93 protein-coding genes and 2 riboswitches (1 of these 95 running past the window's edge) are annotated in these 104,771 nt (G+C 37.1%); of the genes, 16 read left to right on the top strand and 77 right to left on the bottom strand.

The window, feature by feature from the left end; translation table 11 throughout:
* Positions 1-354: 354 nt before the first annotated feature.
* The gene (locus BMX10_RS03985) at positions 355-1,230 is read left to right on the top strand and encodes a M15 family metallopeptidase (RefSeq protein WP_090439696.1); all 876 of its coding nucleotides are present in this window, start codon (positions 355-357) and stop codon (positions 1,228-1,230) included.
* 161 nt (positions 1,231-1,391) lie between these two features.
* Here BMX10_RS03985 and groL read toward each other — a convergent pair whose 3' ends face one another.
* The 6 genes from groL to BMX10_RS03955 form a co-directional block, all read right to left on the bottom strand.
* The gene (groL, locus tag BMX10_RS03980) at positions 1,392-3,029 is read right to left on the bottom strand and encodes a chaperonin GroEL (protein WP_090439692.1); all 1,638 of its coding nucleotides are present in this window, start codon (positions 3,027-3,029) and stop codon (positions 1,392-1,394) included.
* Between the two features lie 73 nt (positions 3,030-3,102).
* A complete protein-coding gene (gene groES, locus BMX10_RS03975; protein WP_090439689.1) occupies positions 3,103-3,387 on the bottom strand; it encodes a co-chaperone GroES in 285 nt (94 codons plus the stop codon).
* Positions 3,388-3,698: 311 nt separating this feature from the next.
* Entirely contained in the window at positions 3,699-4,415 is a 717-nt protein-coding gene (locus BMX10_RS03970) for a DUF554 domain-containing protein (protein ID WP_090439686.1), read from the bottom strand.
* 24 nt (positions 4,416-4,439) lie between these two features.
* Complete coding sequence (locus BMX10_RS03965; protein ID WP_244272630.1) at positions 4,440-5,342, bottom strand: DNA-3-methyladenine glycosylase family protein; 903 nt, start codon at positions 5,340-5,342, stop codon at positions 4,440-4,442.
* 62 nt (positions 5,343-5,404) lie between these two features.
* Complete coding sequence (locus tag BMX10_RS03960) at positions 5,405-6,694, bottom strand: YcdB/YcdC domain-containing protein (RefSeq protein ID WP_090439680.1); 1,290 nt, start codon at positions 6,692-6,694, stop codon at positions 5,405-5,407.
* 180 nt (positions 6,695-6,874) lie between these two features.
* Complete coding sequence (locus BMX10_RS03955) at positions 6,875-8,401, bottom strand: methyl-accepting chemotaxis protein (RefSeq protein ID WP_170834672.1); 1,527 nt, start codon at positions 8,399-8,401, stop codon at positions 6,875-6,877.
* A 794-nt stretch (positions 8,402-9,195) separates the two neighbouring features.
* Between BMX10_RS03955 and BMX10_RS03950 the strand changes: the two genes are divergently transcribed.
* The 4 genes from BMX10_RS03950 to hydA all read left to right on the top strand — a co-directional run bounded on the left by BMX10_RS03950 (position 9,196) and on the right by hydA (position 15,536).
* Positions 9,196-10,593, top strand: coding sequence for an aldehyde dehydrogenase family protein (locus BMX10_RS03950; protein ID WP_090439673.1), 1,398 nt, complete (start codon positions 9,196-9,198; stop codon positions 10,591-10,593).
* Between the two features lie 59 nt (positions 10,594-10,652).
* Positions 10,653-11,999: an aminotransferase class III-fold pyridoxal phosphate-dependent enzyme gene (locus BMX10_RS03945; RefSeq protein ID WP_244272629.1), complete on the top strand. Its 1,347-nt coding sequence runs from the start codon at positions 10,653-10,655 to the stop codon at positions 11,997-11,999.
* Positions 12,000-12,526: 527 nt separating this feature from the next.
* Positions 12,527-14,038, top strand: a complete 1,512-nt coding sequence (locus BMX10_RS03940; RefSeq protein ID WP_090439668.1) for an NCS1 family nucleobase:cation symporter-1 — start codon at positions 12,527-12,529, stop codon at positions 14,036-14,038.
* A 127-nt stretch (positions 14,039-14,165) separates the two neighbouring features.
* Positions 14,166-15,536, top strand: a complete 1,371-nt coding sequence (hydA, locus tag BMX10_RS03935; protein WP_090439665.1) for a dihydropyrimidinase — start codon at positions 14,166-14,168, stop codon at positions 15,534-15,536.
* Positions 15,537-15,626: 90 nt separating this feature from the next.
* Here the strand turns inward: hydA and preA are convergent, their stop codons facing one another.
* The 18 genes from preA to BMX10_RS03840 all read right to left on the bottom strand — a co-directional run bounded on the left by preA (position 15,627) and on the right by BMX10_RS03840 (position 36,441).
* Positions 15,627-16,886 (bottom strand): NAD-dependent dihydropyrimidine dehydrogenase subunit PreA, encoded by a 1,260-nt coding sequence (gene preA, locus BMX10_RS03930; protein ID WP_090439662.1) that lies wholly within the window; start codon positions 16,884-16,886, stop codon positions 15,627-15,629.
* Between the two features lies 1 nt (position 16,887).
* Positions 16,888-18,210, bottom strand: coding sequence for an NAD(P)-dependent oxidoreductase (locus BMX10_RS03925; RefSeq protein ID WP_170834671.1), 1,323 nt, complete (start codon positions 18,208-18,210; stop codon positions 16,888-16,890).
* 77 nt (positions 18,211-18,287) lie between these two features.
* Positions 18,288-19,631 (bottom strand): M20/M25/M40 family metallo-hydrolase, encoded by a 1,344-nt coding sequence (locus tag BMX10_RS03920; protein ID WP_244272628.1) that lies wholly within the window; start codon positions 19,629-19,631, stop codon positions 18,288-18,290.
* Positions 19,632-20,352: 721 nt separating this feature from the next.
* Positions 20,353-21,276 (bottom strand): pseudouridine-5'-phosphate glycosidase, encoded by a 924-nt coding sequence (locus BMX10_RS03910; RefSeq protein WP_090439653.1) that lies wholly within the window; start codon positions 21,274-21,276, stop codon positions 20,353-20,355.
* A gap of 2 nt (positions 21,277-21,278) precedes the next feature.
* Positions 21,279-22,247, bottom strand: a complete 969-nt coding sequence (locus tag BMX10_RS03905; protein ID WP_090439650.1) for a carbohydrate kinase family protein — start codon at positions 22,245-22,247, stop codon at positions 21,279-21,281.
* Positions 22,248-22,310: 63 nt separating this feature from the next.
* Complete coding sequence (locus BMX10_RS03900; RefSeq protein WP_090439648.1) at positions 22,311-23,453, bottom strand: MFS transporter; 1,143 nt, start codon at positions 23,451-23,453, stop codon at positions 22,311-22,313.
* Positions 23,454-23,667: 214 nt separating this feature from the next.
* The gene (locus tag BMX10_RS03895; RefSeq protein WP_090439645.1) at positions 23,668-24,951 is read right to left on the bottom strand and encodes an S-layer homology domain-containing protein; all 1,284 of its coding nucleotides are present in this window, start codon (positions 24,949-24,951) and stop codon (positions 23,668-23,670) included.
* Positions 24,952-25,082: 131 nt separating this feature from the next.
* A complete protein-coding gene (locus BMX10_RS03890) occupies positions 25,083-26,252 on the bottom strand; it encodes a DUF5305 family protein (RefSeq protein ID WP_090439642.1) in 1,170 nt (389 codons plus the stop codon).
* Between the two features lie 162 nt (positions 26,253-26,414).
* A complete protein-coding gene (locus BMX10_RS03885; RefSeq protein ID WP_170834670.1) occupies positions 26,415-27,080 on the bottom strand; it encodes a SipW-dependent-type signal peptide-containing protein in 666 nt (221 codons plus the stop codon).
* A 90-nt stretch (positions 27,081-27,170) separates the two neighbouring features.
* Entirely contained in the window at positions 27,171-27,776 is a 606-nt protein-coding gene (locus tag BMX10_RS03880) for a SipW-dependent-type signal peptide-containing protein (protein ID WP_090439637.1), read from the bottom strand.
* A gap of 279 nt (positions 27,777-28,055) precedes the next feature.
* The gene (locus tag BMX10_RS03875; protein ID WP_090439631.1) at positions 28,056-29,270 is read right to left on the bottom strand and encodes a signal peptidase I; all 1,215 of its coding nucleotides are present in this window, start codon (positions 29,268-29,270) and stop codon (positions 28,056-28,058) included.
* A 20-nt stretch (positions 29,271-29,290) separates the two neighbouring features.
* Positions 29,291-30,121 carry a hypothetical protein gene (locus BMX10_RS03870; protein WP_090439628.1) on the bottom strand — a complete coding sequence of 277 codons (831 nt, stop codon included), beginning with the start codon at positions 30,119-30,121 and terminating at the stop codon, positions 29,291-29,293.
* A gap of 75 nt (positions 30,122-30,196) precedes the next feature.
* Positions 30,197-30,625: a hypothetical protein gene (locus tag BMX10_RS03865; RefSeq protein WP_090439625.1), complete on the bottom strand. Its 429-nt coding sequence runs from the start codon at positions 30,623-30,625 to the stop codon at positions 30,197-30,199.
* Positions 30,626-30,678: 53 nt separating this feature from the next.
* Positions 30,679-31,299: a response regulator gene (locus BMX10_RS03860; RefSeq protein WP_090439622.1), complete on the bottom strand. Its 621-nt coding sequence runs from the start codon at positions 31,297-31,299 to the stop codon at positions 30,679-30,681.
* A complete protein-coding gene (locus BMX10_RS03855) occupies positions 31,296-33,011 on the bottom strand; it encodes a sensor histidine kinase (protein WP_090439619.1) in 1,716 nt (571 codons plus the stop codon). The genes BMX10_RS03860 and BMX10_RS03855 overlap by 4 nt, the downstream gene beginning before the upstream one ends.
* 154 nt (positions 33,012-33,165) lie before the next feature.
* Positions 33,166-33,249: riboswitch (cyclic di-GMP riboswitch) on the bottom strand.
* 166 nt (positions 33,250-33,415) lie between these two features.
* Positions 33,416-33,892, bottom strand: a complete 477-nt coding sequence (locus tag BMX10_RS03850; protein WP_090439617.1) for a YbaK/EbsC family protein — start codon at positions 33,890-33,892, stop codon at positions 33,416-33,418.
* A gap of 199 nt (positions 33,893-34,091) precedes the next feature.
* The gene (locus BMX10_RS03845; protein WP_090439614.1) at positions 34,092-35,345 is read right to left on the bottom strand and encodes a Glu/Leu/Phe/Val family dehydrogenase; all 1,254 of its coding nucleotides are present in this window, start codon (positions 35,343-35,345) and stop codon (positions 34,092-34,094) included.
* 280 nt (positions 35,346-35,625) lie between these two features.
* Entirely contained in the window at positions 35,626-36,441 is an 816-nt protein-coding gene (locus tag BMX10_RS03840) for an Asp23/Gls24 family envelope stress response protein (protein WP_090439612.1), read from the bottom strand.
* Between the two features lie 260 nt (positions 36,442-36,701).
* Here BMX10_RS03840 and BMX10_RS03835 point away from each other — a divergent pair, with 260 nt between their 5' ends.
* A complete protein-coding gene (locus BMX10_RS03835; protein WP_090439610.1) occupies positions 36,702-36,872 on the top strand; it encodes a 4Fe-4S binding protein in 171 nt (56 codons plus the stop codon).
* Positions 36,873-36,925: 53 nt separating this feature from the next.
* Here the strand turns inward: BMX10_RS03835 and BMX10_RS03830 are convergent, their stop codons facing one another.
* Entirely contained in the window at positions 36,926-37,369 is a 444-nt protein-coding gene (locus BMX10_RS03830) for a transcriptional regulator, SarA/Rot family (protein WP_090439608.1), read from the bottom strand.
* Between the two features lie 120 nt (positions 37,370-37,489).
* The gene (locus BMX10_RS03825) at positions 37,490-38,140 is read right to left on the bottom strand and encodes a redox-sensing transcriptional repressor Rex (RefSeq protein ID WP_090439606.1); all 651 of its coding nucleotides are present in this window, start codon (positions 38,138-38,140) and stop codon (positions 37,490-37,492) included.
* Positions 38,141-38,663: 523 nt separating this feature from the next.
* Here BMX10_RS03825 and BMX10_RS03820 point away from each other — a divergent pair.
* Positions 38,664-40,568 carry an ABC-F family ATP-binding cassette domain-containing protein gene (locus BMX10_RS03820; RefSeq protein ID WP_090439603.1) on the top strand — a complete coding sequence of 635 codons (1,905 nt, stop codon included), beginning with the start codon at positions 38,664-38,666 and terminating at the stop codon, positions 40,566-40,568.
* Between the two features lie 30 nt (positions 40,569-40,598).
* On the top strand, positions 40,599-42,014 hold the full coding sequence (gene pepV / locus BMX10_RS03815) for a dipeptidase PepV (RefSeq protein ID WP_090439600.1): 1,416 nt from the start codon (positions 40,599-40,601) through the stop codon (positions 42,012-42,014).
* 424 nt (positions 42,015-42,438) lie between these two features.
* On the opposite strand, the gene BMX10_RS17925 is transcribed toward pepV, so the two are convergent.
* Positions 42,439-42,606, bottom strand: a complete 168-nt coding sequence (locus BMX10_RS17925) for a hypothetical protein (protein WP_170834669.1) — start codon at positions 42,604-42,606, stop codon at positions 42,439-42,441.
* 105 nt (positions 42,607-42,711) lie between these two features.
* A complete protein-coding gene (tsaD, locus tag BMX10_RS03810; protein ID WP_090439597.1) occupies positions 42,712-43,755 on the bottom strand; it encodes a tRNA (adenosine(37)-N6)-threonylcarbamoyltransferase complex transferase subunit TsaD in 1,044 nt (347 codons plus the stop codon).
* Positions 43,756-43,932: 177 nt separating this feature from the next.
* Here tsaD and BMX10_RS17920 point away from each other — a divergent pair, with 177 nt between their 5' ends.
* Positions 43,933-44,100 carry a hypothetical protein gene (locus tag BMX10_RS17920; protein WP_170834668.1) on the top strand — a complete coding sequence of 56 codons (168 nt, stop codon included), beginning with the start codon at positions 43,933-43,935 and terminating at the stop codon, positions 44,098-44,100.
* Between the two features lie 4 nt (positions 44,101-44,104).
* Here BMX10_RS17920 and BMX10_RS03805 read toward each other — a convergent pair whose 3' ends face one another.
* The 7 genes from BMX10_RS03805 to tsaE all read right to left on the bottom strand — a co-directional run bounded on the left by BMX10_RS03805 (position 44,105) and on the right by tsaE (position 50,527).
* Complete coding sequence (locus BMX10_RS03805; RefSeq protein ID WP_090439594.1) at positions 44,105-44,821, bottom strand: ABC transporter ATP-binding protein; 717 nt, start codon at positions 44,819-44,821, stop codon at positions 44,105-44,107.
* A 14-nt stretch (positions 44,822-44,835) separates the two neighbouring features.
* Entirely contained in the window at positions 44,836-46,044 is a 1,209-nt protein-coding gene (locus BMX10_RS03800; protein ID WP_090439591.1) for an ABC transporter permease, read from the bottom strand.
* A 128-nt stretch (positions 46,045-46,172) separates the two neighbouring features.
* A complete protein-coding gene (locus BMX10_RS03795) occupies positions 46,173-47,378 on the bottom strand; it encodes an ABC transporter permease (protein ID WP_090439588.1) in 1,206 nt (401 codons plus the stop codon).
* Positions 47,379-47,396: 18 nt separating this feature from the next.
* Positions 47,397-48,671 (bottom strand): efflux RND transporter periplasmic adaptor subunit, encoded by a 1,275-nt coding sequence (locus tag BMX10_RS03790; protein ID WP_090439585.1) that lies wholly within the window; start codon positions 48,669-48,671, stop codon positions 47,397-47,399.
* A 234-nt stretch (positions 48,672-48,905) separates the two neighbouring features.
* Positions 48,906-49,355, bottom strand: coding sequence for a ribosomal protein S18-alanine N-acetyltransferase (gene rimI / locus BMX10_RS03785; RefSeq protein ID WP_090439582.1), 450 nt, complete (start codon positions 49,353-49,355; stop codon positions 48,906-48,908).
* 6 nt (positions 49,356-49,361) lie between these two features.
* On the bottom strand, positions 49,362-50,072 hold the full coding sequence (gene tsaB, locus BMX10_RS03780) for a tRNA (adenosine(37)-N6)-threonylcarbamoyltransferase complex dimerization subunit type 1 TsaB (RefSeq protein WP_090439579.1): 711 nt from the start codon (positions 50,070-50,072) through the stop codon (positions 49,362-49,364).
* Positions 50,069-50,527, bottom strand: coding sequence for a tRNA (adenosine(37)-N6)-threonylcarbamoyltransferase complex ATPase subunit type 1 TsaE (gene tsaE, locus BMX10_RS03775; protein WP_090439576.1), 459 nt, complete (start codon positions 50,525-50,527; stop codon positions 50,069-50,071). Before tsaE ends, tsaB begins: the two co-directional genes overlap by 4 nt.
* A gap of 246 nt (positions 50,528-50,773) precedes the next feature.
* Between tsaE and BMX10_RS03770 the strand changes: the two genes are divergently transcribed.
* Both BMX10_RS03770 and BMX10_RS03765 read left to right on the top strand, forming a co-directional pair.
* Entirely contained in the window at positions 50,774-51,844 is a 1,071-nt protein-coding gene (locus BMX10_RS03770; RefSeq protein WP_090439572.1) for a hypothetical protein, read from the top strand.
* A 141-nt stretch (positions 51,845-51,985) separates the two neighbouring features.
* Positions 51,986-53,221 (top strand): LL-diaminopimelate aminotransferase, encoded by a 1,236-nt coding sequence (locus tag BMX10_RS03765; RefSeq protein ID WP_090439569.1) that lies wholly within the window; start codon positions 51,986-51,988, stop codon positions 53,219-53,221.
* Between the two features lie 69 nt (positions 53,222-53,290).
* Here the strand turns inward: BMX10_RS03765 and BMX10_RS03760 are convergent, their stop codons facing one another.
* The 9 genes from BMX10_RS03760 to BMX10_RS03720 form a co-directional block, all read right to left on the bottom strand.
* Positions 53,291-53,908, bottom strand: a complete 618-nt coding sequence (locus tag BMX10_RS03760; RefSeq protein WP_090439566.1) for an ECF transporter S component — start codon at positions 53,906-53,908, stop codon at positions 53,291-53,293.
* Between the two features lie 118 nt (positions 53,909-54,026).
* A riboswitch (FMN riboswitch) is annotated at positions 54,027-54,148 on the bottom strand.
* A 62-nt stretch (positions 54,149-54,210) separates the two neighbouring features.
* The gene (locus BMX10_RS03755) at positions 54,211-54,702 is read right to left on the bottom strand and encodes a hypothetical protein (protein WP_090439563.1); all 492 of its coding nucleotides are present in this window, start codon (positions 54,700-54,702) and stop codon (positions 54,211-54,213) included.
* Between the two features lie 91 nt (positions 54,703-54,793).
* Positions 54,794-56,095, bottom strand: a complete 1,302-nt coding sequence (locus tag BMX10_RS03750) for an MFS transporter (protein ID WP_090439560.1) — start codon at positions 56,093-56,095, stop codon at positions 54,794-54,796.
* 22 nt (positions 56,096-56,117) lie between these two features.
* Complete coding sequence (locus BMX10_RS03745; protein WP_090439557.1) at positions 56,118-58,271, bottom strand: Tex family protein; 2,154 nt, start codon at positions 58,269-58,271, stop codon at positions 56,118-56,120.
* Positions 58,272-58,380: 109 nt separating this feature from the next.
* Positions 58,381-59,658, bottom strand: a complete 1,278-nt coding sequence (locus BMX10_RS03740; RefSeq protein ID WP_090439554.1) for a chloride channel protein — start codon at positions 59,656-59,658, stop codon at positions 58,381-58,383.
* A gap of 178 nt (positions 59,659-59,836) precedes the next feature.
* On the bottom strand, positions 59,837-60,310 hold the full coding sequence (locus tag BMX10_RS03735; RefSeq protein ID WP_090439552.1) for a flagellar export chaperone FliS: 474 nt from the start codon (positions 60,308-60,310) through the stop codon (positions 59,837-59,839).
* A gap of 150 nt (positions 60,311-60,460) precedes the next feature.
* On the bottom strand, positions 60,461-62,110 hold the full coding sequence (locus BMX10_RS18420; protein WP_090439549.1) for a flagellin N-terminal helical domain-containing protein: 1,650 nt from the start codon (positions 62,108-62,110) through the stop codon (positions 60,461-60,463).
* A gap of 169 nt (positions 62,111-62,279) precedes the next feature.
* On the bottom strand, positions 62,280-62,570 hold the full coding sequence (locus BMX10_RS03725; RefSeq protein ID WP_090439546.1) for an EscU/YscU/HrcU family type III secretion system export apparatus switch protein: 291 nt from the start codon (positions 62,568-62,570) through the stop codon (positions 62,280-62,282).
* A 14-nt stretch (positions 62,571-62,584) separates the two neighbouring features.
* Complete coding sequence (locus BMX10_RS03720) at positions 62,585-65,266, bottom strand: DUF6240 domain-containing protein (protein ID WP_090439542.1); 2,682 nt, start codon at positions 65,264-65,266, stop codon at positions 62,585-62,587.
* A 208-nt stretch (positions 65,267-65,474) separates the two neighbouring features.
* Between BMX10_RS03720 and BMX10_RS03715 the strand changes: the two genes are divergently transcribed.
* Complete coding sequence (locus BMX10_RS03715) at positions 65,475-65,921, top strand: YaaR family protein (RefSeq protein WP_090439539.1); 447 nt, start codon at positions 65,475-65,477, stop codon at positions 65,919-65,921.
* Between the two features lie 70 nt (positions 65,922-65,991).
* On the opposite strand, the gene BMX10_RS03710 is transcribed toward BMX10_RS03715, so the two are convergent.
* The 9 genes from BMX10_RS03710 to BMX10_RS03670 all read right to left on the bottom strand — a co-directional run bounded on the left by BMX10_RS03710 (position 65,992) and on the right by BMX10_RS03670 (position 75,941).
* Positions 65,992-66,669, bottom strand: coding sequence for a SurA N-terminal domain-containing protein (locus BMX10_RS03710; protein ID WP_170834667.1), 678 nt, complete (start codon positions 66,667-66,669; stop codon positions 65,992-65,994).
* A 219-nt stretch (positions 66,670-66,888) separates the two neighbouring features.
* Positions 66,889-67,996, bottom strand: a protein-coding gene (prfB, locus tag BMX10_RS03705; protein WP_408633567.1) for a peptide chain release factor 2 whose coding sequence is annotated in 2 segments (ribosomal slippage) — positions 66,889-67,920 and positions 67,922-67,996 — 1,107 coding nt in all. Because the reading frame shifts where the segments join, the coding sequence is not laid out codon by codon here.
* Between the two features lie 15 nt (positions 67,997-68,011).
* Entirely contained in the window at positions 68,012-70,690 is a 2,679-nt protein-coding gene (gene secA / locus BMX10_RS03700; RefSeq protein ID WP_090439532.1) for a preprotein translocase subunit SecA, read from the bottom strand.
* 169 nt (positions 70,691-70,859) lie between these two features.
* Positions 70,860-71,513: a DUF5317 domain-containing protein gene (locus BMX10_RS03695; RefSeq protein WP_090439529.1), complete on the bottom strand. Its 654-nt coding sequence runs from the start codon at positions 71,511-71,513 to the stop codon at positions 70,860-70,862.
* Positions 71,514-71,677: 164 nt separating this feature from the next.
* Entirely contained in the window at positions 71,678-72,217 is a 540-nt protein-coding gene (gene hpf / locus BMX10_RS03690) for a ribosome hibernation-promoting factor, HPF/YfiA family (RefSeq protein WP_090439526.1), read from the bottom strand.
* 794 nt (positions 72,218-73,011) lie between these two features.
* A complete protein-coding gene (locus BMX10_RS03685) occupies positions 73,012-73,491 on the bottom strand; it encodes a flagellar protein FlgN (protein ID WP_090439523.1) in 480 nt (159 codons plus the stop codon).
* Between the two features lie 8 nt (positions 73,492-73,499).
* Positions 73,500-73,880 (bottom strand): flagellar export chaperone FliS, encoded by a 381-nt coding sequence (fliS, locus tag BMX10_RS03680; protein WP_090439520.1) that lies wholly within the window; start codon positions 73,878-73,880, stop codon positions 73,500-73,502.
* Positions 73,881-73,895: 15 nt separating this feature from the next.
* Complete coding sequence (gene fliD, locus BMX10_RS03675) at positions 73,896-75,542, bottom strand: flagellar filament capping protein FliD (protein ID WP_090439517.1); 1,647 nt, start codon at positions 75,540-75,542, stop codon at positions 73,896-73,898.
* Positions 75,543-75,581: 39 nt separating this feature from the next.
* Positions 75,582-75,941, bottom strand: a complete 360-nt coding sequence (locus BMX10_RS03670) for a flagellar protein FlaG (RefSeq protein WP_090439514.1) — start codon at positions 75,939-75,941, stop codon at positions 75,582-75,584.
* A 132-nt stretch (positions 75,942-76,073) separates the two neighbouring features.
* On the opposite strand from BMX10_RS03670, the gene BMX10_RS03665 reads away from it, so the two are divergent.
* Entirely contained in the window at positions 76,074-76,919 is an 846-nt protein-coding gene (locus tag BMX10_RS03665; protein ID WP_090439511.1) for an aminotransferase class IV, read from the top strand.
* A gap of 122 nt (positions 76,920-77,041) precedes the next feature.
* On the opposite strand, the gene BMX10_RS03660 is transcribed toward BMX10_RS03665, so the two are convergent.
* From BMX10_RS03660 to BMX10_RS03590, 15 genes are all read right to left on the bottom strand, one after another.
* Positions 77,042-77,758 carry an ABC transporter ATP-binding protein gene (locus BMX10_RS03660; RefSeq protein WP_090439507.1) on the bottom strand — a complete coding sequence of 239 codons (717 nt, stop codon included), beginning with the start codon at positions 77,756-77,758 and terminating at the stop codon, positions 77,042-77,044.
* Positions 77,751-78,557: an ABC transporter ATP-binding protein gene (locus BMX10_RS03655; protein ID WP_090439504.1), complete on the bottom strand. Its 807-nt coding sequence runs from the start codon at positions 78,555-78,557 to the stop codon at positions 77,751-77,753. Before BMX10_RS03655 ends, BMX10_RS03660 begins: the two co-directional genes overlap by 8 nt.
* Entirely contained in the window at positions 78,557-79,612 is a 1,056-nt protein-coding gene (locus tag BMX10_RS03650) for a branched-chain amino acid ABC transporter permease (RefSeq protein WP_090439501.1), read from the bottom strand. The genes BMX10_RS03655 and BMX10_RS03650 overlap by 1 nt, the downstream gene beginning before the upstream one ends.
* Positions 79,613-79,615: 3 nt before the next feature.
* Entirely contained in the window at positions 79,616-80,509 is an 894-nt protein-coding gene (locus tag BMX10_RS03645; protein WP_090439498.1) for a branched-chain amino acid ABC transporter permease, read from the bottom strand.
* Positions 80,510-80,626: 117 nt separating this feature from the next.
* Positions 80,627-81,817 carry an ABC transporter substrate-binding protein gene (locus tag BMX10_RS03640; protein ID WP_090439495.1) on the bottom strand — a complete coding sequence of 397 codons (1,191 nt, stop codon included), beginning with the start codon at positions 81,815-81,817 and terminating at the stop codon, positions 80,627-80,629.
* A 755-nt stretch (positions 81,818-82,572) separates the two neighbouring features.
* Positions 82,573-84,243, bottom strand: coding sequence for a dihydroxy-acid dehydratase (ilvD, locus tag BMX10_RS03635; RefSeq protein ID WP_090439493.1), 1,671 nt, complete (start codon positions 84,241-84,243; stop codon positions 82,573-82,575).
* A gap of 129 nt (positions 84,244-84,372) precedes the next feature.
* Positions 84,373-85,101 carry a response regulator transcription factor gene (locus BMX10_RS03630; RefSeq protein ID WP_090439490.1) on the bottom strand — a complete coding sequence of 243 codons (729 nt, stop codon included), beginning with the start codon at positions 85,099-85,101 and terminating at the stop codon, positions 84,373-84,375.
* Position 85,102: 1 nt separating this feature from the next.
* The gene (locus tag BMX10_RS03625) at positions 85,103-86,701 is read right to left on the bottom strand and encodes a PocR ligand-binding domain-containing protein (protein ID WP_090439487.1); all 1,599 of its coding nucleotides are present in this window, start codon (positions 86,699-86,701) and stop codon (positions 85,103-85,105) included.
* 208 nt (positions 86,702-86,909) lie between these two features.
* Positions 86,910-87,299, bottom strand: coding sequence for a hypothetical protein (locus tag BMX10_RS03620; protein WP_090439485.1), 390 nt, complete (start codon positions 87,297-87,299; stop codon positions 86,910-86,912).
* A gap of 98 nt (positions 87,300-87,397) precedes the next feature.
* Entirely contained in the window at positions 87,398-88,033 is a 636-nt protein-coding gene (locus BMX10_RS03615; protein WP_090439482.1) for a hypothetical protein, read from the bottom strand.
* A gap of 98 nt (positions 88,034-88,131) precedes the next feature.
* On the bottom strand, positions 88,132-88,350 hold the full coding sequence (locus BMX10_RS03610; protein WP_090439480.1) for a hypothetical protein: 219 nt from the start codon (positions 88,348-88,350) through the stop codon (positions 88,132-88,134).
* A gap of 347 nt (positions 88,351-88,697) precedes the next feature.
* Positions 88,698-89,645: a M48 family metalloprotease gene (locus tag BMX10_RS03605; RefSeq protein ID WP_090439477.1), complete on the bottom strand. Its 948-nt coding sequence runs from the start codon at positions 89,643-89,645 to the stop codon at positions 88,698-88,700.
* A gap of 22 nt (positions 89,646-89,667) precedes the next feature.
* The gene (locus BMX10_RS03600) at positions 89,668-89,988 is read right to left on the bottom strand and encodes a DUF2085 domain-containing protein (RefSeq protein ID WP_090439474.1); all 321 of its coding nucleotides are present in this window, start codon (positions 89,986-89,988) and stop codon (positions 89,668-89,670) included.
* Positions 89,989-90,018: 30 nt separating this feature from the next.
* Entirely contained in the window at positions 90,019-90,858 is an 840-nt protein-coding gene (locus BMX10_RS03595) for a TerB family tellurite resistance protein (RefSeq protein ID WP_170834666.1), read from the bottom strand.
* Positions 90,859-91,057: 199 nt separating this feature from the next.
* Positions 91,058-92,560: a leucyl aminopeptidase gene (locus BMX10_RS03590; protein WP_244272626.1), complete on the bottom strand. Its 1,503-nt coding sequence runs from the start codon at positions 92,558-92,560 to the stop codon at positions 91,058-91,060.
* A 205-nt stretch (positions 92,561-92,765) separates the two neighbouring features.
* On the opposite strand from BMX10_RS03590, the gene BMX10_RS03585 reads away from it, so the two are divergent.
* Positions 92,766-93,575: an REP-associated tyrosine transposase gene (locus tag BMX10_RS03585; RefSeq protein ID WP_090439468.1), complete on the top strand. Its 810-nt coding sequence runs from the start codon at positions 92,766-92,768 to the stop codon at positions 93,573-93,575.
* A 46-nt stretch (positions 93,576-93,621) separates the two neighbouring features.
* Here BMX10_RS03585 and BMX10_RS03580 read toward each other — a convergent pair whose 3' ends face one another.
* Complete coding sequence (locus BMX10_RS03580) at positions 93,622-94,806, bottom strand: S-layer homology domain-containing protein (protein WP_090439465.1); 1,185 nt, start codon at positions 94,804-94,806, stop codon at positions 93,622-93,624.
* 208 nt (positions 94,807-95,014) lie between these two features.
* Between BMX10_RS03580 and BMX10_RS03575 the strand changes: the two genes are divergently transcribed.
* Complete coding sequence (locus BMX10_RS03575; protein WP_090439462.1) at positions 95,015-95,434, top strand: hypothetical protein; 420 nt, start codon at positions 95,015-95,017, stop codon at positions 95,432-95,434.
* Complete coding sequence (locus BMX10_RS03570) at positions 95,421-96,467, top strand: phosphodiester glycosidase family protein (RefSeq protein ID WP_090439459.1); 1,047 nt, start codon at positions 95,421-95,423, stop codon at positions 96,465-96,467. Before BMX10_RS03575 ends, BMX10_RS03570 begins: the two co-directional genes overlap by 14 nt.
* 6 nt (positions 96,468-96,473) lie before the next feature.
* Here the strand turns inward: BMX10_RS03570 and BMX10_RS03565 are convergent, their stop codons facing one another.
* The 8 genes from BMX10_RS03565 to BMX10_RS03530 form a co-directional block, all read right to left on the bottom strand.
* On the bottom strand, positions 96,474-96,671 hold the full coding sequence (locus BMX10_RS03565; protein WP_090439456.1) for a YjfB family protein: 198 nt from the start codon (positions 96,669-96,671) through the stop codon (positions 96,474-96,476).
* A 148-nt stretch (positions 96,672-96,819) separates the two neighbouring features.
* Positions 96,820-97,857 carry a potassium channel family protein gene (locus BMX10_RS03560; protein ID WP_090439453.1) on the bottom strand — a complete coding sequence of 346 codons (1,038 nt, stop codon included), beginning with the start codon at positions 97,855-97,857 and terminating at the stop codon, positions 96,820-96,822.
* A 143-nt stretch (positions 97,858-98,000) separates the two neighbouring features.
* Positions 98,001-99,458: a phosphodiester glycosidase family protein gene (locus BMX10_RS03555; protein WP_170834665.1), complete on the bottom strand. Its 1,458-nt coding sequence runs from the start codon at positions 99,456-99,458 to the stop codon at positions 98,001-98,003.
* Between the two features lie 423 nt (positions 99,459-99,881).
* Entirely contained in the window at positions 99,882-100,787 is a 906-nt protein-coding gene (locus BMX10_RS03550; RefSeq protein ID WP_090439449.1) for a GNAT family N-acetyltransferase, read from the bottom strand.
* A 154-nt stretch (positions 100,788-100,941) separates the two neighbouring features.
* The gene (locus tag BMX10_RS03545) at positions 100,942-101,574 is read right to left on the bottom strand and encodes a type 1 glutamine amidotransferase (protein ID WP_090439445.1); all 633 of its coding nucleotides are present in this window, start codon (positions 101,572-101,574) and stop codon (positions 100,942-100,944) included.
* The gene (locus BMX10_RS03540) at positions 101,571-103,919 is read right to left on the bottom strand and encodes a PEP/pyruvate-binding domain-containing protein (protein WP_090439441.1); all 2,349 of its coding nucleotides are present in this window, start codon (positions 103,917-103,919) and stop codon (positions 101,571-101,573) included. The genes BMX10_RS03545 and BMX10_RS03540 overlap by 4 nt, the downstream gene beginning before the upstream one ends.
* Complete coding sequence (locus tag BMX10_RS03535; protein WP_090439438.1) at positions 103,906-104,433, bottom strand: adenylyl-sulfate kinase; 528 nt, start codon at positions 104,431-104,433, stop codon at positions 103,906-103,908. The genes BMX10_RS03540 and BMX10_RS03535 overlap by 14 nt, the downstream gene beginning before the upstream one ends.
* Positions 104,434-104,454: 21 nt before the next feature.
* A protein-coding gene (locus BMX10_RS03530) for a phosphocholine cytidylyltransferase family protein (RefSeq protein WP_090439435.1) crosses the window boundary here: on the bottom strand, positions 104,455-104,771 show its 3' portion. Its footprint extends 451 nt past the window's final position; only the last 317 of its 768 coding nucleotides appear in the window; its start codon lies beyond the right edge, outside the window; the stop codon is at positions 104,455-104,457.

Genomic DNA, 104,771 nt, shown 5'->3' with positions numbered 1-104,771 from the left:
CTTTACTTGCTTTACTTGCTTTACTTGCTTTACTTGCTTTTAAAAAGGTCCGCTGAAAGAGAGATTCTTAGAAGAAAACTTCTTTTCTTCTATCTATAGTATACCATCTTTTTGCTATTTTAACAATAAATTTTTAATATTTTAAATTTTCTAATTAATTCCAGTAAATGTGTACAATCCCACATTCTATATTTGATTTCTCATCTATTATAAATACTTTAGCTTCCACGTTTATGTTTTATTATATACTAAATAATTTTAAAAGACATTAAACAGGAAGTTGGAATTCGACATTCTTCGACAAGTGTGTTATTATAATGACCATCGTCTATTCCAATATAGAAAGGTGGTTACATGAAGAATAAAAAACTAATTTTTACTATTTGCTTAAGTATTATAGCAATACTATATTATCTTACTCTTAATATAGGTTTTGCTGCAGAATTACTAGCTTCACCATTAGAGATATTTTTCAACCAGGAGAATAACCAACCAGTGGAGACAGCCCTAGAGCTTGAAGATGAAAAAGTTGTGCAAACACCGGATAATACAGAAGAGACAGAAAAAGAAGGATGGAAAATAAAACTCCAGGAGAAACTAGTTTTCCAAAATACTACAACTATAGATACGGAAGGAAATCAAATGATAACCAACTATGACAGTATTTATGTCCTTGTTAATAAAAAACGTATGTTACCATCATATTACCAACCAAATGATCTAATCATCCCCAGCGTTCCTTTTCCTTTTGAGGAAGATCTCCCAAGAAAATATATGAGAAAAGAAGCAGCTAAAGCATTAGAGTCATTGTTTGAAGCAGCTACTGAAGATAATTATACTTTGTTTGCTACTTCAGGCTACCGTTCCTACGAAAGGCAAAAGTCTATTTTTCAACAAAGAGCTGCAGCACAAGGAGAGGACGTAGCTAATAGAACAAGTGCTCGACCTGGCCAAAGTGAACACCAAACAGGCTTAGCTATGGATGTGACCACTTATCAAGTTAATTATCGTTTGACTGCCAAATTTGGTGAAACTAAAGAAGGTATATGGTTGGCGGAATCCGCCCATAGATATGGCTTTATCATTCGATATCCTAAAGGTAAGGAACAGATTACAGGCTACAGCTATGAGCCTTGGCACTTACGATATGTAGGAGAGAAGCTGGCCACATATCTATATGAAAATCATTTAACCTTAGAAGAATATTTTATACAAGAGCATGATTATTAAAAGCATATTTGAGTTAATCCTAGATATACTTTTTCTTTGCACCTATAAACTACCTTTGCTTTTTTTACTGAATTCAGTGTATCCATCCCTTTATTAAAATTCCACAGAAAACAAAAAAGGAGCGAAAAAGTTTTCGCTCCTTTTAGTAATTACTATTTAAATTACATCATTGGCATGCCGCCGCCCATGCCGCCCATACCGCCGCCTGGCATTGCTGGCTCATCTTCTTTAATGTCTACTACTGCTGCTTCTGTTGTTAACATCATAGCTGAAATAGATGCAGCATTTTGTAGTGCAGATCTTGTTACCTTAGTAGGATCTACAATACCTGTTTCTATCATATTGACATATTTTTCATTTAAGGCGTCATATCCTACCCCTTTATCGGCATTCATTACCTTCTCTACGATAACCGAACCTTCAAGGCCTGCATTCTCAGCAATTTGTCTTACAGGCTCTTCTAATGCTCTTCTTATAATTTGGATACCTGTCTTCTCATCACCATCAACTGTATCTAATAAGGCTTCTACCGCAGATACAACATTGACTAACGCTGTGCCTCCACCGGATACAATGCCTTCTTCAACAGCTGCTCTGGTAGCATTTAAAGCATCTTCGATTCTAAGCTTTCTTTCCTTTAGCTCTGTTTCAGTAGCAGCTCCTACTTGGATCACAGCTACTCCGCCTGAAAGCTTTGCTAATCTTTCTTGAAGCTTTTCTTTATCAAACTCAGAGGTAGTCTCTTCGATTTGTACTTTTATTTGATGAATTCTATCCTTGATTGCTTGCTGATCTCCACTGCCTTCTACGATGGTTGTGTTTTCTTTGTCTACCTTCACAGTTCTAGCTGTTCCCAGCATGTCAAGAGTAACAGACTTCAACTCATAGCCTAGCTCCTCAGAAATCACTGTACCACCAGTTAGGATGGCGATATCTTCAAGCATAGCTTTTCTTCTATCTCCAAAGCCAGGAGCCTTAACAGCTACACACTCAAAAGTACCTCTTAATTTATTTACCACCAATGTAGCTAAGGCTTCGCCTTCAACATCTTCAGCAATAATTACTAGCTTCTTCCCTTGCTGTACAATTTGTTCTAGTACAGGTAATATTTCTTGAATGTTAGCAATCTTTTTGTCAGTGATTAAAACATAAGCATCATTGAAAACAGCTTCCATTTTTTCTGTATCAGTTACCATATATGGAGATAAATATCCTCTATCAAATTGCATACCTTCAACTACATCTAAAGTAGTTCCCATAGATTTGGACTCTTCTACAGTAATAACACCATCTTTACCTACTTTTTCCATAGCATCTGCGATCAATCTACCTATTTCTTCATCGCTGGCTGAGATGGCTCCAACTTGTGCAATAGCTTCCTTGCTTTCTACTGGTTTAGAAATAGTTTTAAGTTCTTCTACTGCTGCAACTACAGCCTTTTCAATACCTTTTTTAAGGATCATTGGATTAGCACCAGCAGCTACGTTTTTAATACCTTCTCTAATAATCGCTTGCGCCAATAAAGTAGCAGTGGTTGTTCCATCCCCAGCTACATCATTTGTCTTTGTTGCAACTTCTTTTACTAACTGAGCTCCCATATTTTCATAGGCATCTTCCAGTTCAATTTCTCTAGCAATAGTAACTCCATCATTTGTGATTAATGGGGAGCCAAACTTTTTATCTATAACAACATTTCTTCCTTTTGGTCCTAAGGTTACTTTAACAGTGTCAGCCAGCTTGTTTACACCTGTTTCTAACGCACGTCTAGCGCTTTCACTGAATTTAATTTCTTTTGCCATTTCAATACCCTCCTTGATTGATTTCTATATTTCATTTTCTCGGTTTCTTATGTATTTTCTTTTGTTTATTTCTTTATTCTACAACAGCTAAAATATCACTTTGTCTTAATATGGTGTATTCAACACCATCAAATTTTACTTCTGTGCCTGCGTATTTGGAAAAGATTACTTTATCTCCAACCTCGACTTCCATAGTAATCTCCTTACCTTCTACTACCCCGCCAGGACCTACTGCAACAACTTCCGCCATTTGAGGTTGTTCCTTTGCGCTGCCAGGTAAAACAATACCACTTTTTGTTGTGTCTTCAGCTTCTACCTTTTTAATAACAACTCTGTCACCTAATGGTTTAATGTTCATAATTTAACCTCCTTAATAAAACTATTTTATTTTTAAAAATTAATTGCCTAACTTTTTGTTAGCACTCACTATAAGAGAGTGCTAACTACATTTATAATATTATATAAAAGATTTTTGCCAGGCAAACCTGAATATTTACTATTATAACCAATTATTGCTTATTATTACAGAATATCTAATCATTTTAAGCTTTTTCATCCTTTTTCTTATTATTTTATAATATGATGGTTGGCAATCTATTATATTTAAGACAGAAAAAATCCAGCACCTATAACCTAGACAAAAGCTAGAGAAATATGCTGGATTGAAAATTAAAAAATATTATGTATGATTGCAGTAATGCTTATAAACACTGGCTGAAGTAGTTGATATAAAATAGGCAAAAATACTGCTGGCAGCATATTAGCTACCGGAATTCGTTTTATTTCCAGTATATTAAAGGATATTCCTACGATTAACAATCCACCGATGGCTGACATTTCCCTTATTACATCCTCCACTAGAAGATAACGAAGAGCTCCTGCTGTTATGGTGATGATTCCCTGATAAATAAAGACGGCTGCCGCCGAAAAAACAACACCAATTCCTAAGGTGGAGGCAAATATAATAGAAGAAATCCCATCCAAAAGAGACTTAGCATAAAGGGTTTGATGATTTCCCGTCAAGCCACTCTCCAAGGCTCCAACAATGGCCATGGCACCAATACAGTAGATAAGACTTGCAGTTACAAAGCCTTTGGCAACAGAGCCCTCTCCTTTACCGGTTTTCCCTTCAATCCATAGTCCAAGATTATCTAATCTATCTGAGATTCTAATCTTTTCTCCAATAATTCCCCCCAAAACAATACTGAATATTAACAGTAATATGTTTTCACTTTTAAAAGCTCCCATTAAACCTATAACCAAGACACTAAGACCTAAGCCTTGCATTACGGTTGATTTGTAATTGTCGGGTATGCCCTTTCTTAGCAGTAGTCCTAGCATTCCCCCTATAATAATAGCTAGTGCATTTACAATGGTCCCTAACATATTCTTTATTCCCCCGTATCTTTTCTATTTTTTCCCTATCCCTTGTTCCCTTGCATAATAAAATAAGTACTGCTGTGCATACCCCGCAAACCCGCCATATTTCTCCCATGCAAATTGCTGAATGACGGATGCTGGTGTTTCCTTATGAAAATAGAAATGCTCCATCACCCTTTTTACCCATACATCTACAGGAAATGCCTCCATTTTCCCCATAGAAAAAAACAAGATACATTGAGCTACCTTAGGCCCTACCCCTTGATACTCCATCAGTCTCCTTTGGCAGTTTTCTATATCCAGACTTTTTATAGTCTCCAATGCAGTTGGTGCTTTAGCAATGGCAGCAGCAGTACTCTTTATATAGGAGGCTCTATATCCCGTGCCACATGCTGCTATCTTTTCAACAGATAATGCTGCTAATACCTCTGGCTTTGGAAATCCAAACCTTTTTTTACCACAATACACACCCAGGTATTCTCCATATTCTTCAGATAGTTTCTCAATGGAAGCTTTGATCCTAGGTATATTATTATTAGAAGAAATAATAAAAGATATAAGGGTTTCCCATGGTTCCTGCTTTAATATTCGAATACCTTCTCCAAAGCTAACAGCGTTTTGCATAATTGGATCTTTTCTGCTTATTTTTTTCTTTATCTCATCATAATCCGTCTTTAAATCAAAGTAATCCATCCAAATATCAAGAAAATCTTCTTTATTGGTATTTTTAAAAATAATATTGCCATCTATTTTCCCGACATTTAATGCTTTATTCTGAACTATGCCAGTATAACTATCATCACTTTCTTTATACCATCGAAAGCACTGTCCACATTGAAAGATATGAGCCGGCTCAAAATCTTTCCCCTTCATTATAATAACCTCATTGTCTTTATACTGGATGTCTAGCTGCATATTTTTCTCCTTTATCATGAAGCCTCTCTATCTATAAATGTCTATATTTACACGTCAGTTATTGTCAAAGAAATCTTTACTTAAAGAATAGGGTGATATACATAATACAGCTGATAGACCAGCATTCCAGTAGTCACATCAACAAACACCATAGTTTCTTGCTGGTCCTGATTGATACGAAAGCTGTAGGTTAGCCTTGGCTGATAATGCGTATAAAAGGATCTTGTTATAGCTAGTCCATTATAATCCATCTCACCAAATTCTTCTTTGTATTCGGCCATTATATCTTCTTCTGTATATCCTATCCTCTGGTTTACCCCCATAGTATCAGTAAAGTCATTGGTGTATTTTATAACATTTCCTGTGGCAGAATTCACATTGACTATATAAGCATCACTAACCATCAACAGTTCTTCCTTTATAGGAGTAAATCTAAAAGAGTAAACCGGCTCACCGTTGTCTCTATTTTCCATGTAAAACATTTCTTCCTTTAACTGGCCCTGATAAAATCTTCCGACAAAATCTCTTGCAATTGTGATAGCCTGATTTTGAGATGTACTATTTCCATTATTACTCATTCTCTTTAATTCATAATTTCTAATCAAACCATCCATAGCATCTATCCAAACAGTATAGATTTCTTCATCTTCGTCATAGTAATTTAATTCGTAATAATGCACACCTTCCCGAATAATCACCTGGTCTTTTTCTTCTTTTAATATATAATCCTGTACATATGGGATTTTTCTCTCAGCATGGGCCACAGCTTCTGTATAGTCGATATACTCAGGATGTCTATTAGGCAGCTTGCTGTGCCTATACAATCTATTTATCTCTTCAAAATTATTTGCTATTTGAACCAATCCGCCATCACTAACAATTGGATCCTTTAATTCCAGCAATCTATTTTCTATATTATGGTACACCAATAACAGCCTTTTCATTTGATCATTAACTTTTTCCAGCATATCGATGTCATATTCTGTAAGCTGCTTATCATTCATTTTGTACTGATTTGCTAAGTGATGGGTTATCAGATTTCTTAGGGTTTCTACACTAGCTAGTCCCCTTTGCATTCGTTCATTTGGCGTCTTTTCCGATTGATTTAAATCTACCCAATGGTTGAAGGATAAAGTCAAATTACCAATAGCCCGCTCGAGATTTTGAAAAGAAGCTGAATCTCCTGTTTCTATCAAATCTTGAGTATACATAATACTTTGTCGTATATTTCTTTCAACATTAGATGCCACTATAGTATTTACTCTAATTATCTTTTCATTTATATTTGCTAAGCTTCTATAATAAAACACATTAGCTCCTACACTAATTATCAGCAGTCCAACTAGAATGGATTTTGAATATTTTTTCATGATACTAACTACCCCCTAGCTTGTATTCTCTTCATATATCATACCATAAAGTAGGAGAATTGAATAATAGAAAATTTAAAATACCTGCTGTTATTGTTTATAAAAAAGCAACAAGCCTTTTTTTGTAAAAAAGACTTGTCATAAATCAACGATATTTGTTACATATTTTTTATGGGTAGCTTATTGCATTTTTATACTAAATTTTGGTATATCTTCTAAAGCTAGAGATGCTTGAATTATTCCTTTTTTGTCTTTTCTGCCTACACCTGCAAATTTGTAATATTTGTCGTCAATAGAACGTTTTTGCATCTTTTGTATGACTTTCAATGATGGATTTTCTAATATTTTTCTAAACTCATAAGCTTGGTTATCTTTATCTTCTGGGAATCTAAAGCCCACAGTTTCATCATCAGTGGTGTATACAATAACGCCGTCATCATCAGTAATATATATATCACTAATCCCCACACCGGCAGCATATTCTTTTAACTTTTGGTTAGTTGTTCCGTTTATATTAATCTCTTTCGCCAACTCTTCACTAACCTTCAATAAACATTGTCCTAATATTTCGTCAAAGGTATCTGCAAATTTTTCCATATTCCCGCTAATTTTCACTAGATCTTCAGTGGAGTTTGTATTTTTTGTTAAGTATTCTTTTTGATGTTGTATCATTTCGTTGATTTCGTCAACAGTAGCCATTGTATCTTGAGAAAAAGCAGCAACCTCTTCAATGTTTTTTGCCATTTGTTCTGTAGCGTCCGCTCCTTGGCTTATGTTGTGACTTATGTTTTCAATTGCACCCAGCACCCCATTCATAGAATCCGTGATATTATTTAAGCCTTCCTTTGCTTCAATTGCAATTTTTTGTCCTCTCTTTCCTTCCTCCATGCTAGATTGAATAATACCAAAGGTGCTTTTCATTTGCCCTGTAATTCCCTGAATAACTTCAGTAATATCTCCTGACGCTCTGGCACTTTCATCTGCAAGCTTTCTGACCTCTTCTGCTACTACAGTAAAGCCTCTTCCAGATTCACCTGCTCTGGCAGCTTCTATGGCAGCATTTAAAGCCAATAAATTAATTTGCTCTGCAATATTACTAATCTTACCCGTCATTTCTCCGATTCGCATCATCATCTCATCCAGCTTTTTAAGCTCTTCTGCAGATCCTTCTAGCTTATAGCTTATTTTTTCTATCACACCAATGGCTTCTTCTATAGAAGAGGCGCTGCTTAGAACTGTTTCCTTGGCTAAAGCCGTATTCTCATCCGCCATTTTTCCTGTGCTGGCTACTTCTGCAATGCTGCTGGTCAGCTCCTGAGATATGGATGCTGCTTCTAATATCTCATTATTGACACGATGGTTGTCCTGGGTAAACCTTTCTATTTTATCAGCTAAAACATTTATTTTTGTCATAGAGGAGTTTGCATCTTTGTTAACCTCTGTTGTTAGAGTGGCAATAGATGTGGAGGATTTTAGCAGCTCATACATCCATTCCTTTAGCATTTTATTTAGATTGGAAAGGGATTTTGTTATTCTATTATTATCAGCCTCCCCTTCAAACAAAAAATTTCCTTTACTATACTCTTCTAGTGCCCTGTTAGCTTTTTCTAAGGTCCTTTTTCCTCTCAGTGCAATAATTATGTAACAGGCAATAAATCCCCCTGCAAAGAATATACTGTTTAACACTATGCTCATGAAATCATTCATTTTCATCATCCCCTTCGCATTTATTGGTTATACTTTTCTTTTTTTTAAAATACTCCCTCCCTTCTTAAAGCCTTTTCTTCCTCTGCAGTCAATTCTAATAGCGCCTTCAATATCTCTTCTGTGGTATGCTTTTTCATAATTTCTCTCACAATAGATCTCAGTTCTTCATAATTTTTACATCCCAAAGAGTTTGTTTAAATCTATCACCTTTTACTAAATTCTACATATTTATTATCTTGCAAAAATCATGCCATAAAATGTCGTTTCCAACAGCTAACACCAGCTCACTATTTAAAGTTTCAAATACTTTGAAGGGCACTATAGATGCATGACGATTTCCTACAGACTTTGAAATTTCAAACTTATTACATATCTAGTAATGATGTTTTCTAAAACTTGCTCCATAGTTTAATTCTCCTTAGCAGCGAGCAATTAAAGTAGATTGTATTTCTTCTCCAAATAAGTAGCACCCGATTTTTTATGTTTCTTTCTACTTCCCTCCTTTAAACTCATTTATGAATCGTTTAGATTCATTTTTGTATCAATATTAGTTTTGTAGTAATTCCATCTTGGCCCACTTTAAATCGCGTTTTTTGAACAGCCTCTTATCATACAGATTCACTTATGCATCAATCGTCTAACTTTTTTAAAAATTTTGTGTTTTCTTTATTGCAAATTCAGCCCTTGTTTTTTTCTTCTCTTTGGCATGAAAATTGCATCACTAGCATGTATGCTATTGTAATCCTAGTTCATCATAAGCAGGATCATATTTTTATAAAAAGGAGGCATACATTATGAGTACAGTTTCAACCTTAAGTGCTACAGAATATGTAGCAGAGCTTATCGAAAGAGCAAGAAAGGCCCAGGAAGTAATCGAAAACTATTCGCAGGAGGACACCGACAAGCTGGTAGCTGCTGTTGTATGGAACATTGTAAAGGATGGTCCCGCCCAAGAAATTTCTAAACTAGCAGTAGAAGAATCAGGAATGGGTAACTTCGAAGGAAAATACAATAAGCTTATGGCTAAAGCTAAAGGCGCAATCCGTGATATGCAAGGCAAAAAATCTGTGGGAGTTATTGAAATTGATGAAGAAAAACAAATTATGAAAATTGCAAAGCCTGTAGGCGTCATCGGTGCCCTTATTCCTTGTACTAATCCAGAAGCAACCCCCACCGTTAAGGTATCACATGCTTTGAAGGGAAGAAACGCCATCATCATGTCTCCTCATCCAAGAACTAAAAAAACCAATAGCTTTATCGCTGGTATCATGAGGGAGACCTTAAAAAAATATGGTGCTCCCGAGGATTTAGTAATTGCTATCGATGAGCCAACAATGGAAATCAGCAATGAGCTAATGAAGCAATGTGATTTGGTGCTAGCTACCGGAGGAGCAGGATTAGTAAAAGCTGCTAACTCATCAGGGACACCAGCCTATGGCGTTGGAGCGGGCAACGCAGTTGTTGTAGTTGATGAAACAGCTGATTTGAAAGATGCCGCCACCAAGATAAGAATGAGCAAAACTTTTGATTTTGCTACCAGTTGTTCAGCTGAAAATTCTTTAATTATTCAAGAAGGTGTATATGAAGGACTAATTGAAGCACTTAGAACTGAGGGTGGCTACCTGGTTAGTCCACAAGAAAAGAAAAAACTGCAGCATGCAGTGTGGGTTGATGGACATTTAAATCCACAAATCATTGCTCAATCAGCTCAAACTATTGCAGGCATAGCAGGCTTCGAAATTCCAGAAAATACAAAGTTCATTATGGTTGAAGAAAGTGGCATAGGAGAGGATTTTCCGTTTTCTGGTGAAAAACTATCCGTTGTGGTGTCTCTATACAAATACGATAACTTTTCAGATGCAGTTGCCAAAGTAAATGAAATCACCCGATATCAAGGTATGGGTCACTCCTGCGGTATCCATTCCTTCAATGAAGATCACATCATGGATTTAGCTTTAAATACAAAGGTAAGTAGAATGAACGTGCGTCAGGGTCAAGCCTTAGCCAATACAGGCAACTGGTTCAATGCCATGCCTTTTACCACTAGCCTCGGATGCGGCTCATGGGGAGGAAATATTGTATCAGAAAACATCACATGGAAGCATTTAATCAATACCACATGGGTTTCTAAACCTTTTGACCCAGTTGTCCCAACAGATGAAGAGTTGTTTGGCGATGTTATGAATGATTAGACCCATTATGCAGGCTAATAATTTCTTTATTGATCATCTAAATATAAGGAGGTTTTATTGTGGAGACAACAATCATTGATTATGGAACCAAAATTAAGAAGGATTCTTTAGCCTATAACCTTCACTCATGGAGTGCTCAAGGAGGATTGAATCCTAAAGTTATCACAAAGGCTGAAGGCATTTATTTTTGGGATGCCGATGGTAAGAAATATTTTGATATGTCCTCACAGCTTGTAAACATGAACATAGGCCATGGTCATAGAAAAGTAGTAGATGCTATTAAGGAGCAGGCAGAAAAAATGGCTTTTATGGGTCCCGCCTATGCCTTTGATGTAAAATCAGAAGCTGCTAGAAAAATTGTCGAAGTTGCTCCAGATAATATGGGGAAGGTTTTTTTCACAAATGCCGGGGCTGAAGCTAATGAAAATGCTATCAAAATCGCAAGAATGTTTACGGGGAAATATAAGATTTTCTCAAGATATCGCTCCTATCATGGGGCCAGCTACGGTGCCGCAAACCTTACAGGAGAAAAAAGAAGATTTCCTAGCGAGCCAGGAATTCCTGGTTTTGTAAAATTCTTTGATCCATATCTTTATAGAGCACCCATACCTTTTAAAGATGAAAAAGAAGCAACAAAATACTATATCACACAGTTGAGGGAGCAAATAATATTTGAGGGACCAGATAAAGTTGCCGCTATCTTTTTAGAAACTGTTACTGGAAGTAATGGTATCATTATTCCTCCAGAAGGCTACCTAAAGGGTATTAGGGACTTATGTGATGAGTTTAATATCGTTATGGTTTGTGATGAAGTTATGGCTGGTTGGGGCAGAACCGGAGAATGGTTTGCAGTCAATCATTGGGATGTAAACCCAGATCTCATTACCTTTGCTAAAGGGGCAACCTGTGGTTATATCCCTCTAGGTGGAGTTATCGTCAGCAGTAAAATAGCTGACTTCTTTGATGAAAATACTATGTGGTGTGGACTCACCTACAGTGGACACCCTATAGGCTGCGCAACTGCCGTCGCTACAATAGAGGTGTATAAAGAAGAAAAGCTTATGGAGAATTCCAAGAAAGTGGGGTCTGTACTAGGTAAAATCCTAGAGACTCTAAAAACAAAGCATAAATGTGTTGGAGATGTAAGATATATCGGTTTATTCTCCGGTATTGAATTAGTAAAGGATAAGACTACCAAGGAACCTCTTGTTCCTCATGGCAATGATCCAGAGAAAATCATGAAAAATATTTTAGGCATGTTATCCAGCGAAGGTTTTGCAACCTACAGCCATGATAACATACTTATCGTTGCTCCTCCTTTGACCATAACAGAAGATGAACTTAAAGAGGCCATGGAAATTATGGACAAAGTTTTAGATTATGTTGATAATATGATCAGTGTGTAATTTATTAAAATTTTCTGCAGATTGAATCATCCAATCTGCAGAAAAACCATTTGCGTATAGACTTTGATTCATATTTGAATCTAGTATTCCTTAGAACTAAGTTGTTTTTTCAACATTTAATTAATCAACATCCTGTCTCCTTCTTAGCATGATGCATTTATGTATCTTTTTAAAAATAAATCACAAATAAGCCTTTGTTGTTATTTAAAGTGTTTTCTGAATATTTTTAATATTTTGCCAAGATTACTGATACAGTTTTGCATCTTAAATCTATGCTGATTTTACAATAAACCCCTATAAGATGTAGCCTTTCCAACAAACCCACCTTTTCTATGGGCTTGGCACGAAAATTGCATGATATACCATAAAAACCTCTAATGTTCCTACTCTAATTTACACTACTATTTTTCTCCTTTATTTTTACATTTTTCCACGGGGAGGTGGATAAAAGCGATCATATCGATCAAAGTCTATGATGAATCTAGGTATCATAAATTTTTACTAAATAAAACGGAGGTGTATTTTTCATGGGTGGTAGCTTTAAAACGCAAAGAGAAGTAAATGGTCTTTTCGAATTAACCGACAGCGCCCGTAATAATCTTAAAAATAATGCTTATTATAATGATGACTTAGCCCCAACGAAACTAGATGAAAGAACATGGGGAACCTATCATATCGCAGCACTTTGGGTAGGAATGTCCGTCTGTATCCCTACTTATATGATGGCTTCTGGTCTAATGGCACAAGGACTTTCTTGGTGGCAGGCTATACTTAATATAGCTTTAGGTAACTTAATCGTTCTTATTCCAATGCAATTAAACTCTCATGCTGGTACAAAGTATGGTATTCCCTATCCAGTATTTGCTCGCCTATCCTTTGGTATTAAGGGAGCTCATATCGCTTCTATTGCTCGAGCTATCGTTGCTGCAGGTTGGTTTGGTATTCAAACCTGGATTGGTGGGGGTGCTATTAATGCTGCTCTATCTATCGTTAGCCCTGCCTGGGGTGCATGGTCCGCTGGTATTTGGGTATCCTTCTTTGCCTTCTGGGCATTAAATGTATGGATTGCTCACAAAGGTCCTGACGCTATTAAGTTTATGGAATCCTGGGGCGCTCCTATTTTAGGTGTTCTCTCTTTATCTCTTATGATTTGGGCAGTTACTGCTGTAACACAGATGGGTGGAAGTGTTGGTGATATTCTTAACTTGCCAGCTACCTATGCACCTGGAGGCTTCTGGAAAATATTCTTACCTGGTTTAACTGCAAACATAGCTTTTTGGGCTACTCTAGCTCTAAATATTCCTGACTTTAGCCGTTATGCTAAAACACAAAAGGATCAATTTATGGGCCAGTTATTAGGTCTACCTACTACAATGGCAGCATTTGCTTTTGTAGGTGTATTTGTTACTGGCGCTACCAGTATTGTTTATGGAGAATTTTTATGGGATCCCGTAGCAGTTGTTGCTAACATTGGAAGTCCTATTGCTGGTTTATTAGGTGCATTAGGTATTGCTGTAGCAACCTTAACAACCAATATCGCAGCCAATGTTGTTGCACCAGCCAATGGTATCTCTAACCTAAATCCTCAAAAGATTACCTATGGTATGGGAGCCATTATAACTGGAGTTTTCGGCGTAGTAATGATGCCTTGGAAACTTATGGAAACAGCTGGCGCCTATCTTTTTGATTGGCTGGGAACCTATGGCTTATTCTTAGGCCCCTTAGCAGGTATGTATGTTGCTGATTATTATATTTTCCGTAAAAAAACCCTCGACTTAGATGATCTTTTCAAAGGCGAAGAGAGTCGTTATTGGTACAAGAATGGTATTAATGACAAAGCTATATGGACTTGGGTTATTGCTGGTATTTTCCCTGTGCTTGGTAAGATGGTACCTGCTCTCAGCTTCTTCTCTGACAATGGATGGCTTATCGGCTTTGTTGTAGCTATGATTGTTTATCCAGTTCTTATGAAAAACGATACTTCTTCCCTTATAACTCCAGAAGAAGAAGAGGCAATGAATGAAAAAGTTACAGGATAATTATTTTATAAGGATTTAGTTAAAACTAAAAAGAGGTCGGATTTTGTGCCGGTCTCTTTTTTACCTGACAATTCTACCCTTTATGGGTACAACAATATATTTTATTAATATAAGGGGGTCAAACAATATGGACTTAATTATTAAAAATGGCACCATCATCACTGCTGCAGATACTTATACAGCAGATATTGCTGTAAAAGATGGAAAGATTCATATGATTGCTGCGAGCCTTGATGCTCCTGAGGGTGTAGAGGTAGTTGACGCCGCTGGAAAATATGTCTTACCTGGTGCGATAGATGCCCACACCCATCTAGAAATGCCTTTTGGCGGCACTACCTCTGCCGACAGCTATGAAGCTGGCACCCGAGCAGCTGCCTGTGGCGGTGTAACAACAGTTTTCGACTTCGTTATTCAAGGAAAGGGCAAAGGCCTTATCGAGTCTGTAGAAGCTAGAAAAGCCCTTTGCGAGCCACAGGCATGTGTAGACTATGCATTCCATACCGCTATTACTGATTTGCGTCCTGAAGTATTAGAGGAGCTAGAAAAATCAGTTGAATATGGAGTGCCAAGCTTTAAGGTTTTTATGGTGTATAAAAAGGAAGGTCTAATGGTTGATGATGGTGTGCTGGCAGCTGCTTTAGAAAAAGCTAGGGATATTGGTGCTTTGGTATCAGTACATGCAGAGAATCCTGATTTAATCGATAGAAGAATAGAAAAATTTCTAGGAGAAGGCAAAACCTCTGCATGGTATCATTATGAAAGCAGGCCTGAGTTTGTGGAAGCTGAAGCTGTTAAGCGAGCAATCCACTGGGCAAAAGCCTTTGATGCTCCTCTTAATATCGTACACCTTGCTTGTAAAGAAGGCTTAGATGAAGTTACAAAGGCAAGGGATGAAGGTTATCAAATTACAGCAGAAACCTGCCCACAGTATTTATACTTTAATAAGGATGTATATAAGCGTGAAGACGGTCGAAACTGGGTTTGCTCACCTCCTATGAAGGGTCAGGATAGCCAGGATGCCCTTTGGGAAGGAATTAAGCGAGGAGATATCACAACAGTTGCCACTGACCATTGTCCATTCCAATCCTATGAAAAGGACTGGGGCAAAGATGATTTTACCAAGATACCAAATGGCTGCATGGGTATCGAAAACCTATATCCCTATATGTTAAGCGAAGCCAATAAAGGTCGTATTTCCTTTAATAAAGCGGTTGAAGTGTGCTCCTACAATGTTGCCAAGCTCTATGGCTGCGCACCTGAAAAAGGTACCATTGCGGCTGGAAGCGACGCCGACATCGTCATCTATGATCCTAACATGAGCTTTGTTGTTTCTAAGGACAACATGCACTCCGATGTAGATTATACCATCTGGGAAGGGGTAGAAATGACTGGTTATCCTGTGATGACCTTCTCTAGAGGAAAATTAGTATTCAAGGATGGCGAATTTGTAGGAGAAGCTGGTTGGGGTCAATTTGTAAAGCGTAAGGGAAATAAATAATAACAACCAATAATAAAATAAGTTAAGTTGGCACCACCAACTTAACTTATTGAAAAGCCCTATCCGAAGGATAGGGCTTAACTAATAATTTTATAAAGCTTTCTTAGCAATTACATTGACGTCTCTTGGTGTTCCAAAGCTATGGAACTTTCTTTCGCCAGGGGTTATGCAATTCTCGATTGGGCATATAAGCCAGCATAGTCCACAGCCAACACACTTCTCTTCATCAAGACTAGGCTTTCTTTTTTCTTCGTCCCACTTGATGGCTTGATGGCCACCATCATAGCAGGAGATGTAACAGCGTCCGCATCCAACGCATTGATCATGGTCATACTCTGGATACACTTTAAAATCTCTATCGATCTTGTCTGCTGGAATAATGTTTGGCAATGCTTTACCAACGATTTCTTCAAGACTGTTAATACCTTTTTCCTCCATCCAGTAAGACATTCCACTAATCATATCTTCCACGATCCTATAGCCATACTGCATAATAGAAGTTGTTACTTGAATATTTCTGGAACCAAGCAGAATAAATTCTAAGGCATCCTGCCATGTTTCAATACCACCTATACCACTAATAGGCACTCCCTTTAGCACAGGATCACTAGCCATTTGAGCGATAAATCTTAATGCGATTGGCTTTACAGCTTTTCCTGAATAGCCGGAAATAGATGATTTACCATTTACAATCGGTAGAGCAGTAAAATGATCTAAATCTACCTCTGTAATGCTCTTAATGGTGTTAATAGCTGCAATACCTGTAGCTCCACCTTTGATAGCCGCACGGGCAGCAATCTCCATAAGGGTAATATTCGGTGTCATTTTGGCTAATACAGGTAAATGTGTTGCACTGCTGACAGCTTTAGAATATTTTTCTACCAGTTCCATATTCGTACCTACATCAGAGCCCATGGAGGCAGTTGTCATTTGAGGACAGGAGAAGTTACATTCAATAATATCTGCCCCGATTTCTGTTACAGCCTTTGACAGCTTTGCCCATTCTTCTTCATTTTCTCCCATGATGGAAGCTACCAGTACTTTATCAGGAAAATCTTTTTTCAATTGATACATCATTTCTAGGTTCTTCTCTGTAGGCTTGTCGGAGATCATTTCCATATTTTTAAAACCAATAAAAGGTGCTCCTTCTTTACGAGTGGCATCAAATCGAGGTGAACATTCATCTGGGATCCAATAGCCTACTGTCTTGTAAACAATACCCCCCCAACCTGATTCTAAAGCCTTTTTACACATTTCATAGTTGCTTCCGACTGGAGATGAAGATAAGAAAAATGGATTTTCAGATTTTACGCCACAGAACTCTATAGATAAATCTCTTCTTCTTGCCATATTATTTGACACCTCCTTCTTTCTCAACAGCTATTTCTGCTCCGGTAGCCTTCATTTCTCTTAAGGCTGTAAGATATTGATCTATTCCCTCAGCAGCAACCTTACCTTCGGCAACTGCTTCAACAACAGTTTTTCCACCATTTACGATATCACCAGCAGCAAAAACACCATCAACATTTGTTTTGCAGGTATTTTCCTCCACCACAACCAGCTTCTTATCATCTATAGCTATATCAGCAAGTACTGTAACATCTTCCGCGTCTTGACCAATAGCAAATATCACCATGTCAGCTTTTAACTCAATAGTAGACTCTCCATCTCTGCCTAATCCCTTAACACCACACACTTTACCATTTTCTCCTAAGATTTCAGTCATATTAAACTCAGGAATAAAATGTACTCCGATATCTTGAGCATGCTTTAGTTCCTTTTTATTTGCAGGAGCCTCCAGCATACTACGACGATAAAGCACTGTCACTCTATCTCCTAGTAGCTTTGCTGTTACAGCACAATCCATAGCAACATCTCCACCACCGATGACAATAACTCTTTCACCGACTTCAACATCTCCTTGATTTGGCTTGGCTGATCCTAAGAATTCAACAGCATTGGTTACACCCTGAAGATCCTTACCGGGTACATCTAGCAGTTTGGGTAATTGCATACCCACCCCTACGAAAAAGGCTTCATATCCTTCCTCCTTCAGGGCTTCCACTGTAACATCCTTGCCAACCTTACAATTAAATGCAAAGCTTACACCAAGATCCTTTACGTATTGTACTTCATCATTAACAACCTCTTGTGGTAATCGACCCGGTGCTATACCATAGGTCAGCACACCGCCAGCTTCTGGTTTTTCTTCAAAAACAGTTACCGAATAGCCTTTAAGAGCTAGACTTGCTGCAGTAGCCAGACCAGCAGGCCCAGCACCTACTACTGCCACTTTTTCCTTGGTAGCTTCCACTGGATCTAGCACTTTAAAGCCAGTGGCTTTCTCGAAATCTGTTACAAATCTTTGTAGTCTCCCAATCTCAATAGGCTTATCGATTCCTGTTCGGCTACAGGCCTCCTCACATGTTTTATCGTAAGGACACACTCTAGCACATACCCCGCCTAAAATGTTATTTCCTCTAATGGTCTCTGCTGCGCCTTTAAAATTTCTGAAGCGGATAGAACGTATGAATTTCCCAGGATCTGTTCCTGCAGGACATCCAGTACTGCAAGGTGCATCGTGACATAATAGACATCTCGAAGCTTCTTCCATCGCAGTAATCGATGTAAAGGGTGCTTCAACTTCTTTCAAGTATTTCTCCTTTTTTTCCAAGAGCACTTCCCCCTTTATTGGTTTTATCACTTCATAAAAATTTTTATAACAATAGCTCATTATCTCCTATTTGCCCGTTACCACTCTAACGTCTTATAGGCATCAGGCCCAGCTTCTGTTGCTTTAATAAATATAGCTGCATTACCGGCAATAGCCTTGACAATAAAATCTGTTCTTACCTTATCATATGGTGTATGAGCGTATTGCTCCTGCATTGGTGAGTATCCTATGGTAGGCTTTCTATCAATGCCAGCAGTTTTACTTCCATCGGTGCCAAAATCCCAATAGCCATATTTCACTTCTTGGCCAACTGCTTCTAATGCCTCTGCAGCAGCTTTTGTGAAACCATGATCCTTTGGTGTTTTCCATGCAGGCATATTCTTTTCAGCCTCATATTCAACACCAGTATAGGATACTTCTACAGCGGTTTTTATTTTTACATCTGCCTTAAATTCAGGATCAGCTGCAGCTAACTCATCAATGATATCCTGGATTTGTTTAATAACATCTTCAACCTTTTCTCCAGGTATAAATCTTCTATCCAAAGAAAGCATTGTTTTGTCTGGAACAATGGATAACGCCCCCGGTAAACATTCAATGATATTTAAAGAAATAGATGATTGTCCTAGATCAGGGTCCGTTGGTAAGCTTGGGTACAGTTCATCCTTTATCTTTGATATCAAAGGAACTGCCTTGTAGATGGAGTTAATGCCTAACCAAGGTGCACTACCATGAGAGGTTCTCCCATAAACAGTTACCAACATCTCCACCCTGCCCCTATGTCCACAATACAGCTTCAGGGAGGTGGCTTCTGAGGATACCATAGCATCATAGGTTAGTCCCTTAGCAGGTAATGTTTTATCGATAACATGCTTCATTCCTACCATCTCCGCCGGTTCTTCTTGTACAACTCCTTGGAACATAAATTTTCCCTTAAAATCATAGCCCATTTCCCTTAGCTTTAACAGAACAGCACCAGCATATATCTGAGCAGCCTCTCCAGCTTTTACGTCGGAAGCAGCTCGACCATGTATACATTCTGTGATATCCTTTGCTGTTTTGTCTTGATTATCTATTTCACATATATCAATTTCGGCACCATAAGGATCATAGCCTTCCCAGTTATTTGCATCTCCAGCACTAACATGATCCATATGCGAGTTATACATAATGGTAGGTCCATCTTCAGTACCTTTTACAAGTCCAAAAACATTTCCTTGATCATCTTTAAACACTTCATCGTAGCCTAGCTTTTCCATTTCTTCTACTAATAAGTCCGCCAAGTCTCCTTCTTCACCACTTATACTAGGAGTTTGAATTAATTTTTGTGTAAACCTCACTACATCCGTCTTCATCTCTACAGCTATTTCATTAAGATTTTGAAAGACTTCCGGTTTCATGATTCCTATATCACCCATCATCGCAACACTCCTTCTATAATATATTTAAAAGAATTCTCTTATACTAAAGAGTTATTCCTTTCATGCTATAGACCCTTTTCTATCACTGTTAAGACTAGAGCATAAAACACTAAATCCTTATAAGTGTTTTTTGCAAATTTCCTCACATGTAATATATGCAAGTTCTATACCAAAGTTCTAAGGAGTATCAGCAATGCTTTTTCCAGGCTTTTCTACTATATTTTTAAAAGGCCTTTTCTGTTTTGATTCTATTATGTATCAGAAAATTCTGTAGACTTCGATAAATTTTAGACTAGTCTGAAAATTCTATAGTGTCTGTCTACTTTGGTGCCTAGGCGCTTTGATTCATTGTTGTATCTTAGTGATTCAGTTCTTTATCATTTTATTGTCCTTGAGAATTTTGTACTGCTTATATGGATATTTATTGACTTTTAAAGGATTTGTAGTTAACATAAAACTAGAAGGTGGGAGGTACTTTACTTAAAAGATATGCTTGTATGATTATCTTTATTCTGTTTAGAGAAGTGTGGTGTATTGATGATGAGAAGAAGAATTAATTGCTATCAATGTAAATATTTTTTTATCACATGGCACAAGGTATTTCCGAGGGGCTGCAGGTATTTTGGCTTTAAAACCCACAAACTCCCCTCTATAATGGTTTTAGAATCTTCCGGGAAACCTTGTACTGTTTTTGAAGAAAAACAGAAAGAAAGTAAGTGATTTATTTTAATCTTCCATAATCCACAGCAAGGTCAGCACCTATTTTGGCATTATTATATACTAATTGTATATTAGCCTCTAAGCTTTTTCCTTCTGTGATTTCTTTTATCGTGTCTAATAAGAAAGGCGTTATTTCTTTACCCGCTATCCCTTTTATCTTTGCCTCTGATACCGCCTTTTCGATGGCTCCGTTGATTGTTTTTTCCTCCATAGCATAGGCTTCAGGAATGGGATTTGCTACTACAACCCCTCCGTCAAGCTTCATTTCCCATTTTACCTTTAATAATCTAGCAAGCTCTTCTGTAGTTTCTACTGAATAATCCACTGTAAATCCACTTTTTCTAGAGTAAAACGCAGGGAAATCTTCTGTCTGATAACCAATCACAGGTACCCCATGGGTCTCTAGAACCTCTAAGGTCAGTCCTAAATCTAAGATAGATTTGGCCCCGGCACATACAACCGCTACCTTTGTTTTAGCCAATTCCATTAAGTCCGCTGATATATCAAAGGTTTCTTCTGCTCCTCTATGTACTCCCCCTATACCTCCTGTTACAAAAACCTCGATTCCTGCCATAGCTGCTATGATCATGGTGGAAGCAACAGTAGTGGCACCATTTTTTCCTGCAGCCACTATATAGGGTAGATCTCTTCTACTCACCTTTGCTACATTTTTGGCCTGCCCTAATACTTCTAATTCCTTCTCTGTTAGACCCACCTTTATTTTTCCTTCTAGTATTGCAATGGTAGCCGGCACAGCTCCAGCTTCACGTATAATATTTTCGACAGTTTTGGCAGTATGGATATTATCTGGATAAGGCATCCCATGGGAAATAATCGTTGATTCCAATGCCACTAGAGGTAATCCTTCTGCTTTAGCCCTTGCCACTTCTGGGGATAAGCTTAAGTAGTTCTCTATATTTTTCATAGTTATTCCTCCTTTGATTTCTCTTGATTTGATATGAATTCCATTAGACTTTCCTCGCTTATTTGATTATTTACAGTTGCATAGCTGCCAACAGTAAGGGCACCACAGGCTAGAGCTAGGATTACTTTTTCTTTTAAGCTTATTCTCTGCAGAGTTCCATAGACTAGTCCTGCTAAAAATGCATCTCCTCCACCAGTAGTATTTTTTACTTTTATATCAAAGCCCTTCATCCTTCCATAGCTTTCTCCATTATGGTAGAAAGCACCAGCCTCCCCTAGAGATACTACAACTTCCTTTACACCCTTTCTTAACAATATCGCTGCGGCAGCCTTCATATCCTCTGTATTACTTATTTTTCTATCCGTCAAAAACTGTAGCTCCATTAAGTTAGGTTTGATAGTGTGGAAGGCTTCTATATATGGTTTTACCTTTGCTGCCTTTGCAATAGAAACAGTGTCTAAAAACAAAGGAATACTCTTTTCTTTTGTTAAAGCAATAAGAAAACAGATGGCTTCCTCAGAAATATTGGTGTCTACTACGATTACCTTTGCCCTGTTTATAATGCTTTTCTTTTTATGTAAAAACTCTGTATCCAACCGCTTAAATATATCCATCTGAGATATGGCAGTTATCATTTCTCCTTGATCATCTAAGATGGCTAGATAGATGCCGGACTTTTCGTCTAATACTAAGCTATGCTCTAGATTAATTCCTATCTCCTTACATTCCTTTAGCAGCTTTTCTCCATAAATATCTTTCCCAATGGCTGTAATAAGATATGGATTTGCTCCTAGGTTATATAGGTTATGGGCGACATTCCTTCCTACCCCTCCCAGAGACAGTTGGATTTCTCCAGGATTAGAATCAGCCCCCACCATAGGGTTTTGACATTTACCAATAATATCTATATTTGCACCACCTACTACACATACATAGTCTACTTCATTTTTTTGTTTTATATAAGGATCCATCTTTCTTTTATCTCCTTTAACTATTCTATGGACTGTTGAAACCCTTGCCGCAGAGTGTTTATATTACAATACAGGCTTTTTTTCATAGTAATACTTAATCACCAAAAGAGGAACAATGCCTAATAAACTGCTAAAGGCAAAAAACCTGTAGGTGGCTAGGACACTAAATCTATCTATAATGATACCACCTAGTAAATTACAAATAATGGTTCCTACCCCCATGCCTAAGGAAGTATATAATGTAAGGGCAGTTATCCTTAGCTCCTCTGATGAATTCTCTCTAACATATTGTGCTGCAGCTACAATAAATAATCCAACGGATAGTCCTTGGAGAAGAAAAAGATAAAGAATATGCTGATGACTGGGTCCTGTACTATACCAAAACCATCGTAGCACAGAAATCATCGTAGCTGCCAATAGTGTATTCACTAAACCAAGCTTTTTAATGATGGTGCCAGAGACCTTCATCATTGGAGCTTCACTTCCTGCGAATAGTAAAAAGGCTAACCCTATGCCACTTAATCCTCCCCCTAAATACTTAAATAACAAGGCAAAATATATGTTATTGCCATTTATGGGACCAGAAACAAGTAAGGCGCATACTACGATCAGTGTATATTGAGGGGTCTTTACTAATTCTACTAAGCCTTTTCTAAAGCCTACTTTTATATTGCTTTTATTCCCTGGTAAAGGTTTTATCAATAGCAGAGCCATCATATAGGCCAATGCATATAAATAAAATATACTTTTTAAGCCAAATCTTTCACTTATGATGCCGGAAATAAATACTGCCACAGCAAATCCAACTGCGCCCCACTGTCTAATGCTCCCAAAGGAGTACTTCGTTTTTACTGTATGGTTCAAAACAATACTATCCACAATAGGGGGATTGGCCCCTTGAAAAAGATGCAATATAGCAAATCCTAAGAGCAAAATCACAAAATGCTGAAAAAAGGATAGCATTATACTCGCTATTGCAGCTGCAAGGATTGTAGCCCCTAAAACGAGTTTTGTTTTCTGGGTTCTATCACAGATAAGACCCCAAATAGGCTGCGCTAGTATCAATACTACAGCCCCAGTAGCGGTTATTATACCTATTTCTGTACCACTAAGGCCTATTTCTTCTAAATATCGTGCCAATAATGGATACATAGCTCCAAGGGCGAAGTATATCAAACTGTATAGGATACTGAGAGAATAATACATAGATTGTCCCTTTCTTGTAATATGGTATTTTCTTCTATATTCTATCTTATATTATATTGGATTCAGGTACAACTTCAAATAAAAATTATCTTGTGATGCAACACTCATCTTATTTATTTATCCAGGATAAAAAATTATACCACTGTAACAATAAAAATCTGAAGGGCTGACTAATCAGTCCTTCAGACTTTATTATCTCTATAGATTTCTACTACTACATATGCTCATCGTGTAAGCCTAATAGCTTACATATTATTGTAAATGCTTCAGCACGAGTGATTTCATTTTTAGGCTTGAAGCTGCCATCAGGATAGCCCCTTAGGATCTCATGACTTACCCCTGCTTTAACATACTCTAATGCCCACTCTCCTATATCCTCTTTATCTGTAAAAATCAATTCTGTCTCAGGATGAAGCTCTTTTTCAAAACCCTTAATCAGCACTGTCACCATTTCTTCCCTTGTAATATTTCTGTTTGGCTTAAACAATCTCATAGGATAGCCTACGAAAATACCCTCTTGAGATACAGCGATAATGTGTCCTCTTGCCCATTTTGGTAGAGGATCAACATAGCCTGAGAAAAATTTGTCGCTTTCTTCAATCTTTAACGCCTTTGCTATCAATACAGCTGATTCAGCACGGGTGATAGGCTGGTCAGGTCTTATGGTTCCATCGGGATATCCACGGATGATACCATGCCTTAATAGCGTAACTATACAATCATGGGCCCAGTGAGGTACGCCCAGTGGTATTAGATCATCTGGTATTTCTATCATTTCTTCATCCGACGAACCGTTTTCATCAATAATTACTGGTTTGTCGTCATCTTTATCGTCTTTATCATCCTTATCGTCTTTGTCATCCTTATCGTCTTTGTCATCCTTATCATCATTGCCACCGCCGCCATTATCCTGTAGTCTTTCATTGAGGTTTATCGTTAAAGATACCTTAGCCGACATATTTTGCAGCTCATTGCCAGCTTTCTCATCCATAAGCAGTTTGTATTTTAAGTCTATAAAATCGTTTTTACTGATGGAAAATTGATTTGCAGTATTCCCTTTATCATTGGAGGTATGTAGCAGCTCCCCTAAATACTTGCTGTTGATGATTACTTTGTCAAATATAGCTAGCTTCCCCTGTGTTATTGTAAGCTGCATATTCTGCAGAAAAGAAGCATAAACCATATCCCAATCATAGGTTTCCCTGGCTTCTATTAATTCCACCCCTACACCTAAACTACTCCCATTTATGGGCTTGTATTGATTGTGAATACGTATAACGCCTTCCTTATCCTTGCCTGGGTACCATAGTTCTCCTCCAAATAGATTCCCCTGTTGTGAAATTGTCCCGTCATTATGAATAGTAACGACCACATCAGGTTCGCTTCCCGTCATAGCGGAATATGTAAGCTCCATGATATCTCCAGCAAAAAAGCCTACAACAAGTATAATAGCAAGAAACTTCCCCAGCATTTTAAAGAAGCCTTTTCTATTTTTCACCTGTATCACCTCATTTCTTAAAAATACATCTCTCCCTTCTATTAATTTTACCTTTATCTGTAGGTATTCTCTCCCTGCATTAGATTAATTTTTGCTACTACCTTTGGGTTATTTTGTATAGTACCAAAGTATTAGGACTTATTGCTTTCTTCTATTTTACTTTCCTCCAGCAGCTCACCTGTATTGGAGATACTATTTTTTGCTTCTGATTCCTCAATTTTTGCTATTTCCTTTTCTTGAAAAACCTCTGAGTTTGATAACATCTTATGAATATCTAGTATGAAGACCTTGGTTTCATCGAGGATATAAAACCTGCCTATATCATTAAGACTTGAGCTATATTTATACATTATTGGTTTTCCTAATTCATCTGCTATCCGAACCAAGTCCTCTATGGATTTTACTTCACTAAAGTTTTTGGAGATAGCTTCTACCTCCGTGTTTAATGCCACCAAACGATCTCCATGCTTTTTAAAAATTTGATTTATGGTTTTCTCTAATACACTCTTTTTCTCTCTTCCCTTTGTAAAGAAAATCAAGAAGCTTAGAAGAATCAACAGAAAGCCTATCAGCCCTCCATAAAGAATCACTTTTTTTCTATCTATCGGCAGCTGTACCTCAATTGTGTCTTGTATGCTGCCAGATCTTTCATTAATGGGACTACCGCTTATTTCAAAATGATTGGTATTTAATGGTATTGTTATGGAGGAAGACATTTGCTCTGCCACAGGTCCTTTATCTGTGGTGGCTTCCATGTTGATATTCATTAACACAGTCAATTTTACACTGGAGGTAATTTTAGAGGCCTCTATGACATTTCCAGCAAATTCATTATAGCCATGGATATCTAAAGTCACATCCTCTTTGATGGCTACAATTCTATCCTTCTCTTGAAAAGTTTTTTTAGGGGAAAGAATATATCCCTTTCGCCAAATGGTCTTATAGGTTTCTTCATGGCCTGTATACCCCTCTATCTCTGCAACTATCTCATAGTCACCCTTCACCTCAGCTTCTGATTCTCCTTGAAACTCATAGGTAAAGGAGGTGTCTATATAGTCAACAAATTCTGTAATATAGGTCTTCCCTGCACCTAAGCTTTCTTCCTCATAGAGTACATTGGGCCTCAAGAAGACTTCATAATTTATGCCTGATCTATTGTGATAATCATAGAGGGATATCCTTTCTTCCGCGTATTTAGGCACCTTGACTTCTTGATGTAAAAAAACAGCAATAGGAATAAGAGCGAGGATATTCATTATCATCAAGGTAATTTTGAGTTTTTTATTTATTTTTATTTTCATTTAGGTATCCCCCTGTCATCAAAAATCATATTATTATATAGCACTATATTACATATTCTCCATTTTTTACTATAATCCTTTCCAAAATAGAAAAGTTAGAAACCAAAGTCCCTAACTTTTTCTATATATAATCTCAATTTAATATTTTAAGCAGAAAAAGAATTAATAATTTTGTTCAAATTTGAGTAACAAATCAAATTCAATAGTCTTACCTTGTAGGTCATTATCTGTTACAGATGAAGGCATTTTGATATTATAACCACTTTCTGCAGCTATAATTTCTAGCCATCCACCTGGTTCTAATACTAATTGTTCACCAAGTATATTTTGATATAAAGGTGGTATATTCATTAATCTATATTCTAACCAATTTTCAAAATTATCGAAATCACCTACATTAGACAAATCAAACTGAACCCAAGGTTCACTTTTAAAAGGTCTATAATATTTGATTCTATGAATTCCATATCTCAAATTGTTTGCTAACGCTCTATCTTCATCTGAAATTATGGCTTCTACCCCAGTGATTTTAGCTGGTACTGTACCTTCATTTTTAATTATGAAAGCCATATTTCCTCCAGTACCTGGATATAAATCATTTATTTTGAAAGTAAGAACATCTTGATCATTATTTACTGATGTTTCTACTGACATATACCCCGCATCATTTGGTATTGTATTATCTGAGTAGTTGGCAAATACTACCTTCAACTCACCAGTATTAACTGTACCTGTAATCTTTAAATCCTGTGTCCAATAGGCATAACCAGCCCCTATTACCATTACAGCTACTATTAATATCACTGCAATAAATCTTGTTTTTTTCATAAAAGCACCTCTCTCCTTTTTTTCTTGTTTTGATACCATTAAACATACTTTTTATTGGTATTTCACTCAACGAATTATTTCAGCATATTACTAGATTGTATCATCATTATATTGATATGCCTTCATATTGATGGTAAATTCAATGGCCCCTTCTTGCCCTTGTTTTAAATCATTATTTTTTGCATCAGGATCAATTTGAAGTGTCATTTTAACTTCTACGTGATCATTATCAGGCTCTAAACGAATGTTTAACTCATTGAGAAGTGCGTCTTTTAGTGTAGTTTTCTCACTAAATACTTTTTCATTGCCGTCTACAGAAAGTTTTTTACAAAGAACTAATCCTTCATTTGTTCCCTCACCTACTACCTCACTAAAATCAAAACCTTTTACAATTGCTGCTAAAGTTCCTTTATTAACCAATTTAAAGCTAATATCTGCCTGGGCACCTGGGTATGCATCTACTAAGTCTAATTTTAAAGCGGGGATATCAGCATCGTCATCAATATCAAAGTCGCTTGACTCATGCATATAGGTATTGTTTGGTAATACCAATTCAGGTCCTTCAAATTCTACCTCTAACCTACCAGTAGTAATGGTATTTTCGATGGTTAAATCCTGGGTCCAATAGGCATAACCAGCGCCCATCATCATAACTGCTACTACTAAAATTAATGCTAAAAATCTTGATTTTTTCATTGAACATCTCTCCTTTTTCTTTTTTCTTACCTTTTTTCAATGAAAGTACAATTAAATCTGCCTTCTATTGTACTCTTACATTACTCATTATAGTGTTTTCATGGGATTTCTACGCCCTGCAAAAGTGTAGTTTCTGCTAAGAAAAAGGTGTTGTTTTTTATTAATTCTTTCTTCCTATTCAACTACTACTTTTGTACCATGTGTTTTCTATGTTTTTTATGAAATTCTCAAAAAGATCACAGAAAAAGACAGGATATTTACTCCTGCCTTAAAATAGGATTAATATATTATTTCCTCTATAGGAACCTGTTCCTTGCTCCTCATTAGTAAACTTGGCCAGCCTATCTTAGGTACCACATAGACAATTTTTCCTTTAATCTGTTGAGGTTCCACCAAATCAGTATCTATAGCAGAATTATTATCTCCTTTGGTGCGATAGCTTTTTTGTTGATTTTCATCTTCCACAATTTCTATAATCCGATGAGAAATCAAAATCGTGTCTCTTTTAAATTGGATGACATCTTCTACCTGCAAGCTGTGGATATCCTCCATGTTTCTCACCTTTTCAACAAGGATTACATCTCCTGCCTTAATCATGGGTTCCATACTGCCTGTAGCTATAACAGAGGGATAGATAGGAAATACTCCTACAGAAAACCATATGATGGCTATGGAAACAATACTGGTAATCATCCACCCTAATAGACCTTCATCATCCTTTTCATGTCTTTTCAATTGCTTAGATGCTTTCAAGTACATACCTTGTATAGCCATCAAGGAGAAAATTGGGCATAGCACACCTATCAAGGCTTTGGTAATCCATTTTAGATTTGGAAGGATTGGCGAAAGCCAGTGAAAGGCTTGGATAGCTGCTAGATAGATCATAGACGCTATTGGTCCTCCTAAAAAGGCTAAGTAGGTAGCCAGTAAATGATGGGCAAACTCTGGTGCAAAGAATTCTGCTATGAATTTTACAATATCAGAGACTTCTTTTAGCCCCAAGAACCTACTAAAGGATATATTGGTGACCGTCATCAATAAGGTCACCAGTATAAATACAATATAGTTTTCTTCCTTAGTTAAGTTGCTTATTAAACTGTTTCTAACCAATTCTCCTGCCACCAATACAGAGCCTACAAAAATAATGTTCATAGCAATCCCTTTAGGGGTCTGACTATAAGGACTTTTGCCAAATCCATCGATGAAACCAGCCATAGCAGAAAGAATAATAAATATGACTGCAAAGTTAAAGGCCCAGAGATTTATAAGGTTTTTATGCTTTAGACCTGCCTTTGACCGAACAACAGGAAAAGACCAAGCCACATAGGCTAGGCCAATCCACAGTAATGGTTTGATTAAATTGTTATATATCCTAATATTTACTAAAGCCTTAGCGGGTGAATTATCTATGATATATAAAAATATCATTACTCCTATAAGGAAAAAGCACCGATGCTTCGACCTCTGGGTTGGTAAATATTCTTTTGTTATCATCCTTTGTCCCCCACGATCCTTTATTCTCCTACACTGGAGCTGGCGCTGGCTGTACTGCCACCGCTATCATTGCCACTGCTGGTGCTGGACGCACTGCCACCGCTATCATTGCCACTACTGGTGCTGGACGTACTTCCTCCACTATCGTTACTGCTGCTGGTGCTAGACGTACTTCCTCCACTATCGTTACTGCTGCTGGTGCTAGACGTACTGCCTCCACTATCGTTATCGCTGCTGGTGCTAGACGTACTTCCTCCACTATCGTTACCACTGCTGGTGCTGGACGTACTGCCTCCACTATCATTATTGCTACTGGTGTTGGCTGTGCTACCACCACCATCGTTACTGGTGTTGGTGCTAGTTGTACTATCCTTTACAGTTGCCTCTCCAGTGGATTTCTCATTGTTGGTTTTTGTTTTATTGTCTACGACGTTTTGTGCTGATACTGTATTATTCCCTTCTTTGCTTACTGTAGTATCTTCTTTATTCATTGTTTGGTTTGTTTTTTCTTCTAAACCCTGCTTTTCTTTGTTATCAGGTACTATCTCATCACTTGCATTATCAGTATCTTCTGATATTTCTTCTTGTTTTTTTATAGCTTCTTCCACTAACTCTTTACCATCTTGATCATTAACCTTCTCTATATCTAGGCTTTCATTTGATTCCGGACCTTGCAAAGATATTCCTCCTCCACCTCCAGAAACCCCTGCAGATTCAGTTGCAGGATTAGGTTCAAGAAAACTCAAATTACCCTTTATGACTATTTCTTTATGCCAGTTACCATATCCCCCGGAAATGAGAAGAGTTGCGGCTATCATACTTATTATAATAATAGTGGTTCTTTTTTTCATACTACACACCTCCATTTCGATATATAATAAAGCAGGACATTTTTTGTGTATTATCTTCTATAAATATTCCCTTTTTTATTGGGTAGCTTGAGTAATAGGTAATTTATATTCAAAATCCTCACTTAGCGAAATATATACTTGGAAATTCTCTGCTGGTCCTCCAGGTTCTATAGTTCTTCCATCTATAGTGCTGTCTTCAACTAGTACAGGAACAGTACCTATATTACGTACTGAATAACTCAATATCACTTCAGTTCCCTTGAAATTATCTGGTATTTCTCCTTCTACCCTTATCCTATCTCCTTCAGGGTATGCTACTAATCCTTCTATTTCATTATTAGCAATAGAAGTCTTATACACATCTATATCCAGTGTCCCAGTAGAAACCGAAGCCTTCATCTGCAACCCTTCAGTCCAATAGCCATAGCCTACCCCTATGAGGTTAAGTAAAACAATAGCGCTTATTATGATGATATATTTTCCTATGGATTTTTTTCTTGCCAATTGATATCCACCTCTTTCCATATTAAATATTTTGATTCTTATCCATCTAACTATTAATGCTGCAAGTTGGCTTTATTATTTATATATAGTGCAGCCTCTGTTCTATGCCGGAGTTCTAGCTTAGAAAGGATATTGCTTACATGTTTTTTCACTGTATGCTCTGAGATATAAAGCTTTTCGGCAATTGCAAGATTACTTAACCCCTTCCCAAGCTCTTCTAAAACGTCCCGCTCTCTTGGTGATAGGTCCTCCAAATCATCTTTTTCATTATTTCTCATTTGATATTGCATGATCTCAGGGTCAAAAAACTTCTTTCCTCTTGCCACCACCTTTAGTCCATAGAGTATATCCTCTGGAAAAGCCTCTTTTAATATGTATCCATCCACACCTATCTCTCTAGCCCTTAGAAAGTCCTCTTTCTTTTGTGATGAGGTTAAAACGATGAATTTTGTTGAAATATTCCTTTTTTGTGCTTGGTTTATGATCTCTAATCCATCCTCCCTTCCAAGATTTAGATCGATTATGGTGATTTCCGGTATAGTATGAGCCATCAACACTAATGCTTCTTCTATATTACCAGCTTCTCTGACTTCCTCTATGCTATCTTCAAAGGATAGGGCAGAGGCTATGCCCCTTCTGACTAATGGATGGTCGTCAACAATCAATATCCTCACACTACTTCCTCCTCATAAAATTTTTCAAGCGCATTGGGAATGGTAATTGCTATTTTTGTTCCCAAAGCTAACTGACTATCAATGCTGATACTACCACTTAGGGACTGTGTTAATAGCTGGATGTTTTTTATTCCCAAGCCCATTTTCCCTTCCTTTTCTACGGCTCTCAAATCAAAGCCCTTGCCATTATCCTCTATTTGAAGGAAGATCCTATAAGCTTCAATAGTAAGAATAACTTCTATATGATTTGCTTCACCATGACGAACAGCATTTCCAATGCCTTCACATATGATTCTGTAGACGGCTTTTTTTTGTTCCATTGACATCATTTCATGATTACCCTCTAAGTGAAAATCAATATAGATATTATTCAATGACTTCATTTCCTCAATATAACTTTCAATATTGTCAATAAAATTGTTGGTACCGTCCTTTCTCCAGCTAAGTGAGTAGATGGTGGCCCTTAAATCCTTCATGACACTATTTAGAGAAGCTCTAGTTTTATTTAACTCTCTTGTTATTTCCTTGACACTTCCTTTTTCTAGATACTTAATACTGGTAAATATATTGCAGGAGATACTGAAAAGTCTTTGTAGTATTCCATCATGGATCTCATTGGCTATACGATTTTGTTCTTCATTGATGAGTAATTTTTCATTGATTTTCTCTAACTCAAGCTTCTCAAAAGAATTTGCACTAAGACTAGCTAAAAATTTCAACTGCTCCAAGGTTTCTTTATAATCACTTTCTTGTCTTTGGTAAGTAATATCAATACCTAATATGCCGTAGGTTCTATAATTGCATCCTATGTCAATAAAAACGAAGGTCTTATCATTGATCTTCATTTCTATAGGTGTATCAGAGGATATAATATGATTCCATTCTTTTAAAATTTCTGTAGTAATTTTGTCCTTCATACTCCTTTGGGCGTCATAGACTTCATCGCTTATCTTTTTTTCTTTTTTAACTTGCTCTACAAAGACTACTTCTGTGGTCTTAATCATCTTTTTACTGTATTCTACCATTAGTTGTATTAAGTCCTTTTTGTCCTGCTGTATGGTAAATAAATGTACCCCTTGATAAAGCTCCATAATATAGCTCATAGCTTCCTTATTTTTTGCATCTGCCATCATAAGCTTCCTATTGCTTTCTTCCAAATAATAGCTTTTTTCTTGAATTTTCTTAGCGTATTTTACTGGTATTTGGATAATCCCAGTAATGAGCACAAAGCTTAGTAGCAGGTTGGACTCTTCCATAAATATTCCTGTAAAATCTCTTCTATCTTCTACAATAAACTGTGTCACAATGGTAGAGTTAAAAAGATAAATAAATAGGTTGCCCCAGCAGTATTTATTATTTAGCTTTACGGAGGTTATTAATATTGTGTTTAAAGAATACCAGACATAAGGACTGTTGATGCCTCCCGATGGAATAAGAATAAAAGAATTTCCTAAGGTCTCAATCAATATCAAAATCTTAGTTTTTGTAATGGAGGCTTCATTTTTTATGTAAAGATAGTGTAGCAGTACCGAAGCTATGGTAATGCAGCCTACAATAAATATTTTTTTTCCATAGGAATGATTTTGATTTCCCATCATATAAAGAATGGATGTAATCAGCAAGGAAGCATATCTATATAAAAATACTATTTCAAATATTTCTTTTTCTTTTTTTAAATTAGCTATCTTTTCATAAATTTTCGGATAAACCATAGATTCTCCTCCTTAGTTGAAAAACGCTGTCCTTTCAATAAGATAACTAAGCCTTCAGTACTTCTCCTTTCTAAACTATTTCCATATTTTATAAAATATATGCAATGAAGTGCTTGTATAGGTCATGTTTTTTCATGCAATAAAAAACCAGCCTTCATCAGCTGGTCGGTTGCACTATTAACTCTTGATATTCCAAGTGCCCAAATACAGAATATCCCTCATCGTCCCCATCTATAGTCTTATTATACATAGGTAGATGATGATTTGAAATATAAAGTCTTCGCGATATTCTTTGATAAATCAATATTTAACGACATTTTTTTATATTGTGTACATGTTTCAACAAAATTTTATGTGAAAACTTGATGAACTGTTAGTACTACTGTTGAAAACTTCTTGCTCTTTTATTCTTCCCCCTTGCAGATATCTACCAACTCTCCCGCTGTAACCACCAGCAGCTCCTCTACAGTTATTGGTACAGCAGTATTTGCTGTGCCTGCTGCTGCATACACCACATCAAATCTCTCCATACTTTTATCAATAAGGATTCTGATTTTATGCCTTAGGGCAAAGGGGCATACGCCACCAGGAGGAAAACCTGTGATTTCTAAGCATTCTTCTGGTTTTGCCAGCTTTGGCTTTGTGCCAATGATCTTCTTTAACTGGCTGGAGTTTACCTTTACATCTCCACTGGTTACCACCAGTACCGGTTCCTCCTTTGCCATAAAAAGGATGGTTTTGGCTATTTGTCCTACTGCCACCCCCAGCTGCTCAGCTGCCATAGCAGCTGTTTTTGTGGTGCCCTCTTGAAATTCTATAACCTCTAGTGGAATAGGCAAGGTTTCAATATATTCTTTTACCTTCTCTAAAACGCTTTCCATAGCAATACTTCAACTCCTTTATCATCTTCATCTTTCTATGTTACCAAATACTTCACCTTTATTCAAGATTTGCCTTTATTCTATAGCATGCCGTTATAGAATAAGACAGCATATAGCAGAGCTGAAACAAGAAAGGTTTTGCAAAATAAAAATCGAGTCCCCTATAGGACTCGATTTTATATTTTGTTTTACATTGATTTTAATACCAGCCTCTTAATTTCATAGCATCAGCAACACGTTTGATAGACATCATGTATGCTGCTACCCTCATGTTTACACCATGCTCTTCTTTTAATGTCCAGATATCATTAAAAGCTTTTACCATTAGGTTTTCTTGCTTTTCTTGAACCTCTTCAAAGGTCCATGAATATCTCATTAGGTTTTGAACCCATTCAAAGTAAGATACTGTAACTCCGCCAGCATTTGCTAAAATATCCGGCACCACAACAATACCTTTTTCATTTAAGATTTCATCCGCTTCCAATGTTGTAGGACCATTTGCGCCTTCACTAACAATCTTAGCTTTAATATTTCCAGCATTTTCAGCTGTAATTTGATTTTCTAAAGCACAGGGTAGTAAAATATCTACATCAAATGTAATAACCTCTTCCTTAGGGAACTCACTTTCTGCTCCTGGGAATCCTTTGATGCATTTATTTTCCTTAGCATACTCAGCTAAAGCATATACATCAAAGCCTTTACTGTTATATAATCCAGCAGTGTGGTCTGCAACTGCTACTATTTTTCCACCTAATTCATGGGCATATTTAGCTGCAAAGCTGCCTACATTACCAAAACCTTGAATAGCAATGGTTGATTTGTCAAAAGGTAAGCCTATCTTTTTGGCAGCATCTCTTGCCATAATAACAACACCAAATCCTGTTGCCTCTGTTCTTGCTAATGAACCGTAGAAATCTACAGGCTTTCCTGTGTATACACCAGGAGCAAATTCGCCAGTAGCCTTTTGATATTCATCTACCATCCAAGCCATAACTTGTCCGTTAGTCCCTACATCTGGAGCCGGAATATCTATTTTTTCACCAATAAGAGGAGCAATCGCTCTAGAATATCCTCTAGATAATCTTTCTAGCTCACCTTGGGATAGTTCAAACGGGTTAACAACTACACCACCCTTGCCACCACCATATGGAACTCCTACTACACCACATTTAAATGTCATCCATGTAGAAAGAGCTTTTACTTCGTCCATATTTACATCTTGATGAAATCTAACTCCGCCTTTGAATGGACCCACTGCATCGTTATGTTGAGATCTGTAGCCAATAAAGCTTTTTACCGTTCCATCATCCATTTTTACAGGAATTGCTACTTCTAACACTCTCATAGGATTCTTTAAGACTTCATAAACTGCTGGCTCTGTTCCTAACTTGTCACACGCCTGCTTTACTTGTTTTTGTGCTGTTTCAAATACATTAACATGCTTTTCTGCCATGTTCCTACACCCTCCTAAAAATATATTTTATTATTGATACAGAAACTAGTGTAGCAATATATCAAAAAAAGCCAAGGCTTTTTTGAAAACCTTTTCCCACTACTGGTGATTATGTATTATCTTTAAAAACTACAAAAGATATAAACGCCTTTTAACTCTTTTTTGCTTATGGGCAAAAAAAATTTGTTTTCACTTTGCTTGCTACTTTTTTACTTGCGTTGCAAAAAATGTTGACCCTCAATTTGAATTATAACATATTGTTCTTTAAATTGTAAACAACCTACTCAGATATAACTAAACTTTTTACCATTACATTAATTGCTAAAATGTTAAAGGAGGTCATTTCTTCAACTTCGTGTTTTACTTGATCCTGTAGACACTCCATCAATGGCTTTATAGGATTTCCATAAATCATTTTTACATCTATTTCAATAATTAGCCCTGCTTGTATATTAGTAATGTCAATACTTTCTATTTTGTAGATGCCTATCACTTTATTTGCTGCATAGAAAATTAAATCTCTAATTACCTTATCAGATATAGTATATTTTCCCCTATAGCTAAAGGTAGGCCTCACTACTGATTTTTCCTCTAATACCTGTTTATCACCTATCCCTAGTTTTTTGAAAACCTTTAGTGGATTTAGGAAGTAGCCTGAGAAGTCTTTTTTGATTTCAAAGGTAGGCACTGGAATGACATGTTTTCCTTCTTTTTTACGACTTTTTTTTGCGGATTTTATTTCCTCCTGTGTAGCAATATCTTCAATAAATATTCTTTCTGTGATCTCTCCTAGTGATAAAGTTTTTACAATAGATTCCACCATTTTTTCTGAGGTGCCAAGAACCAATATCCCATCAGGTTTTTCTTGATCTAAAGCCTCCCTTACTTCTAAGCGATGCTTCTCATCTATAAATAAAGCTCTTTTTATTGCACCCATTTTTGATTTTTCCCGTTTAGCAGAAGAACCTGCTATTACTTTATTATCTTTAATCAAAAGTCCATCATCAATAATAAATTTTATATTTTTTTCCTTTGCCAAATGCATGGCATGATAGCTTTTTCCTGTCCCACTAGAGCCTACAAATACAAGAACCATCCTTTTACGCCTCCCAAACTACAACTGGTTACTTTCCTACAAAGTATTGTCCATCTATCCCTTTTTTATAGAGAATTGGAGCACTACATTTTATTTTAACATATTTTCTCTTTCTTATGCTATTAAAACTAAAATGAAAATCATTATATTTTAGCATTTTTGTCCAAAAAATATTTGATTTCATTGATTATAATCTTTTTTCCTTGTTATAATACATATTGTAAGGAAAAATAAAACAATACATAGAGGAGGAAACAACAATGGCATATATTATTACTGATGCTTGTATTAACTGTGGAGCATGTGAGCCAGAGTGTCCAGTAGATGTTATTTCAGCTGGAGATGATATTTATGTAATCGAGCAAGAAGGTTGTATTGATTGTGGTGCTTGTGCTAACGTATGTCCTGTAGATGCACCTATTCCAGAATAGATTTTAAAATGTAGGAAAGTGGTAGATTTTATAGCTGCCACTTTTTTATTGTCTTAATTCCTATTTTTTTCTTTGTTTAGCATATCTAGTTTCACTAAAAATTTTAAAATAGCCTTCTCCTCATTAAAGGAAAAATCATTTAATATTGAATACAGCATTTCCTTTTCTTTTTTTACTATTTCTGCAGTCAATTCTTTCCCTTTTTCTGTTAGACTTAATACCTGTACTCTCTTATCTTTTCTAGACTTTCTTTTCATAATATATTGCTTTTGCTGCAGCTTATTGATATAGGTAACAAAGGAATTCCTGTCTATGTTTAATGCTTCAATCATCTCATACATTTTCTTTTCTTGGACATTTCCTAGTTTTTTTAATATCAATAGTTCTATAACGGATAAAGAAGTTCCCTTCACTACAAGTCCTTTTTTATCATGTATAATAATATTTTCTACTAGCTTTTCTACATACTCGTTAATTTGCAGATAATAATTTCTCATTTTTATCACCTTTATTTCGCAATCTCTATTTTAGATTGGCCTGTTTAAAAAAACCTACATCCTTGGATATAGGTTTTAGAGGTCATTTTATCAAAAGCTTTTTCAAAAGACTTCTTTTGGTTAATCCCATTGCTCTTTTTCTTGGTTGTTTAATAAATAAGAGATAATAAATAAACTATCACTTAAATGAACATTTTCAACAATAATATTTTCTGGCACCTTAAGGTCTATTGGTGCAAAATTCCATATAGCCGATACATTTGCTTTTACAAGCTTATTGGCTATGTCTTGGGCAAATTCTTTTGGGGTACATATGATACCGATGTTAATGTTATTTGTATCAATAAACTCCTGCATTTCATCAATATCATAGATGGGAACATCTCTTATCCTCATACCAATAAGCTTAGGGTTGGTATCAAATAATGCCAATAGATTGAAGCCATGTTTCTGTAAATTGGTGTAGTTAGCAATAGCTTGACCAAGGTTACCGGAACCAATAATAACAGTTCCATAGCTAATATTTAGTCCCAAGATCTTTTTGATTTCCCCATAAAGCTCTTCTACATTATAGCCATATCCCTGTTGGCCAAATCCCCCAAAATTGTTTAAATCCTGGCGAATCTGCGAAGCAGTAAACCCCATCATGTTACTTAATTCCTTTGATGAAATTCGGTAAACCTCTTTGTCTAATAATTCTTTTAAATATCGATGATACTTTGGCAGTCTCCGAATAACAGCCATTGAAATATCCTTAAATTTTTTTGCCATATGTAATCGTCTCCCATTTTTATTTTTAGTTGCATTCAATTGCTAAGAAGATTTTTTTACAATACCTTTCTTCAACCTGTAGTAAGGGTTGGTATAGATAAACTCTTTGTAACTAGCAGATAGGGTAGCATCTCCTTCTGAGATCCCAATGCTTCTGCTTAATAAGATCAATTTGTTATAGTTATGATGAATTTTTTTAAATATATCCTTGATATAAAATTAACTAACTATGTATATACCCAGATTTTAATGGAAAAAACAGTAAAATATTATTTTGTAAGAAGCTTTGGCATAATTTAACTATTTCCCCAATTATGTATTATAACAAATATTTAGTCCAGTGTAAATCCTCAATTCACTCTTTTTTCTTTGCCAGCTTACCCTTTATTATTGCCACTTTTTTTGTTAAACTATTAGTGTTATACAAATAAATTTTAGAAAAATACTATGTTTAAGGAAATGCTTTTTTATATTTTTCCCTTTTACATTATTTTTTCAGTAATTTTAGGAGGACAACGAGGTTATGATTGTATTATCCTGTAATAATATAAGTAAATCCTTTGGAGTTGATTTAATTATAAAAAATATTTCCTTCAGTATTAACAAGGGTGAAAGGGTTGGACTTGTTGGCATCAATGGAGCAGGAAAAACCACCCTTTTTAAGATTCTTTGTCAACAGCTTCCTTATGATGACGGAGAATTATACATTTCAAAATCTACAACAATAGGTTATTTAGAACAAAACAATAGATTAAATCTAGCCAATACTGTTTATGAAGAAGTTGTGGATGTTTTTGCAGGTTTAATAGCTATGGAGGAAAATCTTAGAGAATTAGAGCAGCAAATTGCTGTATTAGGGAAAGATCCAAGCAACTCGTCACAATTACAAACCTCTATGGATGCATATGCTGGTATGCTGGAGGCATTTAATGAAGGTAACGGTTATGGATTTCGCAGTGAAGTAAGAGGGGTATTAAAGGGTCTGGGTTTCTCAGAGGATGAGTTTTCTCAGCCTATTTCTCAGCTGAGCGGTGGTCAAAAAACAAGGGTTTCTCTTGCAAAGCTATTACTTTCAAAGCCTGATCTTTTAATGCTGGATGAGCCTACTAATCATTTAGACATAGAGGCAGTGGAATGGCTGGAGGGTTTTCTTAAGGATTATCTAGGAACTGTGCTGATGATTTCTCACGATAGATATTTTTTGGATCAATTGGTTACCCGTATTATGGAGATAGAAAATCATCAACTGGAGAGCTATCTAGGAAGCTATACAGATTTTGTTAAAAAAAAGCAAGTTATTCGTCAGCACCAATTAAAGGCATACCATCAGCAACAGAAGGAAATTACTAAACAAAAAGATATGATTCGCAGACTTCGTCAGCATGGTACAGAGAAGCTGATGAACCGTGCTAAGAGCAAGGAAAAACAGCTGGCAAAAGTAGAAGAACTTCAGGCTCCACAGACCCAGCAGACCAAGGCAAAAATGCAGTTTCAAACAACCGTTAAAAGTGGTAATGATGTGTTGTCTATTGAAAATCTTGAGAAAGCTTTTGATGATACACCTCTATTTCGTCAGGTTACCTTTGACATTTACCGTGGAGAAAGGGTTGCCTTGATTGGTGCCAATGGTATTGGTAAATCCACACTTTTCAAGATTATCTTAGGAAAACTTAAGGCCAGTGATGGCCAACTGCGTTTAGGCCATAATGTTGATTTGGGCTACTATGATCAAGAGCAGGAAGGACTTCATCTGGATAAGATGGTTATTGATGAAATATGGGATGAACATGCTTATATGAAGGAAACTGAAGTGCGAACCCTTTTAGGTAGTTTTTTATTTCGAGAAGAAGATGTTTATAAACCTGTATCTAACTTAAGTGGTGGAGAAAAATCTCGATTATCTCTTTTAAAGCTGATTTTGTCTAATGCAAATTTTCTACTGCTGGATGAGCCTACCAACCACTTAGACATTGATTCAAAGGAAGTATTAGAGGAAGCGCTTTTACGCTATGATGGTACTATCTTTGTAATTTCTCATGACCGCTATTTTTTAAATCGCGTTACTACTAAGGTTATTGATTTAAAGGCGACTGGCACTGAAGTATTTTTGGGAAATTATGATTACTATGTAGAAAAGAAAAATCAACAATTATATCAAGAGGAAGAAACTGAAATAAAAACAAAAACTCAGCTAAAGGAAGAACGACGTAAAGAAAAGGAAGAAAGAGACAAGCAGCGTCAATTAGCAAAAAATCGCGAGAAAATAGAAGAAGAAATCATGCTATTAGAGGAAAAACTTATAGAGTCAGAGACCCTCCTGTGTCAGCAGGAGATCTATACAAACCCTGAAAAAAGCCGAGAGATTCATAAAGAAACAATCATGCTAAAGGAACGAATTGACCAGCTTTATGCGGAATGGGATGCCTAGACATCAATAAATATTTGGAGGATAAAAAAAATGGAAAAACTGGTTCAATTGATTAACAGTTATCGTGATGATCTTATTCATCAAACCCAACAGCTTGTAAGAATAAAAAGTTTAGAAGAAGAGGCAAAACCAGGCATGCCCTTTGGAGAAGGTGTAAACGCTGCTTTAGAATATGCTTTAGCTTTGGCGGAAGAAATGGGTTTTACAACAACCAATCTTGAAGGCTATGCGGGCTTTGCGGAGATGGGGGAAGGCGAAGAAACCATCGGTATTCTTGGCCATTTAGATGTGGTACCTGAAGGGGAAGGATGGTGTTATCCTCCCTATGGAGCAGAAATCCATGATGGTAAGATCTTCGGAAGGGGAACAATGGATGATAAAGGTCCTGTTGTAGCTGCACTTTTTGCTATGAAGGCTTTAAAGGAATCTCAGCTTCCCATTAACAAAAGGATTAGGATTATATTTGGTACCAATGAAGAGACGGGCATGAAGGATATGGAGTATTACTTAAAGAAAGAGAAAAATCCAGATATGGGCTTTACTCCTGATGGAGATTTTCCTGTAATCTATGGAGAAAAAGGAATTCAAGTATTCTCGTTGATAAAGAAGTGGCCCAAGGGACATAATCCTTCTGCTGGCATAATGATAAAAAGCATTCAAGGAGGTACTCGGCCCAATGTAGTACCTGATAAATGTAAGGCTGTGTTAAAAGCTCCAAAAGAGGATATTATTAGGCTTGAAGCCTTATTGGAGAGCTTTGTTGCTAAAACTGGGTATAAGCTATCTATGATACAGGATCATTCTGCTGTCACCATCATTTCTGAAGGAATTTCAGCCCATGGAAGTACGCCTGAAAAAGGTCATAATGCTATTTCTCAGCTATTGCTATTTCTAGGAGAGCTTCATGACTGCAGTGGTGGTATCTTTGATTTTATTAAAATGTATAATAGAAATATAGCAATGGAATACAACGGCGAAAGCATAGGCTGCGGGTTTGAAGATGACATTTCAGGGAAGCTTATTTTTAACGTTGGTGTCATTGATGCTGATGAAAAACACGTAGATGTCAAAATCAATGTCAGATATCCCATCACTTCCTCCGGCAAGGATGTTCTGGCAGGAATAAGCGATGCATTAAAGGACACAGGGATTGAATTGGTTTTAGATGAAGACTCAAAACCCTTATATGTACCCCAAGAGCATACTCTGATTCAAAGTTTGATGAAGGTGTATCGAGAAGAGACTGGAGACAGTGATGCAGTCCCTATTACCATAGGCGGAGGAACCTATGCTCGAGCAATGGAGAACATTGTAGCCTTTGGCCCTCTTTTTCCCGGTGAAGAAGAGACTGCCCATCAAAAAAATGAATTTATTTCTATAGAAAACCTACTACATATTACTCATATATATGGAAAGGCTTTATATCACTTGGCAAGTGTCAAATAACAGACTTTCTAGATCTTAGTTTTCTCTCAGGATATAGTCCCACCTTTTTAAAAAATAAAGGTGGGACTTTCTTTTAAAAATGGGTATATAGTCATATATATAGTTGTTATTGTCATCCATCGGCGAATTTATGTTAACATTATTTTTTAGTCATATTTTAGATAGGTATGGCATATATTATTATGGGAAGTTATATCCACACCTATCCACATGTTTCCCACAGAATCCACAGGCTTATCCACAAGCTTTACCCTTGTAGGCATCATTAATCATATTTTATCCACAATGTAAACATTTTCCCTTTTTATCTCTGTGTATAAATCTGTGTATATATAGCAATAAAAAAACCCTACAGCTTTCTAGTGTTGGGTTTTTTTATTAACATAAAATCTCATAATCACTACTTTTTTTTAAATTATGTATATTATTGCTGTTGTTCTAATGCTTCTCTTAGTTCCTTGATGGTGTTTTCCTGTTCCTTGGTTTTCATTAATAGTGCGTCGATTGCTCCGTGCATTTCATCAATTAGCTGTAATAATGAAGTTTTCCCCATGCTCCCGTCGATTTTTCTCATCCATGCTAATAATTCCATAAAAAACCCCTCCCATTATCGTTAATATGTCAATTCCATTATATCATAGGGGGGAGGGGGCATTATACAAGTAATGTTATGTAGTTTTTCCAAAAGTTTCAAGTCTTATAAGGGTCTTTCTCCTATCTTTAAATTAGGAACACCATTCAAATCTAATGCTGAGTGATGGCCCTTGATATAATCATAATAACCTACACATCCAATCATGGCTGCATTATCGGTACATAGCTTTAGAGACGGATATTTTAAATCTAAATCATGCTCCTTTGCCTTTTCCTGCAGCAGTTGTCGTAAACCACTGTTGGCAGCAACTCCGCCAGCTAAGGTAATCTGTTTCATACCCTTTTCCAAAGCACAGCTTATGGTTTTTTCTACTAATATTTCAATCACCGCCTGCTGGAAGCTGGCAGCTACATCTTCTATAACAATAGGATTACCCTTCATTTTTTCAGAGTTAAGATAATTTAATACTGCAGATTTTAATCCACTGAAGCTGAAATCATAGCTGCCTTCCTCTAGATATGCTTTAGGAAAAGCTATGGCCTTCTTATTGCCTATTTTTGCAAGCTTATCAATTTGTGGGCCGCCGGGATAACCTAAGCCTAAAGCTCTTGCTATTTTATCAAAGGCTTCACCGGCTGCATCATCTCTTGTTCTTCCTAATATTTCATACTTCCCATAATCCTTCATGTATACTAAGTGAGTATGTCCTCCTGATACAATCAAGCAGATAAAAGGCGGCTCTAATTCTCTATATTCAATAAAATTCGCATAGATATGTCCTTCTATATGATTTACGCCATTTAAAGGTATTTCTCTAGCAAAGGCAATAGCCTTAGCCGCTGAAAGTCCCACCAATAGCGCACCTACCAGTCCAGGTCCATAGGTTGCTGCCACATGGGTGATGTCTTCAAAGGAAACCTTTGCTTCCTCTAAAGCTTCTTCTATCACAATATTGATGTTTTCGATATGCTTTCTTGAGGCTACCTCAGGAACCACACCGCCAAATTTTTGATGCTGCTCAATCTGAGATGCTATGATATTGGATAAAACAGTTCTTCCATTTTTCAAAACACTGACAGAGGTTTCGTCACAACTGCTTTCAATTGCTAAGGTAATAATATCTTCTTTTGTAAAATCTTTCGTCATTTTCTATGTTTTCCTCCTTCCATAGAGGCATATATATCCATATACTACCCATTATTGTCTATATTGATTATATATTACTTCCAGAAAACTTGCATTTAACATTTTTTTGATTTAGTATTTTTTTTATTTCTGTCCATACTAAGAATAGGGATAAAATTTCTAAAGGAGTGAATCTTTATGGCTAGAAGACATAGAAATACTTCTCGTAAAAGATCCCTTTCTCAAAGATTAGGTAGTGAAAATGTTTTATCCAATGGTATGCTATATCCTATAGCTCCCACAGACTTAGCAATATTTGAAATGAGAAAGAGAAGCCCTAATGAAACTGATAAAATCAATCGATAGAAGCCTAAGCTTCTATCGATTGATCTTTCTTTTCTAGTTTTTCTTTTTCTATTATTTTATCCATAATGATTTCACCATCAAGGAAGCTGATAATTCTATTGGTTTGCTCTGCAATCTCCTGTTCATGGGTTACAATGAGTATAGTAACCCCCTCCTCATTCAGCTTTTTAAAGAGATCCATTACCTCCTGAGTAGATTTTGAATCTAGATTTCCTGTAGGCTCATCCGCCAAAATAATAGCAGGATTATTCACTAAGGCCCTAGCAATGGCTACCCTTTGTTTTTGTCCCCCCGACAGTTCATTAGGCTTATGCTCTACTCTATCTCCTAACCCTACCTTTTCTAATGCTTCTAGAGCTTTTTGCTTTCTGACTCTACCACTGATTCCTGCATACATCATGGGCAGTTCTACATTTTTTAAGGCAGAGGTTCGTGGTATTAAATTAAAGGATTGAAAAACAAATCCGATTTTTCGATTCCGTATTTCAGCTAATTCATTATCAGGTAAATCTTCAATCTTTTCATCATCTAGTATATATATCCCAGAGGTTGCTCCATCTAAGCATCCAATGACATTCATAAAGGTAGACTTTCCAGAACCGGATGGCCCTGTAATTGCCATAAATTCTCCTTCCTTCACTTCTAGATTGACACTTTTTAATGCATGTACAGCAATACTGCCATTCTCATAAACCTTGTTCAAATCCTTAACGCTAATCATCTTAACACCTCTTTTTATTCGTATCTCAAAGCTTCAATAGGATCTAGCTTTGATGCTTTATTTGCTGGATATACTCCAAAAACAATTCCCACAGTGGTGGAAAAAACAAAGGCCATAATGATAGCACCCTTTGATATGACAAAGGGTAATCCTAATGCTCCAACAATACCAAAGCTAATCAAGCCTCCTATAGAAAGTCCTAATATTCCTCCAAATAAAGAAAGAATAACAGCCTCTACTAAAAATTGCAGCAAAATCACCGATGGTTTTGCCCCAATTGCCTTTCTTATACCGATTTCTCGCGTTCTTTCTGTAACGGAAACCAGCATAATGTTCATGATACCAATCCCCCCAACTAAGAGAGATATACCTGCTATACCAGAAACAGTTAAGGTTAAAAATCCAATCCCTTCGTTTACTTGACTTAAGTCATCTTCATGGGAATATACGCGATACATATCTCTTTCTTTATTTCTTCTTTCTAATAGACTTAACACCCTTTCTCCTACTATGTTTGTCTCTAATCCTTCTTGTGCCTGCAGTAAAAGCATAGGATATCTGTCAATTGAATCCATTCTTGTAGCCAAGGTAATAGGCATATAACCATAAGCGTAATTTCCCATTGCCATGTTTAAAATTGCAGAATCCAGCAACTTATCCACACCTATAATCATTAATTCTACTGTATGCCACCCTGTAGTTAAGGTGACAATCTCTCCTATGCAATCAGTGGAGCCAAATAGATATCTAGCAGCCTTTTCATCAATTACCATGACATTTCTTCTACCTAAAACATCCTCCTCCGTAAGAAAACGTCCTCTTATGATGTCTACAGTTTCTACTTCATGATAGTTTTGATTTACTCCATACATATCTATACTCATTTGTTTATTGCCATGTGACATCGTCATCCATCTGCTAAGCTCCGGAGATACAGCAAAAACATCTGTTTCCATTCTCCCCACAGCAGTTATATCCTCATCACTAAAATAGTCTCGATAAACAGCTGGGCGGTCATTATTATGTCGAAGACCAACACTTAGCTTTCCTTTTCCATAGGCATCAAAGACGCTTGTCATGTCAGCCTGGGCAGCATTTCCCAAGGTTGTAATCACCACCACCGATAATATACCTATGACTAAGCCTAGCACAGTTAAGCTAGAGCGCATTTTATTTGCCCATATACTCTGTAATGCCACCCTTAAGGTTTCTATTAACAACATAAAATCTTCTCCTTACTCTAATTTACGCTTCTTGCTCTATCGGCTTTTTCCTATGTCACTTAATCAATTTGCTTTTCATTTTTCATTCTTCATTCTTCATTCTTCATTCTTCATTTTTCATTTTATATCTACTCATATCTAAGGGCCTCAATTGGATCCAACTTAGCTGCTCTATTGGCAGGATAGACCCCAAAGACCGTTCCTATTGTCATGGCCAATAAAGAAGCAAATACCACTTCCTTAGCACTAATCAGTGGAGGCATCTTTAATAGGTAGGAAAGCCCCATCCCTAAAAGAAAGCCCAGAATAATACCAATAATACCTCCCATAAGGGAGATAATAGAGGACTCGGTTAAAAATTGAAATAATATCGTCCTTCTTTTGGCGCCAATGGCTTTTTTTATGCCAATTTCTCGGATTCTCTCACTTACCGACACCAGCATGATGTTCATAATCCCAATACCACCAACTAAAAGAGCAATACCTGCAATAAAACCTAGCACACTGGTTATGGTATTGATAACACCAGCAACTTCTTGTATCATTTGTTCTAAATTGAAAACCATATACATATCTCTATTGTTATGCAATCTTTCCAATAGCCTTGTAACTTGTTCTCCGATCCTCTCCATATCCTCCTGATGAGTAATCTTTAGATTCACACCATAGTATACCTCTTGATTATAAACCCTCATAATGGTGGTGATAGGTACATAGACTTGAGCTCTACCGTTATTCATAGTGCCGCTGAAAAGATTTTCTTCATATTTAGCAATTCCTACAATCCGAAAATCAACAGGGCCTCTATAGGTATTTACAGTAACCGTCTTCCCTAAAACCTCAATAGTGCCAAAAAGCTCTCGAGCATCCTTTTCAGAGATAACCATATGATTATTATAACTGTCTAAATCCTGCTGTGTAATAAACCTTCCCCTTAAAACCTCTACATTGGTGATAATTTCACTATCAGGATTGGCTCCCACCAATACAATCTCAGCATGCCGATTTTCAGCACTAATGGTGGTCCATTCTTCGAATAAGGGGGTAATGGCGTCAATGCCTTCGATTCTACTGATTGCTTCTATATCTCTATCATTGATAAAATCACGAAGCCTAAAATCATTTTGTTTTTCCCAATTCATATAGATCATCAACCGATTGGTACCAAACTGCTCCATGCTCTTTTCTATTTCATGCCTTCCGCCATTCCCTATAGCTGATATCGCCACAACTGCAGCAATGCCTATGATGATTCCCAGCATGGTTAAAAAGGATCGCATTTTATTTGCTCTGATGGTAGAAAAAGCCAGTTGAATGTTTTCTAATAGATTCATAGAAATCCTTCCCTATCCTTATTTTTCTTCCTGCTGTCTTTCATTGACAGTCACCTTCATTCCTTCTGTTAAAAACATAGAAGGATTTAAAACCACCATATCATTTTCTTCTAGTCCTCTGATGATTTCTACGTCAAAATCTGATTCGATTCCTGTTTGTACCTCTATCTTATGTAGGGTATCCTCCCTCACAACAAAAACCATCTTTGCACCATTTTGCTCCACCATAATGGAGTCAAAGGGAACCACCAAAACATCCTCTTTCTTCTGACTAATGATTCTTGTTCTAACAGAAAAACCTGGCTTTAAAAAATCATCCCTCTCGATCACCTTGATGGTAACGGGAATCACGGTTTCATTGGTTTGACCGGTGGACACTCTTTTTGCTACTGGAGCGATTTTTTCAACCTCTCCTTTAAATACCTGACCCATTAACGCATCTGTTTGGATTTCTACCTTCTGCCCGACCTCTACCTTGGCTATATCATATTCATTCACATTGATTTCTATGGTTAAATCCTCTATATTAGCAATAACAAAGCTAGGGTTGGCTGTGTTGACAAAGCTTCCTTCTTCCACATGAATATTTGTTACAACACCGTTGATGGAGCTGACAATTTTGCCCTCCTGCTTTTCTATCCTTTTTTCTATTTCAGCAATCTCCAGTTCAGTGATTGCAATGGTTTTTCTCATTTTCTGAATTTCAAATTCAAGGGTGTCTTGTTTTTGTTGCAGTTCTTCATAGCTATTAACAGCTTCTTCATAGTCTCTCTCACTATTTCTAAAGTCCTGTTGAGAAATGGCTCCATGCTCAAATAACTGCTTATTTCTATCTAGATCCGTCTTAGCATCCTCCATTCTCTTCAAGCTACTATCCATCTGTCGATTTCGATTTCCCTGTTCAATCTTTTGGTTTTTCTCTAGCCTAGCTAAATCAATTTTATTCATTTCCAGCATTTGCTTCTTTATAGCCATCTGTATTTCTAAATCTTCGCCATCTAATAATGCTAACACTTGGCCTGCTGCTACATAATCTCCTTCTTCTACCTCGATAGATAGTACCTTTGCGCTGTTTTCTGCATAGATTGTTTGTCTTTCAATTTCCTCTAAGATGCCGTTGGCAGGGACAGTGATGGTTATTTCTCCCTTTTCTAGTGCCATTACATCTACCGCCAATCCCTCATTATTGCCTCTCATGATGGCATTTGCCCCAATGGCGGCAATGGCTATAACTACGATGATTACTCCAATAATTATTTTTTTCTTTTTCCCTTTTCCTTTACCCTTTGCCATTTTTTTCTCCTCCTAATATTACTAAAAACAAATAATTTAGGGTTTATTGCAATCCCTAAATGTATGTGAAACAATTTTAAACATAGTTTACTATGTTCTTATTTAACAATATTGAATCCAAATAAAATAATACCACTTTTTTCAATAAATTTCCAGCATTTTTCCTGGAAAACATGCTTTTATTTACAAAAAACCCATTCTAGTCACATATTGATGATAAAAAGGGTCTTTATTTTACTCTATTTCCTTCCACATAATAAGGGCATCTTCACCGTTATCGCTATAATACTCTGGCCTTATACCACATGCTATGAATCCCAGCTTATTATATAGTTTTTGTGCTATATGATTGGATTTTCTAACCTCAAGGGTTAATCGATACAGCCTTTTCTTCTTGGCCTCTTCAATTAATGCCTTGGTGACTTCTTCTCCTATTTTTTTTCCCTGATACTGAGGGTCTACTGCTATATTGGTAATATGACCTTCATCAACAATCAGCCACATACCGCCATAGGCTACTACCTTGTCATCCAAGACAGCTACAACATAAACAGCCAGCATATTTTTCTTTATCTCTGTTTCAAAGGCTCCTTTTGTCCATGGGATAGGAAAGCATTTCTTTTCTATCTCTACTACATGGGGGATATCCTTGACTACCATTTTTCTGACTTTTATTCCTTCCATAGAACCTTAGCTCCCATTTCTCATTTTTTCTTCCCATTGTTTTTCTGCCTGAGATTTTCTCATATAGATGGGTAATATCTCAGCTGGTTTAGAAACCTCTGCCTTTTCTGCCTTTCTTCTAGCCAGCTCTCCTATGGAGGAGGCTCTAGGCATGGTGACAATGGCTGGCGGGAATACGGCCAAATCCTTCATCTCCTCCTGAATCAGTCCTTGAAACTTTTCCAAGGCATCTCCAACAAAGACTATTTTTTCCTGTTTCTCCTTAAAAACTGCCATCAGTTGATGTATGTCTATTACTTCTTCTGCCATTATCCTTGTCAGCTGTTGATTCTGCCATTGATACAACCCAGTATAAACCAAATCCCTTTGAGCGTCGATGATAGGACAAATGGGTTTTTCACAATATATCAGATTAAAGGCTAGACCCTCAAGGGTAGAGATTCCTACCATTGGTTTATCCAAGGCCTGTGCCATTGCTTTGATAGTGGCCAGTCCAATCCGCAGACCTGTAAAGGAACCTGGACCTACAGCCACTCCAAATACATCGATGTCCTTAGGGGATAACTCACAGCTTTTTAATATTTCCTCCAGCATAGGCATCAGCTTCTGGGAATGGGTTTTTTTATGGTTTAGAATATATTCTCCCATTAATTTTTCTCCATTCAGCACAGCAGCAGTAGCCACGATAGATGAAGTATCTAGTGCTAATAGCTTCATATCTCTAACAACTCCTCTATTTGCTTTTGATAGTATTCATTGGTGGCTTTAAAACAAAGCTCCCTTTTCTCTATATCTAGATACCTTATTGTTATCTTTAAATAATCTCTAGGAAGAATTTCTTCCACCAGCTGAGCCCATTCAATAATAGTTACACCATCACCATAAAAATATTCATCATAAGGGATGTCCTGCATCTCATTGACATCTCTTATGCGATATACATCAAAATGGTATAGAGGCAATCTTCCTTCGTACTCCTGTAGTATAGTAAAGGTAGGACTGGTAACATAATCCTCTACCTCCAGCCCCTCAGCAAAGGCTTTTGTAAAGGTTGTTTTTCCAGTCCCTAAGTCTCCTATCAAACAAAGTACATCTCCATTTTTCGTCATTTTCCCTAGCTTTCTTGCTAAAGCTTTTGTCTCTTCTTCACTAAAAACTGTAATGCATTTCATTGAAAACACCCGCTTTATCTATATTTATAGCTCCCTTATCATTATGAATTATTTTCCTCTTCTCCATACTCTATTTTACCACAATTTGCTTTTTTATCTACATAGAGTTTAGGCAACTTTCTATATTATACAATTTTTTCCACATAAACTTAGGTCTCTGGACTTATTTCGACATGCTGTCCCCTTTTTTCAAAATCTTTATCGCATAGTATAATGAAAAAATAACGAAAAAGGGGGCACCAAATCATGAAAAAAACATTAGCTTTTATCCTCAGTGGATCTTTACTGCTTGGTTCTGCTGTGTATGCCTTTGCAGGTGAGGGAGTCAATAGTGAAAACTCAACGGAGGAGGAATCCAGTGTCATTTTAACTGACACAGAGACCGCAGAGGAATCTACTGAAATTGACATTGATTTCATCAGAAATTATCTAGAAAATCCAGACTTCAATTTAGAGGATTTAGATGAAGATGAGCTAGAGGCATTGATTGAAGAGATTTTAAAGGCTTTAGAGGAAGATTTAGAGTATGCGGAGGATTTGGATACTGAAGGAGACCAATCAGTGGATGATGAGGAAGGTACCAATGATGGTGAGCTAGATGATGAGGAGAAAAACTCTGACGAAACAGATGAAGTGGTAGAGAATCTATATAAGAATCTACTGGTATTACAATCCGTTTATGACCGTGTCCCTGAGGTTGCACAACCAGCTATCCGAAAAAATATCCGTAAAGTAGAGCTTCGCATTCTAAGCCAACAATTAAAAACCAGTGAAAATGATTGGGAATTAGTGTCTGAAGAAGACTTAGCAGCATTACAAGAAAAGCTGGATGAGCTTCAAGAGGCCCTCTTAAATGAGGATTTGACCGATGAAGAAAAGGAAGCAATTGAGAAGGAAATGGAGGAAGTAGAGGCTGAACTAAGAAGTGCTAAGGAAGCCAATGAATTCCATGAATTCTTAGAAAACAGTAATGATTGGGAAAAGCAATTAAGAAGACAAATCCAAGAGGAATTTTTAGCAGAAAAAAGAGCCATCCAAGAAAATCGTAAGGCTGAGAGAGAAAACCTCAGAAAAGAATTGCAGCAGCAAAGAGAAAGCTTGAAGGGCCGCATTAAAGACAATATCCTTCAGCCAGAAGAGGTAGAGGAAGGAACTCCCCAAGAAGATGAAGAGGCTGCTGCATCCTCCGCTACAATAGAAAAGGCTGCTGGAAACAATAGAGGTAATGGTAATGCTATAGGTAACAGCAATGGCAATGGTAATGGCAATGCCGGAAATCAAGGTAGAGGTAATGCCGGAAACGCTAGAAAAAAATAATTAAGCTGAAAAAAGTAGATCTGCTAACAATGGGATCTACTTTTTTATCTTTTATATGCAATGAACACCTTTCTCTCCATCAGAATAAAATAATCTATAAGTCTCAATTGATTCATATCATTTCGAAAGGAGAGAGGGCTTATGGGTAAGATTCATGATTTAATTGCTGACCGTTTTAGAGATCAAAGCTTTGATATCGCAAAGCAAGATTATAAGTTTATGAGGATTAAAAAAGCAAAGGAAGAGGTAATGAAGAGGTACCCTAATGTTGAATTTATTGATATGGGAATTGGAGAGCCGGATTTAGCAGCAGATGAAAAGGTTGTAGAAGTACTATGTAAGGAAGCAGGCAAGCTTGAAAACAGATTGTATGCCGATAATGGCATCTCGGAGTTTCAACAAGCTGCGGCTGATTATCTTTATAAGGTTTTTGGTGTAAGCAATCTTAATCCTTATGACGAAATTCTCCATGGTATCGGAGCAAAATCTATTCTGGCTATGCTGCCCTTATGCTTTATTAATCCCGGAGATATTACCTTGATTCCCCTGCCCAGTTATCCCATTATCTCCACCCATACCAAGTATCTTGGAGGCGTTGTTTATGGTATTCCATTAACTAAAGCAAATAATTTTTATCCTGATTTTTCTAATATACCTAGTATTATTTTATATCGTTCCAAACTCTTATATATTAATTACCCTAATAATCCTACTGGTCAAGTGGCCACCGAAGATTTTTACAAAAGGATTATAGAGTTTGCCCATAAAAACAATCTCGTTGTCGTTGCAGATTCTACCTATGCTGCCATTGTCTTTGATGATGAAAAGCCTTTGAGTTTCTTATCCGTCGATGGAGCCAAGGATGTAGGGATTGAGATTCACACTCTCTCTAAAGCCTTTAACATGACTGGCTGGCGTATAGCTTTCGCAGCTGGCAATTCTGAAATCATCAGTATCTTAAGTACCGTGAAGGCTAATTCAGATTCTGGACAGTTTCGAGCTATTCAGAAGGCCGGTGCTTATGCTTTAAACCATCCTGAAATTTCTTCATCTAACTGCAAACGTTACTCTAGAAGATTTGATCTTCTTATCACTGCCCTAAGAGAAGTAGGCTTTACTATAGATAAGCCAAAGGCAACTTTCTACTGCTATCTATCCATACCTAAAGGAACTGAAAATGGTGTAGTTTTTAAAAGTGCTGAAGACTTCTCCCTATATTTGTTAAGCCATGCACAGATCTGCACTGTCCCATGGAACACACCAGAGCCTTATGTACGGCTGTCTGTCACATTTGAGGCTAAGGATAAGGAGGATGAAGAAAGAATAATTCATTTGTTCAAGGAAAGATTGTTAAAGCTAAAATTGGTTTTTTCATAATTTTGCAGAAAAAAACAGTAACCACAACGTATAGGCACATACGTGTGGTTACTAGGTTTTAGAAGTCTATTATTTCTTTATGATTGGAGATATTTTTTTGTAGATAAGTAATGTCACAAAAGCAATTAAGAGTCCTTTAAAAATATTGAATGGCGTTATTCCATAGATAACCAAGGTTTTTACATCTACAATCCTACTGTTAATCACTGTTCCCGTTTGCACAATGGCATCTATTGGCATAAAATTTGAGTAAAAAGGAATGATTAAATAATAGTTAGATAGCGCACCTGCTAGAGCCATCACTACAGTTCCCACCATTACACCAATGATTGCGTGGGTTCTATCCTTCTTCATATGATAAATCATGGCTGCTGGTACAACATAGGCGGTACCTACGATAAAGTTGGATAATTCTCCTACCCCACCGGTAGAGGTCTTGGTGACTAAGTGTAAAAAGTTTTTGATTAACTGAATCAGCATTCCTGCTACAGGACCTAAAGCAAATCCCCCTATCAATGCAGGTACATCCGCTACATCAATCTTTAAAAATACAGGGAACATAGGCAGCGGAAAATGAATAAACATCAGTACATAGGAGATTACTCCTAAGATTGACATTTTCACAAGATTACTTGTGGTAAATACCTTTGCTTTTTTTAAACTTAATGATTTGTACGTGTTTTCCATCATGAAAACCTCCCTAAATATTATAATGAAAATAATTATTGGGAAGAATTAGTGCTGTGAAATAATAAAACGCCTGAATAATATATCTTCAGGCGTATAAATGCAACAAAAAATGATTTCACATCTTCTCCCATCCAGACTTTACTGTCGGTGCTGGAATTTCACCAGCTCAGTCGACTTAATGTCGAGTCGCGGACTATAACCGCCGGTCGGGAATTTCACCCTGCCCTGAAGAAAAAACTATGCAGTTTTCTTAAACTTATTATAACCTTTTTTTTATCTTTTTGCAAATAATTATTTCATTATTTTACCTTTTGATTTAGTTTGCTCAATATCTTAATTTCCTGCTCTAATGTAAATTTATGTCTTGTAACTACATAGGCTAAAATTATTAAAATAAGTAGATAAGGCATAGACACTATTATCCTCAAAAAACCTCTCGACATCACCTCTGCCATGGTGATCTCTGTTATATTGGTTATAAAGATAGTGGTTGTACTCTCCAGCAATATAGCCATAGTTATTGCTATGGCTGTGCTGATAAGGACAGCAAAAAATGGTGCCTTTACGATAGCCCAAGTGATTACAGCAAGGGACACATATTGTAGCAGTAAATGGGGCCCAAAATCAAAATGCTTTCTTATATAAAAACAAGCAATCCCCTGAATAATCCCTGCAATAAAAACCCTCTTTTTACTAGGTTTTATGCCAATCAAAACCAACCCTAAGTATATCAACAGCATTGCTTCTGGCATAGCGTTGAGGATCACAACTTTTATAGGCATAGTATCCATTATAAAACTCCCTTTTCCCCTGATTTTCCTCATCAAAAAATTAGACGTAATATCCTCTAAATGGTTTCATAGAATTTCTCTCTATTTTTTATTATTCTTGGGTATTTTCTCTATATATATTTCTACAGTGGGTTTCCTTGACTAGAAAAACAAATAAAAATCCTACTACGGAGGCAATAAAGCAATACATAAAAGCTTTTTGATATAATGCAGTTACACTTAATACTTCTCCATAATTATCAAAAACCCTTCCTAACAAAGGCGGTAGTACTGCTCCCCCAAAAAAACCCCCAATATTTACAATCGAGGTGGAAATGCCGGCAAGCCCAGGATGGTTTACTTCCTTACTACAGGCCCAGCCCAATACAAAGATTGGACAGGTAATTCCCATGATAAAAAAGAGGGGATATAAGATCCCTATTGGAGGCTTTCCTCCGTTAACAAAAACTAGAATAGCCCATGTAATGACATAAATACTACCAAAAATCAGCATAGGTTTTTTTCTGCTTTGTATAGCATCAGAAAACTTACCCACAACAATACCACCTATTGCCAAGCCTAATACTGCTACTGTGGTATAGTTGGTGGCAGCCTGACGAGTTATCTCATATACCTCTACTAAATAGCTAATCCCCCATGTGCCCGTTAGAGAAACGAAGGCCCCAAAAAATCCTGCAAAGACAAAGAAGGATGGCCAAGTTTTCCAGTTTAAAAGGGCTTCCTTTAGCCCTTCACCTAAGGGCGGTGTTTTCATTGCTTTTTTCTCTTTCCCTTCAATACTCTCTATGGTTGGTAAACCCATATCGCTAGGTGAGTTCTTAACAAAAACATAGCATAAGATGGCAATGACTATGCTAATGACTCCTATGGCGGCAAAGGTGCTTCTCCAGGTGAAGTATGCCACCATGATAGCCAGAGGAGTTTGAGCAAAAATCCCTCCTAGATTTCCAACAAAGGAGGTAATCCCTGACATAGTAGCAAACTCCCTTTCAAAAAACCATTGGGATTGTACCTTTAGTATTGCAATAAAAGCCACTGATACACCAATACCTACTAAAAGTCTCCCCAAAAAAGCCATAGCAATAGAAGGGGCGTAACCAAAGACGATAGACCCTATTCCTGCCAATAAGGTGCCAATGGTTACTGTTTTTCTGGCACCTAGTGAATCAGCTAAAATTCCTGATGGAATTTGCATTACCATATAGGCATAAAAGTAGGTAGACCCTAGGTTTGCAAAGGTGGTTCCAGTGATACCAAAGGTGGCAACCAGATCCTCCCGCACTACACCTAATGCCAGTCTATGGAAAAATACGATAATATAAGATAAAACCAGTACTCCCCATATAAGCCATCGATAGGTTTTTAGTTTTTGAATTTCTTGTGATTGATTCATGATGCTCCTCCTTTATTGTCTTTTAGACTCCCTTCATAGATAAAGAGATTCTTCCTTTGTTGACATCCACGCCAATTATTTTTACTGTAACAATATCTCCTAGCGCCACCACATCCATAGGATTTTTTACAAATTTGTCACTTAACTCAGAAATATGCACCAACCCATCACTTTTTACTCCTATGTCTACAAAAGCACCAAAATCCAGTACATTTCTCACGGTTCCTGTAAGAATCATATCCACCTTTAAATCCTCCATCTTCAGTACATCTGTTCTAAAGATAGGCTTTGGAAGTTCCTCCCTTGGATCTCTCCCAGGCTTTTTAAGCTCCTTTACAATATCTCTCAATGTAGGAATCCCTATATCTAATTGTTGAGACACAGTTTCTTCCTTCTCATGCTTCATTCTTTCTTCTATATCTCTAAAAGCCTTTTCCTTCATCTCTGTTAAATCATAGGCTAGTAGCTTTATCAGCTTTTCTGTAGCATCATAGGACTCAGGATGTACCCCTGTATTATCTAACGGATTTTTCCCATTGGCTATCCTTAAAAATCCTGCCGCCTGTTGAAAGGCTGCTGGTCCCAAGCGTTTTACTTTGTTTAACTGCTTTCTATCGATAAATCTTCCATTTTCTTCCCTATATTTTACGATATTATCTGCCACTGCTTTACTGATGCCTGCAATATACTGCAATAGGGAAGCTGAGGCTGTATTTAAATCTACCCCCACACTATTTACACAATCTTCTACTACACCCTTTAGGGTTTCGTCCAAACGCTTTTGGTTTACATCATGCTGATATTGCCCTACGCCTACATGCTTAGGATCAATCTTTACTAGTTCTGCTAATGGATCCTGCAATCTTCTTGCTATGGAGATGGCACCCCTTAAGGATACGTTGATATCCGGATACTCCTTAGAAGCTAAGTCCGATGCGGAATAAACAGAGGCCCCGGCTTCGCTTACAATCATATAATAGACCTTTCTATCCACTTCCTTTAGCAGCTCAGCTATAATTAGTTCTGATTCTCTTGATGCTGTCCCATTACCTATAGCAACAATATCTATTTCATATTTTTCTATCCAGTCCTTTAATTTTTTCTTGCTGCCCTCTACATCATGCTGTGGAGCAGTGGGATAAATGGTCATAGTGTCCAATAGTTTTCCAGTGCCATCCACCACGGCAATTTTGCAGCCGGTACGATAGGCGGGATCAAACCCCATCACTACCTTATCCTTTACAGGGGGTTGTAGTAAAAGTCTTTTTAGATTTTCTCCAAAAACCTTGATGGCCTTTTCCTCTGCCTTTTCTGTCAGCATTGCGCGAATTTCTCTTTCAATGGAGGGAGCAATCAACCGTTTATATGCGTCCTCAATGGCAGTTTCTACGTAGGTAGTAGTGATATTATCCTCTGGCTTCAAGCCTTTTTTCTTAAGATAATGAAGAATCTTATCTTCTTCTATGTCTACCTTTACCTTTAGAAAGCCTTCCTTCTCTCCGCGATTCATGGCTAGTATTCTATGTTCTGCAGCTGTATTCACCTTTTCCTTATAATCATAGTACATTTCATAAACGGAATCCTTTTCTGCCTCTGTGGCTTTTGAAAGCATGATTCCTTCCTTATAGGTAATATCTCTTATGGCTTTACGGTCATCTGCATCATCGGAAATCATTTCTGCAATGATATCCATAGCTCCAGCTAAGGCTTCCTGTGTAGTATGTACTTCCTTTTCAGCATCAATATACTCCGCAGCTATTTTCTCTATATCCCCTTCCTTTATCTCCTGGGCATATAAAATAACTGCTAAAGGCTCCAAGCCTTTTTCCTTTGCAATGGTAGCTCTGGTTCTTCTTTTTGGCCTAAAGGGTCGGTAGATATCCTCTACCTCCTGCAGCGTTTTTGCCCCTTTTATTTTTTCTTGTATTTCTGGAGTTAGCTTTTCCTGCTCTCCAATGAGGCGAGTTATTTCTTCCTTTCTCTCCTGAAGATTTTTTAGGTAGGTTAATCGTTCCGCCAGTTCCCTTAAAACTGTATCACTTAGCTCTCCTGTCCGTTCTTTACGATAGCGGGCAATAAAGGGAATCGTATTTCCCTCCTCTATCAATTCAATGGTATTGGTTACCTGAAATTCCTTTAGTTGAAATTCCTGTACTAATTGTTTAACAATATTCATTTCTTTGCCTCCTTAGTGATAGATGTTCCTTTAGATGTGGCTGTATATATGTAATAATCACTATCTAAAGATATACACCTATATATTCATAAGGCTATTATACCATAATCTAATGACCTTTTTTATTAATATCATTTTTTCTCCATGCTATCATTTCTTTAAATTGCCAATGATCAGGGGAGGTAACACCATAGATAACCTGGCTGTGACCGATTGCATAGCCAATAATACTGCCTAGGGTGGCGGGTACACCAAGCCTCAGCCCCACCATTTCCACCAGCATAATGGCAGCAGCAATAGGTACATTTGCTATGCTGGCAAGGGAGGCAGCCATCCCTGTGATTACTAAGGAGGCATATAAACCACTATCCCCATTAGCAACTAAAGCCGCCATGACATTGCCGCTTGCTGCCCCAATAAAAAGAGCTGGTATTACTAAGCCTCCACTTCCTCCAGAAGCAACGGTAAAGGAGGTTGCTAGTATTTTTCCAATCACTAATAAGACCAGTATCCCTATAGGGAAAACCTTGTATATCATTTCCTGAATAACACTTGTTCCAGTTCCAGCCACATCCGGTAGAAATAACAGGATGAACCCAGTTGCGACTCCCCCCATCATAGGGTGCAGCTTATAATAGGGGATTTTCTTGAAAAATTCTTGTGTATGTCTAAAGACTGTCATGAATACTATAGAGGCAATTCCTGCAACTATTCCTGCTAGTACAAAAGAAGGTACATTTAAAACATTGGGCAAGTAGTCGGGTATAGTAAATAAAGGGTTGGCATTGGCCAGCATGCTGTAGATAACAAATCCCATAGTAGAAGAAAGCATGGCAGGAAAAAGGTCGCCATAATGTAAGGAGGAACGATATAATATTTCTACTACAAAAATCCCTCCTCCCACGGGAGATCTAAATATAGCCCCTATAGCTCCTGCAGCGCCACAAATGGTGAGGATTCTTTGATCCTCCTCTGTAAGATATATTCTTGCTTTTCTAATTTTTGATATGCCGTCTGCTAGGCTTCCACCCATTACCAGCATTGGTCCTTCTACTCCACCGCTGCCTCTCAAACCAATGGTGATGGCTGTTGCTGCTAGCTTTGTTAAGAAAACCTTAAAGGATAAGGATTTTCTATTATTTACTGCATCTATATATTTATCTGTACCAAAACCAGCCGGTCTTCGATCCCATAGGTATAAAATAGAAACCAATAAGCCTCCAATCATGGGGGCAATCCATAAAGGAAGAAAATAGCTCCTTTCTGTTACGTATTGGATAGAGAGATTTAAAGCAACAGCCGAAAGGCCGCCTCCCATTCCCATAAGGGTGGCTATAGCTAACCATTTGGTCATATAGGCTCCAATGTATTGAAATAATTTTGACATTTTGCGATAGCTCCTTATACCCATAATATTTTCTATTGGTATTTAGTGTTGCTATCCGTGGCTAATATTATGATACAAAATCAAGGCCATTAAAAAATCTTGTGATTTTAAGCAAAAGAAAACTCAGCCACCTTAATGTATAGTGCAATACATAAAGATGCTGAGTTTTAATCTCTTTTTATCCTTTTTGCCATTCCTTTTCATCATCTATGACATAGTCATTTAATTGCCCTTTGCCATAGGTCATACCGGCTACGATTTTGGGTCCATCAGAAGCTGGAGCATTTGGTTCTTTGCTTTCTTTTTCACTTAACTCCTTCCAGCCCTCATAGATGGGATTGATTACTTTAATTGCCAGCTTTAGCTTTTCAATATCCTTATTGTTTTCAGCTTCTGTGATCAATCTGTTAACATAGATATATATGCTTCTAAGATTACTGGCAACCTCAGAATCCCCCTGCAGGGTGGAAAGAAGCTCTGCTAGTATTTCTCGACATTTTTGTAGGGAAGTATTTAGCTTTTTGTCAGCTCCTACATTTATGTAATCTATACTATCCTCTAATGTATCTATCAAGCCTTCATATACAATCATCACTAGCTCTGTATTGTTGGCGTTAGCAACACGATTGGCAAGGTATTCTTTTTCTATCATCAATCATTCACTCCCATTGCCGCCTTCGGCGGAATTTAAAATTTAAAATGAAAAATGTAAAATCTAAATTTAGGACCTAACGCCTTCGGCGAAACCAAAAATTAATTTTGATTTCACTTTTCACTTTTCACTTTTCATTTTCCTTTTTTATTAGCTTCCTAATAGCTGTAAAATAGACTGTGGTCTTTGGTTTGCCTGTGCCAGCATAGCCACACCTGATTGGGTTAATATGTTAAGCTTCGTAAATTCTGACATTTCTAAAGCCATATCAGCATCTTCGATTCTGGATAATGCTGCAGTTAAGTTCTCTGTTGTGTTGTCTAGGTTGGCTGCAGTATATTCCAGTCGATTTTGGGTAGCTCCTAAAGAGCCTCTGATTCCAGCCAGCTTTACAATGGCATTGTCATAGACTGTGATAGCAGCAGTAGCTCTAGCTTCTGTAGATAAATCCAATGCATATTCAATGGTTCCCTCAGACAGTCCATCTGTTACTTCTATAACATTTCTAAAAGCGGCTCCTTTTACACCTGTATTGCCATCTGGGGTGGTAGAGCTGATACCTAGCTCCTTTGCCCGTATATCTCCGATCACTAGTCTAAAGCCTTGTCCTTGATTTGGACCGATTTGTAGATTGGTAACAAACTCTTCCGGCGTTCCCTCTAAGAATATAGCCTGACCTGTAAAACCAGGAGCGTTAGCCTCTACTAGAAGTCGCGTAGATACACCCGAGTCAACTTGCATTTTTACTCCATCAAAGCCAAGGTTAGAAATCTCTTTAACAATATCTTCTATACTTTTATTGTGAATATTTATTGGCCTATTGGAACCAGTATAGGGTCCAACACTGCTATCATAAAATTCCACCTTTTCTTTACCAATGGTTAAGGTAGAACCTATTTCCGGCATTTTGTTGAAATAAAAACTACCAACGGCATTTCCTAAATCCTTTTCAGCCTCACCTCTTACTGTAAGATCACCAGAAAAGACATAGGCTGGATCTGTTGGACCTGGTTCTACATAAGTAGCATCAAACAGTTTTCCTAGAATTCTGTCGGTACCTGTTATTATTAATTCACTAGTTCCACCAATAGAATTGGCTTTTATTTCAAGAATATCCCCATCTGTAAAAATGGCTTTTCCTAGATTCCCCATGGCATTGTTTAATGCCTCTAATAAATTATCTTTGGTTGAATTATTGGTAGTGCCGTCTAGTTTATTAAGATTTACAACTCTTTCTTCTCCATCAATCCATATAGAAAGACTTTCAGAAGTCAAAGACCCCAAGCCTGAAACTGCTGCATCATTAGCAAATGCTACTCCTAATATTTGTGCAGATGTACCAGTAGACATTTTGTGTACAGTGGTGTTAGAATTTGGTCCATCGTTACCCTGCAAAATCTTTCTCGTATTAAACTCAGTACCATTAGCAATTCTATTGACCTCAGAAGTTAACTGATTGATTTCATCTTGAATGGATTTTCTATCTTCATCGGTGGTGGTTCCATTGGCTGCTTGTACCGCTAGCTCCCTCATTCTTTGCAGCATGGAGTGAACTTCATTCATGGCTCCCTCTGCTGTCTGAATCAATGAGATACCATCTAGGGTGTTTTGTGAAGCCTTTCTTAATCCCCTCACCTGCGCCTTCATTTTTTCAGATATCGCCATTCCTGCTGCATCATCTGCCGCTTTATTAATCCTCTTGCCAGAAGAAAGTCGTTCTAGTACTTTAGCGGAGTTCCCATTGTTGACATTTAATAATCTGTGGGCATTTAATGCAGGAATATTATGATTAATTCTCATTCTACTTTTCCTCCCTTTAGTCAGTTGATTTCAATACTACTCTATAATTAAAATATTTTAGACTGTTCTTATAAAAGGTCTACATTACCTTTATCGACGTAATCATACTTTTTCTTTAATATTTCTCTGTATTCCCCTAAGACTTTTGGCAGATTTTATTGACCTATCCCTAGGTGTCCTTCCCCTTTAAAGTTTTCTCTTTATCTACCGTTTCTACGAATACTAGGATTTGTGCCACCACATCATATAGCTCCTGAGGTATTTCTGTTCCTACCTTAAATTGAATCAATTCCTTTACCAGCCTTTCATCTTGATGTATGGAGACCTGATTTTCCTCTGCCCTTGCCAGTATTTCTTCCGCAACATACCCTTCACCAGCTGCAGTGATTATAGGTGCTGCATCCTTTTCTAGATCATACTTTAGGGCCACTGCCTGTTTCCTTCTTTTTTCTTCCTTCATTCACACACACACCTTTAAATTTTAATGTCTAGGAAGCTTTTTGCCGGCTTGTAGGAAGGATCTATTTCCTCTGTTGTAGAAAAAAGATGTATTTCTTCCTCTACCTTAAAGGACATCTCCTTTAATTCATAGCCTAGTTCTTTGAGCAAGCCTTCAATTTGATTTCGTTTTGCCTCAAAAAGGTTTTTATCCTCCTGACTTTTTACCCCTATTTTCATTCCAACATTTTTATACTGTACTGCAGTGTATATGTTAATGTTTCCCATGTTATTGGTATCAAAATTTAATAAGATGGACATATCGTTAGGGTCCACCCTTCGACTTCCCTTTTTCTTATTCATAATATAAATTTGTAGGTTCTTTACCTGGTTCTCCATCATAATTGGCAGCTGCAGCAATGTATCCTCTTTGTTTAGCTGCTGCTGCAGGGCTAAGGAATCCTTCAAGCCCTCATTGTTTCTTTGAAAAGCTTCTCTTGTAGTGTCCTCCATCAAATGAGCCTTTCCCTCCACCTCTTTTAGCCATTTTGATAGCTGCTGATAGGTTTTTACAGCATCATATCTGCCCGCCTTCATTGCTTCTGTTGTTTCCTTTAAAAACCCCTTTAGCTTCTTTTCTAAATCCTTTAAATCTTTTTCTTTACTATTTTCTAATAGTTTTAGTATTTTATCTGTTTCTCCTGCAATCTGCTGTTTGTTTAACAAAAACAGATTCATATGCTGAACTTCCTTTAAATCTATGGGAATAGCATTTTTCATCATCAAAGTCAAAATTGCTTCCTTTTGTTGACCTAAGGTGCCAATATTTTGTAATAATTCCTTGGCATTTTCCATCTTTTTATTACCATCAGTTCTCTCAAGACTTTCATCTATCTGAGAGGAAAGCTTTGCTATCTCCATATCCTCCAAAGTAGCACCCTTCTGAACCAAATCCTTCACTATATGAGAGGAAAGGTTATTTCTGATATTTTCAATATGACTATTCATCTCATAAAGTCCCATCATATTTCCTTTGTTTAATGCAATGCTATTTCTAAATAAGGCTCTTGCAGCCTCCATATCAGCTGCCCTTCCTTGAACCCCAAGCATATCAGCGTTTTTTATTATATGGTTTTTTATTGTGGCTTCTTGGGGGTCCTCAATAATTTTGCCGCTACTCTCCGCCATCCTATGACTTGTTATTAGTCCGTTCAGTGTATTGGGTCTAGCATTTTTCATGTGAAAGGCAATGGTATTTAAGCTTACAGTCTCTAGCTGTTGAAAGGCCTGCAGTGTTTTTACATGCTGGCTGTAGATTTTCCTCATATTCTCATCTAAGGCTTCCAATGAAATCTCTTTGGTAGCATTCTTTGCTACAAGGAATTCCAAGCTGCTTAGCTTAAAATCTGCACCCTTCTTTAGCATCTGTAATAATTGCTTTTCATCAATTTTTTGGAGACTTTTTATAGTGTCTACAATGCTATTGGCTTTTTCTTCCCCTAGTTCCTTATCGATTATCTCAGTACTCCCTTCCAAAGCCTCTTTAGCCATGGCGTCTTTAATTAATTGTACCAAGGTAACCACATTTTCCTTCTCTATCATAACACCATCCTTCATCATCTCAGCGGCTCTCTGTGGTGTTAATAAACGGTTTAGTTCTCCTAAGGCAGTCTTTACCATTTCTACCCTTTCAATGTTTTCTTTCGTTACTTCTAGTCCATTTTTTATTAATTCTTTTGCAAGCCTTACCTTGTCTTCTGTACCTTCCATATCAGAGGCAGCCAGTAGTTGCTTTATATCTTCCTCCATCCTTTGCAAATCTCTTTCACTGATACTCTCGGGATGTAGGCTCAGAGCCCCATAGGCCTTTGTGGCTAGGTTGCTTACTTTTTCTTCTGCAGCAATGGTGCTTTTGACAACAGCATTTTTAAGCTTGTATAGATAATCAATGCTGCTTTCAATTTTATTTTTTAGCGCATCGATAATAGTATCTTCCTCAATGCTTTGAAGGTTTTCTAGCTTGGCAAAGACATCATTTACCCTTTCGACAGTGCCTCTAGTCACTTCTACACCAGCTTTATGCAACTCTTTAATGATATCTGTAATGTCCTTCCCCATTTTATTACCATAAAGCCGAGAAGCTGTTTTTTCTGCTTCCTCTGTTGTCATATTCTTTTTTCTACTAAAAAGCTTCGATAAAGAAAAACCTTCCCTCTGGTTTTTTATCTCCTCCAGCATATCTGCTAACCTAGGAAGAGATTCCTTTGAGATATCTATGTTTTTTTCCATCAGTTTAATAGCCGTTTCATAATCTAAACCCTCAATGATTTTTTCTAAACTGCCCTTTGATGCAATAAAATGCTGAAGGTTTTCTTTGGTAGTGTTGATACCAAATTTTTCTAATGCCTTTGTGGCTTCTTTTATTTCCTGACTGGCGGGTAAAGCTTCCTTCTTTGAAGGATTCTCTGCTTGATTTTTTCCCTCAACTAATTTGGATTTGACAATATTTTTCTTATCAATAACAACAGAATCTCCTACTTCACCTTTAATAGGCTCCTTTAACTCCGCCTCTAGGATTTTTTCTCCACCAATGCTTAGCTTTACAGCATGATCATTTTTTTCCAGCAAAACCCCTCGAATTTTAAAGGAGGTAGAAGGACCTCCATAAAACTGTTGTGGAATACGTAGAGCTATTTTTTCAAATATATTGTTATTCATCATCCCACCACCTTTTGACTTCTACATAATTTATCGACATAAATCTCCTATTTCTTTAATGAAGACCTTGATAAAATAACCTCCTTAAGAATATAGGAAAATTTGCCGATAATATATTTGAGGTGGAAAACTCACCATAGAAAAAATCGTATTTTTGGTATAAAATATAAGTAAAGAATCTTATTGGTATACATTCGGAGGATAGATTATGAGTAGAATAGATGCTGTATCCGCTAGTGACATGATGAATATCCTAGAGCCTCAAAACAGAAAAGTTGAAGCTAAGACAAGCCAGTTCGCTTCTAAGTTTGACACCATTCAATCTCAGCATGTAAGGGAACATCTTGAGGGTCTTTATAAAAAAATTGTTGACCAGTCTGAAAAAATTGGTGAAAAGCTGCATTTGAGTGAAGTGGTAAAATATAAACAGCTGGTGCGCGAGTTTTTAGATGTTGCAACAAAAAACTCCCACAAGTTCTCTAAGCAAAACTTTTTAGACCGTAGAGGTCGTCATCGCGTCTACTGTATCGTAAAAAGTGTAGATCGAGAGCTGGAGGCTTTGACTAAGGATTTTTTGAACCAAGAGGTTGATGGTATCAATGTTTTAAAAAGACTAGATGATATTCGAGGTATGCTATTGGATATATTTATGTAATAAAAAACTCCCTTCTGATTTGAACCGATTGGTTCTTACCAGAAGGGAGCTTGTATTTTTTTGAGAAAAACTATAGTAGAATTTCTATAGTATTTTCCTCCATCAGCTTTCCTACATATACTTCAAATTTTTCTTGGAATCTCTCATACTGAATTTCTTCTATTAATTGATATCTGATTTCTTCAAATTCTGGAATGTCTTCCATCATTTCACTGTATACTTCATAAAGCTCTCTTAATTCTTCCTCTGTTACACTCTCTTCCCCTAGTTCCTGCTGTAGATATTCACCAAGAATCATCTCATTGCCTATATTTCTTTTTAGCTGCTCTAAGGTGATATTGTTTATTTCTAAAGCATTTTCAAACTCTTCTTCACTTTCAAACTGCCCTTTGATTCTCTCTATTTCATAGTCCAGCTCATCCTGAGGAGCTTCATATCCCTTTTCTTTGGCATCCTGTAGAAGCACTTCATGTCTCACTAGGTTGTTTATGGCTTCTTTTTCTAGCTCTACTAAGATTTCCTTAGCATCTTCGCTGTCAAAGTCGATGCCAAACTGTAGATATTGAGATTTCATTCCCTCTAAAACTCTGTCAAAATCACTTTTATAGATTTCTTGATTATTCACTAGGGCCACTACTTCCCCTTGATTTGTTTCTGATGCACCTGGGGCTTCTTCTGTTGCTGTACATGCTGCAAAAGAAAGAGCCAGTACTCCTACTAGTAAAATTAAACCTAATTTACGTAACAAATAAAAAACTCCCTTCATTATTATATTAACCTATCCATTTATATTGACCTATAAAATTCACAATTACTATGATAACATAGATTTCCTATATTTTAAAGCCCATTGGTCAAAGTAGGTGTTCTTACACCTTGTATACTCATTGTTTTATTATAACAGCAAGATATAAAGCTAAGATAAACAAAACCTTAAATCTTTCTTAAAAAGGATAAAGCTTGGAGTTTATTGCCCCAAGCTTTTACTTTTCAAATAGCCATTGATAAATATATCAAGGTCTCCATCAATAACCCCTTGTATATTGCCTACTTCTATATTGGTACGATGATCCTTTACCAGGTTATATGGATTAAATACATAGGAGCGAATTTGACTTCCCCATGCGATTTGACTGTATTCTCCTTGAAGATCCTCTATCTTTTCTTTTTGTTCTAATTCCTTCAAGTCGAGAAGCTTTGCCTTTAGCATCTTCATAGCAACCTCTCTATTAAAATGCTGTGATCTTTCATTTTGGCACTGGACTACTATACCCGTAGGTAAATGGGTAATACGTACTGCTGAATCTGTTTTGTTGACATGCTGTCCTCCAGCCCCGCTGGCTCTATAGGTATCTATTTTTAAGTCTGTAGGCTTAATATCTACCTCTACGCCTTCATCCATTTCTGGCATAACATCTATGGAAGCAAAAGAAGTATGTCTCTTGCCGGAGGAATCAAAGGGGGATATTCTTACAAGACGATGGACTCCTTTTTCCGATTTCAGATATCCATAAGCATTGCTTCCTTCTATTAACAGGGTAACACTCTTTATCCCTGCTTCTGGGTCCTGCAGCATATCCAATACAGTTACCTTATATTCCTTTGCCTCTGCCCATCGAGTATACATTCGCCACAGCATTTTTGCCCAATCCTGTGCATCTAATCCTCCAGTACCAGCATGTATAGAGACAATACAGTTGTTTTTATCATATTCTCCCCTTAAAAGGGTTTCTATCTTCATATCCCCTACATCCTGCTCTAGTTTTTTGATGCCCTCTACTAGATCCTTTTCAAAGGAGCTGTCTCCCTCCTCAATAAAGGTAATCATGGTATCTAAATCCTCATGGTGGGCAATCAACTGCTGATGCGCTTCAATTTTGTTCTTCATATTTTTAGTGTCCTTTAAAATCTCTTGCGCCTTCTGTTGATTATTCCAAAAGCTTTCCTCCACCATTTTGGCTTCATATTCCTCTAGTTTCTTTGTTAATCCTTCGATGTCAAAGAGACACCCTCATTTCATCAATTTCTTCCTTTAGCTTTATCAGCTGCTGTTTATATATATCTAAGTTCAGCACTTGTTATCACCTCTGTTATTTTCCACAGCATTTTTTATATTTTTTCCCGCTGCCACAGGGACATGGATCATTTCTACCGGCTTCTTCTTTTTTTACCACTGTCTTCCCTTTAGTATCATCATCGTCACCATGGGTAGCAGCTACTGGCTCTGCAACCTTTCTTCTTTGAACCTTCACTTCTTTTTCAATATTAAAGAGATATCTTACTGTATCCTCTTGAATCTTATTAATCATCTCCTGGAACATATCATAGCCTTCCACCTGATACGCTCTCACAGGGTCTACCTGACCAATAGCTCTTAAGCCAATCCCTTGCCTCAATTGATCCATTGCATCGATGTGATCCATCCATTTTGTGTCAATGACCTGTAATAGTACCACTCTTTCTATTTCTCGCATTCTTTCTTCAGTAAGCTCTTCTTCCTTTTCATGATAAAGCTTTTCTGCCAGATTCAATATTTGTTCCTTTAAGGTCTCTAACGTCAAATCCTCAACATTGTCAAAGGTTAAGACATCCTTCGGCAAGAAAATATTGGTTAGATTATCTTCTAAGCCTTTTAAATCCCAATCTTCAGGGTATTGTGCATCAGCGGTATAGATACTGATGGCATCATCAATAATGTTGCTAAGCATATTGAAGATATGATCCCGCATATTTTCTCCCGCCAGCACCTTTTTACGCTCTGTATAAATGACCTCTCTTTGTTTATTCATAACATCATCATATTGTAATACATGCTTACGAATACCAAAGTTTCGACCTTCCACCTTTTTTTGTGCATTTTCTATGGATCTTGAAAGCAGCTGATGCTCTATCGCCTCATCCTCTTCAAGCCCCATTTTTTCTACAAAGCCTTGCATTCTCTCTCCACCAAAGAGACGCATTAAATCATCCTGCAGAGAAATAAAGAATCTACTGGAACCAGGATCTCCTTGACGTCCAGCACGTCCCCTTAACTGATTATCAATCCTACGGGATTCATGTCTTTCAGTACCAATGATATGAAGTCCCCCTGCTTCGATAACCTCTTTATGTTCTTTATCAGTTTCTACCTTATATTTTTCAAAGAGTCTCTCATATTCCTTTTTAGCAGCCAGGATTTCTTCATCATCAGTTTCTTCAAAGTTAGTAACCTCTGCTATGATCTCATCATCATACCCTTTTTGCTTTAACTCCTGCTTTGCCAAGAATTCTGGATTTCCTCCTAAAAGAATGTCAGTACCTCTTCCCGCCATATTGGTGGCAATGGTAACAGCACCCTTTCTACCGGCCTGAGCTACGATTTCTGCCTCTCTTTCATGGTGCTTGGCATTTAACACTTCATGTGATACACCTCGTCGCTTCAATAGCTTGGATAGTTCCTCTGATTTTTCTATAGAGATGGTACCCACCAGGATAGGCTGCCCTTTTTGATGGTTTTCTTGTATCTCATTTGCTAACGCTTGAAATTTACCATTCTCTGTTTGATATATAGCATCAGGATAATCTTCACGAATCACGGGCTTATTGGTAGGTATTTCCACTACATCCATTTTGTAAATAGAAATAAATTCTTCTTCCTCTGTTTTAGCTGTACCCGTCATTCCCGACAGCTTGCTATACATTCTAAAATAGTTTTGAAAGGTAATCGTCGCTAGGGTCTTAGACTCCCTTTGGATCTCTAGACCCTCTTTTGCTTCTATTGCCTGATGTAATCCATCGCTATACCGACGTCCAAACATCAGTCGTCCTGTAAAGTCATCTACGATAACCACTTCTCCATCCTTGACTACATATTCCTTATCCCTTCTCATTAGATTCTGTGCCTTGAGAGCCTGATTAATATGATGGGATAATTCCATGTTGGATACATCAGAAAGATTCTCTATGCCAAAGGCCTTTTCTGCCTTTTCTACACCTTCCTCTGTTAGGGTTACTGAATTGGCCTTTTCATCTATGGTATAATCTGCTTCTTTTTTCAAGCTTCGTACAAAGTGATCCACAACAAAATACATTTTCGTAGATTTTTCCCCTTGTCCAGAAATGATAAGAGGGGTTCTAGCCTCATCTACCAAAATACTGTCTACCTCATCCACAATGGCATAGTTCAATTCTCTTTGGACTCTATCGTCCTTGTAGATCACCATGTTGTCTCTTAAGTAATCAAATCCAAACTCATTATTGGTACCATAGGTGATATCGCTATTATAAGCCTCTTTTCTTTCCTGCTGGTTTAAACCATGAAGGATTACCCCTACAGAAAGCCCTAAGAAATTATATAGCTTACCCATCCATTCCCGGTCCCTCTTTGCCAAATAGTCATTGACGGTGACAACATGCACCCCTTTGCCTGCCAATGCATTAAGATATACTGGCAGTGTAGCCATCAGAGTTTTACCTTCACCTGTCTTCATTTCAGCAATCCTGCCTTGATGCAATACCATGCCTCCATACAGCTGCACCTTATAGTGCTTCATTCCCAATACTCTAAGAGAGGCTTCCCTTACAGTAGCAAAAGCCTCTGGAAGTATATCATCCAGAGTTTCCCCTTTTTTTACTCTCTCTTTAAATTCAAAAGTCTTTTCCTTTAGGTCATCATCACTTAACTTGGAATAAGCTGCTTCTAAGGATTCTATTTTTTGAATGGTCTTATCCAGTTTTTTTAATTCTCTCTCACTATAGCTGCCAAAAACTTTTTCAAATAACTTCTTCAATTTACCTTCACCCCGTTTTATATGTACTAAGATTTACAAAATGATTTAATATTTATTATTATGTTCTATTTTCATGGGTCTATCTATCATATTATTGTATCATTTATCATTTTTTAAAACAATAGACGAAAAAAATCTCCCTATTTCAGGAGATTTCAAGTCTTTTAAGCTATTTAAAAACTTTTGCCTTATGGTCAAAGCGTATTATTTTTGATGTCCTGTTGTAAACAGAAGGAATCATCATATTTTGTATTAAAAAGAATATACCTGCAGAAATGAAGAGATCTCCTATGCTAAAAATCTGTTTCAGTGGATAGATGTCCGGCATAGATAAGCTTTTGCCTAAATATCTGGTATAGGCACCTGCTTCTTCAAGTGGTATATAATGAGGCAATGCCCCCTGCTGAATAGAATTCAGCATATTCTCAAATCCTAAATTCTCCAACACCATTAAATCTACCGGCATACTGCCACCGTTTAGCATAATAGCTGCAAAATTTGCTATAGCTCCCACCATAATAAACCACATGCATTTAAAGTCCATATTAAGAAATAAAGATAAGAATAAAAGGACATAAGAAACTACATAGGCCATCATTCTATGCTGAATAAAAAAGGGATGTCCTAGAAAGTTCATAATAGATATACCTATCTGTAGAGCAAATGCGAAAAAGATGATCCAAGAAAATCTTAAGACAGAAGGTGTCAATCGTTTTAATTTGCCACCCCTCATTTTCCCTACCAATAAGCCCAATAAAATCGCTTCTAAAATCAAACCATCACGACCCTTCAAAAAGTAACAGTTTTCTACTTTTTTTCTCATTATTAATCTTCTATAAAGAATAGCTTTTTCCTGCAAGATTTCTATTATATTTAAAATTTTTCATGTTTGCAAATTTTTCCTTGTCTTTTCCATACCATTTATAGTTTTTCCTAAAAAAATTAGGCAGTAGATTGAAAATCTACTGCCCCCCACTACTTATCTATTTAATCAAACTCCGGTTCTATCAAACCGTAGTTTCCATCCTTTCTTTTATAAACAACATTTACTTCATCTGTCTCTGCATTTGCAAATACAAAGAAGTTGTGGCCTATCAATTCCATTTGTAGTACTGCTTCTTCCGAATGCATAGGCTTTAATGCAAATCTTTTTGTCTTGACTATTTTAGGCTCTGAATCCTCCTTATCATCCTCAAAGATTTGGATATTTTCAAACCTAATGGTTTCATAGTTATTAATACGATTTCTTTCCATTTTAGTTTTATGCTTACTTAGCTGTCGTATTAATTTATCTACTACTTTGTCAATAGATGTGTACATATCATGGGTAGATTCCTCCGCTCTCAGAATGGTCCCATTAATAGGTATGGTGACTTCAATAATCTGTCTGGATTTTTCCACTGTTAAAGTGGCTTGGGCTTCAGCTCCTTCATTAAAATATTTGTCTAGCTTAGAGATTTTGGATTCTACTGTCTCCTTTAAGGCTTCGGTTACTTCAAGGTTTTTTCCACTTACTATAACCTTCATATCTCCAGCTCCTTTCCCTATCTATAATATTAAGCTGATTCATCAGCTTAAAAAGAATAAACGATGATTTATTTTGGATTATCTTAATATTACCCATTTCAATAGCTTGTCAAACATGTTCCTTTACTATATTTTATCAAATTTTCTCTTGAACTGAAACACTTTTCTGTTTTTTGAAAATATTTAGTCTATTTTAAAGTTATTATATGAAATTCCCCTTGAAAATAGTCGGTATATTTCGAAGCTTTTTATTATGTAAAGCATCTATGCCTGTGGATATGTAGATGGGGTTTATGTGTGTAATGTGCATAACCTTGTTGATAAGTTTATTTCCAACATAGCTGACATGTGAATATTTTTAGATGTCTCTGGGGACAAGCATGTTTTTGAAAAAATGAAATCTAGGACTTTCTATTATTATGCAAACCTGTAGATTATTTTTAAAAAATAAAAAGCCTCGACCTATTGTCAAAGCTTTCTAATGGTGAATATAGCATATAGGAAGCTGACCTGGTCTTTGCCCCCACACTCGCCTGCTGGAAGTTTCGCTCAGGGATCGCCTTCACTACTCCTCCTCTCGGTTTATCCTCCGGCAGGTCTTACATCTAAGCCGCACCATGCTCAATGATCAATTTTTTTGCCATCTTACGTGGGTCCCTTTGCCTGCGACTGGCATGGACTTTCAACCACAGACCTTCCATCATACACTACTATATTCTATACCATTATACATTATATTACCTACTGTCTCAATCCTATTTTTTATACCATTTTTTATGCTACCGTAGAGGCACCTATTTTTTTTTGTCCATAAAAATGGAATGTCCTTCATTATAAGTACTGTTATAGCCACTTACTGCTTTTTTCCCTGTTTTAATGGTTTTAATATTTTTTTTGGCTGCTGCGATATTTTCTTTGATTTTTTCAGTATTTGCGTGATCTAAAAGATGAATTTCCTCTATAACCTCTATAACCTTTTCTATCTTCTCCTTTAAATCCTTAAAGCTTTCGGCAGCTTCACCTTCAAGCTCCTGTAGATTGGCTACTCCAAGCTCCTTTTTCAGCATCTCATACTTTTCAGCAAATTCTTTGTCTAAAACATTTATTTTCTCTATTATCACCTGTTTTTGTTGGATTAAACTATCCAGCATCTCTACCTCATCTGTCTGTAGAATCCTGCTTTGCTCTGTTGTAACCTTTAGTAAATCCTTCATCAGCACAAGCTTAGCTTCAGTAAGTCTTAATAGATAATTCGTAACTTCTTCTGTCTTCATTTTACCACCTATTTTCTAGTTTTTGCCAGCTTCATTGCTTCCTTCCAGGTATCTCTTAGCTCTGTAACCATAGCTGCTGCTTCATCTAGTGCGGCAATATCCTTGTTAATATTACCGTCCAGCAGCTTCTCTAATATGTAGGTGTATAGAGCTCTGAGGTTTTGAGATATATCGTACTGCATATCCAGTGTATCATTGAGCTCATAAATGATGTCTTGGGCCCTTACAATTGCTGCATGGGATTTTTGTATATTGTCTTGTTCTATATTCATTTTCCCCTGATAAATAAATTTTAAAGCACCATTATATAACAATAATGTTAAATTTTCAGGAGAAGCAGTCATAACATTATTCTCTTTGTATTGATTATATGGGTTCTGCATAGCCATCTATATTACCTCCTATTAGAATTGTTGTCCCATCCCCATCTGTTGCATCAGCCAAGAGCTTTGATTTTGCATTTCTGATAAAGCCTTCTCCATAGCTGTAAACTGCTGCCAGTAGCGGTCCTCTCTTCTTGCTAGGAGCATCTCTTCCCTAGCGATTCTATTGTTGATGCTGCTTAAATCCCGATCCAAGACACTTCTAGAGGATTGCTTCGTAACAAAGTCTATTAAAATATTAGATTTTACATTTCTTAGGATGGCGGCATCCTCACCAGGACCTGACTGCCGGATAACCTCCTGCATTCCATCCACAAGACCGTCATACACCCTTTGTACTAATCCTGAGTTCTTTAGCTTTTCTTGCCCTTCAAGGTTACTGGGAGAAGCTTTAAACATCAGATCTATAACACCATCAGCATCATTGTTAATGGCCTTCCTTAGCTTCTGCTCATCTATTACCAGTTTACCACCCTCTTGATAAGTACCTGTGGTGATGCCTATTTGTGTTATATGATTATAGCTGCCAGAAACATTTTCTACTATTTCGTATAGGCTGCTTCTCATGGTTTGCAATGTTCTATTCAAAGTGGCATCATTTCTCAATAGCCCACTTTTTGCCTTTTCCTCCCAAAGCTCAATGTCCTTTTCTGACATAGCCTCTTTTTGTTCATCTGTTAGAGGCAAGAAATCTCTATAATGCTTCTGTCCCAATTGGCCGTTAATTTCATCCAGTAGATTGTTGTACTCCTCTACAAAGGATTTAATCTTATCAACAATGCTGTCTACATCATTGTCTACCCTTATAGTTATGGGTTCTGTGCTTTCTGCCTGAAGCTGGAGATTGATACCAAAAATGGAGAAGTTGTTGTTGGGTTTTTCTATTGGATTTTCACGATTACTATCATTAAAGAAAATTATAGCATTTTGACCTTTGACACCATCTACATCTGGATCATTAAAAATAGCAGCATTTTCCTCAAATATTTTGTTTGCCACTGTTGCACCTGGTCCAGGAATTACCTGTATGCTCTTCTCTTCACCTGTCTCCCTTGTACTAATCATCATTTTCCCAAGGTCTGCATCATAGGCAGCCCTTAGTCCTAGGGAAACCTCTTGGGTAAATACCTTTTCTGTTGCATTGTTGATGGCTCTTACAAGATCATTAATAGTCTTTATTTCTCCATTACCATTTCCAATTGTAAATTCTGCTTGTCCACTGTCGGTTTTGATTGTAAAGCTTCCATGAGCATCTTCCTTAAAGGTGCCATCATTGTTTAAAAGCTCTCCTAAATCACCACTGGTAACATTGGCGGTCTCAGCCAGTTGCTCTACCTCTAGTGTATGTACCCCTGTCATGGCATTGGCATTGGCTGTAGACTTTACTACAGATTCATTGCTGGATACAGCACTTTTCACCCAATCAAAGCTGCTTGTACTGGCAGCCATCATGGTTCCCGTGCTGCTGGTAAGGGTTTGTCCAAAGGCCTTACGGGAATCTAAAATAAAATTTGCCATCGTCCGATTGATATCGTTAAAGGCTTCCTGCCGCCATTTTAATCGTTGCTCCTGTTGAAAAAACCTGTCTATTCGCATTCTTTCTGCCCGCATCAAATCACGGACCATTTGCTCCGTATCCATGCCAGAAGCAATACCGCCTATTCTCATACTCTCACTCCTTCCTACATCTATCTTCCTTCTTATTGTCTATACTTTTTGATCCACCATTAATCCAGCAACCTCCATCATATAGGCCACCATATCCAATACCTTTTCCGGTGGCACCTCCCTGATTACCTCATCATTGGAAGAATCAATTACCTTTACCATCACATGATTTGTTGCCTCGTGGACGGAAATGTCAAACTTCCTATTAAAGATTTTAAAGCTTTCATTTGCTTTCCCCACAGCCTTTACCAGCTGCTCCTCGTTGTAATTTTGTTTTTGATCCTCTTGTTGAATCATCTCTTGTCCATTATTTTTCTTTATGTCAGAGCCTCCCTGCTGATGGATGCTTTTATCTAAAGCACTTGTTTCTATCCTATTACTAACCCCTTCTAACCTCATTTAGGCTCCCTCCTAAATATACATATTCTTCTAATAACTATATCGGCTCCTTTGTTGGAAAAGTTTAATCTTTTTGCTTTTCAGTTTGTATTTATGGTGATACAATAATCTTAATAAAACGGAGGTGGCAGAATGAAAACAAACTATAAGGAGGTTCATCGAGATTTTTTCTTAATGAATGGTAAAATGATTGCTGCAGAGGAGTTTAATCCTGAAGCAATAACGAAGACCACTTCAGTCTATGAAGTAATTCGTATCATCGATGGTGTTCCCCTGTTTTTAGAAGAGCATATGGAAAGACTAAATAAATCCTTTCATCTATTGGGCTTTGATTATACTATAGATGAAAAAAATATAGAAAAAGAGATCCATCAGTTGATTGAAATAAACGGTTGTTATGATTATAATATGAAGGTGATTGTCAACAGTCTGGATTCCATAAGCCCCAATACCTTTGTATTTTTTATAGAAAGTAATTATCCTACAGAGGAACAGTACAGGATTGGTGTTGATGCCATCCTCTATGCTGGAGAGAGAGAAACTCCTAATGCTAAGGTAGTGGCAAAAAGCTTTCGACAGCAGATTCAAGAGGAGATAAAAAAAGCCCATGCCTTTGAGGCTATTTTAGTGGATCAGCATCAGCAGATTACTGAAGGGAGCCGCTCTAATATTTTTGTGGTGAAGGGAAACAAGCTCTACACCGCTCCCTCTGAGAAGGTGCTTAAGGGCGTTACCAGGAAACGCATACTTGATCTATGTAGGAAAATGTCTTTTCCTATAGAGGAGGCCCCTATTTCTATTGATTTATTAAAAAAAGCTGATGGTGTTTTTATGACAGGCACCTCTCCAAAGGTGCTGCCTATATTCAGAGTCGATTATACTGAATATGCTTCAGCAGAAAATCCTATTATTAAGAGCATCATGAAGGCTTATGATGATGTAATAGAAGACTATATCCATACACATAAAAAGCTTTAGACTATAGAATAACCTAAAAAACCCAGCCGCCTTAACGTATATAAAATACGTAGGGTTGCTGGGTTTTTAAAGCAACAAAAAAGATAGAATTTTTTCAATAGCTTGAGCCTATAGATTTATTGTTAACCATGGACACTTTCACCAAGATATGCTTTTTTTACTTCATCATTGGTTAATAATTCTTTTCCACTGCCCTGCAGTGTAATTTTTCCAGTCTCCATAACATAGGCTTTGTCTGCTATCTTTAAGGATAGGTTGGCATTTTGCTCAATCAGTAGGATCGTAACACCCTGCTTATAGATTTCTTCAATAATCTTAAAGATTTCCTTTGTAATCAATGGAGCTAAGCCCAAGGATGGTTCATCCATCATCAAAAGCTTTGGTCTTGACATCAAGGCTCTTCCAACCGCCAGCATTTGCTGTTCTCCTCCTGAAAGGGTTCCTGCCTGCTGCCAGGTCCTTTCCTGAAGACGTGGAAATAACGAATAGACCCATTCTAAATCTTCTTTTATGGCTTTTTTATCATTTCTATAAAAAGCACCTATTTTTAAGTTCTCCACTACCGTTAGGTTTCCGAAAACCCTTCTACCCTCTGGTACCAAAGTAATCCCTTTTTTCACAATATCCTTTGTATCTACCTTGGATAAATCCTCTCCATGATAGGTTATGGTTCCGCCTTCAGGCTTTACCAACCCAACAATAGAACGTAGTGTGGTACTTTTTCCTGCTCCGTTGGCACCAATTAGGGCAACGATTTTTCCCTCTTCTACTTCAAGGCTTATCCCCTTTAATGCTTGGATACCACCATAGGCTACCTTTAAATTATCTATTTTAAGCATCTTCTGTCACCCCCAGATAAGCTTCAATTACTCTTTGATTGTTCTGAATCTCATAGGGGTTCCCCTGAGCAATATTGATACCATAATCTAAAACATAAATTCTATCGGATATATCCATAACTACCTGCATATGATGCTCTATCAAAAATACTGTTAGATCAAAATCATCTCTAATCTGTCTAATAAAGCCTGTTAAATCGTGGGTTTCTTTTGGGTTCATCCCAGCCGCCGGTTCATCCAATAATAATAACTTTGGCTCTGTAGCCAAGGCTCTGGCTATTTCCAGCTTTCTTTGGAGACCATAGGGAAGACTATGAGCCTTTTCATCCTTTAAATCCAGTAGTCCTACCTTCTCCAACAGCATATAGCATTTTTCTAATATCTCTTTTTCTTCTTTTTTATACCTTCTTTCGCCAATCACTTTATCTAGAAAGTTTGGCTGCAGCTTTCCCAGCACCGCTTGAAAGAAGTTAGACTTTAAATGAAGATGGTTTGCTATAAATACATTATCTAACACACTTAGCTCTTTAAACAAACGAATATTTTGAAAGGTTCTTGCCATTCCCCTTTTTGTGATCTCATGGGGCTTTAACCCTGTAATTTCTTTTTCTTCAAAGTATATACTACCCTCTGTTGGTCGATATACACCAGTAATCATGTTGAAGGCGGTTGTTTTCCCAGCGCCATTGGGTCCTATAAGGGCAACAATTTCCCCCTGGTTAATTTCTAGATTTAGTTCCTTTACAGCTGTAAGTCCGCCAAACCGCATGGTCATATGATCTGTCTTTAATACTGTCATTATTGTCCTACCCCCTTCTTACTAAAGGGTCTTCTTTTAAAGAGATTGAAGAGTTTATCCCAACTGAATTCATTGGTACCCATTAGTCCATTTCTAAAGAAAATAACTACAATCATCAATAATGCTGAAAACACAACCATTCTTAAACCAGGAATTCCTTCTATCTGAACAAAACCAAGGTTAATGGATTCATCTAAAACCCTTAAATATTCCAGGCCAGAGGTAACAACAAAGGCAGACAGCACTGTTCCTGTGATGCTTCCCATTCCTCCCATAACTATAATCAATAATACATTAAAGGTAAGGATAAATCGGAACATCATTGGGTTAATAGCACCCAATAGATTGCCTAATAGTCCTCCCCCAATGCCGGCAAAGAAAGCACCTATCACAAAGGCCATGACTTTATGCTTAAATAAGTTAACCCCCATGCTTTCTGCAGCTACTTCATCCTCTCTTATAGCCTTAAAGGCCTTTCCATAGCTGCTGTTAATTAAGGCAATCATCACCAATAAGGTAAAGAGCATGGTGCCGTAGCTCCACCAGAGATTGGTGTTATTTGGAATAGATTTTAATCCTAAGGCCCCGTTTGTAATGGTTTGGGTATTGGTAAATATAATTCTAATGATCTCTGAAAAGCCTAATGTAGCAATAGCTAGATAGTCTCCTCTAAGTCTCAATGTAGGAGCACCGATTAAAAAAGCTATGAAGGCAGACAGCAGCCCCCCCAATAGTAATGCAATAAAAAACGGTAAAGTAATCTTGTCCAGTGGAGACATCATGGGTTCCAAGAAGAAGGTTCGCATCTTAGCTGACTCTGACATAGTAAGCAGAGCAGTGGTATAGGCACCTACTGCCATAAACCCAGCATGTCCTAAGGAAAACAATCCTGTAAAGCCATTGATTAAGTTCATGCTTAGTCCTAGTACAACATAGATTGCACATAGGTTTAAGATTCTATTTTGATATGGATTAAAATTGTTATTGGCATATAAAACAAATAAGAACAACACAACAATGGATATGATGGTTAAAATTATATCTCTTCTCTTCATAGTCTACACCTTCTCCGATATTTTTTCGCCCATGATGCCTGTAGGTTTAAACAGTAGTATTACGATTAACAAAACAAAGGCAAAAGCATCACGATAGCCTGTAAGATCAGGTAAAAATGCTATAATCATAATTTCTCCTATACCTAGAATAAAACCGCCTATTACTGCTCCTGTAATATTGCCAATACCGCCTATAACAGCAGCAATAAAGCATTTTAATCCCGGCATAAGTCCCATCACTGGTTGAATCTGAGGGAATCTTGACCCCCACATAATACCGCCAATAGCAGCTAATATAGAACCTATTCCAAAGGTAATGGTAATGGTTCTGTTGACATCCACACCCATCAATCTAGCTGTCTCATGGTCCTTTGATACAGCTCGCATTGCCATTCCTGTCTTAGTTTTATTGACTAAATGCAATAATCCAAATAAGAGTACAATTGTTACTACAGGAATAATCAATGTCAATCTTTGTAATGTAACGGTTCCAATTTTTATAACATCCGTTAAAAGGCTGATGTTAGGAAAAGCCTTTGGCCTGCCTCCAAAAATAACGATTCCAAGATTTTGCATAAAAAAGGAAGCCCCTATGGCAGATACCATAACAGTAATCCTAGGGGAATCTCTCAGTGGCCTGTAGGCAGCTCTTTCCACCAGCATCCCCAATGCAGCTGTAAAAATAATCGCCATAACAAAGGAGACATACCAAGGCATACTAAACATAGTTACCCCATAAAATGCAAAATACAGGGACATCATAAAGATTTCCCCATGGGCAAAATTAATTAATCTTAGTATTCCATAAACCATGGTGTAACCAATTGCAATAAGTGCATATAAACTGCCCAAGGAAATACCATTTGTTAGGTATTGTAAAAACAGTTCAAAACTCATATGTCCACCACCTAATTAGAATTTACATTGCTCATTACTTATTTTTTCCATGTCGCCAATTACATAATTACGCTTCCCTCCTAATGAGAGGGAAGCGTAAATTTTTAAATTATCTTTCTAAAAAGGCTGAATGGTATCTAGGTAAACAAACTCACCATTCTCAACAACCTTGATAACGGCACTCTTGACTGGGTCACCATTTTCATCTAGGTTGATGGCTCCGGCAGCCCCTTCAAAGCCTTGTGTTTTTGCAATTTCGTCTCTGATTTTATTAGAGTCTACTTCTCCAGCTCTTTCGATAGCATCTCTGATTAAGATATATGCATCGTAACCAAGAGCTGTAACAGCAGCTGGCTCCTTACCATATTGCTCTCTATAAGCAGTTAAGAATGTTTCAGATTCCTTTGTGATAGCTACGTCAGATGTAAAGAAGGTTGAGAATACTGCTCCTTCTACTGCATCGCCACCGATTTCAATAAACTCAGGTGTTTCCCAAGTATCTCCACCGATAAATGGAATATCGATTCCTAAGTTCCTTGCTTGCTGGATTACTAATGCTGACTCAGTAAAGTTTCCAGGTGCAAAAATAACATCAGGATTTTTTCCACTTACATTTAGTAATTGAGATGAGAAATCTTGATCTCCTGTGTTGTAGTCAGAGATTTCAACTATTGCGTTATCATCTCCGGTTAGCTCAATAAATGCTTGCTCAAAGAATCTTGCTAAACCAACAGCATAGTCATTAGAAACCTCTCTAATGATACCTGCAGTTCTTGCTCCAAGACCATTGTAAGCATAGTTTGCCATAACAGTTCCTTGGAATGGATCTAGGAAGCATACTCTGAAATAGTAATCATTATCCAATGTTACCATTGGGTTTGTAGCAGATGCAGCAACTGTTGGTATTTGGTTGTCTCTAACCAAGTCTCCTGCTGCCATGGAGAAAGTACTTCCCCAGCTACCGATAATGGCTACAACATTATCCCTTTCTATAAGTCTAGCTACAGCACTTGCTGCTTCCACAGCATCAGATCTGTTGTCAACAACAACAAGCTCAATTTTCTTTCCTAATACCTCTGGATATAATTCATTTGCTAAACGTGAACCTTCTACCTCTAATGCTCCCCCTGCGGCATTTGCCCCAGTAAGAGGTTGAAACACACCAATTCTTATTACATCTTCATCTACTGGTGCTACTTCTTCCTCATCCTCAGCAGGTGCTGGTGCCTCTGCTGGACTACTGCATCCTGTCAATCCTAGTGATAACACTAAAAGCATTATCATTAAAATAGATAGCCACTTCTTCACATAAATTCCCCCTTTTAGTTTTTGTGTCAGATGTTAAATAATTTAAGCATCTTTTTATATGAACTCTCCAGCCAAGGCTGGTGAACTCAGTCAACACTATTGTGGTTTACGAGACCTTGTACCAATTTATGTGGCAAAAGCTGTTTTTCAACGACGAACAAATGTCTATGTAAAAGTAATAATACTTATTATAATACAAAAAATGTATTTTTACAAAACTTTTTTTATATAAAAACATTTCAAAAGAATTTCCAGCAACTTTTAAGTGATTGTTTTCTCTTCTTTCTGGTATAATTATAGTATATAATAGAGCTATGTATATACGTATAATAGTTACTTATAACAGTATAGAAGGGAGTAATAAGGATGAAATTTATCTTGACAGATAAAGTGAAAAACTATTTAGAAAAAAAATCCATCCACAGCTTAACAATAGATATGCTGGAATTAAAAAATTGTTGAATTGCCCCTAGTCTCCCGACGGTTTCGGCGGGAAAGCCCAGTAAAAATCCTGAAAGCTTTTTACTGTATGAGGTAGATGAAATAAAGCTTTATGTTAATAGAAAGATTCCTTTTAAAAAGGAAGTAATCCCGATAAAACTGCGAAGGGTTTTCTTTATCCCGGAGCTCTATGTAGAGGCTGTAGATCTTATGCATTAACAAAACTACATTTAACAAAAATCCATGCAGATACCTGATGATTCTGCATGGATTTTTCTTTTGGGTCAAGCTTGACAAGCTAACATTTTATAGTCTTAGTATTTAAACACTGCCCCTGTGCTGGCTGAGGTGACCAGCTTACTGTATCTATATAGATAGGTTCCCTCTTCTGCCTTTGTAGGTGGCTGTTTCCAATTCTTTAGACGATTTTCTATTTCCTCATCACTTAGATTTACCTTCATACTTCTATTGGGTATATCGATTTCTATGATATCCCCCTCCTGAAGAATAGCCATAGGTCCACCCTCTGATGCCTCAGGAGAAACATGCCCTATACAAGGTCCTCTTGTACCGCCTGAGAAGCGTCCATCTGTAATCAATGCAACAGATTTTTCTAAGCCTCGCCCTGCAATAGCAGCGGTAGGGCTAAGCATTTCTCTCATCCCTGGACCACCCTTTGGCCCTTCATAACGAATGATGACCACATCTCCAGCTACGATTTTTTTATTGATGATGGCTGTATAGGCTTCTTCCTCTGAATCAAACACCCTTGCAGGACCTTTGTGAACCATCATTTCAGGACTGACACCCGACTGCTTCACCACAGCTCCATCAGGAGCAAGGTTGCCTCTAAGGATAGCGATACCGCCTTCTTTGCTATAGGGCTCCTCCATAGGTCTTATCACCTCAGGATCCCAAACCTGTGCTTTGACTACATTTTCCCCTATGGTTTTGGTTGTAACCGTGATCTCATCTGTATAGATTAAACCAGCCTTTGCCAGTTGATTCATCACTGCGGAGATACCTCCAGCCTCATGTAAATCTGTTATACTATCCTCACCAGCTGGGCTGAGCTTGGCTACATTGGCAACTCTTCTACTAATTTTATCAAATTCTTCTAAATCTAAAGGCACCTTTGCTTCATTGGCAATAGCCATTAAATGTAATACAGTATTAGAAGAACCACCTATGGCCATATCCACAGCAATAGCATTTCTAAAGGCTCCTAGGGTTAAAATGTCTCTAGGTCGAATATTTTCGTTTACTAAATCCATCACTTTCATTCCTGCCCTCTTTGCCAGTTGCTTTCTTTGTCCATAGGGGGCTGGTATGGTTCCGTTGCCTGGGAGACCGATTCCTAGAGCCTCGGCAAGACAGTTCATCGTATTGGCAGTAAACATTCCTGCACAGCTGCCACAGGTAGGACAGGATTCCGTTTCTATTTCCTGTAGCTCCTCTGTAGTGATTTTCCCTTCTGCATAGGCCCCTACCCCTTCAAAGGCCCCAGTAACTAAATCAACTTTTCTACCTTTATGCTTACCTGACAGCATAGGTCCACCACTTACATACACAGCAGGGATGTTCAATCTGGCAGCCGCCATCATCATACCTGGCACGATTTTATCGCAGTTACCTATTAGTACCAGACCATCAAACTTGTGGGCTATCGTCATGGCTTCAATAGAATCAGCAATCAGCTCTCTAGTTGAAAGAGGATACTTCATTCCGCTATGGTTCATGGCAATACCATCACATATGCCGATCACCGGGAATTCAATAGGTGTACCTCCAGCGGCGCTAACCCCTAGCTTTACTGCTTGGGCAATTTCATTTAGATGAAAATGTCCTGGAATAATCTCATTATGTGCGTTCACTACCCCGATTAATGGTTTATTTAAATCCTCTGGCAGATACCCCATGGCATAAAATAAAGAACGATGGGGTGCTCTATCTACACCTTGATAGGTTTTATTCTTTGTTGTCATTTTTATTACCTCCTCTATAATAGCTTTTATTCACTTTAACAAAAAAAAAGACTCAAGACTATTGATTATCTCAATAAATTGTTTGAATCTTTTGTTATATTTCATTGTGAATTTCTTGTGGTATTTTGATTATTTTGTCATTAAACGTCTTCTGTAGCCGGTAGGGGTTATCCCTGTATACTTTTGAAATACTATGCTGAAATAGCTTACATCCTCGTATCCCACCGTATAGGAGATTTGGTATATGCTTAGATTTGGGTTTTTCATTAACTCCTTAGCCTTCTCTATTCTTACTTGATTCAAATAATTAGAAAAATTGACCTCTGTTTTTTTCTTGAAAAATTTTGAAAAATAAGTAGGGCTCAAACCTACGTATTCTGATACATCCTGCAAATGAATTTTATTTTGGTAATTGGCCTCTACATACTCCTTCGCCTTCACAATAAGATCATCCTCAACGGTTTCTTTTTTCACCTCAGGAGGCTCCTGTTGCTGCTTTAAAGCCAATAATCGTTTTAGTAAACCTTTTAAATCCTCTGGATTTATAGGCTTTAAGATATAATCCAGTGCACCTAGTCTTAATGCTTTTTGTGCATATTCAAATTTATCATAGGCAGATAGAAAAACAACGATTGCCTCAGGCAGTGACTTTTTAATCATCTCCATAGCCTCTAGACCATTTACCTGCGGCATTTTAATATCCATAAATATAGCATCCGGTTGAACTTTTTCAGCCATTGCTATCGCTTCCTCCCCATTGGAGGCTTCAAATACCAAGACGGGGAAGCCCTCCTCCTGTATCACATATTTAGTATATTCCTTCATCATTCTCTCATCGTCTACAATCAATAGCTTCATCCTACCAATCCCTTTCTTCTCTAACTATTGGCAGCTTTATGGTTACTGTTGTCCCTTTTCCCTGCTGACTTTTTATATCAAACTGATAATCATCTCCATAATAGTAGGCAAAGCGTTCTTTTAAATTCACTAAACCTATACCAGTCCCTTCTTTGGTGTCGGTTTTCTTTTCAAAGAGCTTCTCCATCACTTCCTCTTTAATGCCGCAGCCGTTATCCGTTACTGTAATAGCAATATAATCCTGCTGTTTTTCTCCTCTAATCTCAATGGTAACTTCCTCACCAGTGATTTCTAATCCATGAACGATGGTATTTTCCACTAGCATTTGCAGGGTCATAAAGGGAACTTCTATCTCCATCAGTTCATCTGGTATTTGAATTTCTTCTTTGATAAGGTGCTGGAATCGCTTTTTTTGTATCAATAAATAATCTTTGATATACTGAATTTCTTCCCTGACCTTAACCAATTCCTCTGAACGCTTTAGGGTGGTCCGCAGAAGACTGGATAAGGCAAAGGTGGTCTCTGCCGCCTCCTTTGCCCCCTGCATATAGGCTAGTTCTCCAATAACACTGAGGGTATTGAAAAGAAAGTGAGGACTTAGCTGAGCCTGTAATGCCTCCATTTTCACCTCGTTTAAAGCTTTTTCCAGCTGTATTTTTTTCTTGTTTTCTTCTAATACCTGTATGGTCTTTTGATGCAGTTCTTTTTGAGCAAGATTCTTGATACCGGTTTCTACAATGAAATGGCTCATGGTCTTTAATGACTCTATGATTGCATACAATCTACCCTTTGTTAGCTTTCTAAGGCTTAAATAGGATTCCAGCAGCTGATGGTTACCATCCCTTTCCATTTCTTTTTTTAATGCCTCTATCACCTCTTGTGACGGTTCGTTTAAAAGTACCGGTCCGCAGATGATATTACCGATACAGGTATCCCCGACAAAAATAGGAGTGTATACCATTGCTAAATCTAAACAACAGTTCAGCACCTTTGTTTCACTGCCTCCATAGAAGGTTTTTTTCTTATTTAAATGACAGCTGCTTTCGTATTTACAGCGAAGCTGACAAAATGCCAAAGGATTACTGGGCTCCGTAATAATCTCTCCCTTTTCATCCTTGATGACAATAGACATTTGTGAGGCCTCAGAAAATTTATCCTGTACCCGTTGAAGCATAGGTACATCAATGATGTTTTTTAGATTGTCCACTGCATACCTGGTAGAAAACTCTACAGGAGGTAGTATCTCTTCATAATCCATACTATTGGCATGATAAACAATAATCATCTCTAGCGGTTCATCCCCTAAGTTTTTTACAGCGTGCTCCGCATAGGGAGGTATATGATATACCTTCCCATAGGTGATAGGATACTCCTCACCATCAACCCAGTGGACGCCTTTACCTGACAAAGCATATAGGATCTGTTCATCCCCTGTATGCAGATGCTTTGTTTGCTCTCTATTGGGCAGTAGGGTTGTATGTCCCACCATCAATGTGCCTTTCCCAATCTCTGGCTCATGTAACCATTTTATTGTACCCCATTCAAAATACTGTTTTACTGGTCGCACAGCATTATAAGAATTAAGATTTTTTTCCTTCATAGGTATTCCCTCTATTCTATAGCATAGGTCAAAAAATTTGGCAGTAAAGTATATTTCTTTACATAAACAGCAATATTTTTATATCTATTATATCATTTTTCGTCTCTTTTCTCACTGTTTATCATTTTCTTTTCCTTCTTCTTTATACTCGTTCTCTATGATTATACAGGCATAAAACAAGGACCCTAGAGATCTTCCTCTAAAGTCCTTATCTTCTTCTCCTTCGGCCAAAGCCTGAAGTTGTCGATTTGTTTGTCCCATAGCTTTTTTGTTCCTTTATCTCCAGCTCTTCCTTCATACAGCTTCCACATATATAGCCCTTTTCAATCACTACCCCGCATTTTTCACAGTGATTTAACATACTTTTTGTTTCTAGTAGAGATAGTCTACCTTCTTTTAAATACTTTAATATCAGTGTTTCACTGATACCAGTCGCTGTAGCTACATCCATAATGGTTGCCCCTTGATGGGCATAAATATAATCCCGTACTTTTTTATAAGGATCTCCCTGCTGCAGGGCGCATTTGCTGCAAAGTATTTCTCCGTCTCCCTCATCCTTTATTAGTCTTCCACACCTTGGGCAATTCATTAGTTTCATCAGCAACACCCCACAGTTTTCTGTCTTATATATTAATTATACCTTATTTCTCTATTAATAGGCTATAGGGTTTTAGTACCTTTTTGTCCTCAGTATCATTAAGCTATGGCTTCTTGAGGCTCTTTCTTCTTGGTAATAAATCTATGATAAAGGAAGCCAATCATGGTAGCTATTGGTAAGCCCAGTACTAGGAGGATTTTTCTAGCCAAAGGCATATAATCCCAAAAGCCTTCCTTCAGTACCTCTAACACATCCTGTAAATCCTCTCTAGGCAGCTGTATCTTGGTTCCTTCTTCTGTTCTTAATAAGAAGGCATTTTCACTTCGCTCTATAGCGGTTTCAGTTTTATCCTCATAATCTATCCAAAAATGACTTAGGGAAAAGCTTTGTTTGTAAGGTATTCCCTTTGCCTCAAATACAGAAGCCAATACTACAAAACGGCTTTTGCAGTCTCCAGTTCCCTTTGCTATCGCTTCCTCTGCTGTAGGAAAATAAAAAGGCATGCCATAGGTTTGCCAGTCATACTGATAGGGTATTTCTTCTAAAACAAATTTTTCTATTTCCTTGGGATCAGAAGGTGCTCTCGCTGCCAGATCCTCTACTGCTGCGGTATTGGTGGCGGGATGAATCACTCGGTATATACTAGCGCCTAAACGATAAGGATTTGGATATAAAACAAAAAGTGTCCATACAGAAAAAAATAAAAGCATCACCAATAGGACCCTTTTTTTCATAGCCTTCTTCCCCCTTTCTCTTTTATGATATGCATAAAAACAGCATTCCTTAACTTATTCTATGAAGGAATGCTGAATTTGTCAATGGTAGACATACTCTAATGCTGATAAAAATTTCCATTAGCTATATCTTCAAAACTATAGCCCTTTCTTTTTAATAGCAATAAGATACTATTATAGTCTTTTTGCACTGCCATATCCATCACCATATTGGTCTCCCTAAAGTTTAAAGGGATTTTGTGGAGATGTTTTTGAATTCCTTTAATCTGATCTTCAATGGATATTACGTTGTTTTCGTTGTTGTCATGTAAATTCATTCTATCCTCTCCTATTGAATACATATTGATGTCAACTACATCTATATTTTAGTTGTATCCAGATAGCTTTTTTCTACTCGAATATTTCTAAAAATCTCTTGCCATTATATGTATTGATTTTCAAATCATTCAATTACCTACATAAGTTATGGTTTTAAGATTACTATAATTTTACCCTGTTAGCTAAGACATAAGCATACACTATAGAATTTATTTTTAAAAAAAGACCTTTTCATCTGGTCTTAAGATTTTAGATCTTCCTTACTGTGGATTCGGGAGAAAAGAGCAGTATTTCTTTGTTATAGCTCCAACCCGTAAAGTTAGAAAGGCATTATATGTATGCTGATTTAAGTATCCACATGAAAGGTATGCTGACATTGAGGGCATTTAGCCTTTAAAACTCCTCTTCCTGTGGGGATTTTCATCTTTTGATTGCATTTCTCACATATGATTATGGTATCTTTAATCCAATGCCTTTTTAGTATCTTATCATAGGAGCCATTATCCTGCCATTGATAAAACTCTGCTGCCCTCATGATGGTCCACGGATGTGTACGATTCAGTGTACTGATAAGCTTTACCAGTTTGTCCAGCTTATCATAATCATATGCTTCGAATTCCTTTGCCTGTCTTTTAAATGCTTCAATGTTAATCTGATTATAATACTTCAGCGGCAATCCAGCTATTTTCATAGAGGCAGTAGTTGCCGCATCTATATTTTGACAGGTTAGTAGTCCTGCTCTATCTGCTGTAAACTCTGACATTCTTTGCCAGTTCAATAAAGCTAGCTCTATACCCGTAATAATTAATTTTCCTATTCCCAGGGTGGCATATCCAACCATGCTTCCGAGATATGGAATAAAGTATCCCATCTGATGATATAGCACATGATTACTCTTGATATGTCCCAATTCATGTCCAATGAGAAACATTAGCTCCTCTTCTGTCAATAAGTCCAAGCATCCTGTATTTAATACAATGATTGGATCTTCAATCCCCGCCACAAAGGCATTTACACTATAATCATATTGAATATACAGTTTGGGGATATAATTCATCTCCAGTATTTCACAAGCATTGTGAAGGGCCTTATTTACCTCCGGAAAACTTTCTTCTGTCACCCTTATATTGCTGCCTGTAAATTGCATTTTATATACCTTTTCCATCCAATATTTATAGAAGGCTTTCACAAAGGTATCAAAGCCTTTTGTTTTCTTTAGATTCTCTAGCGCTTTTCGATCAAAGGAATGCTCATATTCCTGGGAGTTTAATCTTTGTAGTATTCTTCTGTTCATCCCTTAACCCCATTTCACATTTTTATATATGATTCAGTAGTATCCTTAAGCCCATCATACCTATCAATCCTGTGCTAAATCTCCTTTCATTGGTACTCTCTATCTCTTTAAAATACTGTAAATATCCATCCAGAGCTATCGGAAGCAGTAACAGCATTCCCCAACCATAATGAATCATTATTGATGGTTGAACCACTTTTGATAAGCTATGTAACCCAATATACCCTATCAATACCCCAAAGCATCGCCAGCATAAGGGAAAACAAAAGCTTCCTATATGGGGGGCTGTGTTTGCCCTAAGATTACAAAGAGGTGCCTTTCCTATAAATATCAGTCGATTCATTGATTTTCTCCTGCTGAGGCCATAGCTTCCTTAGCTAATTTTCCTCTCTTTTTTTATTTCTTCATAGGCTTGCCTAATTTCCTTGAACTTATTTGCAGCATATTCAATCATATCCTCCGGCAAATCCTTGGAAACATGCTTGTCTGGATGATATTGCTGAACTAAACGCTTATAAGCTGACTTTATTTCATCGTTTGTTGAATTGGCAGTACAACCCAATACATGGTAATATCTATCCTCTGCAGTGTCTGTATTGTCGTATTCATTACCATTATCATTGGAGGAATTTCCCTCCCCTTGAAGAAAATCTTCATACCGCATATTGATAGTAGTATTGAAGGTTTCTATGGCTGCATGGATAAAATTCTCCTGACTCATATGAATACCACCGTCTACCCTAGCAATGGTAAATAGAGAATCTACAATGAAAAGGAGTACCTGTGGCGTCTCTCTATAGAAATAATTTAACTGATGGATAATTTCAAGGTATCCCAATACCGAGTTTTTATGCTCATTAAAGGCTTCCCTAAATTCTTTTCTTTGAGGGTCGCTTAACTCTAAATCATTTCTTACAATCCTATCAACTACATCTATTTCTTGTCTACTCACAACATCATCTGCCTTTGCTAGCTTGGCGAATAATTGAGCGATTAGAATTACGCCTTCATTACAAGCTTCATCTGATAATAAAACACGACCATCTGACCTATAATGAAAGCTATTATCGCAATAGGGACAATTCCAAAAACCAGGTGTATCAATGTTTACATCCTTTCTACAATAGGGGCATTTCAAATTAATTTTGTTATCATTTCCTCCAAAAAACTTCGATATAAAATAACAAATAGCTATAAATCCAAGAACTTCCATATGCATCCTCCTCTAGTCCGTCAATATTTAATATCCACGATATATTTTCTCTCTCCATACAACTTTTTCCTCTAATAAATAAAAAAAATGTCGAAAAAAATCCACCCACAGGGACAAGGGACGGTTCTGCGTCCCTGTCCTGCTGTAGGTGGATGATTTTTAAATGCAGTAAGCTTGTAAAGGTGATTTTTGCCTTTTGTTATTTCTGTTCTAAATTTTTTACCAGTTGATAGAGGGCTCTTACCGCTACTCCTGTAGCACCCTTTGGTAGGTATCCTTTTGTCTTGTCATTCATAGAGGTTCCTGCTATATCCATATGAATCCATGGCTTTTCATCAACAAACTCCCCTAAGAAAAGCCCTGCCGTTATGGTTCCTGCATTCCTTCCTGCTACATTTTTCAAGTCTGCAATGTCACTTTTAATAAGCTCCCTATACTCTGGGAAGGACGGTAGCTGCCAAACCTTCTCTCCTATCTCTTCTGATGCTTCCTTAAGCTTTTTCACCCATTCATCATTGTTGGTGATGAGAGCTGTCGTAGTGGTTCCTAGGGCCACTAGACAAGCGCCTGTTAAGGTGGCAACATCCACCAGCTTGGTAACGCCCTCTTTTATGGCATAGCTGATACAATCCGCCAATACCAATCTTCCTTCTGCATCGGTATTTAATATCTCAACTGTTTTTCCCTTCATAGAGGTAAGGATATCTCCTGGCTTATAGGCTCTACCAGAAGGCATATTTTCACATACTCCTACAACAGCAAGAACATTTACCTTTGGCTTTAGGGCTCCAATGGCCTCCATAGCTCCCAGCACAGTGGCGGCTCCCCCCATATCTCCCTTCATCATATCCATACCTTCAGAAGGCTTTAAAGAAATTCCGCCAGAATCAAAGGTTAATCCCTTCCCAACCAGACCTATCACTTCTTGATCCTGAGGATTCCCATTGTATCTTATTTCAATCAGCTTAGGGGGCATGTCGCTACCCTTTGCTACCCCAAGAAAACAACCCATTCCTAAATCTTCCATTTCTCCCTCTTCTAAAACTTTAATTTCTAGTCCATGTCTTTGGGCAATTCTTCGGGCCCTTGCCTCCATTTCATTGGGGGTCAAGGTATTGCTAGGTTCATTCACCATGTCCCTAGCGGCGATGGTAGCTGTAGCTAGAGCTTCTCCTTTCCTGATACCCTCCTCTATTTCTTCTAATGTTCTTTTATCCTCTTGCCATATTATTAACTCTGTAATCTCTTTCTCCATTTCTTCACTGCTGCTTTTATACTTATTAAATTTATACAGTCCCAGCAAAGCTCCCTCGCTGATGGCTTGCCCTTGATCTTCAAAAGAGGTACCTTCTGACTGTAGAGCAGCTATAGCTGCCTTTGTACAATGAAGCTTTTCAATCTCTCTTATACCGGCACCTACTGCCCTTCGGAGGGTATCTACTTTAAACTCTTGCTCTTTACCTAGCCCCAATAGAAAAACTTTTTTTATGCCGTGGCCTCCAAAGCTCCTGATGGCATAAACCTCCCCTTCCTTGCCCTTAAATTCTTTGGTTTCCATTACTTCTTTTATGGTGCCATAAACATATTCTCCTAATCTTCGAACATAGGAGGAAATAGTATCAACATCCTGATACATACCTATTATCAACCCATCTACTTCTATATCCTTAATATTTCCTGCAGTTGCTCTTATCTTCATCATAAATTTCTTTCCCTTCTTTTTGTGATTTTTTATGTAAAGCAATCTCCACTTCACAATATGCTGTCTTCTATCATTTTACCACAACAAAAGCTATTTTAAACATCTCACAGGGACAAGGGACGGTTCTTTGTCCCTTATTTGGATTTTATTGTAATATATGCTAAAATATAAATAATACAATCCTACATGAAGGATGTGATTTTTAATGGCTAGGCCTACTAGAACCCTAAGTCCTACAAGAATATATCATGTAATGATTCGAGGAATCGAAAAGAAAAATATTTTTCTTGATGACGAAGACCACAGAAAATTTTTGGACATTTTACAAAAACAAAAAGACCAGAAAACCTTCAAACTTCTGGCTTATTGTTTGATGCCCAATCATGCTCATTTAATACTGGATGAAAACAATAGCTCTATTTCAAAGATTATGCAATCCATCAATGTCAGCTACGCCATCTATTTTAATAAAAAATATAATAGAGTTGGTCATTTATTTCAGGATCGTTTTAAAAGTGAAGTCATTGATGATGAAAGCTATCTGTTGACTGCTATTCGATATGTCCATAATAATCCTATTCAAGCTAAGCTGGTGAGTGAGTTGCACCAGTATTTTTGGAGCAGCTATCAAGATTATTTGACCCATGGAGAAAAAGGTGGGCTAGTAGATACAGACTTTGTTTTGGACATTATTTCCCCCAATGGTGAAAAATTATTGGAAAATTTCTTAACCTTCTCAACCCTTCCAGATAAGGGAGAATTCATCTATATTGGTAAAGAAGAAACAATAAATAAATCCATACGCTCAAAGGAAGAAGCCCTGCACTTTGCTAACAAGCTATTAGCAAGGCAAAATATGTCCTTCGATGATATCTACCAGCAACGGAGCAATCTGAAAGGCTCTATTAAGCATGCATTAATCTTACAGTTGAAGGATCAATCCAACCTAAGCTATCGAGAGCTGGGTGAGCTGATGGGACTAAGTAAATCTACCATCCATAGATTAATTGATTAAAGACACACCAAAGGGACAGGTCTCTCCCCTGTCCCTTTTTGTCCCTTTAAAGCTTTTCTGTTATCATATAGATTAGCTTGCATAGCTCTCCTCTAGTGATATGCTCCTTTGGTCCAAAGGGTTGCTGGTGATCCACTGTTAATACACCTTTCCCAATGAAGTAGGCTACACTGTTTAAAGCTGATAAGCTTATTTCATCAAAATCTATATAGGCTATCGGTACCATCAAATCTTCATCATAGATGACTTCCCTTTTAAAGCCTTCAAATAGTATGGTCATGGCTTCTTCCCTTGTAACAAAACCCTTAGGCTCTAAGTTGCCCTCTTCATTTAGAGATAATATCTCCTGCTGATAAGCAGCCGCCACAGCATCCTTGGCCCATGAAGACACCTCCTGCCAGTCTTCTCCAACAGTCATCTCCTCAGTTGTCTCCAACTCTAATATATCCCTCAAAATCACAGCCATTTGCTCCTTGGTAATGTAGCCATCAGGATTGAAGCGATCTCCTCCAACTCCGCTCACTACCCCCATCTCATATAGTTCTGCTATGTATTCCTGTTTCGGATGATCTACTAGGTCTTTAAAAACCCTTGCAATTGCATGATTTAAGTCACCAAAATGATGAGTCTCAGGGGTGGGTATCCAAAGATCGCTGCTTGGCAATCCACTACTGGGGAGATAGCTGGCATCAATAGAAGTGATGGGTTGGTTGTATTTATCCCTTATTAATTGAAATATCCCTTCCTGATAGGCTTTTTCTCCAGCTACATTAGGGTTATTTCTGGCTAACCAGCTATTGTAGCCCCAAAGGGCAAAGTACCAATGTTCTAAAACATTTGGATCCATATCCCCTATTGTGGGATAAACACTGCCGGTGGCATGCCATCTACCTAATAAAACATCTGCCCCTGCTTCTATATTGTAACGTATATCATATCGAACCCTTTCCCAATCTAGATGTCTATGTACTTGATTAATCTGCATAATCCCCGTGTTTCTTCCAGAAACCAGAGGATTGCCGCTGCTGTTAAACTGCCTGTACCCACTTTCCTTCCAGGCGATGGCTTTCAAAATCACAGAAGGAATGCCTTTTTCTCTGGCTACCTCCTCAATAATCTTCTCTACTTCTTCATGGCTTAAGGCCCCTGATCCAAAGCTATATACCAGCTGCGTACTTATGGCTAAGGTTAAGATCAATAGGAAAGTAATTACTCTTTTTCTCTTTCTCACCTTGAGTACCTCCTAAATATTTTACCGCTATGGTATTTTTTTGATTCATGAAAAACATTTAACTCTATCTTATTACATTTTTCCTCTTATGAAAATACCTACAGCAGAATTTTTTCAATTTTTAGTGAATACTACTGCTTTATTTTTTCCCTTGATATCTTTCATTTTTTCCGTTAGCATAGTGAATAGAAGGGAAAGGTGGGATATCATGTCGAATCACAGCATTGATATAGAAAAAAATCAAGAAGTAAGATTAGCCGCTAAGAAAAAGAAAGCAAGACGAAAAAAAATATTTATTAATATCTTGTTATTTATCCTTAGTGTAGGTTTTTGGGGAGCCGCTGTTTATTATGGCTATACCTATGCCAAGGATTATATCGATACAAGTATCCATAATGTGCAGCAGGAAAATGCCGTTAGTCTCCATCAACTGACAGAACAAATACAGCAATTGAATCAAGAGATTGCTATTTTAAGACAAAGCATTGAAGCTACTGATTCTACTTTGTCCAGTTCTACCTCTGTACAGGAGCGGATTGATAGCAGGCTGGAGGAATTGGATCATCAGTTAGGAGTATTAGAGAGAAGTCTGCAGATTCTTAAGGAGGCACCAAATGTTCAAAATTAATTTGTTTTTAGTATTTTTAGCTGCACCTTTTCTAGCACTTTTTATAGCTAGTCGAGATTTTGTGGATCAAGGAAGGCTCTTGGAGTTTCCTTCTATCGTATTGGCTCAGCAAGTGGAAACATTGCAAGAGGAAATGGATTTATTACAGGAAAAGGTAGTGGAGATGGGGATTATTGTAGAAAATCAAGAAGCAACCTTCCGCTTTCAGGAGGAAAATTTATCTAATCTATCTGAGGTCAGCGCTACCCAAAGAGAGCTATCTGACGATATTTATGAGGAAAGAATCCTCAATATGCTGGGGCCTACTGTAGCTACTTATCTTTCCAACACATCGGAAATCAAGATATTTCAATTAGCTGAATTAGGCTATCGTGGATATATTGCAAAAATCAAGCTGTTTGACCCTAGCGTCTTTCAGGTAGCCTTGGCTGAGGATACCCTCGGTAAGCTAGAGACAACCTCCAATGCCGCCAGAAGAAAGGGCGCTATTTTGGCCATCAATGGCGGCGGTTTCTATATGGAGAATCGAGATGGAAAGCCTTATGCTCGATTGATAGGAAACACAGTTATTGATGGCAGACTGGTGGAGCCCTTTAACGGTTACCCAGGTGATTTATTTTTCACAGGCGTTAATAGAAGGGGGCAAGTGATTGGCACTGTCCCTTCCTCTGAGCAAGACATTCGGGCTCTAGATCCCTATCAAGGGATAAGCTTTATCCCTGTCTTGCTAAAGGATGGCAAAAAAGTAGAAATCCCTGACAGTTGGAAAACTACCAATCAGCCAAGGACCATTATCGGAAAATATGCTAACGATGATTTAATTATGATTGTTATTGATGGCAGACAAAACGATTGGAGTATCGGTGTTACGCTAGAGCTGTTGCAGGATAAACTGCTGGAGCTAGGAGTAAAGGAGGCCTATAACCTAGATGGCGGCGGCTCCAGTGCTATGTATTTCAATGGTCAAATCCTCAACAAACCCTCCGATGGCAAAGAACGCCCTGTAGCCAATAACATCCTAATTATGCCTTAGAATTCCTTATAAATACACATCAAGATTTGCACCTAAATGGGGATCAATAGACTGCTCCATCGTCTGTCTACTGGTCTCCATTAGTTTTTGCATGTCCTCTGTAGATAATGCTGCATGATCCATCGCCATCTTTAGAACAGCAACTCCAGCATCCTGATGAAGCTTCATTTGATTTAATTGGATAGACATCGCTGCTACATCCATACTAGCAACTCCCTTCTATTTATAGTGTACTTACTGGCACCTTGTTATCATTCCTTAACTATTAACTTCTCCTATCCCTTATTGAATTCCTGCTAAAAACAGATTATTTATCTGGGACTTATCTCCGTCCCCTGTCCCTTTGTCTAAGTTATAGTACATCTAAGGGGTCCCGCTCCCCACAATCACAGGCGATCTCCCTCAACTGATGCACCTGTTTCTCCTGTCCAAGTACGATCATTACATCTCCTACGTTTAAGGTTTCATCAAAGCTAGGGTTCAGCATCAGATTCTTTTTACCATGTTTTTTAATAGCTAGCACCACCAAGCCAGTTCTTTCCGGTATCTTGGCTTCCTTTAAGGTTTTTCCTACGATTTCTCCATGTTCACAAATCACCACATCCTCCAAATCCAGTACAACATCTCCTGCATGGGTGATGATATCTAAAAAAGAGATAACAGAAGGCCTCAAGATCAAGGCAGCCATTCTTCTGCCCCCTATTTCATTGGGGGATATGGTATTGTTGGCTCCTGCTTTTTTTAGCTTGCCACGGGAGTTCCTCTCTATGGCCCGAGAGACAATATATAAATTTTTATTCAGCTCTCGTGCTGTTAGTACAACAAAAACATTAGCAGCATCATCTGGCAAACTGGTGATCAATCCCTTTGCCTCGTGAATTCTACACTTTATCAGGACATCCTCATGGGTGGCGTCCCCTTGTACTATTAAAACGCCTTCTGCCATTAATTCAGCCACCTGTTTTTCATTTTTATCAATCACTACAAATGGTACTTTGCTTTTTTCAAACTGTTCAATGATACTCTGGCCGGTTTCACCCGCTCCACATAATATGTAATGATCCTTTAACTGCCCTATCTTATCCTCCATTCTTTTCCTCCTCCATGCCTCTTTAAAGGTACCTTCTAGAAATAAAGAAACCACACTGGTAAAGGCATAACCTGCTGTACCTAAACCAAAAAAGATAATGACGATAGAAAATAGCATTGCACTGGCTGTCATCTCTCCCACTTCTCCATAGCCTACAGTAGAGATGGTAATCACTGTCATATACAATGCATCAATGAAGCTCACCTGTAATAAAAGCATATAGCCTACTGTTCCAATGATGATGATAGAGATAAATGCGCTTAGTATCATGATAATTTTACTTTTATCTTTTATATCCACACTCTGCTTCACCTCAGTTTTTTGTTGTGTTTTTATGTATATTTTACCACAGAATGGTCTTGTAAACACATGACTGCTAAAAAAAGAACCCTATTTTCAATAGAATAGGGCCTTGATAAGCTTGGTTTCATCGCTACAAGAGGTTATTGGAGACCTTCGTTTATACTAACTACATGAACAGTCCTTGTGTTGTTGTCCCATGTCACTGTATATCCTAAGGATTCTAAAACTGCTTTTATTGGCAGATAGGTCTTATTGTTATTGATTACTGCAACAGTATCATTTTTGATTTTCTCGTCATTTACTGTTATGTAGGCTTCTCCAATGATGACTGCAATGGAGATGCCATCTTTTTCTACAATAGCCGTTTGTTCTCTTCCATTCCAAGAAACTTCTGCACCAGCACCCTCCATAGTAACCTTTAGAGGAACTAAGGTTCTTCCATTTCTATCAATGTAGGGCCTACCCGTACTGTCAGTAAAATGAACCTTTTTTCCATCAATATTTATACTGATTTCTGTTGGTGCTACTTTCGCCTCTACTTTTGGTTCTATTCCTGTCTTTATAAATCCAAGTCCATTATTGATATTTCTTCCCTGTACAATGCCTCCTCTATCCTTATAATATAATGCTGAAGACCATCCTCCATCGAGGCACATAGCATTGACAAGATTTAAGCTTTGGCATATGGCAGCTGCTTCTCTAAGTGTAGCATTTGGAATTGTTCCAATGACTATTTTTCCATCTCTTGTACTGCCTATAAAGGATCTGCCGGCTTTATTTGTATTGATTTTCTCTTCCCAAAAGCCCTCCTGCAGCCCATCTGCTGTCACCTGCCCATTGATAATAAGGCTTGGGCCTGCACCTATAGCATTGACTACCTTATCCCAGTCCTCTGGTTTGGTATGTTTTGTAACAAATACATGCTTGTATTCAACTTTGTCTCCGATTTTATATCTTTCATCCACCAGATAAGCTACACTGGGATTGTAGGATATTGCAAATCCGTTTGTGGGCGATCTAAAGTTCCCCTCTGTAATGGATGTAACAACACCATTGGTTACAAGCACTGTTTTTGTTCCAGCTTGAACCTGCAGCTCCTGCTTGTACTCAGGTGTAAAGATGGTTATAGCCTCAGGCTCGGTGCTTGGATGATTGATCCTCCATGGTATAGCTCTATACTCTCCATTTATGTATCCTTCAAAGTTAATGGTAAGATTGTCAATAATCAGTCTGTTATCCTCTGTTATCCCAACTACTGATCCGCTATTTCCGATATGCAGTACTTTTTTATCCTTTATAATGGTTCCCCATGGTACTGGTGTTCCGCCATAGGCTTCAAAATAGGTACCATTGATAGCTGCAACAGCATTGGCTGTTTTTGCCATCTCTGCAAGTGATTGTGTAGCCGTTAACTCATTATTGGCATTTAATACTACCGACTTCATAGTAGTATCATTCATATCTAGTGTGATATGGTTTACATTGAATCCATTTATGCTTGAAGATGTGTATGCATATGGATTACTGGCAAATACTGAAGTTGTACTTAATATGAGTATAGCTATAACAATCAATACTAAATTGGTTTTTCTTATCATAATAATCCCCCTATGATTGTAAAAATTTAAAAATGAAAACTATGTATGGATAAGCAACCCCATGATTAAATAAATAATGCTAAGCGATACATTTGCAGAACATGACCATAACTCCCAGTGAATGTAGATGAGAAATACGTTAAGCAATCTGTATGTTTGAGGGTACCGAGTTTGCAGATTGTAGGATTTTTCATCGAAGTGAGCTGTAGGAGTTATTCGTGGGCGAAACCGTAACGTGTGTATTATTTATTTAAACTCAAAAATGCTTATCTATATTACCTCTATTTTTCAATCTATTTCCATTTTACCATAGATTGGCAATATAAACTTAAGTTTTTAAAAAGACCCTGTTGATGATGACAGAGTCTTTGATATTATATTTTGGCGCTAGACTTATTTGAGTATTATTGCCGATTTGTGTTTCTATAGATGTTTTTGCATCACAATATCAGTATCTACCTCTCTAAAGCCTAACCGATGATATAATGCCAGTGCAGCTTTATTTTCTCCTGTTACCAATAGGGAAGCTTTCTCTATATCTCTGTCCTTTAAGATCCTCATACAGCATCTCATCATATAGCTTCCTAAACCTTGACCCCTATACTCCCGAACTACAGCTACATCGTAGATATAGCCTACCGATAGATTATTTTTGGTTTGTATTGTTGTTGAACCGATGACTTTTCCATTTTTCTTTAGCATATATACCTCTATAGAAGGGTCCCTTAGCAGCTGCTGTAAAACACTATCATCTAAAGCATCACCAAAGCAGCTATTCATCACCTCAGCATAGGCTTTACCATCCTCAGCAGTAGCTTTACTAAAGATAATATCTTCCTGAAGGTTTTCTACAAAATCAACCTCGTCTAGTTTTATCTCCATCTGCCAGGAATATAAGACAGGCTGAAAACCCCTTTTTGTGACAAAAGCTATAGCAGGCACTAAACGCTTCTTTACATAGGTCTCTAGCTGTTGCAGCCACTTTTTTCTGCTGTAATCCATCACTTGTTGATATAAAGCTGTACCAAAGCCTTGGTTCCTAAAGCTGGGGTGAACCACAAAATTGAGGGTAGCCTGACTATGATCCATATGGTTTATCATGCAACTGGCTAGCCCCACTACTTTTTCACCATAAACAGCAATAAATATTCCTTCCTCTGCTTCAGTAATAATATAGTCCAGCCATTCCTCTGATAGGGAGTATCCTAGATGATCTGCTTTGTTTAGAGTTTCTATTAACTCAAAGATGCCTGGTTTATGGGTTGATTTGATGGTTTGGATGGTTAAGAGTTTTTTTTGAGATTGGTTTGGAGGTTTATTATTGATCATATGCTATCTTTTAGCCTCCTCTTTATATGGTTGTGATTGATTAGAAGTAAATGATCTACGTCTTGGGGTAAACTATATAACTTATCTTCTTAAATATACTTAATGTGATTATTATATGATGTCCTACAGTTGAGTTTTTCTTGATATTTTCACTTTATACATTTGTAAAATGCTCTTTTATTAGCGCAATATCTTTTTTGCAGAAAGGTTCCTCTCTCTCAGGATGCCACATTTGTAAAAGTATTTTGTTATTATTATGTTCCATGGCCTCTATAATACCATCCTTACTGGTTGCTATAACAGTAAAATCGTTTGTGTATTTCTTAAACGCGAAGTTATGATAAGAATTTACTTGTTTCTTTCCTCTTAACTTCTTGAAATACTTTGATTGTTCATTTATAAATATTTCATGTCTTTCCCCGGCATGTCCGTTTACCTTCTCTAAAGTCAATCCAAAGTAATCACCTACAATTTGCATCCCCCTGCAAACACCTAAGAGTGGTATGTTTTTATTAATTGTATATCTAATTAATTGTTTTTCTAATACATCCCTTTTCTTATCTATCTCTTTACCTGAGTAATCTCCTAAATCATTTCCACCACTAAATACAATTCCATCAATTTTAAGCTCATTAAAGTAAATATTGAAATTGCATTGACTTGGTAGTATGATTGGTAAAAACCCTAAATCATGCAACATAGAAGACCATCTTACATCTAAACAATCCCTAATCTCATAATAACTGTCATTTTCTACAAGCCTCTGTGTAATAGCTATTTTTTTCATTCAAAACACCTTACCTGTTTATTTAAACAATCTATTTCTAAAATTTTTGATTTTGACCACTGAGCAAAGTTCTTTTCTCCTGCTCCTATTACAGCAGGTATTCCTAATTCTGCACATCTTATGGCCATATGAGAATTTGCACCGCCAAATTGTGTAATTAAGCCTCCAATATCTTTAGGAAAGAGAAAATCATATCCTGGATCAGCTGATTGAATCATGACAATTTTATTTTTTACATCTATAGAATGTATTTCCTTTTCCTTTATTACATCAGCTTTTATACTCTTTAATGTTATAAAATTAGGCTCTTCCTCTAAAAGGTAAAACTGATATACATCCTCTGGCTTAATTATCAGACTAGGAAGTTTAATGGCTTTAGTATATTGATAAAATTCTTTGTTTTTTTCTATATCTGCCATGAAAATATCCTTAACATCTCTATGATCCAAAGTTGAGTACAGTTCCTTTATCCTCTGTATATCTAGAAATGCTAAATCCTCTCTACTCACAATATATCTATTTCCAAATTCCTCTACTAATTGTAAGACTTTACTTAAGGATTTTGTAAAAACATATTTGGTATACTCTCGTCCCTCTATAGCCTCTTTAATAAAGATAATTAGTTCTTCTGCGTTAATTGCTATACCACTTTCTACTAATGCATCATCAATTTTTTGTAGCTGTAGCTCACTGAATGTAAAGTGTATACCTTTATCTTCTGGACTACACTTTCCAACAAAATAATGATCATAATTTTCATCATATCTTAAGGATAAAATATCATAGGTTCCAGGTCTAATATGTCCATACTTTTGTATAAATTCTTCTTTGCTTAATTTTTCTTTGAAAACCTTATCTAAATCGAAATTCATTTGCTTATTTATAGTGTTTAATGAATTTAAAAATGCTTCATATTCTTTTTCATCTATAATGTTAAGGTCCACAAAAGACTTAAGGAACTGAATGGCAATAAATGCTGCCCTTGCCACACCTGCAAAGGGAAGCGTACCATATCTTTTGCAATCCTCCAATAACCAATATATCTTATCTACAATTGAAAGCTCACTATTTAATATTTTATCAAATTTCTTTTCCAACACCTTGTTTTTTTCAATATCTATCTTATATAACCCCTTATTAGGGTCAATAATTTTATTCGTCATCTCCAAAAGAGAAAATTCTATGCGTTTTATTTCATTTTCAGTAAAACCAGCTTCCTTTAATTCTTTTAACTTATCAGGTAAGCTTAAATAGTAACAGGAATGAACGATTTCAAATTCCACCTTGTCATGATATGAGGGTTTATTTATTAGTTTATCTATGTAATAATTCATAAGCTTTTCAGCAATACTATCATGAAGTTTTTTCGGAATGAAGGAATTAAAGGTAATTCGTACATCAATAAATGGAATACCTAAAAATGACACCATAAGTGGATGAGATCTTAAATTTCTATATCCATAGTTGTCCCGTTGATAGGCCCAAGTATTATCCATGATTAATTCTTTATATAAAGAAATTGATAACTTTTTAGGCCTTAACCCTATAATCTCTGCTGGATTCCAGTCAGGCATAACACCAAAAACTGTCTTATCTCCTAATAAATTTGGGTGTGGAGCTGTTAATTTTTCAACTTTTTTACATATTTTTCTTAATGAATCCTTTATATCCAAAGAAGATAAATTATTCTTATTGTTAACAATAATGGGCCTAACTTGAAAGATATATAAGCCTTCCTTCTTATCTATTCCGAACTCAATGTCTAAATAAGCATAATTAAATAGAGCTTCTAGCTCCTTACAACAATCAATGATATTATTTAAAAACTTTTCTTCAGCTTTTATAGGACTTTCTTTCATATAAATATAGGTCTTAAGAGAACTTTTGCTCCCTCCTGTAACAGTATCACTTCTATCAGATTCATCATAGTTAATGATATAATAGGGAGCTAATGTATCTAAGTCACAAGTGAACACTACTCCTGATTTAATGATGTCTTTTAACATAGGTTGAATTAAGATTTCTTCTTCTTGGGGTTTTTCATAAGAATTAAAAACTCTTTCTATTGCCTGTAAAAGTTCAGTATCATTATTTTTATTAACATTTAAAATGCTTTCATATTTCCCTGCATTAGAAGATTCTGCGGTATCTTCTTCTTTAGAAGAAGAGCGTATTATAAGAATCTTTGCATCAAAATAATTTTTTACCTTATTCAACACAACTTCTCTATCCTTACAAAATTCTTCATAATGAATAGTTAATATGGGTAGAACCTTTGCATTTTTAAGATTGTTAAAAAGAAATTTTAATGTGTTAGCTTTAGTACTAAGTTTATTTGTGTCCATTTGCTTCCCCCTTCCTACATTGAATTATATCAAGAATTTTATTAGCTTTTTCTTCTAGCTTATCTAGCTTTGTATTATCTATAATCAAATGTGGATTTTTAGGTTCATCAAAAGGTAAATCTATACCTACAACATTTAAAATTTCTCCTTTAATAGCACCACTATATAGCCCTTTTTTGTCTCTTCTGATTAGTTCCTCCATATCTACATCTATGAATACTTCATAATAATCTGCTAAGTTTTCTCTGTTTAATCTATGAATTTCATCAAACAAAGAAATGGTACAGCAAACAACATGAATATCCTGCTGATCCATAAATCTGCAAAAACTAGATATCCTTCTTGCTACTTCCATTCTTTCTCTTAAACTATGGCCACTCCTGCCTAGCACCTCTCGAAATAGGTCTCCATCAAGAAAAACTGTATTAATATATTTAAGCTTTAGTTCTTCATATACCTTCTTACCTATTTCCGTTTTCCCAGCTCCTGATAAACCCGTAATCCAAATGACCAAGTAAAGTCCCCCTTTTTCAGTTTACCACTTATAATCTTGTAGTTTATCCAAGTCCTCCACACTATCAATCTCTAGCCAGCCTCCATTAATCATTACAGGTCTTACTTTAAATCCTGTATCTATAAGTAGTTGCAAAAAAGTAGTCATATACATATTATTAAAATCTTTACCATCGTAAATCTTTTTCCTATCTAAGCTATAATAAAATTTTTTCACTTCTTTAATAACATTTTTAGATATCTTTATTAAACCAATGTACTGTCCTTCAATTTCTTCGTAGCTTTTAGGTTTTTTTCCTAACTCGCTAACACTCCCTTGATCATCAAATTTCATAGTTT

This window comes from Natronincola peptidivorans, assembly GCF_900111615.1.
Taxonomy (GTDB): Bacteria; Bacillota; Clostridia; order Peptostreptococcales; family Natronincolaceae; genus Natronincola_A; species Natronincola_A peptidivorans.
Note: the sequence above shows the minus strand (reverse complement) of the source record. Positions and strands in the feature narration are given on the sequence as shown.

What these genes read in the sequence shown, in the direction of transcription:
- BMX10_RS03985 (WP_090439696.1), top strand. Translation starts at nt 355, where the DNA reads ATGAAGAATAAAAAACTAATTTTTACTATTTGCTTAAGTATTATAGCA.
- groL (WP_090439692.1), bottom strand. Translation starts at nt 3,029, where the DNA reads ATGGCAAAAGAAATTAAATTCAGTGAAAGCGCTAGACGTGCGTTAGAA.
- groES (WP_090439689.1), bottom strand. Translation starts at nt 3,387, where the DNA reads ATGAACATTAAACCATTAGGTGACAGAGTTGTTATTAAAAAGGTAGAA.
- BMX10_RS03970 (WP_090439686.1), bottom strand. Translation starts at nt 4,415, where the DNA reads ATGTTAGGGACCATTGTAAATGCACTAGCTATTATTATAGGGGGAATG.
- BMX10_RS03965 (WP_244272630.1), bottom strand. Translation starts at nt 5,342, where the DNA reads ATGATAAAGGAGAAAAATATGCAGCTAGACATCCAGTATAAAGACAAT.
- BMX10_RS03960 (WP_090439680.1), bottom strand. Translation starts at nt 6,694, where the DNA reads ATGAAAAAATATTCAAAATCCATTCTAGTTGGACTGCTGATAATTAGT.
- BMX10_RS03955 (WP_170834672.1), bottom strand. Translation starts at nt 8,401, where the DNA reads ATGAATGATTTCATGAGCATAGTGTTAAACAGTATATTCTTTGCAGGG.
- BMX10_RS03950 (WP_090439673.1), top strand. Translation starts at nt 9,196, where the DNA reads ATGAGTACAGTTTCAACCTTAAGTGCTACAGAATATGTAGCAGAGCTT.
- BMX10_RS03940 (WP_090439668.1), top strand. Translation starts at nt 12,527, where the DNA reads ATGGGTGGTAGCTTTAAAACGCAAAGAGAAGTAAATGGTCTTTTCGAA.
- hydA (WP_090439665.1), top strand. Translation starts at nt 14,166, where the DNA reads ATGGACTTAATTATTAAAAATGGCACCATCATCACTGCTGCAGATACT.
- preA (WP_090439662.1), bottom strand. Translation starts at nt 16,886, where the DNA reads ATGGCAAGAAGAAGAGATTTATCTATAGAGTTCTGTGGCGTAAAATCT.
- BMX10_RS03920 (WP_244272628.1), bottom strand. Translation starts at nt 19,631, where the DNA reads ATGATGGGTGATATAGGAATCATGAAACCGGAAGTCTTTCAAAATCTT.
- BMX10_RS03910 (WP_090439653.1), bottom strand. Translation starts at nt 21,276, where the DNA reads ATGAAAAATATAGAGAACTACTTAAGCTTATCCCCAGAAGTGGCAAGG.
- BMX10_RS03905 (WP_090439650.1), bottom strand. Translation starts at nt 22,247, where the DNA reads ATGGATCCTTATATAAAACAAAAAAATGAAGTAGACTATGTATGTGTA.
- BMX10_RS03900 (WP_090439648.1), bottom strand. Translation starts at nt 23,453, where the DNA reads ATGTATTATTCTCTCAGTATCCTATACAGTTTGATATACTTCGCCCTT.
- BMX10_RS03890 (WP_090439642.1), bottom strand. Translation starts at nt 26,252, where the DNA reads ATGAAAATAAAAATAAATAAAAAACTCAAAATTACCTTGATGATAATG.
- BMX10_RS03885 (WP_170834670.1), bottom strand. Translation starts at nt 27,080, where the DNA reads ATGAAAAAAACAAGATTTATTGCAGTGATATTAATAGTAGCTGTAATG.
- BMX10_RS03880 (WP_090439637.1), bottom strand. Translation starts at nt 27,776, where the DNA reads ATGAAAAAATCAAGATTTTTAGCATTAATTTTAGTAGTAGCAGTTATG.
- BMX10_RS03875 (WP_090439631.1), bottom strand. Translation starts at nt 29,270, where the DNA reads ATGATAACAAAAGAATATTTACCAACCCAGAGGTCGAAGCATCGGTGC.
- BMX10_RS03870 (WP_090439628.1), bottom strand. Translation starts at nt 30,121, where the DNA reads ATGAAAAAAAGAACCACTATTATTATAATAAGTATGATAGCCGCAACT.
- BMX10_RS03855 (WP_090439619.1), bottom strand. Translation starts at nt 33,011, where the DNA reads ATGGTTTATCCGAAAATTTATGAAAAGATAGCTAATTTAAAAAAAGAA.
- BMX10_RS03850 (WP_090439617.1), bottom strand. Translation starts at nt 33,892, where the DNA reads ATGGAAAGCGTTTTAGAGAAGGTAAAAGAATATATTGAAACCTTGCCT.
- BMX10_RS03845 (WP_090439614.1), bottom strand. Translation starts at nt 35,345, where the DNA reads ATGGCAGAAAAGCATGTTAATGTATTTGAAACAGCACAAAAACAAGTA.
- BMX10_RS03840 (WP_090439612.1), bottom strand. Translation starts at nt 36,441, where the DNA reads ATGGTTCTTGTATTTGTAGGCTCTAGTGGGACAGGAAAAAGCTATCAT.
- BMX10_RS03835 (WP_090439610.1), top strand. Translation starts at nt 36,702, where the DNA reads ATGGCATATATTATTACTGATGCTTGTATTAACTGTGGAGCATGTGAG.
- BMX10_RS03830 (WP_090439608.1), bottom strand. Translation starts at nt 37,369, where the DNA reads ATGAGAAATTATTATCTGCAAATTAACGAGTATGTAGAAAAGCTAGTA.
- BMX10_RS03825 (WP_090439606.1), bottom strand. Translation starts at nt 38,140, where the DNA reads ATGGCAAAAAAATTTAAGGATATTTCAATGGCTGTTATTCGGAGACTG.
- BMX10_RS03820 (WP_090439603.1), top strand. Translation starts at nt 38,664, where the DNA reads ATGATTGTATTATCCTGTAATAATATAAGTAAATCCTTTGGAGTTGAT.
- pepV (WP_090439600.1), top strand. Translation starts at nt 40,599, where the DNA reads ATGGAAAAACTGGTTCAATTGATTAACAGTTATCGTGATGATCTTATT.
- BMX10_RS17925 (WP_170834669.1), bottom strand. Translation starts at nt 42,606, where the DNA reads ATGGAATTATTAGCATGGATGAGAAAAATCGACGGGAGCATGGGGAAA.
- tsaD (WP_090439597.1), bottom strand. Translation starts at nt 43,755, where the DNA reads ATGACGAAAGATTTTACAAAAGAAGATATTATTACCTTAGCAATTGAA.
- BMX10_RS17920 (WP_170834668.1), top strand. Translation starts at nt 43,933, where the DNA reads ATGGCTAGAAGACATAGAAATACTTCTCGTAAAAGATCCCTTTCTCAA.
- BMX10_RS03805 (WP_090439594.1), bottom strand. Translation starts at nt 44,821, where the DNA reads ATGATTAGCGTTAAGGATTTGAACAAGGTTTATGAGAATGGCAGTATT.
- BMX10_RS03800 (WP_090439591.1), bottom strand. Translation starts at nt 46,044, where the DNA reads ATGTTGTTAATAGAAACCTTAAGGGTGGCATTACAGAGTATATGGGCA.
- BMX10_RS03795 (WP_090439588.1), bottom strand. Translation starts at nt 47,378, where the DNA reads ATGAATCTATTAGAAAACATTCAACTGGCTTTTTCTACCATCAGAGCA.
- BMX10_RS03790 (WP_090439585.1), bottom strand. Translation starts at nt 48,671, where the DNA reads ATGGCAAAGGGTAAAGGAAAAGGGAAAAAGAAAAAAATAATTATTGGA.
- rimI (WP_090439582.1), bottom strand. Translation starts at nt 49,355, where the DNA reads ATGGAAGGAATAAAAGTCAGAAAAATGGTAGTCAAGGATATCCCCCAT.
- tsaB (WP_090439579.1), bottom strand. Translation starts at nt 50,072, where the DNA reads ATGAAGCTATTAGCACTAGATACTTCATCTATCGTGGCTACTGCTGCT.
- tsaE (WP_090439576.1), bottom strand. Translation starts at nt 50,527, where the DNA reads ATGAAATGCATTACAGTTTTTAGTGAAGAAGAGACAAAAGCTTTAGCA.
- BMX10_RS03770 (WP_090439572.1), top strand. Translation starts at nt 50,774, where the DNA reads ATGAAAAAAACATTAGCTTTTATCCTCAGTGGATCTTTACTGCTTGGT.
- BMX10_RS03765 (WP_090439569.1), top strand. Translation starts at nt 51,986, where the DNA reads ATGGGTAAGATTCATGATTTAATTGCTGACCGTTTTAGAGATCAAAGC.
- BMX10_RS03760 (WP_090439566.1), bottom strand. Translation starts at nt 53,908, where the DNA reads ATGGAAAACACGTACAAATCATTAAGTTTAAAAAAAGCAAAGGTATTT.
- BMX10_RS03755 (WP_090439563.1), bottom strand. Translation starts at nt 54,702, where the DNA reads ATGGATACTATGCCTATAAAAGTTGTGATCCTCAACGCTATGCCAGAA.
- BMX10_RS03750 (WP_090439560.1), bottom strand. Translation starts at nt 56,095, where the DNA reads ATGAATCAATCACAAGAAATTCAAAAACTAAAAACCTATCGATGGCTT.
- BMX10_RS03745 (WP_090439557.1), bottom strand. Translation starts at nt 58,271, where the DNA reads ATGAATATTGTTAAACAATTAGTACAGGAATTTCAACTAAAGGAATTT.
- BMX10_RS03740 (WP_090439554.1), bottom strand. Translation starts at nt 59,658, where the DNA reads ATGTCAAAATTATTTCAATACATTGGAGCCTATATGACCAAATGGTTA.
- BMX10_RS03735 (WP_090439552.1), bottom strand. Translation starts at nt 60,310, where the DNA reads ATGATAGAAAAAGAATACCTTGCCAATCGTGTTGCTAACGCCAACAAT.
- BMX10_RS18420 (WP_090439549.1), bottom strand. Translation starts at nt 62,110, where the DNA reads ATGAGAATTAATCATAATATTCCTGCATTAAATGCCCACAGATTATTA.
- BMX10_RS03725 (WP_090439546.1), bottom strand. Translation starts at nt 62,570, where the DNA reads ATGAAGGAAGAAAAAAGAAGGAAACAGGCAGTGGCCCTAAAGTATGAT.
- BMX10_RS03720 (WP_090439542.1), bottom strand. Translation starts at nt 65,266, where the DNA reads ATGAATAACAATATATTTGAAAAAATAGCTCTACGTATTCCACAACAG.
- BMX10_RS03715 (WP_090439539.1), top strand. Translation starts at nt 65,475, where the DNA reads ATGAGTAGAATAGATGCTGTATCCGCTAGTGACATGATGAATATCCTA.
- BMX10_RS03695 (WP_090439529.1), bottom strand. Translation starts at nt 71,513, where the DNA reads ATGAGAAAAAAAGTAGAAAACTGTTACTTTTTGAAGGGTCGTGATGGT.
- hpf (WP_090439526.1), bottom strand. Translation starts at nt 72,217, where the DNA reads ATGAAGGTTATAGTAAGTGGAAAAAACCTTGAAGTAACCGAAGCCTTA.
- BMX10_RS03685 (WP_090439523.1), bottom strand. Translation starts at nt 73,491, where the DNA reads ATGAAGACAGAAGAAGTTACGAATTATCTATTAAGACTTACTGAAGCT.
- fliS (WP_090439520.1), bottom strand. Translation starts at nt 73,880, where the DNA reads ATGGCTATGCAGAACCCATATAATCAATACAAAGAGAATAATGTTATG.
- fliD (WP_090439517.1), bottom strand. Translation starts at nt 75,542, where the DNA reads ATGAGAATAGGCGGTATTGCTTCTGGCATGGATACGGAGCAAATGGTC.
- BMX10_RS03670 (WP_090439514.1), bottom strand. Translation starts at nt 75,941, where the DNA reads ATGAGGTTAGAAGGGGTTAGTAATAGGATAGAAACAAGTGCTTTAGAT.
- BMX10_RS03665 (WP_090439511.1), top strand. Translation starts at nt 76,074, where the DNA reads ATGAAAACAAACTATAAGGAGGTTCATCGAGATTTTTTCTTAATGAAT.
- BMX10_RS03660 (WP_090439507.1), bottom strand. Translation starts at nt 77,758, where the DNA reads ATGCTTAAAATAGATAATTTAAAGGTAGCCTATGGTGGTATCCAAGCA.
- BMX10_RS03655 (WP_090439504.1), bottom strand. Translation starts at nt 78,557, where the DNA reads ATGACAGTATTAAAGACAGATCATATGACCATGCGGTTTGGCGGACTT.
- BMX10_RS03650 (WP_090439501.1), bottom strand. Translation starts at nt 79,612, where the DNA reads ATGAAGAGAAGAGATATAATTTTAACCATCATATCCATTGTTGTGTTG.
- BMX10_RS03645 (WP_090439498.1), bottom strand. Translation starts at nt 80,509, where the DNA reads ATGAGTTTTGAACTGTTTTTACAATACCTAACAAATGGTATTTCCTTG.
- ilvD (WP_090439493.1), bottom strand. Translation starts at nt 84,243, where the DNA reads ATGACAACAAAGAATAAAACCTATCAAGGTGTAGATAGAGCACCCCAT.
- BMX10_RS03630 (WP_090439490.1), bottom strand. Translation starts at nt 85,101, where the DNA reads ATGAAGCTATTGATTGTAGACGATGAGAGAATGATGAAGGAATATACT.
- BMX10_RS03625 (WP_090439487.1), bottom strand. Translation starts at nt 86,701, where the DNA reads ATGAAGGAAAAAAATCTTAATTCTTATAATGCTGTGCGACCAGTAAAA.
- BMX10_RS03620 (WP_090439485.1), bottom strand. Translation starts at nt 87,299, where the DNA reads ATGAAACTAATGAATTGCCCAAGGTGTGGAAGACTAATAAAGGATGAG.
- BMX10_RS03615 (WP_090439482.1), bottom strand. Translation starts at nt 88,033, where the DNA reads ATGAAAAAAAGGGTCCTATTGGTGATGCTTTTATTTTTTTCTGTATGG.
- BMX10_RS03610 (WP_090439480.1), bottom strand. Translation starts at nt 88,350, where the DNA reads ATGAATTTACATGACAACAACGAAAACAACGTAATATCCATTGAAGAT.
- BMX10_RS03605 (WP_090439477.1), bottom strand. Translation starts at nt 89,645, where the DNA reads ATGAACAGAAGAATACTACAAAGATTAAACTCCCAGGAATATGAGCAT.
- BMX10_RS03600 (WP_090439474.1), bottom strand. Translation starts at nt 89,988, where the DNA reads ATGAATCGACTGATATTTATAGGAAAGGCACCTCTTTGTAATCTTAGG.
- BMX10_RS03595 (WP_170834666.1), bottom strand. Translation starts at nt 90,858, where the DNA reads ATGGAAGTTCTTGGATTTATAGCTATTTGTTATTTTATATCGAAGTTT.
- BMX10_RS03590 (WP_244272626.1), bottom strand. Translation starts at nt 92,560, where the DNA reads ATGATGAAGATAAGAGCAACTGCAGGAAATATTAAGGATATAGAAGTA.
- BMX10_RS03585 (WP_090439468.1), top strand. Translation starts at nt 92,766, where the DNA reads ATGGCTAGGCCTACTAGAACCCTAAGTCCTACAAGAATATATCATGTA.
- BMX10_RS03575 (WP_090439462.1), top strand. Translation starts at nt 95,015, where the DNA reads ATGTCGAATCACAGCATTGATATAGAAAAAAATCAAGAAGTAAGATTA.
- BMX10_RS03570 (WP_090439459.1), top strand. Translation starts at nt 95,421, where the DNA reads ATGTTCAAAATTAATTTGTTTTTAGTATTTTTAGCTGCACCTTTTCTA.
- BMX10_RS03565 (WP_090439456.1), bottom strand. Translation starts at nt 96,671, where the DNA reads ATGGATGTAGCAGCGATGTCTATCCAATTAAATCAAATGAAGCTTCAT.
- BMX10_RS03555 (WP_170834665.1), bottom strand. Translation starts at nt 99,458, where the DNA reads ATGATAAGAAAAACCAATTTAGTATTGATTGTTATAGCTATACTCATA.
- BMX10_RS03550 (WP_090439449.1), bottom strand. Translation starts at nt 100,787, where the DNA reads ATGATCAATAATAAACCTCCAAACCAATCTCAAAAAAAACTCTTAACC.
- BMX10_RS03545 (WP_090439445.1), bottom strand. Translation starts at nt 101,574, where the DNA reads ATGAAAAAAATAGCTATTACACAGAGGCTTGTAGAAAATGACAGTTAT.
- BMX10_RS03540 (WP_090439441.1), bottom strand. Translation starts at nt 103,919, where the DNA reads ATGGACACAAATAAACTTAGTACTAAAGCTAACACATTAAAATTTCTT.